Consider the following 112,467-nt stretch of genomic DNA (forward strand, 5'->3'; position numbering starts at 1 on the left):
GTCGTAGGCGATCTCGCTGGGGTGCACCTCGTGGGCGAAGCGCACCCCTTCGGCGTCGAAGACGTCGAGGATCGGGTTCCACCGCTCCGCGAAGTCCTCGAAGCCGCGCTCGACCATGCGCTCGGGGACCGGCGGGAACATCGCCACCAGGTGCCAGATGGAGGAGCCGGTGAAGCCGACGACGGTGTCGACGCCGAGGGCCGCCGCGGCCCGCGCGGTGTCCGCGAGCTCGCGGGCGGCCCGCCGCCGTACGCCCTCGGCGTCTCCGTCGCCCCAGATCCGGGCGGGCACGATCGCCTGGTGGCGCTCGTCGATCGGATGGTCGCAGACGGCCTGTCCCACCAGATGGTTGGAGATCGCCCAGCACTTCAGTCCGTACGCGTCGAGCAGCTCGCGCCTGCCCTTGACGTACGCGGGGTCGGCGAGGGCCCTGTCGACCTCGAAGTGGTCGCCCCAGCAGGCGAGTTCGAGGCCGTCGTAGCCGAAGTCTCGGGCGAGCCGGCAGACCTCCTCCAGGGGCAGGTCGGCCCACTGGCCGGTGAAGAGCGTGAAGGGTCGGGGCACGGGCGGCAGCCTCCTAGGTGGGTACGGCGGTGTAGACGGCGTTGTTCCGGGCGCTGTCCTCCACGGCGGCCAGGACCCGCTGCACCTGGAGGCCGTCGGCGAAGGACGGCGTCGGGGCGGTGCCGGTCGCGACGGCGTGGACCAGGTCGCGGGCCTGGTGGACGAAGGTGTGCTCGTAACCGAGTCCGTGGCCGGGCGGCCACCAGCCCTCCAGGTACGGGTGGTCGGGTTCGGTCACCAGGATGCGGCGGAAGCCCGCCGAGACGGCCGGTTCGGTGTGGTCGTGGAAGGACAGCTCGTTGAGCCGCTCCAGGTCGAAGGCGAGCGAGCCGCACTCCCCGTTGAGCTCAAGGCGCAGCGCGTTCTTGCGGCCGGCGGCCATCCGGGTGGCCTCGAAGGAGGCGAGCGCCCCGGAGGTGAGCCGACCGGTGAACAGGGCCGCGTCGTCGACGGTGACCTGCCCGTACGCCTCGGAGCCCGCTCCCCCGCCGAGACCGCCCGCGCCGGTGCCCGCGAGCAGCGGCCGCTTCCGTACGAAGGTCTCGGTGAGCGCCGACACACCGACGAGGAGCTCCCCCGTCAGGTACTGGGCGAGGTCGACGGCGTGCGCCCCCAGGTCGCCGAGGGCGCCGGAGCCGGCGTGTTCGCGTTCCAGGCGCCAGGTCAGCGGGAAGGCGGGGTCGACCAGCCAGTCCTGGAGGTAGCTGACCCGGACGTGCCGCAGGGCGCCGAGCCGCCCGTCCGCCACGAGTCCGCGCGCGTACGTGAGAGCGGGCACCCGGCGGTAGTTGAAGCCGACCATGGCGATCTGGCCCCGGGCGGCGGCGGCCTCGGCGGCCGCCGCCATCGTCTCGGCCTCGGCGACCGAGTTGGCGAGGGGCTTCTCGCACAGGACGTGCTTGCCGGCCTCCAGGGCGGCGACGGCGATCTCCGCATGGCTGTCGCCGGGGGTGCAGACGTCGACGAGCTGGACGTCGTCGCGGGCGATCAGGGCGCGCCAGTCGGTCTCGGCGGCGGCCCAGCCGTGCCGGCGGGCGGCGGCCCGGACGGCGGTGGCGTCACGGCCTGCGACGGCGGCGAGGACGGGCCGCAGCGGCAGGTCGAAGACGCGGCCCGCGGTGCGCCAGCCCTGCGAGTGGGCGGCTCCCATGAACGCGTAGCCGACCATGCCGACGCCGAGCGTCGGCGGTGCGGCCCCGCTCTCCGTCTGTTCCATACGGTTCCTCCGTTTCGTGGTGCGGCGAGGTGCTGCTCCCGGGGGCGGTCGGACCGCCCGGGAGCCGGTCCGGTCGGACCGCCCGGTTTCGGGGCCGGTCAGTTGAAGCCGGTGGGCAGGTACTCGTCGACGTTGTCCTTGGTGACGACGGCCGAGTAGAGGGTGATCGAGGCGGGGATCTCCAGCTCGGCCATGCCGCCGATCCCCTTCTTCTGGCCGAGGGCGCGGGCGAGGTCGATCGCGGAGGCGGCCATGGTCGGCGGGTAGAGGACGGTGGCCTTGAGGACGCTGCCGTCGGCCTTGATGGCGTCCATGGCGGACCTGGCTCCGGCGCCGCCGACCATGAGGAAGTCCTTGCGGCCGGCCTGGGCGATGGCCCGCAGCGCACCGACGCCCTGGTCGTCGTCGTGGTTCCAGAGCGCGTCGAACTTCGGTTGGGCCTGGAGGAGTTGGGCCATCTTGGCCTGGCCGGACTCGACGGTGAAGTCGGCGGCCTGGCGGGCGACCTTGCGGATGTTGGGGTAGTTCTTGAGGGCGTCGTCGAAGCCCTGGGTGCGCTGCTTGGTGAGTTCGAGGCTGTCCATGCCGGCGAGTTCGATGACGGTGGCGTTCGGCTTGTCCTTGAGCTGTTCGCCGATGAAGTTGCCGGCGTTGAGGCCCATGCCGTAGTTGTCGCCGCCGATCCAGCAGCGGTAGGCCTGCGGGGAGGCGAAGATCCGGTCGAGGTTGATGACGGGGATGCCGGCCTTCATGGCCTGGAGGCCGACCTGGGTGAGGGCCTTGCCGTCGGCGGGGAGGATGACGAGGACGTCGACCTTCTTGTTGATGAGGGTCTGGACCTGGCCGATCTGGGCGGCGGTGTCGTTGGAGCCCTCGGTGATCTCCAGGGTGACGTCGGAGTACTTCTTCGCCCGGTCCTTGGCGTTCTGGTTGATGGCGTTGAGCCAGCCGTGGTCGGCCTGCGGGCCGGCGAAGCCGATGGTGACGGGGGTGCCGGGCCTGTCGTCGGCGGCGGGGCCGGCGCTCGCGGCGGGGGCCTGGTTCCCGGTGGCCTTCGGTTCGTTGCTGGTGCAGGCGGTGAGCAGGGCGCCGGCGGAGACGGCCGCGCCGCCGAGGAGGAGGTGTCTGCGGCTGGTTTCGGGCATGGCGGTGGATCCCTTCCGAGGGGTGGTGGTGAAAGGGGCGGGTGCGGAGGGGCGTCCGGTCAGGTGTCGCCGTCGCGGGCGGTGCGGCGCTGGACCAGGACGGCGGCCACGATGATCGCGCCCTTGGCGATCTGCTGGACGTCGCTCTGCAGGTTGTTGAGGGCGAAGATGTTGGTGATGGTGGTGAAGACGAGGACGCCGAGGACGGAGCCGACGATGGTGCCTCGGCCGCCGCTGAGGAGGGTGCCGCCGATGATGGCGGCGGCGATGGCGTCGAGCTCGTACAGGTTGCCGTTGGTGTTCTGGCCGGAGCCGGAGAGCACGACGAGCAGGAAGGCGGCGATGCCGCAGCACAGTCCGGAGAGCAGATAGAGGAGGAGCCGCTGGCGTCGTACGTCGATGCCGGCGAGGCGGGCGGCCTCCGGGTTTCCCCCGACGGCGATCGTGCGGCGGCCGAAGGTGGTGCGGTTGAGCAGCAGCCATCCGGCGACGGTGACGGCGGCGAAGACCAGGACGAGCGGCGGGATGCCGAAGACGTAGGAGTCGGGGACGCCGAGGTCGAGCACCGAGGGGACGGTGACGATCTGGGTCCTGCCGTCGGTGATCTGGAGGGCGAGACCGCGGGCCGAGGCCAGCATCGCGAGGGTGGCGATGAAGGGGACCATGCGGCCGTACGCGACGAGGACGCCGTTCACGAGGCCGCAGCCGAGTCCGACGACGACCGCCGTGAAGAGGATGCCGGCGAAGCCGAACTCCTGGGTGGCGAGGGTGGTGGCCCAGACGGAGGCGAGGGCGACGATCGCGCCGACGGAGAGGTCGATGCCGCCGCTGGTGATGACGAAGGTCATGCCGACGGTGACGACGCCGATCACGGACGCCTGCGTCAGGACGAGTTGCAGGTTGGAGGTGGCGAGGAACTCGGCGGGCCGGGTGAGACCGCCGACGGTGATCAGGGCGGCGAGGACGCCGAGCAGGGACAGGTTGCGGACGTCGGCCCGGAGGCCGAGCGCACGCCACCGTCTCTCCTCCGACGGCGCCTTGGCGGGGGTGGTGAGCGTCATGCGACCGGGCTCCCTTCCATCACGAGGTCGAGTACGCGGTGTTCGTCGAGGTCTCGGGCGGGCGCCCGGTGGACGACACGGCCTTCGCGGAGCACCAGGACGCGGTCGGCGAGGCCGAGGACCTCGGGGACCTCGCTGGAGACGAGGAGGACGGCGAGACCCTCGTCGGCGAGGCCGCGGATGACCGCGTACAGCTCGGCGCGGGCGCCGACGTCGACCCCTCGGGTGGGTTCGTCGAGGAGGAGGACGCGGCAGCCGCGCAGCAGCCAGCGGGCGAGGACGGCCTTCTGCTGGTTGCCGCCGGAGAGGGTGCGGACGGGGGCGTCGGGGAGGTCGGGGCGGAGCGAGAGCGCGCGGGTGGCGGTCCTCGCGGTCTCGCGTTCGGTGGGGCGGTCGATCCAGCCGGCCCGGGAGAAGCGGGCGAGGGAGGAGACGGAGACGTTGCGGGTGACGGATTCGAGGAGGAGCAGGCCCTGCGCCTTGCGTTCCTCGGGGGCGAGGCCGAGCCCGGCGGCGACGGCGGCGGGGACGCTGCCGGGGCGCAGGGGACGTCCGTCGACGAGGACCCGGCCGGCGGTGGGCCGCCGCGCTCCGTAGACGGTCTCCAGGATCTCGGAGCGGCCGGAGCCGACGAGTCCGGCGAGGCCGACGATCTCACCGGGGCGCAGTTCGAGGTCGAGCGCCTCGAACTCCCCCTTTCTGGCGAGACCCCGGACCTGGAGGACGGGTGCGCCGGCCGGGGGGCGGGCGGGCCGTTCGGGGAAGACGTACGGGACGTCCCGGCCGGTCATGAGGGCGACGACCTCACGGGTCGGGGTGGTCGCGGCGGGCAGTCCCCGGGCGACGGCCCGGCCGTCCTTGAGGACGGTGACGCGGTCGCCGATGCGACGGATCTCCTCCAGGCGGTGCGAGATGTAGACGACGGCGACGCCGTCGGCGGTGAGGTCGGCGACGATCCGGAAGAGGTTGGCGACCTCGTCGGGGTCGAGCGCGGCGGAGGGTTCGTCCATGACGATGAGGCGTACGTCGTGGGAGAGGGCGCGGGCCATGGAGACGATCTGCCGCTGGGCGGCGGAGAGGGCTCCGACGCGTCGGCCCGGGTCGATCTCGGGGTGGCCGAGGCGTTCCAGGAGTGCGGCGGTGGTCGCCCGCGCGGCGCGGGAGCGGACGAATCCCGCGGTGGTGGGTTCGTGGCCGAGATGGACGTTCTCGGCGACGGAGAGGCCTTCGACGAGGTCGAGTTCCTGGTAGATGGTGGCGATGCCGAGGCGGACGGCGGCGATCGGTGAACGGAGCCGTACGGGCTCGCCGTTCCAGGTGATGCTGCCCGCGTCGGGCTGGTGGGCGCCGGCGAGGACCTTGATGAGGGTGGACTTGCCGGCACCGTTCTGGCCGAGGAGGCAGTGGACTTCGCCGGGGGCGACCTCGAGGTCGACGCCGTCGAGGGCTCGGACGCCGGGGAAGGATTTGGTGATGCGATGCATGGTGAGCAGGGGTGGGTGGTCTTGGGGCGCGGGGTCTTGGGGCATGACGGAGGTCCCCTCGGCGGGTGCGGGTGCGGGTGTGTGCGCGGGGTGCGCGTGCGCGGGCGCCTGGGCGAGTGGGTGCGGAGGTGGGCGGGCGGGTGCGGGCCGTGGGTGGTGTGTGCCCACGCGTTCCTCCCCCGAGGAGTACGTCCAGGGGGACCCCCGGGCGGAACGTATGCCCACACACCGGCGGCGGAGCCGCGGAACTACACGGCGGGTTACGCCGGGGAGAAGAGGTGGTCGCTGATGAGGCGGGCCGCGCCGGTGACGCCGGCGGTCTGGCCCAGTTCTCCGAGGACGATGGGGAGGTTGCCGGTGGCCAGGGGCAGCGACTGCCGGTAGACCTGGGTGCGGACACTGGCGAGGAGGTTGTGACCGAGGCCGGTGACGCCGCCGCCGATCACCACCAGACCGGGGTTGAAGAAGCTGACGAGTCCGGCGATGACCTGCCCGACCCGGTTGCCGCCCTCACGGATGAGGGCGAGCGAGGTGGCGTCGCCCGCGGCCGCCGCCGCGGCGACGTCGGCGGCGGTGAGGTGCCCGGCCGCCGCGAGCCGGGCGGCGAGCTCCTCCGATCGGCCGCCGCGCGCCGCGTCCTCGGCGTCACGGGCGAGGGCGGCGCCGCTGAAGTGGGCTTCCAGACAGCCGTTGTTGCCGCAGGCACAGGGACGCCCGTCGGGTTCGACCTGGATGTGCCCGATGTCGCCCGCGCTGCCCGTCGTACCGCGGTAGACCTCTCCGCCGACGACGATGCCGCAGCCGATGCCGGTGCCGATCTTGACGCAGAGGAAGTCGCCGACGGAGCGGGCGACGCCGGCGTGCTGCTCCCCCATGGCCATGAGGTTCACGTCGTTGTCGACCATGACGGGGCAGCCGAGTTCCTGGCTGAGTGCCTCCCGCACGGGGAAGCCGTCCCAGCCGGGCATGATCGGAGGTGCGACGGGGACGCCCTCGGGGAAGCGGACGGGTCCGGGGACGCCGATGCCGGCGCCGTCGAAGCCTTCCGCGAGTCCCGTGGAGCGGAGCTTCGCCGCCATCGACAGGGCCTGTTCGAAGACGGCGACGGGGCCCTCGCGGACGTCCATGGGGTGGTTGAGGTGCCCGAGCACCTCCAACTCGGCGTTGGTGACGGCGACGTCGATGGAGGTGGCGCCGATGTCGATGCCGAGGAAGCGGAGTTCGGGCGCGAGTCGGATGTTGTGCGAGCGACGGCCGCCGCGGGAGGCGGCGAGGCCGTCGGCGACGACGAGACCGGTCTCCAGGAGCCGGTCGACCTCGACGGCGAGTTTGGAGCGGGAGAGATCGATCTGATCTCCCAGCTGGGCGCGGGAGTTGGGTCCTCCGTCGCGCAACAGCCTGAGGAGTCGCGCCTGATGCCGGTTGGCAGGTCGTGCCGTCATGCGTCTCACGCGCCCCTCCCTCTCGCACACGCTCGTCTGCGGGCTTTCGAGGGGAACGTAGCAGCGGCGTACGAGGGTGGGAAGAAGATGAGCATGAATCGACCCCGACTTTTTCCCGAGTGGGGACAAAGGCGGGGTCCTGAAGGGAGAAGGGGCGGGGCGCGGGTGGTCGTGGCGCTCAGCGGACGTCGACCAGGCGGGCCGAGACGACCACGTTGCCCGCGTAGCCGTTCTCCTCGGTGAAGGTGCCGCCGCAGGTGATCAGACGGAGTTCGGGGACGCCGGCGTCGCCGTAGACCCGCGCGGCGGGGAAGCCCTCCTTGGGGACGACCTCCACCCCGTACACGGCGAAGACCGCGGTCCGGCCGTCGCGGCGCGCGATCTCCACGCGGTGTCCCCTGGCAAGGGCGCCGAGGTCGTAGAAGACGGCTCTCCCGCCGGGGGTGTCGACATGGCCGACGACGACGGCGGTGCCGCGCTCGCCGGGGGTGACCGCACCGGTGAACCAGCCCGCGAGCCGGTTGTCCTCGGGGGGCGGGGCCTCGATCCAGCCGTCGGCGTCGAGTCCGACGTTCGTGACGGGGGCGTCGATCCTGACGGCCGGTACGCGGACCCGGACCGGTGTGGACGGGGGAAGCGGATCGGGTACGGGCAGCGCGAGGGCGGCGGCCGCGCGGGTGCCGTCGGGTGCGGCGGCGGCAAGGGGCTGCGGCGGTCCCTCGGCCCGGAGCTCCTCCGTACCGCCGCGCACGAGGTGGACGCCGATGAGGAGGACGACGGCGATGACGCCCCAGGCGCCGCGCCGCCCCGTACCGTCCGGCCGGCCGGCACGGTCCGACCGCGCCGTGCCCTCCGGCCCTTCCCTGCCGTCCGGCGTTCCCTTCCCCGTACCGTCCGACCGCCCCACGTCCACTCTCCTCCTCGCGCCGGCGCCCGCGATGCCGAAGCGGTCATGGCGCCCCTCCGTCCCGGACCTCGTCACACCGGGACGGAGGGGCCGTCTGTGGCCCCCCGGTTCCCGGTGTCAGACGCGGCCGTCGGCGTCGCGGCGGCGGGTCAGCACGACGGCGGCGCCGAGCGCACCGGCGATGAGCAGGACGCCGGTGACCACCTCGGTCACGCCGAGCCCCTCGGAGTCCGCGCCGGAGGCGGCGGTCCCGTAGCCGGCCTTCACGCCCTTCTGCGCTCCCGGGGGCATGCCCTTCTCGTGCTCCGGCGTCTTTCCGCCGGTGCCGCCCTGGGCGATGGTGAGGGTGGTGGTGCCGCGCTCGCCCTTGCAGTCGAAGGTGATCTCGTACTGGGCGCCGGCCTTGGCGTCGACGTCCACGGTCGCGGTGCCCGGACGGCCCTCGTCGAGGGTCACCGTGTCGAACACGCCGGAGGTCACGGTCACCGACGGTGTCTCGCAGCCGTCGGAGGTGAGGGTGACGGTGCCGCCGGGGGCGACCGTCGCGGGGGTGACGGAGAAGCCGAACGACGTGATGTTCTGGTCGTTCTCGCCCGCCAGGGCCGTCGGCGCGACCGCGACGACGACGGCGGCGCTCAGCAGGGCGGCGGAAGCGGCACGTATCGCGCGCATGGCGGTGTCCTCCAGATCCCGCGAGGGCCCGGCCGCGGAGCGATTCCGTGCCGGAAAGGCGACGACCCTCACCGCGATCGAAGCTAGGTCCGCCCCCTGCACGCCGCCACCGGGCTCCGCCGAACGGGTCATCACCGTGGGTGAGCCCCGTGACGGGTGCGGCCCCGCCCCCGCCGCACCAGGCCCGTCAGGGAACCCGGACGACCTGGCCCGCGTACGACGGACCCGTCACGGAACCCTGATCACCTGGCCCGCGTACGACGGACCCGTCACGGAACCCTGATCACCTGGCCCGCGTACGAGAGGTTGCCGCCGAAGCCGAAGAGGAGGACCGGGGCGCCGGAGGCCAGCTCGCCACGCTCGACCAGTTTGGCCAGGGCCAGCGGGATCGAGGCGGCCGAGGTGTTGCCCGAGTCGACGACGTCGCGGGCGACGATCGCGTTGACGGCACCGATCTTCGCGGCGAGCGGCTCGATGATCCGCAGGTTCGCCTGGTGCAGGACCACGCCCGCGAGGTCCTCGGGAGAGATGCCGGACCGCTCGCAGGCCTGCCGGGCGAGGGCGGGCAGCTGCTGGGTGGCCCAGCGGTAGACGCTCTGGCCCTCCTGCGCGAAGCGGGGAGGGGTGCCCTCGATGCGGACGGCGTGGCCCATCTCGGGGACCGAGCCCCACAGGACCGGCCCGATGCCGCCGGTGTCCGACTCCGTGGCCTCGACGATCGCCGCGCCCGCGCCGTCGCCGACGAGGACGCAGGTGGTGCGGTCCGTCCAGTCGACCACCTCGGTCATCTTGTCGGCGCCGATCACCAGGGCGCGGCGCGATCCTCCGGCCCGTACGGCGTGGTCGGCGGTGGCCAGGGCGTGCGTGAACCCGGCACAGACCACGTTGAGGTCCATGGTGGCGGGCGAGGTCATGCCGAGGCGGGCGGCGACGCGCGCGGCCGTGTTCGGCGAGCGGTCGATGGCCGTGGAGGTGGCGACGAGGACCAGGTCGATGTCGTCGGGGGTGAGACCGGCCGTGGCCAGGGCCTTGCCCGCGGCGTGCGCGGCGAGCTCGTCGACGGGCTCGTCGGGGCCGGCGACGTGCCGGGTGCGGATGCCGACCCGGCTGGTGATCCAGGCGTCGTCGGTGTCGACCAGCTCCGCGAGGTCCTGGTTGGTGAGCACCTTGGCGGGCTGGTAGTGCCCGAGCGCGGCAATGCGAGTGCCCGTCATACTCGGGACCCCCTAGGGATTCGATCGTCGGCAGGAACTCCCCAGTCTTGCCAGCGACTGATGGGTAACGGGTGACGTAAACCACCAAGATTCCCCCGTACCCCTTGGCCGACCGTGACAAGGCCCCGGGCGCGGCACGGCCTCCGCGGCGTCGGGCGGGCGGCGTGGGCGGGGTCAGTTCTTCGGCGGGTCGATCATCTGGAGGGCGAGGGTGGCCGGGGGCGGGGCGATGCCGGGGCCGCCGGCGGCCGTCCAGGCGAGGATGTCGTCGAGGGAGTCCTCGTCCAGGGCGAAGGCGATCCAGGCGGCCCGTCCGCCGCGCCGCCGGCCCTCGGTGGAGGGCTGGACGACGACGATGTTGGCCTGGGCGCAGGGTCCGAGGCAGTCGCTGGTGCGGACGGCGAGCCGGCCGCCGGAGGCCGCGGCGGCCTCCCGGAGGCGGGCGAGCTGGCCGGTGTGGTCGGTGCCGGGGTTCTTCCGGGCGTCGCCGCAGCAGCAGCCGCGGCAGACGACGAGGGAGCAGGGGCGGGCCCCGTACCGTATCGGGACGGGTGTCATGCCGGGCCGTCCAGGGTGATCGCGGAGACCGGGGCGACGGTGCCGAGGCGGGGGAAGTCGAGGGCGACGGAGGCGTGGTGCTCGTCGGCGGTGAGCGCGGTCATGGCGTCCTCGGCGAAGACGAGCTCGTAGCCGTGGTCGCAGGCGGCGCGGGCGGTGGACTCGACGCCGAGGTTGGTGGCGATGCCGCCGATGACGAGGGTGGTGGCGCCGAGTCCGGTGAGCAGCTCATGGAGTCCGGTGTCCTGGAAGGCGCCGATGGTGCGCTTGACGACGACGGGGTCGCCGTCCTCGACGAGGTCGGGGACGAGCTCGCTGCCGGAGGGCTGGTGGTCGACGTGGGGCCGCTCGACCCGGATGTGGACGACGGGGGCGCCGGCGGCGCGGAAGGTGTCGGCGAGCCGGGCGGCCGCGGCGAGGACGTCGGTGCCTGGCCTGGGGGCGAGGGGGAGCGCGACGATGCGTTCCATGAGGTCGACGAGGACGAGCGCGGTGCGGCCGGGATCGAGTGCGGGCATGGGAGCACCGTAGCGGCCCGGATGATCACCGAGGTCCGGTCAGGGGTGTGATCCGGCCTACGGGGGTGCTCGGACGCTCCTCCTCCGCCTCCGTGTCATGTGCGCGGCGCTTCGCGATGACCGCGCAGACCATCAGCTGCATCTGGTGGAAGAGCATCAGCGGGAGCACGGCGAGCGCGGCCTGGGGGCCGAAGAGGACGCTGGCCATCGGCAGTCCTGCCGCCAGGCTCTTCTTCGAGCCGGCGAACTGGATGGCGATCCGGTCGGCCCGGTCGAAGCCGAGGCGGCGGGCGCCGTACCAGGTCAGGGTCAGCATCGCCGCGAGGAGGACGGCTTCGACGGCGAGCAGCAGGCCGAGCCTGGCGGGGGTCACCAGGTGCCAGATTCCCGCGACCATTCCCTGGCTGAAGGCGGTGTAGACGACGAGGAGGATCGAGCCCCGGTCGACATGTCCGAGGACCTTCTTGTGCCGGACGAGGAAGCCGCCGACCCAGCGGCGCAGGAACTGTCCGAGAAGGAACGGTACGAGGAGCTGGAGCACGATCCTCAGGAGTCCCTCGGCGGAGAGGCCGCCGGCGCCGCCGCCGAGGAGCAGTGCCGCGAGCAGCGGGGTCAGGACGATGCCGGCGAGGGAGGAGAAGGAGCCGGCGCAGATCGCCGCGGGGACGTTGCCGCGGGCGAGAGAGGTGAAGGCGATGGAGGACTGGATGGTGGAGGGCACCAGGCAGAGGAAGAGGAGGCCGCTGTAGAGCTGGGGGGTGAGCACGGTGGGGACGAGGCCCCGGGCGGCGAGTCCGAGGAGCGGGAAGAGCAGGAAGGTGCTGCCGAGGACGGTGAGGTGGAGCCGCCAGTGCTTGAGGCCGTCGAGGGCCTCGCTGGTGGAGAGCCTGGCGCCGTAGAGGAAGAAGAGGAGGGCCACGGCGCCGGTGGAGGTGCCTTCCGCGACGTCCGCGGCGGCGCCGGACGCGGGGAGCAGTGCGGCGAGGGCGACGGTGCCGAGCAGGGCGAGGACGTAGCCGTCGACGGGCAGGCGGGACGGCAGGCGGAGGGTGCGGCGGCTCGGGGCGGGGCCGGTCGTGCGGGCGGTCATGGGCTCCACTGCTCTTGCGGGGGGAGGCGGGGGCGGGCGCGTCCTCGTCACCGCGAGTCGGCGTGGTGCGGCGCGTCGTGCACTCCATCCTGGTCCACGGCACGGTGATCGGGAATCCCGTACAGCGCTCTGACTGTCATCACGATGCGCGATGGGCGTACGGTCGTCCCGTGTACGAGCCGACGCATCTGCGCACCTTTCTCGCCGTGGCCCAGACGCTGAGCTTCACGCGGGCCGCGGGCCGCCTCGGGCTGCGGCAGTCGACCGTGAGCCAGCACGTACGACGTCTTGAGGAGGCGACCGGCCGGCCGCTCTTCACGAGGGACACGCACCGGGTGGCGCTGACGGAGGACGGGGAGGCGATGCTCGGCTTCGCGCGGACGATCCTCCAGGCGCACGAGCGGGCGGCGGCGTTCTTCGGCGGGACCCGGCTGCGCGGCCGGCTGCGCTTCGGCGCGTCGGAGGACTTCGTGACGACGCGGCTGCCGGAGATCCTGGAGTCGTTCCGGCGGGAGCATCCGGAGGTCGATCTGGAGCTGACGGTCGAGCTGTCGGGCACGCTCCAGGCACGCCTTGCGGCCGGCCGGCTCGATCTGATCCTGGCGAAGCGGCGGGACGGGGAGAGCGAGGGCCGGCTCGTGTGGGAGGACACGCTGATCTGGATCGGGGCGCCTGGCCTTCGGCTCGATCCCGACCGGCCGGTACCGCTGATCCTGTACCCGCCTCCGGGGATCACCCGGGCGCGGGCCCTGGAGGCGCTGGAGGCGCAGGGGCGGGCGTGGCGGATCGCGTGTACGAGTTCCAGCCTGAGCGCGAACGTGGCGGCGGCGCGGGCGGGGCTCGGGGTGATGGCGCACACGAGGGGCCTGGTGCCGGCGGGGCTCGTGCCGGTCCCGGCCCGCGCGGGGCTTCCGGAGCTGGGTGACGTGGGCTTCGTGCTGCGGGGCGGGCGCAGGGGCGGGGCGGTGCAGGAGGCGGCGGACGCGCTTGCGGAGGCGATCCTGGCGGGCGGCGACCGGCTGCGGCGGGACGGTGTTCCGAGCGTCGGTGACGGGCTGCCGAGGACGGGGTGAACCGGTCGGTGACGGGCTGCCGAGGACGGGGTGAACCGGTCGGTGACGGGCTGCCGAGGACGGGTTCAACCGGTCGGGGGCAGCTGCCGAGGACGGGGTGAGCCGGTCGGGGGCAGCGGTGTCGTGAGCGGCCGGTACAGATTCCGTGGAGATTCGTGCCCGGCGGGCGTACCGAGCGGTCGGTAACGGCCCCGGGCCGTCTGTGACTTGGTTCGGTCACCCGCGCTGACCTGTGCGAACGGGGAATGTCCCGGCTTGGTGAAGGCCCTGCCACCGGGCTGTCCCGTGGGGTACCGTCACCCGCGCCGTACGGAGCGCGACAACGGGCTTTTCCAGCCACCGAGCCGTCGAGGAGCAGGTCAGTGCGCGAGTTCACCGTGCCGCCCGTCGAGGCGGCGCCTCAGGTCGGCGGTCTGGCGGACGCCGTGTTCGAGCGCGCCCTCGCCGAGCCCGACCGGATCGCGTTCGGCCGGAAGGGGCCGGACGGTCAGTGGCGGGACGTGACGGCCGCGCGGTTCCGGGACGAGGTCCTGGGTCTGGCGAAGGGCCTGATCGCGGAGGGCGTGCGGTTCGGTGACCGGGTCGCCGTGATGTCCCGTACCCGCTACGAGTGGACCCTCTTCGACTTCGCGCTGTGGACGCTCGGCGCCCAGCCGGTCCCGGTCTATCCGACCTCGTCGGCCGAGCAGGTCTTCTGGATGCTGCACGACTCCGAGGTCACGGCGTGCGTGGTGGAGCACGAGGACCACGCGATGACGATCGGCTCGGTGATCGACCGGCTGCCCCGGCTCCAGCGTCTGTGGCAGCTGGACGCGGGTGCGGTGGCCGAGCTGACGGCGGCGGGGACGGAGATCGACGAGGACGTCGTGCACCGGCACCGTCGGGCGGTGACCCCGGAGACGGTGGCGACGGTCATCTACACGTCGGGGACGACGGGCCGCCCCAAGGGCTGCGTGATCACCCACTCGAACTTCATGTTCGAGACGGACATGCTGGTGGGCCGCTGGGAGCCGGTGTTCCGTTCCCGGCCGGGGGAACAGGCGTCGACGCTGCTGTTCCTGCCGCTCGCGCACGTCTTCGGGCGGATGGTGGAGGTCGCGGCGGTACGGAGCGGGGTGAAGCTGGGGCACCAGCCGGTGATGGCGGCCGCCGAGCTGCTCCCGGACCTGGCGGCTTTCCGGCCGAGTTTCGTCCTGGCCGTGCCGTACGTCTTCGAGAAGGTCTTCCACGCGGCACGGCGCCGGGCGGAGCGGGAGGGGAAGGCGGGTCCCTTCGACAAGGCCGTCGAGGTGGCGGTCGCCTACGCGGAGGCGCTGGAGCAGAAGGCGTTCGGAACCGGCCACGGCCCTTCGGCGGCGCTGCGCGTCCAGCACCAGTTCTTCGAGAAGACGGTGTACGGGAAGGTCCGCGCGGCCCTGGGCGGGCGGATGCGGCACGCGATGTCGGGCGGTTCGGCGATGGACCGGCGGCAGGGGCTGTTCTTCGCGGGTGCGGGGATCACGGTGTTCGAGGGGTACGGCCTGACGGAGTCCTCGGCCGCGGCGACGGCGAACCCTCCCGAGCGCGTGAAGTACGGAACGGTCGGGCAGCCGGTCCCGGGCACGACCGTGCACATCGCGGAGGACGGCGAGGTGTGGCTGCACGGCGGTCAGGTCTTCTCCGGCTACCTCAACGATCCGGAGGCGACCTCGGCCGTCCTGAACGACGGCTGGCTGGCCACCGGGGACCTGGGGGCCCTCGACGAGGACGGCTATCTGACGATCACCGGGCGCAAGAAGGAGATCCTGGTGACCTCCGGCGGCAAGAGCGTCGCACCGGCGCGCCTGGAGGAGCGGGTGCGGGCGCATCCGCTGATCGCCCAGTGCATCGTCGTCGGCAACGACCGGCCGTACATCGCGGCGCTCGTGACCGTCGACCAGGAGGCGGTGGAGCACTGGCTCGCGATGCAGGGCCGGGCGCCGCTGGCACCGGCGGAGCTGGTGCGCGATCCGGCTCTGGAGACCGAGATCCGGCGGGGGGTGGTGGCGGCGAACACGCTGGTGTCGCAGGCGGAGTCGATCCGCACCTTCCGGATCCTGGCGCATCCGTTCAGCGAGGAGCACGGGCTGCTCACCCCGTCCCTGAAGCTGAAGCGGAAGGCGATCGAGCGGGCGTACGCGGCGGAGGTCGCGGCGCTGTACGGCTGAGCCGTTCCCGTTCCCTTTCCCGTTCCCGGCGTGCGGAAGGCCGAACGCGGAATGCGTGGCGGCCCGTGATCGTTGACGCTGGGAGTACCCGTACGGCCTTCAGGGGACGTACGGGCGTCACGACCCGCGACAACGTAAGGATCCCTCCCACGTGAGCACGGACAGCAAGGTTCCCTCGGTCACCCTGAACAACGGCGTCCGGATGCCGCAGCTGGGCTTCGGCGTCTGGCAGGTGCCGGACGACGAGGCCGCGACAGCCGTGACGACCGCTCTGGAGGCCGGCTACCGCTCCATCGACACCGCCGCGATCTACGGGAACGAGGAGGGCACGGGCCGTGCCGTCGCCGCGTCCGGGATCGCCCGCCAGGACCTGTTCGTCACCACCAAGCTGTGGAACAGCGAGCAGGGCTACGACTCGACGCTGAAGGCCTTCGACGCCTCGCTCGACAAGCTGGGTCTCGACTACGTCGATCTGTACCTGATCCACTGGCCGGTGCCCGCGAAGGACGCGTACCTCGACACGTACCGGGCGTTCGAGAAGATCTACGCGGACGGCCGCGCCAAGGCGATCGGCGTCTCGAACTTCCTCCCGGAGCACCTGGAGCGGCTGATCGGCGAGACCTCGGTCGTGCCCGCCGTCAACCAGATCGAGCTCCACCCGCACCTCCCCCAGCAGGCCTCCCGCGAGGCGCACGCCCGGTACGGCATCGCGACCGAGGCCTGGTCGCCGCTGGGCTCGGGCAAGGGGCTCCTCGACGTGCCGGCGATCGTCGCGATCGGCCGCAAGCACGGCAGGACGCCGGCGCAGGTCGTCCTGCGCTGGCACCTCCAGCTGGGGAACGTGGTGATCCCGAAGTCGGTCACCCCGTCCCGCATCCAGGAGAACATCGACGTCTTCGGTTTCGAGCTGGACGCCGAAGACCTGGCGGCGATCGCCGCGCTCGACGAGAACCGCCGACTGGGCCCGGATCCGGCGCAGTTCAGCGCCGGCGCCTGAGCCGGAGACTCCCGCGGCGCCGTGCCACCTCCGTGGCGCGGCGCCGCTGTCGTACCCGGGACATAGGGTCGGTGACGGCCCTGGGGGTGTCTTGTCCTGATCGACAAGACACCCCCAGCGCCCGCGTGGCCTTCCGCCGCGACGTCCAACAGGGGTGCGAACAGAAGGAGTCGGTACGTGAGCGGTTCTCCGGGGCCCGTCGAGGAGGGCCTCTACCGGGTGCGGAACGTGGCCAGCGGGCTGCTCCTGGAGGTGTACGAGGGGTCGAGCCGCAGCGGCGCCAACGTGCAGCAGGGCACCGGGAACGGGAGTGCCGGGCAGCACTGGCACATCAGACCCGTGCCGAACGGCGGCGGGCTCTACCACCTGGTCAACGCGGCCAGCGGAAAGCGGCTCGACGTCGCCAACGCCTCCACCGAGAACGGCGCCAACATCCAGCAGTGGAAGGCGAACAACTTCGGCGCGCAGGAGTGGATCATCGAGCGGGACCTGGAGTCTCCGGGGACGGTCACGCTGGTGAGTTTCATCAGCGGACGGCTCCTGGAGGTCGCGGACGGTTCGACGGCCGACGGGGGCGATGTACGGCAGTGGGAGGACACCGACTCCCCGTTCCAGTGGTGGCGGCTCGAGCCGGTGTCCTGACCCGGGCGGGCGGGTCCGTCAGCCCTTGCGGGCGGTGTGGACGGTGCGGGCCGTGAGGTGGAACAGGTCCGTGCGGTGGTGCAGGGACAGCTCGTCGGACGGGTCGAGGAGCCGGTCGAGCGTCGCCCGGTCGTCCGCGTCGAGCCGGGTGCCGCAGCCCTCCCGGAGCCGCCCGAAGTGGGCGAGGGCCAACTCCCGTACGGCCGGGGACACCGGTGCGGGGACGTCGGTGAGGAAGGTGCGGGTGCCCGCGGGGGTGAGGCCCGCGGCGGCGAGGAGCGCCCGCCAGTCGTCCGGTTCCTCCTTGGATCCGGGGAGCTCGGCGCGCATCTCGCCGAACCACTCCGCGTCGGCGGCGTCGAGGCGCGCCTCGAGACCAGGCCGGCCGATCCCGATGTGCCGGGGCAGATGACGGGTGGGCAGACCGCCCTCGACGAGGACCATCAGGCCGCCGGGGTTCAGGAGACCGGCGAACTCCACGAGCGCGGCCCGCTGGTCGCCGATGTGGTGCAGGGAGTTGCCCATCCAGATCAGGTCGGCCTGCCCCAGGCCCGCGATGCCCTCGGGGAGTTCGGCGTGGAGCGTGGAGACCCGGTGGCCGAGTCCGTGGGCCTCGGCGCGGGAGCGGGCGCGGGCGAGGAGTTCGGGGGATCCGTCGACGGCGACCGTCTCGGCGGCGGGGAAGGCCTCGGCGAGCACACCGGTGACGACGCCGGGGCCGCTGCCGACGTCGAGGATCCGGCGGACACCCGGCGCCGGGGCGAGCGTGCCGAGCCAGGCGGTGGCGTCCGCGTAGGCGGGGCTCGCGATCTCGGCCTGCCGCTCCAGGAGCGGGGCGATCTCGTTCCAGTCGACGTGGGTGGTGTCGTGGTGGTGGTGATGGCGACCGGGCGCGTGGGCGTGCCCGTGTCCGTGTCCGTCGTGGGATTCGCTCTGCTGACTCATGGGTCAAGGGTGCGGCGGCCCGGATCGCGGAGCAAGAAAGCTTGCCGGTCCGGCAAAGACTTCCACCGGGGACCTGCCGGTCAGGCCGTGGCGCGGTGCTCCTGGGGGCTGACGCCCCGGACCCGTTTGAACGCGGCGCTGAGGGCGAACGCCCCGCTGTAGCCGACCTGTCGGGCGACTGCCTCCACGGTGGCGTCCGTCTCGCGCAGCAGGTCGGCGGCGAGCGCGAGCCGCCAGCCGGTGAGGTACGCCATCGGGGGCTCGCCGACGAGTGCGGTGAAGCGGCGGGCGAGTGCGGCCCGGGACACGCCCGCATTCACGGCGAGCGAGGCGACGGTCCAGGGATGGGCCGGGTCGTTCTGGAGCAGCCGGAGCGCCCGGCCGACCACCGGGTCGCCCATGGCCCGGTACCAGGCGGGGGCCTCGGCGCCGGGCCGGGAGAACCAGGCGCGGACGCCGGCGATCAGCATCAGGTCGAGGACCCGGTCGAGGACGACGGCCTGGCCGGGTTCGTCGCGGGCGATCTCCTCGCCGAGGAACGGCATGAGGGGACAGTTCCACGCGTCGGCGGGCAGGTGGAGCAGTCCGGGGAGGGCGTCGAGCAGTCGCCGGCCGACCTCGCCGTCCATCCGGTACGTGCCGACGAGCACGGTGGTGCCTCCGTCGGCGGCGTTGCCCCAGGTGCGGACGCCGAGCCGCATGGCCTCGGCGAGCGGCTCTCCGTCGAGGGTGGTGCAGACGCCGTCGGGGCCGACCAGGGCGCGCGGCGGGGCGTCGGGGGCGTCGCCGACGGTGTACGGCTCGGGGCCGCGGGCGATGGCGATGTCCCCGGGCCGCAGGAGGACGGGGTCGCCGGCGCCGGGGACGATCCAGGCCTCGCCCTCGGTGACGCACATCAGGCAGATCGGAGCGCCGTCCTCGATGCGCACGGACCACGGCGGCTCCATGATCATGCGGAGCAGGAAGGCGCCCTTGGCGCGGGGCCCGTCGAGAAGTCCGGCGAGTGCGTCCATGAGGGGCAAGGGTAGGCCGTCCGGGGTGAGACGGAGACACAGGTGGATGAGACTGCGGAGCATGGGCGGGCGGGCCCGTGGCCGGGAGTCTTGAGCCATGACGACGAACACGCAGCACACACAGGCGCCGACCACCCAGGACCTGCAGGCCCAGGACCCGCGGGCCCAGGACACCCGCAGCGCTCTCGCCGCACGCACGATCCTCGTGACGAGCGCCTCCGGCAAGACCGGGCGGCGCGTGGCCGAGCGGCTCGCCGCGCGCGGGGCGACGGTCCGCGCCGGGTCCCGTACCGGCGCGACCCCCTTCGACTGGGAGGACCCGGCGACCTGGGCCCCGGCGCTGCGGGGCGCGGACGCCGCGTACGTGGCGTACTACCCGGACCTCGCCGCGCCCGGCGCCGTCGAGGCCATGACCGCCTTCGGCCGGCTCGCCGCCGAGAGCGGGGTGCGGCGCCTGACGCTGCTGTCCGGCCGTGGGGAGCCCGCGGCTTCGGCGGCGGAGGAAGCGCTGCGGGCGGCGGCGCACGGGGTCGAACTGGCCCTCGTCCGGGCCTCGTTCTTCTCACAGAACTTCTCCGAGGGGATGCTCGCGGAGGGGGTCGCGGAGGGGGTGCTCGTCTTCCCTGCGGGTGACACGGCCGAGCCCTTCATCGACGTGGACGACCTGGCGGACGTGGTGGTCGAGACCCTGACGGCGGACGGGCACGCGGGGCGGGTCCACGAGGTGACGGGGCCGCGGCCGATCGGCTTCGCCGAGGTGGCGGCGGAGATCACGCGGGTCTCGGGCCGCCCGGTGGTCTACGAGTCGGTGTCGGAGGCCGACTACGCGGTGCTGCTCACCGGGTTCGGGCTTCCGGCGCCCGAGGCCGGCTGGCTCGCGGCCCTGTTCGCGACTCTCCTCGACGGCCACAACGCCTCGGTGACGGACGGAGTGAAGCGGGTCCTGGGCCGTGAGCCGCGCTCGTTCGCCGCGTTCGCGGCGGAGGCCTGGGGCGGTCAGGGCGCCTGAGCCGGTCCACAGCGGAGGAGGGAAAGGGAGAGGGAAAGATCGAAGTCGGTGGCACATCACTGACAGAAGGTGTCAGGGATGTGCTCCTACAGTCCGGTCATGACGTTCACCGAGAAGCTCTCTTCCTCATCCCACGCCCGTGGTTTCGACTTCCTCGACGGCCGTTGGACCGTCCGCAACCGGCGGCTCGCCGACGCCCTCGATCCGCGGAGCGGCTGGGAGGAGTTCGACGGGCACACGACGGGACGGCTGTTCTGGGACGGGCGGGCGCACGTCGACGAGATCGTCTTCCCGTCGAAGGGGTTCAGCGGTCTGACGCTGCGGCTGTACGAGCCGGAGACCGGCGAGTGGACGCTGAACTGGTCCGGCAGCCGTACGGGAAGGCTCGACCTGCCGGTCAGGGGCCGGTTCGCCGAGGACGGGACGGGCACCTTCCACGGGACGGACACCTGTGAGGGGCGCCCGGTCCGGGTGCGGTTCCGCTGGTCCGGTATCGGTCCCGACGCGGCGCGCTGGGAGCAGGCGTTCGCCCCGGCGGACGGCGGGGACGGGGCGGAGTGGGTGACGAACTGGGTGATGGAGTTCAGCCGCGCCTGACGAAGCGGGCCAGCCGGTATCGGGGGTCGTCACGGGGGCGGTCCTGGTCCGGGAGGGCCGTGAGGGCGGCGGCGAGCGCGTCGGAGGACGCGGTGTCGCCGTCGAACCAGGAGACGAAGTAGCCGCTGCGCAGCTTGCGTACGGTGTCGCGCGGGGTGGCGCCCTGGCCGTGTCCGGTGAAGTGGGTGCCGGGGGCGGGTTCGAGGCCGTGGGCGGCGGCGTACCGGGTGATCAGGTCGGCGCGGTCGGAGGCCGCGCCGGCCGACCGGTGCGGGCGGAGGACGGCGTCGATGTCGCTGCCGACGTCGTGGGCCGCGTCCTTGTCGACGGTGGCGATCAGGACGCCGCCGGGGCGCAGGACGCGGGCGGCTTCGGCGACGATCTCCGCCGCGAACGGCACGAGGTGCAGCAGCCAGACGGCGCTGACCGCGTCCAGGGAGGCGTCGGGCAGCGGGAGCCGCCGGGCGTCGGCGCGGACGACCCGGCCGGGTACGCGGGCGGCGGCGACCCGCAGCATGGCGTGGGCGGCGTCGGCCCCGTGGACGCGCAGTCCCGGCCGGGTGAGCCGTTCGGTGACGAGGCCGGTGCCGCAGGCCAGGTCGAGGAGGGTGCGGGCGCCGGGCGGCACGAGCCGCAGGACGGCCTCGGCCGCCGCCTCGGCCCGGGGCAGCCCGCCCCGGGTCCGGTCGTAGTGCGCTGCCTCGGCCTCGTAGTCGAGCACGGTCTCCGCCATGCGGATGATCTTACGAGGGGTACGGAGGCGGGGCGGGGGTCAGTTGGCGCCGTGGCCGGGGGCGACCCCCTCGACGCGTTCGGCGAGTTCGAAGTCCTTCTCGGTGACGGTGCCGCCCGCGGAGTGGGTGTTCACGGAGAGGGAGACGGTGTTGTAGCCGAGGGTCAGGTCCGAGTGGTGGTCGAGCTCCTGCTGGATCTGGGCGACGTGGACGACGAGCGCGGTGGCGGCGAAGTGGTCGCCGAGCCGGTAGACGCGGGTGAGGCGGTCGTCCTCGACGGACCAGCCGGGGAGCTCCCGCAGGCGGTCCTCGATCTCCTTCTGCGACAGCGGCTGTGTGGGCACGGCGGTGCTCCCTCGGGTCGGGTGGCGCGGGTGACGGACAGGGTCCCCGGGGAAACGTACCCGGGTCCCCCTCTGGGATACCGTCTGGCCATGACAACTGTCGTGAGCGACACGGGGGTGGGGCCGCTGCTGCGCGGCTGGCGTGAGCAGCGGCGGCTGAGCCAGCTGGAGCTTGCGCTGCGCGCGGACTCCTCGGCGCGGCACATCTCGTTCGTGGAGACGGGCCGTTCCCGGCCGAGCGAGGAGATGGTCCTGAGGCTGGCCGAGCACCTGGAGGTGCCGGTCCGTGAGCGGAACGCGCTGCTGCTCGCCGCCGGGTACGCGCCCCGGTACACGGAGTCGCCGCTCGACGCGCCGCGCCTCGACACCCTGCGCTGGGGAATCCAGCAGCTGCTCGACGGCTACGAGCCGTACCCCGCCCTGGTGGTGGACGGCACGTACACGGTGGTGGCGGCCAACCGGGGGATCGGGCTGCTCCTCGACGGGCTGCCGGAACACCTCCTGACGCCACCGATGAACGCGATGCGGATCACCCTGCATCCGGAGGGTCTGGCGCCCCGGATCCGGAACCTGCGGGAGTGGCGGGGCCACCTGCTGGCGCAGATGGACCGTCAGATCGCGCTCGCCCGCTCGGATGCGCTGCGCGCGCTGTACGAGGAGGTGGCGGCGTATCCGCTGCCGGCGGAGATCGATCCGGAGGACCGGCCGGACGCGGAGCCGTATCCGTACTTCGCGCTGCCGCTCCGGATCGAGCACGACGGGCGGGTGCTGTCGTTCGTGTCGTCGATCTCGACGTTCAACACGCCGATGGACGTGACCGTCGCCGAGCTGGCCATCGAGACGTTCCTCCCGGCCGACCCGGCGACGGTCGCGTACCTCCGGTCCCTGCCGGCGGTCAGCGAGTAGGGTCGACGGCCCGCAGCGCCGTCCACTGGAGTACGGCGAAACCGGCGACGGTGACCGCCTGCATCGGCGTCCACACCAGACCCGCGGTGGTCGGCTCCAGCCAGGCGACGAGGGCGACGACGCTCAGGACGGCCCACAGCACGTTGAGGTCGACGACGAGCTTCACGGCGAGCGCCGGGGGCTGCGGGCGGCTCGCGAGCCAGCCGACGCCGGCGGCGAACACCGTGAGGAAGAGGCCGAGTTCGAGCAACAGCCCCGCGTCGATCCCGAGGAACTCCCCGAGGGGCCCGGAGGCGGCGGCGTAGGCGAGGCCGTTGGCGCCGGTGACGACGGCGTCGAGGGCGAGGAAGCGGCGGACCGCCGTCTGGGGCCGGGTGGTGCGGGCGAGACCGGTGAGCAGGGCCTGGGACATGGCGGATCACCCTCCATGGGGGACGTTCGCGCGGCTGGTGGGCCGGAGCCCGAGCGGAGTGCGCCGCCCGGGTTCCGGTGTCCCCGAGCATGCCGCGCGGCCCGGGACGGGGTCGATTACGTGCGAGGTAATGGGAGCCCGCCCCTACCCTCGGCCGCGTACCTGTCCCCCCGCAGCGGGGGAGCCCCAGCGCTCGCCGAAGTTCGCCAACGTCCGCTGCGTGTCGCCCCGTGTGGCTCCCCATCTGGCTCCCCGAGCCAGATGGGGAGCCACACCCGTCAATCAGGTGCGCCCCCTCCGGCACGAGGCGCCAGAGCGACGTCCCATCTACGGGCCGTGCCCTGCTTCTTGTTGCGGAGGGAGTGACGAGACACCGAGGACACCTCAGCTACAGCAGAAACGAGCACTTGAGATCGTCTCCCATGTGGTTGTTGTTTGGGTATCCGCGGCTACTATCGGCGGGCCCTGGCACGGCCCACAGACCGCCCCAGCCCTCTCCGGTTCGGATGAGAGGCACGACCTGCGCGTGGGCAGACGTGATCAGGACGTCGGTTCTTGCTGGATCCGCCCCATCCTCAGGCACTCTGAGGGACACTTTGACTCACCACTCACCCGCTGCGGGAGCGATGGTCGGACAAAGGGGGGGCTGTGCTCATCTTCGACACCAACGCCGTTAAGGATCTCGACCCTCACGGCACCAAGGCCGACTTGCTTCGCCTGCTCAGCAAGGCTGGTCTGGAGATCGGCGCTCCATGGGCTGTCGTAGAGGAATTGACCGCACATAAACTCTACGATTACCAGCGTGCTTTCGACCTCATGCGGCGACAGCATCAAGCGCTGGGCGCCCTAGAGCCCAACCTTGCCGGGCCAACACCACAATTTCAGGGCCCCGCGTTCGCCGACCATTGGCGTAAGCAGTATTCAGATATTTTTACCATTATCCCGACCTCGCAGGCAGCTCTACAGGCAGCAGTTTTGAGGGAAGCGGCATGCATGAAGCCAGCCAAGGTGGAGGCGAATAACAAATCTGGCGGACGTGACGTGGCCATCTGGTTCTCAATCCTCGAATTCATGAAAGCCAACCCAAACGAGGAAATATATTTCATCTCATCCAACACCAAAGATTTCGGGGAACCGAACGAATGGCCTTTCCCTTTGGATATAGACCTAGGCGCACATGCATCGCGACTGACGCATGTTCTTACATTTGAGGAGATCCTTGAGACGTTCGCTCAACCCTCCGAATCCCCTGAAGGCATCAGTGAAACCTTGATGACTCGCCTCAAAGCGCCCGAGACTGCCAGAGTTATCAGCCAGGAAGTATGGGCAAGACACCTGCGCAAAGTGTTCGGATCGAAGTCAAAGCAGCCCCCGTCCCGGATACACCTTGGACTGGAGCCGCAACTATCCGACCTGGTCGAGTGCCGGAAAATCGAAGACTCCACCTGGTACTGGTCCAAAGTCTCGTGGCAAGTCTTCGCTCTGCAAGGGGGCAGAACAGACCCTTTTCTAGCCGTATGGGATACAACCATTCTTTTCCCCGAGGATAAACAGGGGGAAATCTCGCTGCTCCGTGGTGGTCGCCTGACGGAGGTTGCGCTGGAAGACATGAGCGAGACGATGAATGGCTACGTGACGGGCGTGATCCAGGAGGAGGTCGCCAGACTCGACGACGTTCTCTACCAGCCCCCCATTGAAATGAACCACGATCTGAGCGAAGAACTTGAACCATCCCCCGTTCTACCTCGCTCGGTAAAGGTTCTCAGGTCTCGCCTCAGGGCCGAGGACGCAGCCTTTCAATATGAGAAGCGGGTTTTTGATGCACTCATTCGAGCCGCTGGCAATGCGCGATACATTGGAGGGGGTGCAGATTTCGGAATTGATGCCCTCGTTGAGACCACAGAAGGTACGATCGGAGTTTGCATCAAGCATGGCGTTCACTCAACTAGCCTGAGGGAAATCACTAGATATCCACGTGTGCCAAACGAGATCGCCGATGCAGTTCTGACTGTGACGAACCATCCAAATACGGAACTCGCCATCCAACTTCAGCGTCTTGAGCATCGACCGCACGACACTGTGCACTGGAATGGGGACATGGACAACGAGGCTCTGGCTAAATCAATTCGTAATATCCGACACCAATTGAGAGCTCTGTAGCCGCAAAAAAAGGGACATGCTTGCGTTATAGCAACTAATGACCCCTGCCACATGTCAGGCGTGCAGGTGCTCGCCGCTACGCTAAGCGGCAGTAGTCGACGATTCGGGAGTGTGCACCGAGGATGGGACCCAAGACGCAGAGGGTCTACGAGACGATCCGTTCGTGGATCGAGTCCGGTCGCTACGGGCCTGGCGACAAGCTGCCGTCCGAGCGGACGCTGAGTACCGAGCTTGAGATCGGACGTACCGCGTTGCGTCAGGTGCTCGCGCGTCTGACGAACGAGCACTTCATCAAGGCTCACGACCGCAGTTCCTACCGCGTCCTCGGCGGCCAGAGCGTTCCTACGCCGGCGGAGATGGAGCCGTGGAGGATCCACGGCTCCCGCCACGTATATGAGAACCGGTGGGTGAACCTGGACCTGGTCGACGTCGAGCCTCCCGGCGTCGAGCGCTTCGAGCACCACGTCGTCAGGCTCTTCCGCGTGGCCATCACGGCCGTGATCGACGACCAAGACCGCGTCCTCATGCTGTGGCGGTACCGCTTCGTGCCGGAGCAGTGGGGTTGGGAGTTGCCCGGTGGAATCGTGGACGAGGGCGAGGACGCCGCCGCCACAGCGGTACGTGAGACCGAGGAAGAGACAGGCTGGCGTCCCGGTCCTGCAGAGCACGTCGTCAGCTACCAGCCGATGATCGGCATGGTCGACTCGCCGCACGAGATCTTCGTGGCCCGTGGGGCCGAGAAGGTCGGTGAGCCCACGGACGCGGAGGAGGCCGGCGAGGTCGCCTGGATCCCCCTTGACGACGTCCCCCGGCTCATGGCCGAGGGCAAGCTCATGGGGTCAGGCACCCTCGTGGCTCTGCTCCACATCCTGGCGTCCCGTACTAGAGGCGACCGGTAAGCAGCTCCACGCGACGGCGATACCGCACGGATCCCGTGCGGTTCGCCAGCAACCGGGCCTTCTGCAGGTGGGACCGTGCGTCGTCCAGCTCCCCCCGGGCCAGATGCGCCTGTGTGAGATCACAGTGCAGTCCAGATCTCGCGCGTACGAAGGACGCGTCCGCGCTGTCCAAGGAGGCGTACAGCTCAGTCATCGCCGAGGCGTCCCCGAGCTTGGCGAGGACGTTCCCACGCCACCTCGCCAGGTGGTCCGTGTTGAGGAAGATGCTCAGCATGTCGGCATCACGCACCTCCCCGTCATCGGGTAGCAGGGATGCCGCTCGTTCAAGTGCCGCCTGCGCCTCCGACTCCCTCCCCTCCCCGGCCGCTGCGCACAGCTCAGCCTCAGCGGCCGCGAGCCAGGCCCGAAGCCGCGGCGATTGCCGCTCGGGCTGGACGCGCTGCGCGTCTCGCACCAGCTCGATGGCGAGCTGAGGTCGGCCGGCGTCCGCGAGTACGTACGCCTGCTCCCCCATGGCGTGCGCAAGGTAGAGCGGGGACTCGGCATCCTGCGCGGCCTTCTTGGCAAGCTCGTACCTCCGCCATGCCCTGTCCACGGCGCCGGCGTCCAGCGCCTGCCATGCGGCGAGGGTGGACGCTCCTGCAAGTGCTGTCGCGATGGGCTTCCTCATCCCCGGCAGTACGGCGAAGGTGAGCGCCTCTTCCATGGCCGCCAGGTGGCCGTTCATCTGGTCGACCAAGCCAGTCGCACCCATCTGACGGTCCATGGTGCGGAGTAGCTCCGTCTGGGCCAGGAACGACGGGACCATGGACTCACTCAGGCTGCCCGCCGCATCGATCCGGCTCAGCAAGTCCGCGTAACCGTCTGCCTGCGACTCCTGCACGTCGGCCGTGCCGCGCAGTTCGTCGTCCGTGATACCCAGGAGCGGCCGGAGGATCGCGGCGTACCGGTCCGTGATGGTGCGCCGACCGTTTTCCCACTCCGAGATGTAGGTCTTGAGGCTCGCCGCCGAGGCGATGTCGAGCAGTCGTTGTTCCGCGAACCGTTGCATCTCGTAGATCAATCGATCCTGCGACCACCCTCGTGCGGTCCTCACTGCCTTTAACCCCGTAGCCACACTGCCTCCCGTAAAGCCCCAGGTGAGAGCTGGTTAACCCCCTTGAGGTTAACCCCAGTTGGCTACCGAGATACCCAACTCGGGCCGTTCTCTGGAGTCGCACACCGACACGCAACCCGAAGGAGGGGTTGCATCTGGTGCGCACCAGATGCCAATCTGTTGGTGCGCACCAGATGAGCCGCAAGGTCCGGCTCCGGTGCGTCTCAACTCAACAGCGTGATCCACCGCAGTACGACGGCCGTGACAGCTCCGGTCGGTGGCGAGTGGAGACCAGCCGACCGAGACCGGGCCCGTGTCACAACCGGGCCCCACACCCCGTAGGGGGACACGCAGTCGGCTCTAAAGAACCGCGTGGCCGACATTGACGCCGCAACGCGCTCCGGGAATCGGACCTCCCCGGAGTCAGCGGCCCCACGCGAGTCGGAGGTCCGATGCGGTACCCCACGACTTCCGCAGCCCTCGCTGCGGCCGGTTGCCTCCTCCGCCCGTCTCGTACGGGCGGGGTCGAGGGGAGCCGGAGATTCCTGGTTCTGACGGCGAGAGGCCCCGGAGGTGCAACTCCGGGGCCTCGGTTCGGGCCGTCCCACCTGAGAGGAAGTACGACCCATGAACGTGATCGTTGCTGGTCAGAAGATCGTTACGCAGGCCGAGCTGATCGAGGCCGCGCTCGGCTTCGACGCCGACCCCACCGAACCGCTGGAGTTCGACTCCGCCGCCGGCCAGGACGCGCTGCGCGACATCGTCGCCGTCCTGGAGACGGAGGCCGCGACCGACGTCGACGCCGAGGACGCCGCGCACTACCGGGGCCTGCTCGGCGCCCGGGTCCTGGCCTTCCCCCGCCGCTCCGCCCTCGGCTTCCAGCGGAGCGCGGCATGAGGACCCTCGCCCAGACCGTGCTGTTCGTGCTGACCGTCCTGGAGCTCGCGCTCGGCCTGCTGGCCGGGACGGTGGCGCTGCTGAGCCTGATCACCGAGACGATCGCCCGCGCGGTCGCCGGACTCGACGAGCGATTCGCCCGCCGGTTCCGGCTGGACCGGGTCTCCCCGAAGCTCCGCCAGGAGCTCGCCGACGTCCTGTGCGGGATCACGACCCCTGCCGGAGGTACCCGATGAGCAGCTACCGCGACGACCGCCGGGCCGACCGGGCCGCCGAGCGCGCCCAGGACCGCGAGGACCGGCGTCTGGAACTCGAAGCCGCCCAGCAGCGCGAGCAGGCGCGGGCGGAGGAGAAGCGCAAGGACGCCGAGGCCAGGCGCCGCCAGGAGCAGGCCGAGAAGAAGGCCAAGCTCGCGGAGCAGGCCGCGAAGAAGGCGGCCGCCGCCGCCCAGCGCGCCAAGGCGATCCGGTGGCTGAAGACCAACCCGGCGACGCTGTTCGTCGGCTTCGTGATGGTCGCCTCGATCGTGCCCGCGATCCTCTCCCAGATCGGCGCCCTGACCGGCGCGAGTGTGGCGGCGCCGATGGCCGGCCTGCTCGCCGCGATGCTGGAGGGCGGCGCCTGGGCCATCACGTTCATGGGCAAGCAGGCCGAGGACACCGGCCGCGAACCTCGCAAGTACCGGATCGGAACCTGGGCCGTCGCCACCGTCGCGGCGGCGGTGAACTTCTGGCACGGCTGGGAGCAGTACGACCAGCACCCGTGGGTCGCGTTCGTCCTCGGCGCCTCCTCACTGTTCGCGATCTACATCTGGGACCTGAAGACCCACGGCTCCCACGGCAAGACCCGGGAGCAGAAGCGGGCGGAGAAGGCCCGCCGCGCTCATCTCTCCGCGCGGCGCAAGCACCACCCGCAGATCGTCGAGCAGGCCGTCAAGCTCCAGGCCGCCCTGCCCTACGGGGTGCTGGACGACGAGGCCGCGTTCGCCGCCGCGTGGCGGATCCACACCGGCGCCGAGCCCGGCCTGTCCGCCCAGCTCTACGCCACCGCCACCGAGGCCGTGCTCCAGCTCGGGGCGGCGTTCGAGCTCGGCGACAACGTCCGCGAGGAGCTGCTGGAGACCGGCTTCAAGGCCGCCCGGCTCAACCCCTTCCCCGAACTGACCCAGACCCCCACATCCCAGGCGGGACTTGAGGACAACGCCCCTCAGGGCCCGGCCCCGGCCCCCCGCCCGGACGCCCCCGAGGGCAAGTCCCCGCAGGAGCTCGAAGCGCTCCTGCCGGACGCCGTGGCCGCCGCCGCCGAACTCGTCGCCGAGGGCCGTCAGATCTCCGCCCACGGCCTGGCGAAGAAGCTCCAGATCCGCCGCGTGGACGCCGCCCTGCTGCGCGACCGCGTCATCGAACAGCGCCGCCTGCACGTCGCCTGACCCACCCCATGTACGCGGGGCCCGGCCCTCGCCTGGCAGCACCGGCCGGGCCCCGCTACCTCACCAGGAGGCACCGCAAGCATGACCGAGAACCACGCCGAACCGCACACCCCCTCCACCCCGCCCCCGCCGACGATCGCGACCGTCACCTTCCTCCGCCCCACCCTCCCCGCCCCCGCTCCGGTCCCGTCGGACGACGACTGGTCGGACCTCCCCGACGGCACCGACCCGGCCGTCGTTCCCCCGATGCCGACCGTGGCGCCGACGGTCATCGGCCCGGACGACCGCACCGTCGTCCTCGACACCGCCCGCGTCATCCTGGAAAAGTCCACCACCCCGGCCACCGTCGCCCCGGTCGTCGAGAAGGTCGACCTGGACGACTTCGACGACCGCCCCCTGATCCCCGCGTGGATGCGCTCGGCCGAGGGCTGGGCCGCCTGGGCCGGAGTCTTCTCCCGTGCCCGACGGCGGGACTTCCGCCGCTGGATGCGCCGCCAGCCCACCCAGCACGGTCACGTCCGCCAGTTCGGCCGGGGTACCCGCCGCGCCCACGAGTGGGTCGTCGGCTTCGAGGGCGTCCGCGTCCAGTCCGCCTCCCACACCGCTCACATCCTCACGCGGGAGGCCCGGCTCGCCGCCCGGCATGCCCGCTTCACGCCGCGCATCCTCGGCTCCAAGAAGGAGCTCGCGATGAAGGCGGCGGAGAAGGCGACGAAGGCCGCCGAGGAAGCCGTCATGCTGCACAAGAAGGCGAAGAAGGACCGCAACCGGGCTCGCAACCTGCGCGCCGGGGTCGTCTACGGCCCGCCGCTGACCGCGATCGGAACCGGTTACGTCATGGGCGGCGGCCTCGGCCTGGCCGCCGGCCTTCTCTCCACCTTCGCCGGGGGCGCGTTCGTCGGCCGCAAGCCGTACGACGAGGAGGCTGACTGGACGAGTGACTGGCGCTCGCTCGGCGACGGCGACCGGATGACCGTCCCGATGCTCGACCAGACCTTCCGGGCCGCGAAGGTCATCGGCTCCGACGAGTCCCTCGGTGTCGTGCAGATGCCGATGCTCGACACCCGCGGCGCCTGGACGGCCGTCCTCGACCTGCCCCCGGGTGTCCCGGCGAAGAAGGCGATCCGCGCGACCGACGAACTGGCCGCCGCGTTCGGCGTGGAGGAGGCACAGGTCTCCGTCGCCAAGCGCGGCCGCGCCGGACGCATCGAGCTCTACGTCTCCCGCGACCTGCCGTTCACCGACAAGGCCGCCCCCGGCCCGCTCCTAGCACTGGAGTCGGCCGCCGACTTCTGGGGCCGGATCAGCATCGGCCCCGACGTGCGCGGGATCCACCAGTCCATCTCCGTCGTGGAGCGCTCCGGCCTGATCGGCGGCGAGCCGGGCGCGGGCAAGTCCGCCTCCGGCAACACGATCCTGCTCGCGGCCGCGCTCGACCCGCGCGTCATCCTCTGGCTCGCCGACGGCAAGGGCGGCGGCGACCTGGAGCCGTTCGAGCACCTCTGCGAGCGCTACGAGGGCGACGCCGACCCCGAAGCCTTCAGCGCCATGCTCGACGAACTCCTGGACGTGATGAAGGCCCGGTACGCGCTGCTGAAGAAGCTCGGCAAGCGCAAGGTCACCGAGGAACTCGCCAACAAGCACCCCGAGCTGCGTCAGCTGCTGTTGTGGGTCGACGAGCTGATGCTCTACACCACCGACGACGAGTACGGGAAGAAGATCACCCGCAAGCTCCGCAACCTCGTCTCCCGTGGGCGGGCGGCCGGGATCATCACCTTCTGCGCCACGCAGAAGCCCGGCTCCGACGTCGTCGACACCAGCCTCCGGGACCTGCTGTCCATCCGGTGGGCGCTGCGCTGCACCACCCCGGAGGCCTCCGACACGATCCTCGGCAAGGGCGCCGCCGCGAGCGGCTACAGCGCGAAGACGATCCAGTCCGAGATGCGGGGCGCCGGCCTGCTGTGGGCCGAGGGCACCAACCCGACCATGGTCCGCGCCGACTACTACACCGACGAGCAGGTCGACACCCTCCTGGAGCGGGCCACCGAGTGGCGCCGCGCGGCCGGGACACTGCCCAAGGCTCCGCTCCGTCTCATCGACCAGCTTCGGACGCACGCGGAGGAGGGAGACGAGGACGCCGCGATCCTCGCCGAGGTCCTCGCCTGCTTCTTCGTCGAGGACATTGCCGCCCGGCAGAGGGCCGTCAACGGCGGCATGGACCGGGAAAAGGCGGAGGAGGAGATCTCCGTCGACTGGCTCCCCGGCCAGGTGATCCTCGACTACCTCAAGTCGCAGGGCGTGACGGTCACGGCCGAGAAGCTCGCCGCCCTCGTCCAGCGCACGGACGACGAGAAGGCCAAGCGGCCGTGGGGCCCGAAGGGTTCGCGCCTCGCGGGCTACCCGCTCGCCCGCGTCGAGGCCGCCGCCACCGGCCGATTCGGGCTTTCCGCCTGATTCAGACCCGGACACAACCCGGACGAGTGCCCGTATTAACCCGGAATACCCCCTGGCGGACCGGGCTCCGACCCGGACGCCAGACCCCCCGACCCGGACAGTCGCGTCCAGGTCGGCCCCGGATCCGCCCGAGTCGCCCAACGCTCTGACCTGCACGAATGCGGAGCCGTCCGGGCTCTGTCCGGGTCTCCGTCCTAGCCCAAACCGGTACATAAGGAGTCAGGCATCGTGACCGTCCAGACCCTCACCGCCCCCGCCACCCCGGCCCCCGACGTGGCCGTTGAGGCCGCGCTGCTGGTCCGTGAGATCGAGCAGTACCTCGCCGCCCGGGTCCGCACCACCGCTCACCCGCTCGTCACCAAGACCACCGCCGAGCTCGTCGCCGAAGCCCTCGGCACCTCCCCGGCGACGGCGGCCGCGCCGGTCCTCGTCGCCCCGGCCCGCGCGCTGCGGATCCTGCCCGACTGGGTGCTCAACTTCCCGCTGCTCCGCCAGCTCCACGGCGGCGGACGACAGATCAGCGTCGCCGAACACCTGGAGCTCACCGCGCTGGTCATCGAGCGCTACGGCTGGCACCGCGGCTCCCTCCGCTCCACCTCCGGCCGCCGGTGCATCCTCGGCGCCCAGGCCGTGCTATTCCGTCTCGGCTACGGCGACGAGACGACCGCCCGCTCCGCCGGCCACCGCCTGCAAGCCGTTCTCGCCGCCCGGGGAATCAGCGAGCCGTACCACCGCTGGAACGACGCCACCGGCCGCACCCGCACCGAAGTCCTCGCTCTCGTCCGCACCGCCGCTGCGGAGGCCCGACAGGAGGACCGGTGACGACCTACCGCAAGAACCTCGCCCCGGCCGGGCTCATGACCCGCCGCCAGCTCCGCGCCGCCGGTCTCCGCCCCGGCGGCCACGACCCCGTCGCCCAGATCCGCTACTGGCGCCACGGCTGGCGCTTCGCCTACCTCTACGACACCGAACTCGCCCAGCCGGTACGGCAGATGACACCGGGACGCTGGCGCTCCCACGAGGCGATGATGCGCGCCCGCCGCACCTGCCCCGCCTGCCGCCTCGACCGCGGCTACTGCATCCCCACTTCGCTCGCCACCTGCCCCGACTGCGCCATCGTCTGACCCACCCCACCACCCATCACCAGGAAGGCCCTCGCATGGCCATAACCGTCTCGCTCGTCGCCCTCTTCGGACTCGTCCTGTACTTCCTCCTCCGCGCCGGAAGCCTCACCTACGGCTCCGCGTTCATCGCCGCTGGGTTCGGGTTCTTCCTCGCCTCCACCGGCGCCGCCAAGCCCATCAACCAGCTCACCAACAGCGTCATCGACGCCCTCTCCAACCTCTGAGGAGACCCCGTGTCCCGGACCGTCCAGCACCGCATCGACGCCTCCACCACGATCGTCCGAACCGGTCTCGAAGACCTCCTCCGCGAGATCCGGACCGGCCTGGAATCGGCCGACCAGCGCCACCTCCTGCGCCTCCTGCACGACCCCGCGACCGGCGGCACCGGCCTGCTCCCGCTCCTCGCCGACGTCATCACCGCCGCCGGCGCCACCGTGGCCGAGTGGCAGCCGGACCACGACGACGCGGTCAAGGCCCTGGACGCGGCCGCCGCCCACATCGCCCACTCCGTCGGGCGCCGCATCGACACCGCCCGCAACCTCCTGACCCGGCCCGCCGCCCAGGACTGGCCGACGCCCGAGCAGGCCTACGCCGACGCCCCGAGCGTCATCAGCGAGATCGGCTGGACCGCCCGCACCGCCGCCGAGCGCCCGTTCGGCAGCGAGACGAGCAGGGAGTACTGGCTGCGCAAGGCCGCCCTCCTCGACCGCATCGCCCTGTCCACCTCCGGCGACGCCGACGAGGCCGCCGACCGCGCGGCACGCCAGCTCATGGACGCCGACGACGCGGCCGTCATCTGCGACCCCCGCCACTACACCCGCCAGCAGTACGCCCGCTGGATCACCAACCAGTAGCTACGCCGAGGGCGGCCCCTCTCTCGCCAAAGACCGGGGCCGCCCTCGTCAACCAGCACCTTTCACAGAACTGGAGAACCCCAGGATGACCCATCCGACCCTCTTCCGGCGAGAGCACGCCGCCCGGCCGCTGCTGCTGGACCTGTTCTGCTGCGCCGGCGGCGCGGCGACCGGCTACCACCGGGCCGGATTCGACGTCGTCGGCGTCGACATCCGCCCCCGCCCCCACTACCCCTACCGGTTCGTCCAGGGCGACGCGCTGGAGCACCTCGCCGCCCTGATCGCGTCCGGCGAGATCCAGCGCTACGCGTTCGTCCACTCCTCCCCGCCCTGCCAGGCCGGATGCGCCCTGACCGTGGGCACCAACCGGTCCCAGGGGTGGGGCGGTGACCACGTCGACCTCGTCCCGCCCACCCGGAACCTGCTGGAGGCTTCCGGGCTTCCGTACGTCATCGAGCAGCCCAACGGCCGCGCCGAGATCCGCAAGGACCTCACCCTGTGCGGCGAACAGTTCGGACTCGGCGTGATCCGGCACCGGAACTTCGAACTCGGCCGCTGGAGCGTCGCCCGGCCCGCGCACGTCCCCCATCGGGGCCGCGTGCGGGGCTGGCGGCACGGTGAGTTCTTCGACGGTCCGTACGTCGCCGCGTACGGCAACGGCGGCGGGAAGCCGAGCGTGCCGGAGTTGCAGGTGGCGATGGGCATCGACTGGACGGACGTCCGCGAGGAACTCACCGAGGCCATCCCGCCCGCCTACAGCCGGTGGATCGGCGCCGCCTTCCTCGCCCAGGCCCGTGCGGGGGTGGCCGCATGAGCGAGCTGCCCGTGATCGACCTGCCCGGCCTGGACCTGCTCGCCCACGCGATCAGCGCCGCCGGACGCGGCTGGCCCGTCTTCCCCCTCCGCCCCGCGACAAGCGGCCCGCCGGCCACCGCGACCGCGACTGCTCCGGTACCGGCCGCTGTACGGACGGGCACAAGACCCCCGAGCAGCGCGCCACCACCGACCACGACCTCCTCACCGCCGCCTGGACGCACGCCCCGTACAACATCGGCATCGCCACCGGCCCCTCCGGCCTGCTCGTGGTCGACCTGGACACGCTCAAACCGACAGACGCAGAAGGAACGCCTGACGGCGTCGCTCTTTTCGAGGCGCTCTGCGAGCGCGCCGGACAGGCCGTCCCCCTCACCCACCGGGTACGGACCGCGCGCGGCGGGATGCACCTGTACTTCACCCAGCCCGACGGCGTCCGGCTCGGCAACACCGCCGGACGGCTCGGCAAGCACATCGACACCCGAGGGTGGGGCGGCTACGTCGTCGCCCCCGGCAGCCACACCCCCGACGGCACGTACGAGACCCTCGACAGCTGCCCCCCGGCACCACTGCCCGCATGGATCCTGGACGCCCTCACGACCCGCCCCCAGCCCGTACAGGCCGCCACGGCGCCCCCGGTACCGCTCACCGTCCGAGCGTCCCGGTACGCCGCCGCCGCGCTCCGCAACGAGGCCGACAACGTCGCGCGCGCCGCCGACGGCACCCGCAACGCCACCCTGCTCGCCGCCGCACGGGCTCTGGGTCGGCTGGTCGCGTCCGGCGACCTCACCCGGCAGGACGTCGAGCAGGCTCTTAGTAGGGCGGCGGCCGGGAACGCGACCCAGCCGCAGCGCTACTACGACGACGTCATCACCCGCGGCCTCGACTGGTCCATCGCCCACAACCCCGCCGGCGGCCGGAGGACGGCATGAACCCCTCCCTCCCCCCGCTTCCTAAGAGCCATCCCATCCACGACGCTCCCGAGTCCGCTGGACGGCCCGGTCAACTCCCGGCCACAGGCGCCTCGATGGCCGTCGCCGAAGGCGTCCTCTTTGGCTCTGAGCCGCACCCGACCCACCGCACCGACCCCCAGTCCGTGACCGATCGGGAGGACTCCGCATGAGCGCGCACGAGCCGGACTTGTGGGCCGGATTCGACGAGATGACCGCCGAGGACGTCGCCGGGCCCGTGTGGGACGAGCCCGTACCGCTCAACCCCCGCGGGCAGCTCCCCGTCTTCCCCGTCGACACGCTGCCCGACTGGCTCGGCGCCATGACGGCCGGAGTCGCCGAGGAGACCCAGACCCCCGTCGACCTCGCCGGGTGCCTCGCGCTCGCCGTCATCGGCACCGCCGCCGGCGGACGCCTCACCGTGACCGTGCGCGGGCAGTGGAGCGAGCCGGTCAACCTCTACACCGCCGTCGCGCTCCCGCCCGGCAACCGCAAGAGCGCCGTGTTCGGGCTCATGACCAAGCCCCTGCTCGCCGCCGAGAAGGCCCTGATCGAGCTCACCGCGCCGCAGCGGGCCGAGGCCGCCGCCGCCGCGCGGATCGCGAAGGCCGCAGCCGAGCGGGCGGAGAAGCAGGCCGCCAGCGCCGATGCCGAGAAGCTGGCCGAGCTGACCGCCGAGGCCGCTTCCCTGTCCCGGTCCGCCGAGCGGGCCGTCATCCCGGCCGAGCCGCAGCTCATCGCCGACGACATCACCGCCGAGTCCCTGACCACGCTCCTCGCCCAGCAGGACGGACGGATCTCCATCCTGTCCCCGGAGGGCGAGATCTTCGAGATCATCGCCGGGCGCTACTCCGGTGTCCCGAACATGGGGATCTTCCTCAAAGGTCACGCCGGAGACATGGCGCGCGTCAACCGCCAGGCCCGCGACGCCCAGTACATCGAGAACCCCGCCATCACCATGGGCCTGGCGGTGCAGCCCGACGTCCTGGACTCCATCGGGCAGATCAAGGGCGCCGACGGCCGCGGCCTGCTCGCCCGGTTCCTCTACTCCAAGCCCGAATCCCTCGTCGGCTATCGCAACCTCACCCCCGAACTCCTGAACCCCGACACCGCCGCCGCCTACGCCCACAAGCTCGGACGACTCGCGCTGACGCTCGCGGCCTGGACCGAGACCGTCGAACTCACCCTCACCCCCGAGGCCGACGCCGTCCTGCTCGCCTACCAGCGCGTCACCGAATCCCGCCTACGCAAAGACGGGAGCCTGGCGCCGATCGTGAACTGGGCCAGCAAGCGCGACGGTGCCGTCGCCCGCATCGCCGGGCTGCTCCACCTCGCCGCCCACCCCGAGGACGCCTGGACCAAGCCAATCGCCGCCGCCACGATGGCCGCCGCCACCCGGCTGGGGGACTACTTCACCGCCCACGCCCTGGACGTCTTCGACGCCATGAAGGCCGACCCCGCCCAGGAAGCCGCCCACAGCGTGCTGACCCACCTGCGCGAGACCCGCACCGCGACGTTCACCAAGCGGGACCTCTTCCGTGCGATGCCCCGCAGCGAGTTCCCCGCCATGGGCGACCTCGACCCCGCCCTGGTCCTGCTGGAGGAGCACGGCTGGGTGCGCCAGCAGCCCCCGCCGCCGCGCACCACCCGCGGCGGCCGACCGCCCTCCCCCCGCTACGAGACCCACCCCCGCATCACCCCCGCTGCCTGAAAACCCCCGGATCCGCTGACAGAACTGACAGAACCTCCCGACCAGCCACCTGACCTGTGCAAACGAGCACTTCCGGAGCTCTGACAAAACCTCCGGAAACTCTGACAGAACTCAAAAAACCTCCCCCCAGGGGCGAGCACCCGCCCTGACAGAACCGAGGTTTCCGAGGTTCTGTCAGAGTTTTTTGAGGTTTTGTCACGACCGTTGAAACGCCCAAAGCAGCAGGTCAGAGGCCACATGGCGAGGTTCTGTCAGTTCTGTCAGCACTTTCCGGGGTTCTGACACCCCGGACCGAGCTGAAGGAGCCCGATGGCAACCGCTACGACGCCCCAGCCCGTCACCTCCGTGCCGCTCCAGCGGCGGCTGCACCCCGTTCCCGACGCCGCCTACGTGCTCGGCTTCGAGCGCACCACCGCGTGGGAGGAGATCCGCCTCGGCCGCCTCCGGACCGTTCGCGTCGGCCGGCGCCGACTCGTCCCCACGGAGTACATCGAGGAGTACATCGAGCTGCTGAAGCGCGAAGCCGACGCCGCCTGACAAGCCGACACCCCGGAGGCCGCGCCGTCAGGCGCGGCCTCCGCCGTTTCCGAGAGGCCCTCACACCTTGACCAACAGCGAACCCACACCGCGCAAGAAGGCGGCGAACGGTGAGGACTCGATCTACTGGGACAAGTCCAAGAATCGATACATCGGAGCCATCTCGCTCGGATACGAACCGAACGGAAATCGGCGACGTCCGAAGGTCTCGGGGAAGACGAAGACAGAGGTTCGAAGCAAGCTTCGCAAGCTCAGGAACGAGCTGGAGAAGGGCGTCAAATCTTCCGCGAAGAACACCGTCGAGACAGTCGTGAACACCTGGCTCGACCGTGGGTTGCGCGGCCGGGACGAAGCCAGCATCAAGACGTACCGAAGCTTGGCCAAGAACCACGTCATCCCCGACCTGGGGAAAGCCAAGGTTCACGAGCTCTCCCCCGACGAGGTCGACGAGTGGCTGACGGCGAAGTCCGAAGAGGTCTCCCACGAGACTCTGAAGAGGATCCGTTCCGTTCTCCGCCGGTCGATCGCTCTGGCTCAGCGCGACGGGAAGGTGTCGCGAAACGTAGTCGAGTTCGTCGAACTGCCTCAAGGGAAGGAGGGTCGACCCAGTAAGTCCCTTTCCTTGGAAGAGGCACACGCCGTCCTTCACGCCAGGCAGGGAAGCTGGATCCACGCCTATGTAGTGCTGGCGTTGCTCGTAGGGGTCCGCACGGAGGAGGAACGGCCCCTTACCTGGTCGCATGTCCACATCGACACCGATGGAGATGACCGTCCTTACGTCGATGTCTGGCGGTCGGTCAGGAAGAAGGGCGAGACGAAGACACGCAAGAGCAAGCGATCGCTGACCATGCCTCATCATGCGGCTGTTGTCCTGACACGGCATCGCCAGACCCAGCAGGAAGAGTGCGCCGCCGACGGGATCGAGTGGTCCGAGGAGCGGCTCGTCTTTGGCCACCTCGACGGCACGCAGCGGAGTTCGACGAATGTCCTGCGCGAGCTGCGGTCCCTGCTCAAGAGCGCCGGCCTCTCGACACCGAAGGCCTGGACGACCCGGGAGCTCCGAACGAGTTTCGTCTCTCTCCTCTCGGACCACGGGACGCCGATCGAAGTCATCGCCAGGCTGGTCGGTCACAGCGGAACCGCGACGACGGAGACGGTCTACCGCAAGCAGATCCGCCCCGTGATCACGGAGGGGGCGGAAGCCATGGACGAGATCTTCCGCCCCAACGAGGCGTAACCGGCCCGCCGTGGCTCCCTACTTGGCTCCCCGCCGCCCTTCCTGCCCTAGTCGATGGCCGTGACCTGGGGATACGGCGCCCGGTAGTGAGCCACGGCGTTACGTGCGAGGTAATGTCCAGGACTCCCGGTCACGCCGGTTCAGTACGCGGCGGGCCGGTGTGCGATGAACGCGCGCAGGCGGGTGGTGTCGGCGGCGGTCCAGCCGGGGGGCGGGAGGACGGCGGCCCAGCCGTCGACGGCCCCGGCTCCGTAGCGGTGGCCGTGCGGGGCGTCGACCCCGTACGAGACGGCCATGTCCACGGAGGTCTGCCAGAAGGCGACGAAGGGGAACCAGGTGATCTCGGGGGTGATGTCGGGGCCGAGGGGTTCGTCCAGCCAGGCGGGCTTGTCCAGGAGGAGGTCGGGCGACCACCAGACGACGGGGTCGGAGGCGTTCTGCAGGTAGACCGCGCGCGGACGGGCCCAGTCGGTGGCCGGGCGGGCGAGGTCGGTCTCGGGGAACTGGGCGAAGCGGACGTGGGCGCCGCCCCGGTACTGGGGCCGCCAGACGGGGCTGTCCGGGTCGCGGTCGCGGCGGATCTCCCGGGAGATCGGGGAGAAGTTCGGGGCGCCCATGAGGAGGGCGCCGTCGACGGAGGCGAGGAGGTCGTCGACACCGTCGAAGGAGGCCTCGACGGCGTAGGCGCCGAGGCTCTCGCCGGTGACGACGAGAGCGGGCCGGCGGTCGGCGGGCAGGGCGTCGAGACGGGTGCGTACGGCGTCGAGGAGGGCGCGGGTGGCCTGGCCGGCCTTCTCCTTGTCGACGAGGAAGGAGACCCAGCTGGGAAGGTACGAGTACTGGACGGCGACGATCGCGGTGTCGCCCCCGTACATGTACTCCAGGGCCTCGGCGACATTCGGGTCGACCCAGCCGGTGCCGGTCGTGCCGGCCACGGCGAGCACCGCCCGGTCGAAGGCGCCGGTCCGTTCGAGTTCACGGACGGCGAGCCGGGCCTGGGCGGCGAAGGGGAGGTCGTCCGCGAAGGCGGCGGGCGGCGCGGAGGGCACGTAGACGCGGACGGGGGCGCGGGCGGGCCGGCCGGTCCAGGCGGCGAGGGTGTCCCGGGTGGGCGTGGAGCCGGTGAAGTTGCGGCCCTGGTAGCCGAGGTCCGCCCAGGGGATGAGGGAGCCGGGACCGCCGGAGACGAACCGGGAGCCGGGCCGCCGGATGCCGTCCTTGGTGCCGTCGTTGGTGGCCTCGGCGATGCGGTCGGCGATGTCGACGACTCCCCGGTCGTAGACGATGTCGCGGACGCCGACGAGGACGAAGAGCGCCGAGAGGACCGCGCCGACGGCGAAGGCGACGGGCCGGGGCAGGAGCCGGCCGAGCATCCGTATCAGGGTGACGGAGCCGAGACGTACGGCACGGGCGACGAGGAGCGCGGCGAGCAGCAGACCGAGCGCGATCAGCGCGATCACCGGCGTGTGCCAGGTGAGGGAGGGCGGGAGGCCCTGGAGGACCCGGAGCTGACGCTGCATCCGGGCGCTCTCGGAGATGAGCCACACGGCGAGGACCGGGCTGAGCAGCCAGTACGCCTGCCAGCAGCGGGTACGGAACCAGGGGGGCGGCTGCCGGGGCGAGAGGGCGCGGAAGAGCCAGGCGAGGGTGGAGCCGAGGGCGTATCCGATGACGGCGGTGATCCCGCCGACGAGCCCCTGGAGGTGCCACGGGCGGGGCACGAGGGAGGGCGTGAGGCTGGACCAGAAGAAGGCGGTGGCGCAGCAGAGCGCGAAGAGGTCGGGCCAGCGGCGTATGCGGTACGCGGGGTCCGGGCGGTCCCAGTAGGGGCGCCGGGCGAAGGCGAGGAGCCGGTCGCCGGCGCGGGAGGGGAGACCACGGCCGCCGGCGTCGGGTCCTGAGACGGCGGCGACGCCTCTGACGTCGGTCGTGCGGGCAGAGGAGGCCTGGACGTCGGAGGCCGGAGCGTCGGAAGTCAGGGCGTCGTTGTCGGGGCCCGGGCCGGACGCGGGTCCGGCGGACCGATCGGGCCTTGTGTTCCGGTCGGTCGAGGTCATCGGGTCAGCCTCGTACGACCGGACGCCGGTCCGCAATGAGTATTTCCCGGGCCCGCGTCGGGCCCTCCCGCCGCGTTCAGCGGCTCCGCGAGGTCAGCGGGCGGGCTCCTCACGGGGTGCGGGCCGCTCGGGCTCCGGGGCGGGCGCCGGTTCGGCGGGCTCGGCGGAGCGGCGTTCGGCGAGCCGGGAGCGGGACGCCTCGGCGCGCAGCAGGGCCTGGAGGGCGGCGAACGGGTCGACGGGCATGACGGAACTCCTCGTGGTGCGGGGTGAAGTGGGGGCTGCCGGGAGGTGTGTTCCTCTCAGCAGCGCATCACCACGCGCCGGAGCGCGTCGCCGCGCGGGGCGGGTACGGGAGCGGGGGCGGCGGTACGGGACGGTCGGCGGCGGCCGGTACGGGGGTGCCGACGGCCGGGGGCCGGGCGGACGCCCGTGCGGTGCCGCCGTGCCCTGCGGGGCAGTCCGGCCTCGGCGGCCGCCGGGTCGTGGGTCTCGCCGTGGGGGTCGGGCGCCGGGACGGCCGCCGCGATGCGGAACTCGGCGCCGCCGGGGAGAGCTCCCGCCGTGCCGGTGCCGACGAGGGCGAGCAGGACGAGGAACAGGACGATCCAGGGGCGCCCGCCCCGGGCCGCGCGCGCCGGAGCGCCCGCCGGGGTGGCGGGCGCTCCGGTCGTCCGGTTCGCGGGGCTCACGGTGATCCGTACTGCCCCGCGAGCACCCCGGGAAGGCCCGCCGGGGCGCAGATCCGCCCGAGCGGCGTAAGACCTGACGTACCGGAAGGCCCGAGGTACGGAAAGACCTGACCTGCCGGAAGGCCCGACGTACCGAAGGGCCCAGGTGTCAGGCGCGCTGCCTGCGGGCCGACATCCCGGCGTACACGAGCACGCCCGCGAAGAGGAACAGCACGCCCTGGTAGACGGCCGCGTAGCCGGAGCCCGCGACCAGCCAGAGGGAGAAGCCGAAGGCGGCGAGGGTGAGGAGGGTGTCGCGGACCAGTCGGGGGCGGTGGACCCGGTCGGACTGTCCGGAGAGCAGGAAGAAGAACTGGGCTGCGGAGGAGAGCAGATAGGGGACGGTGGCGGTGAAGGTGGTGACGAGGACGAGAGTCTCGAAGACTCCCTCGGTGCCGGCCGTGTAGTTGTAGACGGTGAGGAGCGAGGCGAGGACGACGGTCACGAGCACGCCGACCGTGGGGACGCCGCGCCGCTTGCGGGCGAAGGCCTTCGGGAAGAGGCCGTCGCGGGCCGCCGCGTACGGGGTCTGGGCGCTGAGCAGGGTCCAGCCGTTGAGGGCGCCGACCATGGAGACGAGGGCCATGCAGGCGACGGCGGTGCCGCCCCAGGAGCCGCCGAACATGAGGTTGACGGAGTCCGTGAAGGGGGCGCTGGAGGCGACGAGCCGCTCGTGCGGGACGGTGCCGAAGACGGACAGGGTGGTGAGGAGGTAGAGGAGGGCGGCGGCGAGGGTGCCGAGGACGGTGGCGCGGCCGACGTTCCGGCGCGGGTCGCGGACCTCGCCGGCGCTGACGGCGGCCGACTCGACGCCGAGGTAGCTGAAGAGCAGGATCGCGGCGGAGGCGGAGACGGCGCCGAGGGCGCTGCCGCCGCCGGCGTGGAAGGGCCCGAGGTTGTCGCTGTCGAAGAAGAAGAGTCCGCCGACGGCGACGAGCAGCAGCGGCAGGAACTTGAGGACGGTGGCCACGAGCTGTACGGCGCCGACGCAGCGGGTTCCGGCGAGGTTGGCGAGGGCCGGGAGCCACTGGATGAGGAGGGCGGCGGCGAGGGTGGCCGGTAGTGAGCCGTGGAGGGGGATGAGCACGTCGAGGTAGCCGACGGCGGCGACGGCGAGGGCCGCGTTGGAGACCCAGGTGGTGATCCAGTACGACCAGGCGGTCAGGAATCCGGCGAAGTCGCCGAAGGCCTCGCGGGCGTAGACGTACGGTCCGCCGGTCCGGGGGTGGCGGTGGGCGAGGCGGCCGAAGACGAGGGCGAGGGCGATCGCGCCGAGGGTGAGGACGCCGAAGGCGACGAGGCTGATGGTGCCGTAGGGGGCGACGGAGGCGGGAAGGAGGAAGATTCCGCCGCCGATGATGTTGCCCATGACCAGGGCGGTCGCGACGGGGAGCCCGAAGCGGCGGGAGCGTCGTTCGGCCGGCTCGGGGTCCGTCCGGGGTGCGCTCTGTGGAGTTGTGGTGGCCGTGCTCATGGGGTGGTGCGCCTTCCGTCGTACAAATCCGGACCATCGTCCGGTAACGACGAACAGGCGTCCAAATCAGAGGTTTTTGTCCTGTACGGCGGGGCGGTCAACCGGAAGAATTGATTCCGATTCGTCGATGGGCAGGGAAATCTCCAGCGACGACAGCGGCACCTGCGGCCCCGAGCACTCCCGCAGCCAGCGCCGCAGCACCCGGTGCACCTGCTCGGCGCCGACCAGCTGCTCCCCCTCGGCGACCGGCGGCGACAGCTCGGGCGGCCACAGGAGGAAGGGGTGCGACTGCTCACCGCCGAGACCACCGTGGGAGCCGAGCTGCTCCTCGAAGGCGTGGACGGTGCCGGTCGCCGGGTCGTACATGGAGTTGACCATGATGTCCGCGACATGCGGAAAGCCGTCCGTGCGCCGCACCGCCGCCGCCGTGCCCGGCCCGAAGACGGCCAGCGGGCCCCCGTCGTCGAGCTCGGCGACCGGCACCTCCGCCCCGTCCCTCGCGAGCACCACGGAGCCGTGCTCGGCGCTCGCCACCAGGACGAAGCCCACGCCAGGATGGTGCGCGAGCGTACGGAGCAGCGCCGGGTGGCGCCGGTCGATCTCCTCCCGGGTCATCCGGTGCGGCACGTCGGGGAACGAGATGAGCCCCAGATTGCCCGAGGCGAGGACGACCGGCTCGGAGGGCCGCGCCGGCAGTTCCCGCGCCGTCTCGCCCGTCTCGTCCACCGGCCGGTGCAGGGCGAGGCGCAGCGCGTCCCTGGCCGCGTCCCGCGCCTCCGAACCGCTCCTCGTGCGCCGTACGCGACGCGGGACCGGAAGCCCGCACCCGGCCCTGACGAGGTCCTTCAGCGTCAGCCCGTACGCCCCTTCGAAGGTCTCCCCCGGGCTCTGCCCGTGATCGGAGAGCAGCACGATCCGGTACGGGCGGGGGGCGTGCTCGGCGACCGTGGAGATGAGCGCGATCGCGCGGTCCAGACGCCGCAGGACCTGGTCGGTGTCCCGGCCGTGCGGGCCCGAGTGGTGCGCCACCTCGTCGTAGGCGACGAGGTCGGCGTAGACGGCGGTCCGGCCCGCCAGCATGTCCCCCATCACGGCGGAGACCACGACGTCCCGCTCCAGGACCGTCGCGAAGGCGCGGACGAAGGGGTACGTGCCGCCGCGCGAGACCCTCGGGGTCTCGCGGCGCAGCAGCGCCCGGGTCGACTGGCCGATCTCGCGCAGGCACTCGGCGACGAACGACCCGGCGGTGCGGACGGCGTTGGCCGGGTCGGAGAAGTAGGCGAAGTAGCCGGCCCGCGAGCGGTTGCGCCGGCCACGCCGGGCGGCCACCGACAGGACGAGGGCGACCTGGTCGGCGCCACCGCTGAAGAGGTTGCCCCGGGAGGCACCGTCGTAGGAGAGCAGCCCGCCGTCCCCGGTGCGGCGCACGGCCCGGCGCTGGAGCTCGACCGCGCTGGCCGGGCGGTTCGACACCATGATCCGGCCGGTGTCCTTCTCGTACCAGCGGAAGGCGGGCACGTCCTCGTTGGAGCCGTGCAGGATGCCGAGCTGGCTCGCGCCGGTCTGGCTGGACCAGTCGGTACGCCAGGGGGTGAGCCGGTGGCCGGCGTCGAGCATGGCGGCGACGGTCGGCATGAGCCCGTCGGTGACGGCGCCGCGCAGCACGTGGTGGCCGACGCCGTCGAGCTGGAGGAAGACCGTGCCCGGCACCTGCTCGGGACCGGCGAGCTGTGCGCGGGGGCGGGTGCGGCCGGTGAGCCGGTAGAGGCGGCGCCGGTAGGCGTCGTCGTCGCGGACGGCGAGGGCGGTGGAGGTGGCGGAGGCGACGGCGGACATGACGGCGGCGACCACGACGGCGGTCTCGGGGTCGGCGGCGCCGCGTCCGTCGGGGGTCAGCCAGAGCGCGAGGAGCAGCAGCGAGCCGTTGAGGAAGAACACGAGGAGACCGAGGACCAGGGCGGGGACGAGCAGCAGCGCCCGTACGATCAGCGGCCACACGAGCGCGCCGAGGAGACCGAACGCGCCGGCCGCGGCGGCGGCGGTGAGCGCCGTCCTCGTGAAGGTGTCGCCGTCGGCGGACTGCAGCTGGAAGTCGGGGAGCAGCCCCGCGAGGACCAGCAGGGTGAGCGTGGACACCGCCCAGACCACGACCACCCGCCCCAGCGCACCGCCCGCCGACCGCCAGCGGTTGGCGCCACCCCATCGCCCGTCACCCACGCCCGCTTCACCTTTCGCCTGTTTCCTGCCTCAAGCGTGGCACAACGCCCACGACCGGCGGGGGAAACGGGTGAGGGCGATCGGCGCGGGTGTGTCAGGTCGTGTGTCAGGTCGTACGTCAGGTCGGCAGCAGGTCGTGTGTCGGACCGGGCGCCGGGACCGCGCCGGTCGCCTTGTCAGGCCGCGTGTCGGACCGTGTTCAGGTCGTACGTCAGGTCGCGTGCGGGATCAGGAACCGTCGTACCCGGCCGTCGGCATGGAGAGCCGGCGGTGCACCCCCGCCTTGGCCGCCGCGTCGTACACCGGCTCCTCGGGACAGACCGTCTCGAGCCGCACCCCCCGCCGCGCGCACTCGGCGCGGAAGCCGGGCACGGAGGTCAACGCGCGGGCGAGGACCCGCTCGTTGGCGGCGACGAAGAGGTCGACCGCGCCCGCCTCCACGTCCGCCCACAGCGCCGCGTGGTCGGGCCGGATGCCGTAGAACAGCAACTGGCGGGCCACCACGTACCCCTTGTCGTCCGCCCAGCGGGCACACATCGCGTGCTGGCCGCGCGTGTCGACAAGGAAGGGCTCGCTGTCCAGCTCTTCGAGCGGGGTGAGGCTGGCGATCGCCGCCACCCGAACGTCGTCCATGGGCCGACCCTACTGCGGGACGGGACGGCCGAACATCCTCCGGCGCCCGCTCCGGACATTTACCCTCGTGAGGGAGGTATGGAACGGCCGCGCCCTCCTGGACGGCGGCCGGAGCCCCGAGAACGGAAGGCGGCATGCCGGTGGAGGTCACCTGGTGGGGTCACGCGACCTGCACGGTCGAGGACTCCGGGGTCCGCTTCCTCACCGATCCGCTGTTCACCCGGCGGCTCGCCCATCTGCGGCGGCGCCGCGGAGCCCTGCCGCCGCCCGGGGCCGCGGTCGCCGAGGCCGTCCTCGTCTCGCATCTGCACGCCGACCACCTGCATCTGCCCTCGCTCGCCCGGCTCGCGCCCGGGACGCTCCTCGTCGTGCCGCGCGGCGCCCCCGCCGCCGTACCGGGACTGCGCAGGCTCGACGGGAACGGACTGCGGCTGACCGAGGTGGAGCCGGGCGACACGGTGACGGTGGAGGGCGTGACGGTACGGGCCGTACCGGCGCTCCACGACGGCCGGCGGCTGCCCGTCGGACCGCATCGGGCCCCCGCGCTCGGGTACGTCGTCGAGGGCGAGGCGCGCACGTACTTCGCCGGGGACACCGGGCTCTTCGACGGGATGGCGGAGGCGGTGGGGCCGGTGGACGTGGCGCTGCTGCCGGTCGGCGGCTGGGGACCGTACCTCGGGCACGGCCACCTCGACGCGGGCCGGGCCGCCGAGGCGCTCGCCGCGCTGTCACCGGCGGCGGCGGTGCCGGTGCACTACGGCACGTACTGGCCGATCGGGCTCGACGGTGTCCGTCCGCACGAGTTCCACGCGCCGGGAGACGAGTTCGTACGCCATGCGGCACGGCTCGCGCCGAAGGTGGCGGTGCATCTCCTCGGCCACGGCGAACGGGTGCGGCCGGAGGTCGCGCGGTGACCGACGGGTTCGCCCGGATCGCGGCCGCGCTGCGGGAGCTCCCGCCCGAGTCGACCCAGCAGGCGGTCGGCTATCCCTCCCTGTTCCTGCTTGTGGCGCTCGGCGCGCTGGTGCCGGTCGTGCCGACGGGTGCGATCGTCAGCTCGGCGGCGGTGGTGGCCTTCCACCAGACCTCGCCGCTCGCCCTGCTCTTCGTCTTCCTGGTGGCGGCCTTCGCCGCGTGTCTCGGCGACGCCGCGCTCTACTGGCTCGGGCAGCGCGGGGTCCGTTCCCGCAACGGCTCGCGGTGGCTCGCCACGCTGCGGGCCCGGGCGACCCCCGAGCGGCTCGCCCACGCGCAGGAGCGGCTCGACAGCCATCAGGTGTCGGTCCTCGTGCTGTCCCGGCTCGTGCCGGCGGGGCGGATCCCGGTGATGCTCGCGTGCCTGCTCTCGGAGATGCCGCTGCGGCGCTTCGTGCGGGGGGACATCGCGGCCTGCCTGGCGTGGGCGGCGACGTACCAGCTGATCGGCATCCTGGGCGGTTCGCTCTTCCCCGAGCCGTGGCAGGGGGTCGTCGCCGCGGTGGTCCTCACCGTGCTGATCAGCACGGTCCCGGCGCTGTGGCGGCGGGTCCGGGGGACGCCCCGCGCGACACCTTCCGAGCCGGGGTCAGGGCATGAGCACCCGTGAGCCGCCGACCGGCAGGTCCCACAGGTCCTCACGGGGCAGCCCGGCCTTCTCCCAGGCGGTCCTGACCCGATGGAGGGGTTCGAGGACGGGCTCGGAGGACAGGACGAACGTGGCCCAGTGCATCGGCGCCATCCGTCGCGCCCCCAGGTCCTGGTGGGCGCGGACCGCCTCCTCCGGGTCCGTGTGGACGTCGCTGAGCCACCAGCGCGGGTCGTAGGCCCCGATGGGGAGCAGCGCCAGGTCGATGCCGGGGTACCGGCGGCCGATCTCGGCGAACCAGTGGCCGTAACCGGTGTCCCCCGCGAAGTGGACCCGGCGCCCGGCCCGGTCGGTCAGCACCCAGCCGCCCCACAGCGAACGGCAGGTGTCGAGGAGGGTGCGCTTGGACCAGTGGTGGGCGGGGACGAAGTCGAAGCGGACGCCGTCGAGTTCGGCCGCCTCCCACCAGTCGAGCTCGGTCACCCGGCTGAAGCGGCGGCGGGCGAACCAGCGGCCGAGGCCGGCCGGGACGAAGACCGGGGTGTGACGGGGCAGCCGTTTCAGGGTGGGGGCGTCGAGGTGGTCGAAGTGGTTGTGGCTGATGACGACGGCGTCGACGGGCGGCAGGTCCTCCCAGCGGACCCCGACCGGGGTGAGCCGGGCGGGCGTGCCGAAGATGCGGCGGGACCAGACGGGGTCGGTGAGGACGGTGAGCCCGCCGAGCCGCAGCACCCAACTGGCGTGTCCTGCCCAGGTGACGGCGAGGGTGTCGGGCCCCGCGTGCGGCAGCGGGCCCGGTTCGAAGGGCAGCAGGGGGGTGTCACGGAGGGCCTCGGGGCGGGGGCGCAGGGCCCCCTCGCGGGCGAGCCGGGCGAGGGCCCCGAGCCCGGGGAGGGGGGCGGTGAGCCGGTCGGCGAAGGTGCGCGGCCAGTCCGACCGCAGCCGCCCGACCGGCTGGAGCGCGGACAGGGGCGGGGATGGCGGCGCGGAAGCGGGCCCTGAGGGCGGCGCGGAAGCGGGTGCCGAAGGCGGCGGCGCGGAAGCCGGCTCGGGGGTGGTCGCGGAAGCCGTGGCCTGGGGCTGTGCGGCGCGCGCGGGCGGTGCCGTCCGTTCGGTCATCTGCGGACTCCGTTCTGCGCGGGTCGGACGGGGCGTGCGGGGCGTGCGGCTCTTACAGGGCGTGCGGGGTGTACGGGGTGTACCACCCGTGCGGCTCGTGCGGCTCGTGCGGTCATCGGAGTTCCTCCAGAGCTCCTCCGAACTCCGCGAGCGCACGGGCCACATGAGGACGTTCCACGGGGTCCGGGGACTCCAGCGTCTCGACTCTCTCCTCCTCCGTGCTTCCCAGGAACATGCCCGTGTCGAACCTGACGCGCAGCGCGCCGAGTTCGTCGCCGAAGCGGTGGCCGCCGGTCACCGGGGCGCCGAGCCGTTCGGTGAGATGGCTCTCCAGCTCCAGGGAGTCGGTGACGCCCCGGGCGGCGAGACCGGCCCGCAGCGGTCCGAGGTCGGCGTAGAGGTGCCGGCCGGCCTGTGGGGGCCGGGCGAGGGCTCCGGCGGCGAGGACGGCGTGGTGCGCGGCCGTGGCGAGGCGGCCGTGGACGGAGGCCGCGAGCCGGGCCCGTCCGGTGACGTCCTCGGGTTCGTCGAGGGCGTGCGCGGCGGCGGGGGCGACGGGGCCGGGGACGACGGCCCCGAGGGCGGTGAGCACGTCGAGGACGCGTGCCCTGCGGTCGGTCCAGCGGTCGGCCCGTGACGGGTCGGTGGGCGGGAAGCGGGCGACGGCGCAGGGCCAGGCGGCCGGGGTGAGGGCGCCGCCGAGGTCGCTGACGACGGTCACGTCGTCCGGGCACATCTCGGCGGGGCTGAGGAACACGGTGTCGCCCGGCTGGTGGAGGGTGTCGCGCCAGGTCTCGTCGCTGACGACGTGCAGGCCCTCGGCGACGGCGGCCTCGCAGGCCTCGCGGACGAGTTCGGGCGGGGCGACGGTGCCGGTGGGGTCGTCGGCGACGGAGAGCAGCAGGAGGCGGGGGGTGCCGCCCTCGGCGCGGACCCGGCGGACCGTCTCCAGGAGGGCGTACGGGTCGGGGACGCCGCCGCACTCGGCGGGGGTCGGCACGTGGTAGGCGGGGCGGCCGAGGAGGCGGGCCTGCGGGGTCCAGCGGGCGGGGCAGGGCCGGGGCAGCAGCAGGTCGCCGCCGTGGGCGGCGATCAGGGCGAGCAGGAGGGCGGGGGCGCCGGGTGCGGCCACCACGTCCTGGGGGTGGGTGCGCAGGCCGCGGCGCCACCAGTAGCCGGCGGCCGCCTCGCGCAGGATGGGGCCGCCGCCGGGCGGTTCGGGGGCGGTCCGTCCGGCGGCGGCGGCGAGGAGTCCGGCGAGCCCGGGCAGGACGGGGAGGCCGGTGTCGGGGTCGGGAGGGCCGTACCGCACCGGGCCACGGCCGTCCGGAGCCGTCTGCCGCATGTCCCGTACCTCCTGAGCGCACGGGGGCGCCGGGCACGGCACCCCCGTGCCCTTTATACGAAGGTTCGGGCGTTTCCGCCGCTCCAGGCGTCGGTTCAGGCGACGGGCGGGACGGCGACGGTGACCGGGTCTCGTGGGGGCCGCGGCCGTTCGCGGCGCGGGCGGTCAGGGCCGTACGGGTGACGCTCCCGGAGGCTTCGTCGGGGCGGACGGTCGTGGCCGCCGCACCACGCGGGCCCCGGGGGACGAGATCTCGGAGGCGTCGGGGGCGCTCGCCGGCCGACAATGCGGGATGTCGATACGTGAAGCGCTTCCCGGGGACGCGGCGGCCGTCGCCGCCGTGCACGTGCTGTCCTGGCGGGCCGCCTACCGCGGCCTCCTCCCCGACGCCCACCTGGACGCCCTGGACGTGGTGGAGCGCACCGCCGTGTGGCGGGCCCGGCTGACGGCTCCGGACCGGCCCTCGGTCCTGGTCTCGACGGGCTCCGACGGGCGGGTGCTCGCCTTCTCCTGTTTCCGGGCCTGGTCGGGTGAGGGGCTGGATCCCGCCACCACGGGCGAGCTCGCCGCCCTCTACGCGCTGCCGGAGGCCTGGGGCGCGGGCAGGGGGCGGGCGCTCCTCTCCGCGTCCACGGACGCGCTCGCGGCGGCCGGGTTCCGTACGGCGGCGCTGTGGGTGTTCGCGGGGAACGCGCGGGGGCGCCGGTTCTACGAGGCGGCGGGCTGGCGGCCGGACGGCGAGGTCGTACGGGAGGAGACGGGTGGCCTCGTCCTGGACGAAATCCGGTACCGGCGGGACCTGTTCGACTGACGGTCAGTCTGGCCAGATAACCCGCGCGGTTATCCACATAGCAAGACGCGGGTCTCATCATGCGACATGCATGCGTACGGTGGTGACACGCACCCACAGCGAGGGAGTCGCTTCCATGACGCACGCCTCAGCCCCGTCCGCGCACGACGCGGCCCAGGAGACCGCCGTCTACACCCACGGCCACCACGAGTCGGTCCTGCGCTCGCACAGCTGGCGGACCGCCGCCAACTCGGCGGCCTATCTGCTGCCCGCGCTGCGCGCCGGCCTCGACGTCCTGGACGTCGGCTGCGGGCCCGGCACCATCACCGCCGACCTGGCCGCCCGGGTCGCGCCCGGCCGGGTGACCGCGGTCGACGCGGCCGCCGGCGTGCTGGCGAACGCCCGTGCCGTGGCGGCCGAACGCGGCCTGGACAACGTCGAGTTCGGCGTCGCCGACGTCCACGCCCTGGACTTCCCCGACGACTCCTTCGACGTCGTCCACGCCCACCAGGTGCTCCAGCACGTCGGCGACCCCGTCCAGGCGCTGCGCGAGATGCGGCGGGTGTGCCGGCCGGGCGGTGTCGTCGCGGCCCGCGACAGCGACTACGGGGCCTTCACCTGGTTCCCCGAACGGCCCGCCCTCGACGGGTGGCTGGATCTGTACCACCGCGTCGCCCGCGCCAACGGCGGCGAGCCGGACGCGGGACGACGTCTGCTCTCCTGGGCCCGGCGGGCCGGCTTCACCGACATCACGACGACGGCCGCCTCCTGGTGCTTCGCCACCGCCGATGAGCGGTCCTGGTGGAGCGGCCTGTGGGCGGACCGTACGACCGACTCCGCCTACGCGGACCTGGCCGTCTCCGGCGGCCACGCGACCGCCGCCGAGCTGGCGTCGATCGCGGACGCCTGGCGGGAGTGGGGCACGCGGGAGGACGCCTGGTTCATGGTCCCGCACGGCGAGATCCTGTGCCGGGTGTCCTGACGGGTCTCCCGAAGGACCCCATGGGCGGCTCGACGTCCCGGCTATGACGCGTCGGCGGGCAGCGCGTCGTCGAGGTGGTCCGCGGCGAACCCGAACCGCGCGGCGAGCTCCCGGTAGCGGTCGCGCCGGTCGCCCGTGACGGGGACGTCGTACGTGAAGAGGATCTGGAGGAGGAAGCGGAAGCCGAGGTCCGGGTCGACCGCCGTGACCACGTCCTCCAGGACCCGCGCCACGCCCCGTAGCTCCGCCGCGCCGGCACGGACCGCCTCGCGCACCTCCCGCAGCACCGGCTCCGTCAGATCGGTCCTGGCGGGCGACAGGAAGGGCGCGTAGGCGGGGTCGACCTCGTCCAGGTGGGCGTGGCACACCTGGACGACCTGCTCCAGCCAGGCACACGGGTCGGCGTCGAACTCGTCCTCGTCGACCGCCTGCGGGCGCCTGGAGGCGGTCCGCCAGAGCAGACCGACCGCTTCCGCGGACAGGGCGGAGTCGAGGAGTCGCCACGCGTCGTCGAGGAGCACCGCGGCGGACGTGCCCGGAGCCCGTCCCGGGCCGTCGTCGGCGACCCGCTGGATGTGCTCCCGCACCGTGCCCAGGTGGTGCCATTCGGTTCCGCGCAGAACGGCGGCGAGCATCGGCAGCCCGAAGCGGCCGGACGCGAAGTCGCGGCGGCCCGGATCGAGGGGCGCCCAGCGCACGGTCAGTTCCTCGTGGACGGCGGCCCGTGGGTATGCCAGCAGGTCGCCGATGGCAAGCAGCCGGTCGTACGCGTCGGCCTCGACCGGCACGGAGTACGCCTTGAGCGCCCTCAGGAACAGCCGGAACCCGAGGTCGGCGTCCGCCTCGCGCACGACCCGGAGCAGTGCCGTGACGATGCCCGGGACGGCGACGGCACGTTCGAGCCGGGCCGCGGCCGACTCGATCTCCGCCGCCACGGCCGTCCGCAGCTCCGGCTCCGGCACCACCGGCCGCGCCTCGTCCAGGGACTTCGCCTCGTACGGATCGCGCTCCGGTGCGCGCGGCGGGCACAGCTCCGCGACCCGTTCCAGCCAGGCCCGGGTGTCCGTGCCCTCCTCGGCCGGGTCGAAGCAGCGCCGGACGGCCGCGAGCCACACGGTGTGGATCACGTCGTCCGGCAGTGAGGAGTCGAGGAGGAGGCGTACGTCCCCGCCGAGCTGATGGTCGTCGTCGTCCGCCTCCGCCCCGGCCAGGGCGAGCACCACCGGTTCGTCGAGGCGGAGCGTCGTACGGGCGCACAGCGTGCCCGCGAGGCCGCTGAGCCCGAAGTCGCCCGCGTAGTCGTAGTAGTACACCTCGCGCGTGCGCGCCATTCACGTACCTCCCGTGCGGAACGGGCACCCCCCGGCGCGAGGGGTGCCCGTTCCATGGTCGTCGCTGGACTAGCTGGGGAGCGGGTACGACGTGAAGACGACGTACTTCTTCAGGTGCTGCCCCTCCCCCCTCACCTTCGGCGTGAAGCGCAGCACGACCTTGACCTTGTTGCTCGCGGCGGCAGGGGCGTTCTCGTCGCCGCCCCTGCGCCACACGCTGCCGAGCGAGCTCTGACCGCCGATCTCCCAGTCGAAGTCGAAGCAGTCCCTCTTGCAGTCGAAGAGGCGGCTCGGATTCTGGCCGTGGAGCCGGGCCATCTTGGTCGTCCAGTCCGACAGCCTGTCGGCGTTGCCGGGGACCTGCATCCACTCGCGCATCGCACGGTCGACGGAAGCAGCGGCGGTCGCCTGGTTGGTCCACCTGCCCGCGATGCCGTCCCGTTCGGCCTTGGCCTGCATCTGGGCGTTGTTCTTCCTGACGTGCTCACCCAGCGTGTGCGCCTGCAGGAGGCCCTCGTCGGCGACGATGTCGGTGCAGTTGTGGACCAGTACGTCACGTGCCCGCTCGCCCTCGGGCCGGACGTAGAAGGTGTGCGGTCCGTCGACCGTGAGGTCGAAGACCGTGCGCGGCGCGAGCCCGGAGCGGTCCCGCAGGGCCGTCACGGTCTGCTCCGTGCCCTCCGGGGTGCGCAGCCGGTCACCGACGCGGAGGTCGGCGACGGTGGTCCAGCCGCGGCCGAGGACGAGGAAGCGGTGTCCGGCGGTGCTGGTGAGCTGTCCACCGGCCACCGAGACGTCCACCAGGCGTTCGGTGTCGTGGCGGTAGGTGTCGGTCACGTCCTCGGCCCGGAGGCCTCCGGTGCGGGTGTCGGTGGCGAGGACCCGGTCGCCGACGCGGACGTCGCGGATCGGGCGGTGCGAGCCGTCCGCCATGAGGACCCTGGTGCCGCCGGGGAAGCTGTTCCGCTCGCAGGCGACGAACACGTCCTCGTAGACGTTGACCTGGTTCTCGATCCGGGCGAGGGTCGCCGGGTCCACGTCCAGGGCCTTGAGCGCGTTGAACGCGTCGCGGACCCCGGTGCCGGTCTTCAGGGCGGCGTCGAGGGCGCGGATCGCCTCGGCGACCTTGCCGAACGCCTTGCCCGGGATGAAGTTGCTCGCGGCCCAGGCGCAGCCACTGACGCTGCCGTGCCAGCAGTCGACGAAGTCCTGGACCAGGACTTCCTTGAGGACCTGGTAGACGAGGGTCTGCTTGGCGAGGTCCCACTTGCTGAAGTACTGGGTGACCTCCTTCTTCAGACCGGTGAACGGCTGGGTGTCGAGGTGCTGGGTGTCCGTGGCCGGGCAGCCGGACTCGGTGGCCGGCACGTCCGGGTTGGTGCACAGGTAGAAGTCGACCTTGACGTCGAAGGTCACCGTGAACGTGACGGTGCAGCCCTCGAAGCCGATTTCGAGGACGCAGGGCTCGTTCGGCTTGGCGTCGGTGACGGTCATGCTGTCCTCGTCGACGACGAAGAACGTGCCCCCGATCCCGCCCGTGCCCGCGCCGTCCTTGATCTGCTGGTTGGCCTGCTTGCGGGCCGCGGACTCCGCGGCCTCCTGGGCCTCCTTGGCGTACTTCAGGGCGTCCTTGGCCGCCTCCTCCGCCTCGGTCGCGGCGGTGGCGGCGCGGTCGGCCGCCGCCCGCGCGTCCTTGGCGGACTGCTCGGCGCGGCTGGCCGCCGCGCGGGCGCCCTCGGCGTCGAGCGCGGCCTGGTCGGCGGAGTCCCGGGCGGCGCGGGCGTGGCCCTCGGCCCGTCCGGCGGCCCTGTCGGCGGCGGCGGCGTCCTCGGCGGCCTTCCGGCCGTAGTCGACGGTCCGCGCCAGGGAAGCCGCGGCCTTCGACGCGGCGGTCGCCGCGTCGGCGGCGTAGCCGAGGGCCTCCTTGGCGTAGCCGCGGGCCTCCGCCGCGTATCCGGCGGCGTTGGCGGCGTGGACGTACGCCTGCTTGGCGTCGCCCGTGGCCGCGTCCGCGAGGGCCTTGGCGACGGCGGCCTCGGCCTTCGCGTTGTCGGCGTGGGCCTGCGCGACGGCCTTCTGCTGTTCGGCGATCGTCTTCGACGCCTGGCCCGTGAGCACCACGAGACCCGCGGTGGCGTCGGTGGTGACGTAGGGGGAGCCGAGCTGGATCGCGTCGTTCGCGGGCTTGGCGACCTGCGCGGCGGCGGCGCCGGCGTCGGCGGCGGCCTGCGCGGTGACGTAGGCGAAGCCGGCGGCCTTCGCCGCGGTGGCCCGCGCGGTGGCGGCTTCCACTGCGGCCGCGTCCGCGTGGCCCTTGGCCTCCTTCGCCCTCGCGTCCGCCTCGTCGGCGAGCCGCACCGCGATCTTCGCCTCGGCGGCGGCGTGCTCGCTCGCGGCGATGGCGTCGGCCGCGGCGCTGGTCGCGGTCCGTACCGCCGCGTCGGCCCTCAGCTTCGCCGCCTGTGCGTCGTCGGCGTGCGCGCGGGACCGCTTGGCCGCGGCCTCGGCGCGGGTGGCGGCGGCGTCCGCCTCCGCCGCGGCCTGGGTGGCCAGGTCGGCCTCGCCGCGTGCCCTGCCCGCCGCGGCCTCCGCGTCGTCGGCGTGACCCCAGGCGGCGTCGGCCGCCTCGCGGGACTCCTTGGCGTTGGCGTCGGACTCGTGGGCCTGGGCGAAGGCCTCCTTCGCGGCGGCCCTGGCGGCGGCGACATCGGCCCGCTGCTCGGCCTCCCAGGCGTCGTCGCGCCTGGCCTTGGCGTTGTCGCGGGCCTTCACCGCGGCGTTCTTCTTCTCGACGGCGGTGGCCTCGGAGGACTCGGCCGCCTTCTTGGCGTTCTCGGCCTTGGTGGCCTCCGCCTCGGCGTTCTTCTTGTGCTGGGCGGCCTCGCCCTGCTTGGCGGCGGCGGTGTCCTTCTCCGCCTTCGCCGTGGACTCCTCGGCCTCGGCGGCGAGACGCTTGGCGTGCGCCTCGGCTGCCGCGGCCTTGGCGTCGCCCTCGGCCTTCAGGGCGACGGCGAGCTTCGCCTCCGCCGTCTCCTTGTCCTTCTTGGCGTTGTCGCGGTGCGCCTTGGCGCCTTCGGCCGCTGCCTTCGCCTGCAGCTCAGCCGTCCGAGCGGCCTCCTTGCGGAACTCCGCCTTCGACTGGGCGGCCTGGGTGAGGGCGCGCTGCGCGATCGTCGCGCTGTCCGCGGCCGCCGCCCGGGTGGCGGCCTCCGCGGTCTCGCCGGCCTTGACCATCGCGTCGAGCGCGGCGGCGACACCCTTGGTGACCTGGGCCTTCTGCAGGCCCACGAGGAGTCCTCGGCCGCGCGGCGCGCCGTTCCTGTCGGCGATGGCGTAGGCGGCCTGGATCGCCGCCTCGGATGCGGCGGCGGCCGCCTTCGCGGCGGCGGCCTTCTGCCTGAGGACGGCGAGCTGCGCCTTGGCGCCCGCCTTGGCGTCGGCGACGCCCTTGGTCGCCTGGTCGAAGTGGGCCTTGGGCTGTACGTCGCCGGTCTGGCCGGAGGGCTTGATGGTGAGCTGCTGCGGGCCGGTGCCGGTGCACGTGGCGAGGAGCGCGTCCTTGCCGAGGTCGTACGTCGGGAAGTTGAGGCACTTGCCCGAGGCGACGTGCTTCAGCGCCGTGGTGGCGCGGGGCGTGTAGGCCCAGGTCTGCGCCGGGGAGCTGTCGCACGTACGGATCTGGATCTTCGTGCCGTTCGCGGTGCCGTTCCCGGCGACCTCCAGGCACTTGAAGGACTTGACGTTACGGAGGTGCAGGCCGAGGTCGTCGCCCTCCATCCGCCAGCCCTGCGCGGTGGAGCCGTTGCAGGTGTAGACCTGGACGGGGGTGCCGTCGGCGGTGCCGCCGCTCTGGACGTCGAGGCACTTGCCCTTCGCCGCGGTCAGCTCGACGGTGGACACGGCGTCGCCGATCCGGCCGACGCCTCCCGGTGACCAGAAGTCCTGCCAGCGGGCGAGGTGGTCGGCGACCCACGAGTGGCCCAGCATCTGGCCCAGGGCCTCGGCGCCGGCGGCGAGCGCCCTGGTGGCGTCGTCACCCGCGTTCACGACCTGGTTGCGCTGGACGGCCTGGGAGGCGATCTCCTGCTGCCACTCGGCGGCGGCCGTCGCGGTGACGTCACCGAGGACCTTGTTCGGGTCGATCGGGTCGCGCCAGGCGCAGGTCGAGAACCGGGTCTTCAGGTCCTCGACGGCGATGCGGTACTCCGCGGTGCCGGGCGTGGGGGCGGTGCGGGCGAAGCCGCCGGACGCGAGGAAGAGCCGGGCGTTGTCGGCGCCCGTGGGCTCGAAGGTGGCGTCCCTCAGCCACTTGAAGCCCTCGTTCTCGGCGACGTCCCGGGCCCAGTTGGTGCTGGTCGTCGAGTCGGGGTCCTTGCCGTAGAGGGGGGTGCCGAGGTCGATGACGGCCTTGCGGGTCTTCTCGTCGGCCCGGGGCGTGGTGTCCTCGTAGAAGTCGCCCTCGCTCTTCCAGAACCGGTCGGCGATCCACCCGGTGAGACCGGTCTGGGACTGGAAGTCCTCGCCGTCTCTGGTCCCGGGGGGCCAGTGGAAGGTGGCGTCGTTGATGCCGGCCGGGGTCGTCAGGCCGGCCAGGGGCTTCTTCCAGGTCTCGCGGAGGGCGAGGAGGGCCGCCAGCTGCTTGTCGGCGGCGTCCTGGTCCTTGGTGTACGCCGTGGAGAGCGGGGTGGTCTCCCAGTACTTGCGGTTGGCCGCGGCGTGGAGGCCCTCGGCCGGCTGGTCGAGCCCGTTCCGCGCGACGGCCGCCATGGCGGGGCCGCCGAGCCGCAGCACCTCGGCCATCAGGCACTGGTCCTGCCGCAGCTCTTCGGCCGCCGTCTCCTCGTACCAGTCGTAGGAGTTGCCGACCGGTTCGATCCGGTCGAGGGGGCCGGGCTGGACGGCGGGGCCGCCGATGACGGCCAGGGCGACGATGGCGGTGAGGGCGGGGGTGAGGAAGGCGGATCTGTTCGATCCCGGTCTGAACAACCCTGGTCTGCGACGCAACGGGGTGTCCCTTTCTCCGTTGGGGGGTGGCACCGGCGGGCCGGAGGGCCGTGGAAGAGAAGGGGGAACGCTGGGGTTCGGGGCGGCCGTCAGGGCCGCGCGGGCATGGCGCGGACCGGCCAGGAGCGCGCGGGCGGCGCGTATGAAGGCATGACGGAACGACCCCTCCCCCGTGTCGGCGACGGTGTTCCCCCGGCCGCCGAAATGACGTGCGTACGCGGTGGATTGGTCAGGATCCTCCGCACGCGGCGCTCACCTTAGGCACAAGGCGCGCGAACGGGACAAGGGAAGACCTGGGGCAAGTGACGCAGCTCACGGTCAGGAGCGGGCTTTTCGGGCAGGGCTCAGAGGAAGGGGTGTACGCCGAGACAGTCCGGGTCCTGGAAAGGGCAGTTCGGGTGCGGTGTGCGGTCCGGTTCGGGGGGGGCGGGGGCGGCTCCCGGAGGGCCGGCGCCGGTGGCAGCACGAAGGTGTCGCAGCCGCAGGCGGCGCAGGAGCCCGAGAAGCGGGGCTCGCCGTGCCGGAAACGCGGATGCCCGCACCGGCACTCCTGTGTCGCCCAGGCCGCCATCTCCGGACCCCCCGTCCCGCCACGGTCTCCGCGCCTCCAGGGTAGGGCCTGTCTTCCGGATCAGACCGGGCTCGCGGGGCCTCATCCGGAAGACAGGCCCTGGCGCCGGCGCCTCCTCCCCCGCCGCCCGTCGTCAGCTCGGACGCATCCGGAACTCGTAGGCGTCCGGGAGGGGTTCGTCGGTGAGCCGGGACCAGATCTCGCCCAGGATCTCGGCGCCCTCGCGCAGGTCGGCGACCTCGAAGCCGGTGTCGAAGACCGCGCGGGCCTCGTCCTTCCTGCCCTCGGCGAGCAGCAGCCGCGCTTCGAGCAGCCGGAAGGCGCCGCTCCGCCGGGCCCGCTCCGGCAGCCGGCCCCAGAGGGCCCTGGCGTCGTCGGGCCGGCCGGCGCCCAGGAGGGCCTCGACCGCCTCGCGCCCGAGTGCGACGGTGAGCGTCCCGGGGGTCTCGCCCCGGCCCGTGTGGTCGGCGAAGGCCTCCGCGAAGCGTTCGGCGGCCCGGTCGGGGTGACCGTCCTCCCGGTCGGCGACGGCCAGGCAGTACAGCAGCGGCCAGCGCACGCCGGCCTCCTTCAGTCCCCGCTCCCAGCTCCGTACCGCCTGGGCGCGGTCACCGGCGTGCCATTGGGCGACGCCGAGGTGGTACTCGGTGGACGGATCGGCGGGCGCGGTCTCCAGCATGTCCCGCCAGGGCGGGGCGACGAGCGGCGCGCCCGGCACGGAGCCGTTCGGCGGGGGCGGCAGGACGCCGGTGCGGAGCAGCTCCCGCCACGGCTCCTGCTCGGGGCCGAGCGTCGACGCGGGGAAGGGCGTGCCCGGCAGGTCAAGGCCTCCGCGCAGGACTTCGAGGGCTCCCCAGCCGGAGCCGACGGCGAGGACCTCCTCCGGCGCGGAGTCGGCCGCGCCCTCCCGCCAGGCCCGGTAGGCCGTGTCGACGGCGCTGCGGGGCAGGGCTCCGGCGAGGCTCCGTTCGACGTCGGCGCGGGCGGCCGTCCAGTCGTCGCCGAGCGCCGCCGCGCGGTCGGTGGCGAGCGGGCCGTACGCCTCCAGCCAGCTGAACTCCGCGCCGCCCGCGAGTTCCAGGTGCTCCAGCTGGGTGCGGGCGAGTCCGGCCTGGATCTCGGCGTAGCCCGGGGTGCCGGGTTCCGTCAGCCATTCCTGCCAGCGGCGTCCGCCCCGCCCGGTGCCCCACAGGAAGAGCTTGCGGCCGCGCAGCCGGTCGGTGGACGTCTGGACGAGCCCGCTGCCGTCCGTGTCGAGGGCGGCGATCCAGCGGCGCTGCCCGTCGGGCAGGTCGTAGAAGAAGTCGGCGGCGTGGGTGCCGTTCAGGGGGTACGAGCGGTCGGTGCCGTCCTCCGCGACGGGGACGGGGACCCGGCGCAGACCGCGCTCGTAGCCGTGCTGCCAGGCCGCGTCGGCGGGCGCGAGCACGCGGCGGTGCTCGGGGACGGCGATGTTGGACCACCAGTAGACGGGGGCGGTCCGCTCGTGGGGGTTACGGATCCGGACCCCGACGTACAGGAAGTCGGAGCCGTCCGGGAGCCACAGGTCGACCTGGAACGGGAGGTCGCGCAGCCGCTCCCACTCCCAGAGGCGGAGCATCGGTCCGCCGTCGGGCGCGCGGACGGTCGCCGCGTGGAGGGGCGAGCAGGACAGGGTGGTGTGGCCGGTGGCGCCGATGTTCCACTCGACGCCGCCGGAGAACCAGGCGCCGTTGAGCGCGAACGCGGCGGGCTGGAACACCGGGTTGCGGTAGAGGAGTTCGCGTCCCGTGGGCTTGTGGTGCAGGGAGTGGATCCGGCCGCCGAGGCCGGGCAGGACGGTCACCCGCAGCCGGTCGTTCTCGATCACGATCGTGTCGAGGTCCGTGGGGGTGCGCTCGCGGCCGTAGCCGTCGCGCACCGGCGCGGGCAGCAGGCTGCGCAGGGGTGCCCGCCCGATGCCCCGGGCCATGTCGCGCGGGAGTTCCGCGAGGGTCCGGGCGTCGACGGCGTGGGCGCCGACAGGGGTCTTCAGCGCGGGAAGAGGGTTGTCCGGGCCCAACGGGGCCGCGGGCAGCGTCAGTACGGCACGTCGAACGGTCGTCATCGCCCCATGGAACACTCCGGGGGCCGTCCTGACCAGGGGCTCTCCACGAGGGGCGCGTGGGGGGCGCGGCGTCGGGGCCGTCCGGATATTCCCGGCGGCGCGGGCCGCCCCGCCCTAGTGTGGACGGTCGGCGCGCCGCCAGGGCGGCCGGGGGAACGACGGCATGGGGAGTACGAAGAACATGGGCACGCAGCACACCTACCGGGTCATCGTGCGCGGCACGTTCGACGGTCTGTCGGAGGAGAGCCGGTCCCGGCTGCTCGCCGAGGTGGACGCGCACGGGCTGACGGCGATGCAGTTCACGGAGGAGGGCTCGCTGGCCTACGACCGGACGCTGAAGCACTTCTCGTACCGTCTGGTCGTCGTCTCCGACGCCGAGGACGGCGAGGAGATGGCGGGCGCGCTCGCGGAGGACCGGGTGGAGACCGCGCTCCGGGAGCTCGGCCACGGGTACGGGGCGCTGCGGTCGACCGTGACCGACCTCGACACCATGAAGATCAACTACAAGCGCTGAGGACGAGGGCCGGGGCCCGGCTCCGGCTCCGGCTCCGGCTCCGGCTCCGGCTCCGGCTCCGGCTCCGGCTCCGGGGCGGTGATCGCCCAGCGTTCGTGGTCCCGCCAGGCCCCGTCGATGAACAGCATCGCCGGCGAGAACCCTTCCAGGCGGAAGCCGGCGCGGCGGACCAGCGCGCGGGACGCGAGGTTGCCCGGCTGGATGTTCGCCTCCAGACGGTGCAGCTCCAGCGGCCCGAAGGCGTACGCCGTCAGCAGTCCGAGGGCTTCGGTGAGCAGACCGCGCCCGGCTGCGTGCGCGAAGGCGCCGTATCCGAGGGCCCCGCTGCGGAAGGCGCCCCGGACGATGTTGTTGATGTTGACGAATCCGGCGATCCCGCCGCCCGCGCCGCGCTCGCACACCAGGAATCCGGCGCGCGCCGGGTCCTCGATGAGGGCGCCGGCGTAGGTCCGGTACGCCTCCGCCGTGCACGGCGGGAAGAGCCAGGGCCGGTGGAGCTCCCGGCTCTCGCGGGCGCGGGCGGTGAACTCCGCGGCGTCACCGGGGGTGAAGGCGCGCAGGCCCACGCGGGGCCCGGCGGTGAGGTACGGGCCGAGGTCGTCGGACATGCGGCCAGGCTATGCCGGACGGAGGGGCGGGTCATGGCCAGGCCGTCAGCGGCGGCCTGTCGACACCCCCGCGGGCCTCAGCGGCGGGCCGTCCGTACCCGGGGCGGGCAGGTCTCGCCCTTCCGTACGACGCCGATCATGACGGTGGTGCGGCGGTCCAGGTCCGTGCCCGCCGCCGGGTACTGCGTGCACACCTGCCACCGTGGCGGCCAGAGGATCCGCCGGTCCCGTCCGCTCACGTCGTGGACGTCGATCCGGGTCCGGCGGTCCAGACGGGTGAAGACCTGCCAGAGGCCCCGGCCGAGGAAGTCCGGCACCGGGTGCGTCCCGGCGACGCCGGGTGCGGCCGTCTCCTCGGTCGAGCTGACGGCGAAGGCGGCGAGCGCGAGGACGGCGCCCGCGCCCACGACGGCGCGCCGCCTCACTTCCGCCTCCGCGCGGCGACGTAGAAGCCGCAGGCCGCGCCGAGGATCGCGGTCGCGAGGAGGGCCAGATAGAGCGGCATGATGACTTCGGGGACCAGGAGCCGGATCTTGACCTCGCGGGTGTTCTGGAAGATGAAGACCAGGGTGATGATCGCGAGCGCCGCCATCCCGACGCGGCCCGGAGTGAGGGATTCGGTGAACCGGGCCCTGCCCCGGCCCGGTGTCCGTGACGTCTCCTTGGGACTCATGCCCGCCCTCTCCTCCGTCGTGCCGTCGGTCGTACCCGGCCACCGCCGTGGGACCAGAATGGGGGGAGCGGGGCGGCACCGTGACGGCGAGGAGAGCCGTACGGGTGACTTGTCAGACAACGTGGGCCGACTACCGTGGTGCCGGACACCGGCGGAGACGGTATTCCGGAGGCCGGCGGAGACGGCGCCGGAGACCGGCCCGGACGTGGTCCTGACACCGGTGGGAACGAGACGAGGAGCGGCCGTGACGGTCAGCGGACAGCGGCGGCGACCGGTCGTGGCCCTCTACGAGCGGATCGCGGACGCCGTTCACGACGGCACGTACCCGCCGGGCTCGACGCTCCCCTCCGAGCCCAAGCTCGCCGCGGAGCTGGGCGTGAGCCGGCCCGCCCTGCGCGAGGCGCTGCTGCTGCTCCAGGAGGACGGTCTGCTCTCCGTACGGCGCGGGGTCGGCAGGACCGTCAACGACCGCCCGCCGCGTCGCGGCTTCGAGCACGTCCAGCCGCTGGAGGAGCTGATCGGCGTGGGGGCACCGCTGCGCGTGCGGGCACTGCTCCGGACGGTCGAGGAGCCCACCGACTTCACCACCCAGCATCTGCTCGCGCCGGCCCGCGCCGAGCTGCGGTTCTGGGAGTCCGTGCTGACCGGGGAAGGTACGGCGGCCGCCCTCAGCCACGAGTGGGCGGCGGCCGACGAGCTGCTCGACCGGGTGCACCCCGAGTTCGCACGGGCCCTGCGGGCGACGGACGGGGACACCCCTGCGGAGGCGGACACCTCGGCGCGGGAGGACACTCCGGCGCGCGCCGGGGGCGCCGGGCGGCGCGGACCGGCGGCCTCCATGCTCTCCGTCCTCGTCGGGGCCTCGCGCGAGACGGCTCTGAGCGCGCACAGCGGGATCACGGCGACGCTGCTCGGTCGGCGGCGCGGGGAGCAGCTGGGACGCCCCGCGGACACCCCCGCGGTGCTGGTCACCCAGGTCGTGCGGGTCGGCGAGGTCCCCGTCCTCGCGGCCAAGCACATGCTCCCGACGGGCACCCCCGCCCTGCCGGTGCTCCAGTCCTTCTGACCACCGCCCGGGCCGCCGACCACCCCCTTCGGGACCCGTGCGAGGGCCATCACAGCGCGGCACTGCCGCGTCGCGTACACTTCCCCGCCATGCACTTGTCTGACAACTCCGCCACGCCTGCCGCCGCCACCGTCTCCGAGTGGATCCGCCGGGCCCCCAAGGCCGTCCTCCACGACCACCTCGACGGCGGGCTGCGCCCCGCGACCATCGTCGAGCTGGCGCGGGAGTGCGGCTACACCGCGCTGCCGACCGAGGACCCGGCCGCGCTCGCGGTCTGGTTCCGGGACGCCGCCGACTCCGGTTCGCTGGAGCGCTACCTGGAGACCTTCGCCCACACCTGCGCGGTCATGCAGACCCGCGAGGCGCTTCACCGCATCGCGGCCGAGTGCGCCGAGGACCTGGCGGCGGACGGCGTCGTCTACGCGGAGATCCGTTACGCCCCCGAGCAGCACCTCCAGGGCGGGCTGAGCCTCGACGAGGTCGTGGAGGCGGTCAACGACGGTTTCCGTGAGGGCGAGCGCCGCTCCGGCGGCCGCATCACGGTCCGTACCCTCCTCACCGGCATGCGCCACACCGACCGCTCCCTCGAGATAGCGCGGCTCACGGTCGCGCACCGGGACAACGGCGTGGCGGGCTTCGACATCGCGGGCGGCGAGATCGGCAACCCGCCGGCCCGTCACCTCCCCGCCTTCCAGCACCTGAAGCGGGAGAACTGCCACTTCACGATCCACGCGGGCGAGGCGGTCGGCGCCGAGTCGATCCACGAGGCCGTGCAGGTCTGCGGCACCGAACGGATCGGCCACGGCGTGCGGATCACGGACGACATCGCCGAGGACGGCACGCTCGGCCGGCTGGCCTCGTACGTCCGGGACAACCGCATCGCCCTGGAGGTCTGCCCGACCTCCAACCTCCAGACGGGCGCGGCGAAGGACTACGCCTCGCACCCGATCGACGAGCTGCGCCGGCTCGGCTTCCGGATCACGCTCAACACGGACAACCGGCTGGTCTCCGGCACCACCATGAGCGAGGAGTTCCAGCACATGGTGGACGCCTTCGGATACGGCCCCGAGGTCTTCGAGGAGTTCACGGTCGCCGCCCTCGAGGCCGCCTTCCTGCCGCTGCCGGAGCGGCGGCGGCTGATCGACGAGGTGATCCGCCCGGGGTACGCGGCGCTCTGACCGCGACCGGGGGCGGGTCGTGTCGGCTACCCCACCCGCCCCCGCACCAGGGGCAGTTCGAGCGTTCCCGTGTCCTCGGGGGCGCTGACGACGGTGACCGGCTTGATGCCCCGGTTGCCGGAGTACGCCGTGTCGCTCGCCGCGATCACCAGCTCAAGGCGGTGACCGGTCTTGTAGCGGTGGACGACGGCGGGCAGTTCGACGGTGAACGGGCGGGTGACGTCCGGCACCCGCACCGGCGCGACGAGCCGGTTGACCAGGCTCTTGGTGCCGTCGGGCGCGATGTCGTAGAGCTTGGCGAAGAGCACGAGCTTGTCGGCGTCGTCACCGGAGCCCTGGACCCGCTCGGTCGCGGGCGAGACCACCTTCAGGGTGGCCCTCGGCGCGCCGACCAGGTCGACGGGGGCGTCGAGCGGGGCGCTGGTCCAGCCGAGGTAGGTGCCCGGGGTGTCGTACGGCCGCGGGTCGGGCAGCCCGATCGTCCCGGCGAGCGAGGACTCCGAGTGGCTCGTCGGCACCAGCCAGTTGCTGTACCGGCGGGAGCCCTCGGCGACCTTCGTACGGTTGTCGACGAGCTTGCCGTCGCCGGAGAGGTACAGCCGCTGGCTGAGCGCCGGGACCCGGTCCGCCGTGCCGTATCCGCTCTGCCAGTCGCGGTACCAGGCGACAGCCGGGCCGGTGTCCGCGGTGGGGTTCTTCCGCAGGTGGCGGTCGAACCAGCCGAGGACGCGCTGTCCGACGTAACTGCCCTCCAGGTTGCCCTGGCCGAGGTCGAGTTCGCCGGGCTTCTGCCCGCCGCTGTGGCCCCAGGACTGCCAGATCATCCGGGTGTCGACACCGCGCTCGCGCAGCCGGTCGTAGGTGGCCCGCGCCTCGTTGAGGTTGAAGAGGGTGTCGGCCTGGCCCTGGACGATGAGCGTGGGGGCGGTGATCCGGTCCACGTACGACACGGGGGAGACGCTCCGGGCGTAGGCGAGCATCTTCTCGGTCTCGGCCTTCGGGTAGCGGCCGGAGTTGAGGAGCCGCACCGTGTCGCAGGCGTCGGTGACGAAGTGCAGACAGCCGAGCGAGTTGATCCGGCTGGGGTCGAGGGAGGGGACGAGCAGCGGCTGCCCCTCGCCCATCAGGTAGAAACCGTTGGCCCACTGCCATTTGAAGACGCCGGGAGTGGCGCGGTCCGCGGCGTTCGGGGCGAGGGAGTACGCGAGGTCGTTCCAGGTGATGAGGGGGACGAGGGCGTCGATCCGCTGGTCGACGGAGGCGGCGGCGAGCTGCACGGCGCCGCCGTAGGAGCCGCCGATCATGCCGACGCGCGGGTCTCCGGCGCCGTCTCGGGTGACGAAGTCGGCGCGGGTGCCGTCGTCCGCGGCGAGGCCGCCGGCGAGGAAGTCGACGAGCCGGGAGGCGGCGCGGCCGTCGGTCTCCGGGTCGTCGAGGGAGATCAGGCAGCCGGACTTCCCGAAGCCGAGGCCCGAGTAGACGAGGCCGACGTAGCCGCGCGCGGCGAAGGCCCTGCCGATGGCGTCGGTGGAGCCGTCGCTCTTGCTGCCGCCGAAGCCGTTGGTGGCGAGCACGGCGGGAGCGGGGTGCGCGGCGTCCACGCCCGTCGGCCGGTAGAGGTCGGCGTCGACGGCACAACTCCGGCCGCCCGCCTGGACGGTGAACCGGAGCGGGGTGACGGTGTACGTGCCGGTGCCGCTCTCCGTCTCCGCTCCGCTCGCGGGCGCGGCGAGAGCGAGGGGGGCGGCGAGCGCGGCCGCACCGGCCACGAGCGCGAGCGTCTTGCGGGATCGGGGCACGGCACGGGACACAGAGACCTCCACGCTGAGGACGACGCCGAAGGACCGGGTACCTACCGACTGGTAGGTACCCGGGCAGCGCCCATGCTGTGACACGTGTCAAAGCCCGTCAACGCTCCTGACGAAGGTTGTTGACGGAGATTCGGTGAAGGCCGCGCGCGGAGGGCCGCCCCGCGCACGGCTCAGCGCAGGGCCGGCATGTCGAGGGTGAGCGTGCCCTCGTCCGCGTCAAGCGTCCCGGGCACACCGAGCGGCATCGTCAGGGCCGTGGCGCCGTGCCCGAAGCCCATCTCCTCCACGACGGGCACGCCGAGCCCGCCGAGCCGGTCGGCGAGCACCGCCCGCACCTCCTCGTACGGGCCGCACTCCTCCCAGGAGCCGAGGCCGATGCCGGCGACCCCGTCGAACCAACCGGCGCGCAGGAGTTGGGTGAGGACCCGGTCGAGCCGGTACGGCTCCTCCCCCACGTCCTCCAGGAGCAGCAGCCCGCCGTGCGCGGAGGGCCGGCCGTGCGGGGTGCCCAGGTCGGCGGCGAGGAGGCTGACGCAGCCGCCGAGGGTCACCCCCCGGGCCCGCCCCGGCACCAGGGCCCGCGCCGTCTCCAGACCGAGGGTCCTCACCGACTCGGGCTCGAACAGGGTCGCCCGCAGGGACTCCTGGGTGCGCGGGTCCGTGAGGAAGGTGCCGGCGGCCACCATCGGACCGTGCAGGGTGGCGAATCCGGCCCGGACGGCGAAGGCCTCGTGCAGCGCGGTCACGTCGCTGTAGCCGACGAACGCCTTGGGCCCGGCGTCCCTGATCGCCCTCCAGTCGACGAGGTCGGTCATGCGCTGCGCCCCGAACCCCCCGCGCGCGCAGATGACGGCGGAGACCGAGGGATCGCACCAGGCCTCCGTGAGGTCCCGGGCCCGCGCCCGGTCGGCGCCCGCGAGATGTCCGAGGGTGGGATGGGTTTCGAGGACGTGCGGGGCGACCACGGGGTCCAGGTCCCAGCCGCGCAGGACGTCGAGCCCCGCCCGCAGACGCTCCTCCGGGACGGGCCCGCAGGGAGCGACGACGGCGACCCGCGCCCCGGGCCCGAGCCGCTCGGGCCGGGTGAGCTGCCCGACGTACGGCCCGGCCCCGCCCGACCGACTGCCGGATGGCGCCGTCATGTCCGGTACTCCAGGCTGGGCACGTCCGTACGCTCCACGCCGAACACCCGGGCGTACAGAGCGAGTTCCGCCTCCAGTGCGCGCACCAGGGTGTCGGCCCGGCGGAAACCGTGGCCCTCGCCCTCGAAGGCGAGGTAGGCGTGCGGGACGCCCCGGCCCGCCGTGGCCGCGAGGAACCGCTCGGCCTGCGCGGGCGGGCAGATGACGTCGTCGAGCCCCTGGAGCAGCAGGAAGGGGGTCGTGACGCGGTCGACGTGCTCGATCGGCGAGCGCTCCTTGTACCGGGCGGGCACCTCGTCGAGGGGGCCGATGAGGCCGTACAGGTACTGGGACTCGAAGTCGTGGGTCTCGTCGGTCGCCCAGCCCCGCAGGTCGAGGATGGGGTAGATGATCGTGCCGCAGGCGTACACGTCGGTGGCGACGAGGGAGGCGGCGGTCGTCCAGCCCCCGGCGCTGCCGCCGCGCACGGCGAGGCGGGCCGGGTCGGCGGCCCCTTCGGCGGCGAGCGCCTCGGCGACGGCGGCGCAGTCCTCGACGTCGACGACGCCCCACTGCTCGCGCAGCCGCTCCCGGTACGCGCGGCCGTAGCCCGTCGAACCGCCGTAGTTGACCTCGGCGACACCGATGCCCCGCGAGGTGAAGTAGGTGATCTCAAGATCGAGGACGAGCGGCGCGTGTCCGGTGGGGCCGCCGTGCGCCCAGATGACGTACGGCGGCCGTTCGCCCTCGGGCCCGGTGAAGGCGGGGTGGTGGGGCGGGTAGATCTGCGCGTGGATGTCCCGGCCGCCGGGTCCTGTGAAGGTGCGGACCTGCGGCTCGGGGTGGTAGGCGGGATCGACGGCGTCGGTGTGGGCGGCGCCGACCACCCGGGTGCGGCCGGTGCGGGTGTCGAGCTCGACGAGTTCGTACGAGGTGTGCGGTCCCGCGGCCACGCCGACCACACGGGTGCCGTGGGCGGCGAGCGTCGAGGCCCACTCGGTCCAGGGCCCCGCGGCGTCGACGAGTGCGCCGCGCTCGGGGTCGAGGATGCCGAGGGCGGTGCTCCCCTTCCCGTGGACGACGGCGATGAGCCCGTCCTCCAGGGGGGTGAACCAGTTCAGTCCGATCTTCCAGAGAGGTCCGCCGAACTCCTCGGCCCGGGGGCAGAGCGCGAGCGGTTCTCCCACCCCGCCGTCCGCGTCGACCTCCGCCCGGAAGAGGTTCCACCAGCCGGTGCGGTCGCTCACGAGGAGCAGCCGTCCCGCCGCGTCCCAGTCGACCTGCGGGATCGAATCGGCGGGTCCGCCCGCGACGGTCCTCGCGTCCTGGAAGGTGCCGTCGGGGGCGAGCTCGGCGAGCATGACCTCGGTGCCGTCCCAGGGCATCCGGGGGTGGTCCCAGGCGATCCAGGCCACCCGCCGCCCGTCCGGGGAGAGCCGGGGTCCGGTCACGAACCGGTGGCGCCCGTCGGAGAGTTCGCGTACGGCCGTGCGGTCCTCGGCCGCCGATCCGTCCAGGGGCACGGCGGCGAGCACCCGGCGCACATCGGTCGGCGCGGGTCCGGTGAACTCCTCGAGGACACACCACACCTCGCCCCGGTCGAGGTGGACCACGGGGTCCGCCCAGCGCAGGCCGCCGCCGACGTCCGAGACGGGGGTGAGGGGCCGGGGCCCGGCGCCGGGGCCGGAGTCGGGCTCGTACGCGTAGAGGCGCTGGTCCGGGAAGTGGCCGAACACGACGAGCGGTCCGCCCTCCGGACGCCCGGCCGCCGCCCAGGGCCGGCCGCCGTACTCGATGACCCGGCTGCGGACGTTCCACGGGGCGGGCAGCACGCTCTCCTCGCTGCCGTCGGCGCGCCGCCTGACGAGGGCGCGCCTGCCGCCCTCGGCGGGGCGGGGCGCGGTCCACCACAGTTCGTCGCCGACGGCGCCGAGGTATTCGGGCCGCCCGTCGTGCGCTGCGGCGAGCGCCGCGTCGACGGGTGACGGCCAGCTGCCGTAGGCGGCCGTGCTCTTCATACGACTTCCCCCAGTCACGGTGCCGCGCGCAGACGCCGCTTCACGGCTACGCGGTCTTCAGATAGTGGTCGAGCACCCGGACACCGAAGTGCAGGGCGTCCACGGGGACGCGCTCGTCGACGCCGTGGAAGAGGGCCCCGTAGTCCAGGCCCGGGGGCAGCCGGAGCGGCGAGAAGCCGTAGCCGGTGATGCCGAGCCGGGAGAACTGCTTGGCGTCGGTGCCGCCGGACATGGTGAACGGCACGACGTGCCCGGCCGGGTCGAAGCGCTCGACGGCGGCCCGCAGCTTGGCGAAGGTCGGCGAGTCGACGGGGGCTTCCAGGGCCACCTCGCGGTGGTGGAACTCCCACTCCACGTCCGGCCCGGTGAGCCGGTCCATGGTCGCGGCGAACTCCTCCTCGGTACCCGGCAGCGTCCGTCCGTCGATATAGGCGACGGCCTGCCCGGGGATGACGTTGACCTTGTAACCGGCGTCCAGGATCGTCGGGTTGGTGCTGTTGCGGACGGTCGGCTCGACGAGGGCCGCGGCCGGTCCGAGCTTGTCGAGGAGCAGGTCGACGTCGAGGTCGGGTGCGCGGGTGTCGATGTCGATGGCGTACAGCGCGGCCAGTTCGGTGAGGGAGGCGCGGACGGTCGCGGTGAGGCGGACCGGCCAGGTGTGGGAGCCGATCCGGGCGACGGCGTCGGCGAGGCGCGTGACGGCGTTCGCCGTGTTCACCTTGGAGCCGTGGCCGGCCCGGCCGTGCGCGGTCAGCTTGAGCCAGGCGGTGCCCCGCTCCCCCGCGGCGATCGGGTAGAGCGTGGTGCCGGGGTGGGGATGGAAGCTGAACGCCCCGGACTCGCTGATGCCCTCCGTACAGCCTTCGAAGAGTGCGGCGTGCCGGTCGGCGAGGAAACCGGAGCCGTCATCGGCGCTGGCCTCCTCGTCGGCCGTGTAGGCCAGGACGATGTCGCGGCGGGGCCGGACGCCCTGTCGTGCCCAGGAGCGGACGACGGCGAGGACCATCGCGTCCATGTTCTTCATGTCGACGGCGCCGCGTCCCCACACGATCCCGTCGCGGACCTCCCCGGAGAAGGGGTGCGTGGTCCACTCGGCGGGGTCGGCGGGCACGACGTCCAGATGGCCGTGGACGAGGAGCGCCTCGGCCGAGGGGTCGGTGCCGGGAATGCGCGCCACCACGTTGGTGCGGCCGGGAGTCCGCTCCAGGAGGGCGGGTTCGACGCCGACGGCGGCGAGCCGCTCGGCGACGTACTCGGCGGCGGGCCGCTCGCGGCAGTCGCCGCCGCCCCGGTTGGTGGTGTCGATGCGGATGAGCTCGGAGGTGAAGGTGACCACCTCGTCGAGCGCCGTCGTGTCCGGGCCCCGGACCTCCTCAGCCATACTGCTCCTCCACCGCGGCCGAGACGATGGTCGTGACCGCCTTGAACGTACGGATTGCCTCGTACATCGTCTCGCTGGTGTACGCGACGCGCCGCTCGCCGCTCCGCGCCACGCCGGGAACCACCGTGGCGGCGGCGCCCAGGTGCTCGGCGTCGAACTCCAGCTCCACGGTGAAGGGGCCGCCCCGGACCGGTTCGTGGCGGACGGCGAGCGCGGCGCCGGTCTTCGCCGCCGCCCTGATGTCGGCGGCGGTTCTGGTGGGGGTCCGGCACACCGCCGCGTACCGCGAGACGTGGTCCTTGACGGCGACCTTGGGTGCCTCCGGCGCGTACCCCAGGGCGTCCTCGCAGGTGAGGTCGTCGCCCGTGACGAGGACGACGGGGACTCCGTACTCCGCGACCACATGGGCGTTGAGCAGGCCCTCGCTCGCCCGCTCGCCGTTCAGCCAGACGCCCGTGAGGGAGTTGGCGAGATAGGTGTGCGCGAGGACGCCCTCGGCGCCGGCGCCCGTGTGGTAGCCGACGAAGGCGATGCCGTCGACGTCCCCGTGCTGCACGCCCTCGACCATGGAGAGGGACTTGTGCTTCCCGGTGAGCATCTCGGCCCGCTCGTCGAGCCGCTCCAGGAGCAGGTTCCGCATGGACCAGTGCGCCTCGTTGATGAGGACCTCGTCGGCGCCGCCGTCGAAGAAGCCGAGCACGGCGGCGTTCACGTCGGAGGTGAACATCGCGCGGCACCGCTCCCACTGGGGCGTGCCGGGCAGCACGTCGGCGGGCCAGGTCACACCGGTCGCGCCCTCCATGTCGGCGCTGATGAGGATCTTCATGTCTGGCACCGTACGCGCCGCCCGGCGGCCTCACCACCCCTGTGGATAACCGCCGTTGGAGTGGACCACTGGCAGTCACCGGGACGGCCGTACGGGCTGCTACGAGCGTCCCGCCAAGGACCTCGGGTCCTCTTCGGCCAGTCGGCGCAACGCCTCGGCCGCGCGCCGCTCCGGCGGGTTCCCGTCGTCGGGCAGCCGCCACAGGAATTGGCGGGTCTCGCCCTTGGCCGTGTCCGGGCCCGGGTCACCGAGCGGCGGCCCGGTGAACGTGACCACGGTCGTGTCCGGGTCGCGGAAGTCCGAGCTGATCCAGCCCTGCCGGAGACCCCAGCGGGTGAGGAGGTCGGGTCGGTCGCGCAGCCCGGCGGTGATCAGCCGGGCGGTGCGCCGGGCCGGCCAGGTCCAGCCGTGGTCGTGCTCGGCGCGGGCGATCTCGGCGTCGTACGCGGCGGCGTCGAAGCGGTACGCGGGGAGGTCCGGCCGCACGGCCGGACTGCCCGGCCGCCGCCAGTCGCTCCACACGACGTGCTCGCCCTCGCGGCGCACCGTCACGTACAGCGCGCCGCAGCAGCCCTCGGTGCAGTACGCCTCGGCGAGCCGCACCTCCCGGGGCTCGGGCCCGGCCCGCAGGGCGCCGCTGTCGAGAAGCTGCTCGGGCGACTCCCCCGGCCCGGGCCCGAAGGCCTCCGGCATGAGGGGTCTCCCGTCGATCAGGAAGCGGGTCTCGACGACGTCCGGGTCGCCGGGGTCGGCGACGGCCACCTCGATCCGGAACCGGGGCGGGTCCTGCGGAGCGGCACGCAGCTGACGTGCCGTGCGGTGGATCCACTCGGCGCGCCGCCGCCCGTCCGGGTCGGCGGGAGCCTCCCCGGGCCACGCCGCCGTGTCCAGGAGGGTGCGGTGGAGAGCCTCGCGCCGGCCGGGCGGCCAGGGAAGGAGGTACGAAGGGCCGCTGTGCAGGTCGAGGGCGAGGGTGAGCAGCCGGGCCCGGTGCTCCACGTCGCGGGGCAGCCGGTGGGCGTGGGCGGCCACCGTCTCGTACAGGTCGACGGCGTCTCCGTACCGCAGGACCTCGGCGTGGTAGTCCCGGCTGCTGGTCATCCGGCCGAGGAGCAGCACGGCCCGACCGAGGAGCCCGGGGTGATCCGGGTCCGCGCGGAGGAGCCCGGCGAGGCCGACGGCCTCGGCGACCCGCCGGGATTCCTCGGGCCCCACGTCCCGCGCCTCCGTGGGGAGCCTCAGGAGCCGGTCGAGCACGGCCGCCCGGTCTCCGGCGGCCAGGGCTTCGACGAGACCGCGCAGTTCCTCGCCCTGGGTCCGGTGGATCAGCCAGATCAGGGCGGCGGCCCCCCGGTCCAGGGGCGCGAGGGCCCCGTCCACGGGGTGGCCGAGTCCGTCGAGCAGGCCGAGGACGCGCAGGTACGGGACGTCCTCGGGTTCCCCGAGCCGGCTCAGGAGCCCGAGTCCGGCGGAGACGCCCAGGACGGTCGTTCCGGTCCGGACGAGGTGGCGGGCGAAGGATCGGGCGAGGGTACGGGCGGCGGGTTCCTCGGGCGGTTCGATGGCCGCCGCCGTGTGGAAGACGGCCTGCCCGCGGACGGCGCCCGTCGCGGCGAGCGCGCGTTCCGCCTCGGCGACGGCCCGTGCGGGGTCGGGGGCGTCGAGGAACGGGAGCAGGGTGTCGGTGATCGCGGCGCGGGCCTCCCGGAAACTGAGGCCGGGGCGCCTGCGGCCCGGGAGTGCCGTGTCGGGGACGGGGTGGCCGCCCTGGGGCGGCGGCCCGTCGGGGTCGCTGTCGTGCAGGCCCTTGGCGTACGCGTACAGCGCGGGTGCGAGCGTCGGGCGCTCGTGCGGGGCGCTCAACGCGCGGGGTGGAGCTCGATTCGGTAGGTCATGGAGGCATGGTGCCCTGCACGTCGCCCGTACCGCCACCGGTTTGCCGGAGCTTCGAATCGGACGAATTGCCGTCAACGGGTGCGTATAGGCTGTCGGCCGCACTCGTCCTCGCCGACCTTCCGGAGCGCTCTCGGTGACCATCGCCTTCACCCCGTCCGAAACCTCCCCCGAACCCGAGACCGTCGCGGCGATCTCCGAGCCGGAGTTCTGGGAGCCGTCGTCTCCCGAGCCCCGGGAGGCGCCGCGGGACGTACCGGAAGTCCAGGACGCGGCCGACGAGCACGACCGGGACCACGACCCCGTCGTGGTCCGTGACGCCCGGGACTTCGGGGTGTACGCGCGCACGGGCGGCTGGACCTTCGCCCTCAAGGTGGCGCGGAGCGTCCGGCCCGGCGGCCAGGCCGCCGAGGGGACGGCCCGGACGAAGGTCTCCGCGAAGGCCTTCGCGGAGCTCGCGGGGTGCTCCCCCGAGCGGGTGATGCGCTACTACAAGGCCTGGGACATGGCGGCCGACGACGGTCTGATCCCGCAGTTCGAGGTGCTCGTCCCCGGTGAGGACATCGAGCTGCCCGACGCGGACGTCTGGCTCTCGTACTACACCTCCCGCAACAGCGCCTCGTCGGTGCGCGGGCAGGCGATCAGCGCGGCGGCCGAGGCCGAGGGCATCCGGCCGACGAAGGCCCTGGAGGTCGCGGAGAACCCGACGGCGCTGCGGGCCGCGATCCTCGCCGACCCCGGGACGGCGGAGGCCGCGCGCGGCGCGCTGCTCGACCGGATGAAGGAGGACCCGGCCCTCCAGACCGAGATGGCCCGCGCCATCGCGCGGACCGACGACCTGAAGAAGGCGGTGGCGAGCGAGGCGAAGGCGGCCGACCGCATCGGGTACGTGCGCCAGATCGTCGAGAACGGGCAGATCAGGACCCCCGCCGGGCAGACCGTGGACGCCCCGGCCGAGCTGCGCGCCGAGGCGGAGCGGCACCTGTCCCTCCTCGACGAGCTCGACGACTCCGAGGAGGCGGGCGAGTGGGCCGGTGAGGCGTACGACACGGTGAAGGGCCTGGTGGCGAAGGCGGTCGAGGAGGATCCCGCGCTCCGCGTCCAGGAGCGGCGGACGAAGTTCTACAACAGCCTGCAGAAGGCGACGAAGGTCTTCGAGGAACTGACCCTGGACGAGGTGATGGAGGAGGACATCTACGAGGCCGACATGCTCCAGCGCCTCGAAGCCCTCCAGGAGGCGATCGGCACCTGCATCAGCGCGCTGCGCAAGGCGACGACCGCCTCCTCCTGACAGACACTCCCCCGGGGGTCTCAGTCCTGGTGACCGAGCTGGAGGTCGCGCTCGGTGCGGCCCCCGCCGGCCATCTGGAGGACGGTCGCGACCGGCGGGTACCCGGCGGCGATGACCGTGTACTCGCCGGAGGAGAGGTCCACGAAGCGGAAGATCCCGTCGGGGCCGGTGGTGAGGGTGTCGACGACGTTCCCCGCGGCGTCCAGCAGGGTGACGCGGGCGTCCTCGACGGGGCGCCCGCCGCCGGCCCGTACGGTGCCGCGCAGCACGGCGCCGCCGGCCAGTTCGATGTCCTGGCGGGTCTCTCGGGAGGCCTGGACGCTCACCGGGAGCGCGGCGGGACGGAAGGCGGGGGCGCTGGCGGCGAGCGTGTACTCCCCCGCGACCAGTTCGGTGATGACGTATCCGCCCTCGCGTCCGCTGCGGGTGGAGGCGACGACCTCGCCGCGCACGTCGGTGAGGGTGACGGCCGCGTCCCGTACGGGCGTCCCGTCCGCGGTGACGACGCTGCCCGCGAGCCGCCCGGCTCCGCCGAGGACGACGTCGAGGTCGATCGGCCGGTCGCCGACGGTCACCGAGACGGCCTGGGGCTGGTGTCCGCCGGCCGCCGCGATCAGGACGTACGCTCCGCCGCCGGGGACGCTCAGCGCGTACCGCCCGTCCTCGCCGCTGGCCCCGCGGCCCACCTGCCGGCCCTGGACGTCGATGAGGGTGAGGGCGGCGCGCGGGACCCGGCTGCCGTCGTGGTGCTGGACCGTGCCGCAGACCGCGACGCCGGAGTGCGGTGGCGCGGCGACGGGGGCGGGAGCGGTAGCGGCGTGCCGGGCGTGCGGGACGGCCTGGACGCCGCCGAAGTCGTCGGCCCCGGTGGCCTCGGTGGTGGGGCTGTGGTGGGACACCAGCGGTTTCTCCTTGAGGAAGAAGGCGAGGACGAGGCCGAGCACGAGGACCGGCACGAGGTAGAGGAAGATGCGCGGCATCGCGTCCGCGTACGCCTGGATGTAGGCGTCGCGCACGGCGGGCGGCAGGGTGTGCACCGTCTGCGGGGTGATCGACTCGGCCGGCGGCAGGGACGTCGGGCCGCCGGAGAGGACGCCGGAGAGCCGGTCGGCGAGGGCGTCGTCGAGCCGGGAGGCGAAGAGGGTGCCGAAGACGGCGGCGCCGACGCTGCCGCCGATCTGTCGGAAGTAGTTGTGGGCGCTGGTGGCGGTGCCGAGGTCCGCGGGGCGCACGGAGTTCTGGACGGCGAGGATGAGGACCGGCATGACGAGGCCGATCCCGGTGCCGAGGACGGCCTGCCAGAGGCTGTGCTGGAGGCGCGGGGTGTCGGTGTCCATCCGGGAGAGCAGCCACATGCCGAGGACGGAGACGGCCCCGCCGAGGACCGGATAGATCTTGTAGTGGCCGGTCCGGCTGATGAGCTGGCCGGAGACGACGGAGGCGATGACGATGCCGCCCATGAGGGGCAGCATCAGGAGGCCGGACTCAGTGGCGGTGGCGCCCTCGACCATCTGCAGGAAGCTGGGGAGGTAGCTGGCGGCGCCGAAGAGCGCGATGCCGACGACGGCGCCGACGAGGGCGGTGACGGTGAAGACGGAGTCGCGGAAGAGCCGGAGCGGGATGAGCGGTTCGGGCGCGAGGTGTTCGACGACCAGGAAGAGCAGGGTCGTTCCGGCGGCGCCGCAGGCGAGGGCGAGGATGACCCGGGAGTCCCAGGCGTACTCGGTGCCGCCCCAGCTGGTCAGCAGGACGATGCAGGTGGAGGCGGCGGCGAGGAGCACCGCGCCGAGGACGTCGAAGCGGGCGCGGGCCGTGGGCTTGGGGAGTTTGAGGACGACGGCGACGACGGCGAGGGTGACGAGCCCGAAGGGGACGTTGAAGTAGAAGCACCAGCGCCAGGACACGTGGTCGGTGAAGAAGCCGCCGAGCAGGGGTCCCGCGACGGAGGCGAGACCGAAGGCAGCGCCGATCAGGCCCATGTACCGGCCGCGTTCCCTGGCCGGGACGATGTCGGCGATGATCGCCTGGACGCCGATCATCAGGCCGCCGGCGCCGACGCCCTGGATCGCGCGGAAGGCGATGAGTTCGTCCATGCTGCGGGACCAGCCCGCGAGGCCGGAGCCGATGACGAAGACGACGATGGCGAAGAGGAAGACGCTCTTGCGGCCGAGGAGGTCGCCGAGCTTTCCGTAGATGGGCAGGCCGATGGTGGAGGTCAGCAGGTAGGCGGTGATCGCCCAGGACATCCGGTCGAGGCCCTGGAGCTCGCCGACGATCTTCGGCAGGGCGGTGGCCACGATCATCTGCTCGAGCGCGGCGAGGAGCAGCGCGAGCATGAGGCCGCAGAAGACGAGCCGGACGCGGCGGGGGTCGAGTGCGGCGGCTCCCTGGCCGGCGGACGGCGCGAGGCCGGCGGGCGGACCGCCCGCGGCGAGGGGTTCCGCGTCCACCGCACCGGCAGCGCCCTCAGCACCGTCGGCGGCTTTCGCCATCGTGATCGCACCCACGTACTGCTCCCCTCGTCACGGCGTCTGCGCCGCGCCATTCTTCGCATTGGGCACGAAGGGGGAGCAAGTCGGGCGGGACGGGAGGTCAGTGGCCCCCGGGGCGCCGAACATCCCGACGGTACGGCGCACTTGGGTCGCTCATCAGCGTGTTTACGAGAGTGCCCGCGCCCCCGTCGCGCGCGGGCGCGAGTAACCGGGGGCGCGGGCGATCCACTCGAATCGGTGAACGCTCAGGGCGTTACTTCTCGACCTCGTCCGCCAGCTTGGCGAGCAGGGCGTCGTAGATCCGGCCGAGGCCCTTGGGCGCGAAGGTCCGCTCGAAGAAGCCTCCGACGCCGCCGGCGCCGTCCCAGACGCTCGTGACGACGGCGCGGGACTTGCCCTCGCCGGCGGGGGTCACGGTCCAGGTGGTGACCATGGAGGAGTTGCGGTCCTTCTCGACGAGCTGCCCGTCGGTGGGCTCGGTGACCTCCAGGAGGCAGTCGCGGACGCGCTTGCTGGTGGCCTGGAGCTTCCAGTGGACGAGGGTGCCCTCGCCATCGCCGCCCTCGCGCACCTCGTACTCGCTGAAGTGCTCGGGGAGCACCTTCGCGCGCGTGCCGCTGTAGTCGGCCAGCGCGTCGAACACCGTCTCCGCGTCCGCGGCGATGATTCGTTCCGTCGTGGCCTCGACCTGCGCCATTGACTTCCTCCAGCTCGTGGTTCCTCGGGGATGTGGCCCTAGGGAACCACGTGGGCTCCGGGGTGCGAAATCCGGGTTGCGACGATCAAGGGAACAGTTGTTCTATTCTGGTCGAACGGCCGACGCGGAGTCGATGCGGAGCCGAGGCAGAGCCATCGAGGAGGCGTCCATGCGCTGGGACAATCTGGGCGACACCCCTGCCGCTCCCGCCGACATCGCGCTGTTCGGCACGGACGCGGTCACCACCCGCACCTTCGACACCCCCGAGTTCCGGGGCATCACCTTCCACGAGGTCCGTGCCCGCTCGATCCTCAACCGGGTGCCGGGCGCCTCCCGCATGCCGTTCGAATGGACGGTCAATCCGTTCCGGGGCTGCACGCACGCGTGTGTGTACTGTTTCGCGCGCAAGACCCACAGCTATCTCGACCTCGACACCGGCCTCGGATTCGACTCCCAGATCGTCGTCAAGATCAACGCCCCCGAGGTGCTGGCCCGCCAGCTCGCCTCCCCCCGCTGGCAGGGCGCGCACGTCGCCATGGGCACCAACGTGGACTGCTACCAGCGGGCGGAGGGCCGCTACCGCCTGATGCCGGGCATCCTCACCGCCCTGCGGGACCACGCGAACCCGTTCTCGATCCTCACCAAGGGCACGCTGATCCTGCGCGATCTGGAGCTCCTCACCGAGGCGGCCCGCGTCACCGAGGTCGGCATCTCCGTCTCCGTCGGCTTCACCGACCAGGAGCTCTGGCGCACGATCGAACCCGGCACCCCCTCCCCGCAGCGACGCCTCGACGTGGTCCGCACGCTCGGCGAGCACGGCATCGACTGCGGGGTCCTGATGGCCCCCGTCGTCCCCTTCCTCGGCGACCGGCCCGAGCAGCTGCGCGACACGGTCCGCGCGATAGCCGAGGCCGGGGCGAGCTCGGTCACCCCGCTCGTCCTGCACCTGCGGCCGGGCGCCCGCGAATGGTTCATGCAGTGGCTGCGGCGCCACCACCCCGGTCTGGTGCGGCGGTACGAGCGGATGTACGCGGACGGGGCCTACGCACCGACCTGGTACCAGCGCCGGATCACCCGTCAGGTGCACGAACTCGCCGCCGAGTTCGGCATCGGACCCGCGCACCGGGGAGCCTCGCGCCGGATACCCGTACCGGAGGAACCGGAGGCGGCGGCCGCCCCGGAGCAGCTCACGCTCCTCTGACCACCAGCCGCTCCCCCGCGCCTCCTCCGATCATCGGACCAGTCACCTGACACGCCGTCGGATTCCCCTCCGTTCGGGTCAACTCTCGGCGAAAAGGGTCCCGCCGAGGCCCGTTCGGGACACAAACGCCCTATGACCCCACGCGCAGGAATGCTGATCGCCGCAGGAGCGCTGGTCGCGGGGACGGTCACCGTCCTGCCCGCCGCCCCCGCGGGCGCCGGTGAACCGGCCCCCCGACCGCTCCCCCCGCTCGCCTGGACCGGCTGTGCCACGAAGGCGTATCCGAAGCTCCAGTGCGCCACCCTGAAGGCGCCCCTCAACCACGACGACCCGGCCGGCCGGACCGTCACGCTCGCGCTCACCCGGATCCAGCACACCGCGGAGAAGTTCCAGGGGCCGCTGCTCGTGAACCCGGGCGGGCCCGGTGGCAGCGGGCGCGGCATGGCCGGGTACGTGGCGGCCTCGCTGCCCCCGAAGGTGGCCGCCGAGTACGACATCATCGGCTTCGACCCGCGCGGGGTCGGCAAGAGCGAGCCGGCGCTCGACTGCCGGCCCGGCCACTTCGCTCCGGTCCGGCCGGACTCGGTGCCGAGCGGCGCCGAGAGCGAGCGGGCCGCGGTCGAACGGGCCCAGGCCTTCGCCGCGGCCTGCGGCGAGAAGTACGCGGACGTGCTGCCGTACATCGACACCGTGAGCACCGCGCGGGACCTGGACGTCATCCGCCGCGCCCTCGACGCGCCGAAGATCAACTACCTCGGCTACTCGTACGGGACCTACCTGGGCGCCGTGTACGCGCGGCTGTACCCGGACCGGGTGCGGCGCATGGCGCTCGACTCGGTCGTCAACCCGCACGGCGTCTGGTACGAGGACAACATCGCGCAGGACTACGCCTTCGACACCCGCCACAAGGACTTCATGGCCTGGGTGGCCCGGCAGGACGCCGTGTACAAGCTGGGCACCGACCCGGCCGCGGTCGAGGCGGCCTGGTACCGGATGCGCGACGCGCTGCGGGCCACCCCGGCCGGCGGGAAGGTCGGCCCCGGCGAGCTGGAGGACACCTTCCTGCCCGGCGGGTACTACAACGGCTACTGGCCCCGCCTCGCGAGCGCGTTCTCCGCGTACGTCAACGACGCGGACGCGGTGCCGCTGACGGAGGCGTACGAACGGTACGGGGAGGCCGACGCCGCCGGCGACAACGGCTACTCGGTCTACACGAGCGTGCAGTGCCGCGACGCGGCCTGGCCCCGCGACTGGAACGTCTGGCGCAAGGACAACTGGGACGTCCACGCCAAGGCGCCCTTCTCCACCTGGAACAACGCCTGGTACAACGCGCCGTGCGCGTTCTGGCCGGTGGACTCCCTCACCCCGCCGGACGTCACCAACGACCAGGTGCCGCCCGTACTGATCCTCCAGGCCACGGACGACGCGGCGACGCCGTACGAGGGCGGGGTCGCCCTGCACCGGCTCATGCACGGCTCCAGCCTGGTGGTCGAGGAGGGCGGCGGGAACCACGGGGTGACGCTCGGCGGCAACGACTGCATGGACGGGCACCTGGTGGAGTACCTCGCCACGGGCAAGGTCCCGCGCGGCAAGGACGACGCGGAGGTCGACGCGGTCTGCGCCGCGCTCCCGGAGCCGGAGCCGGACCCCGTCGCTCCGGCCGGGGCCGAGGCAGGGCAGAAGACAGGCCAGAAGGCGGAGCAGAAGGCGGAACAGAAGGCAGAGCGGCAGCCAGAGCAGCACGCGGAGCAGAGCCCCCGTCCGGACCCGGCGCAGAAGGCCGTCGACCGCGCCGGCGTCCTGCGTGCCGAGGCGATCGGCGCCACCCTGCACGGGCTCCTCGGTCACGTGCGCTGACGTCGCCGTACGCCCGTCGACCGTGCCCGCGCCCCCTGGGGACGCGGGCACTGTCAGTGGCGTGCGCGAGGATGTCCGTCATGACGAGCCACCTCACCCATGTGCCCGCCCCCGACGGCGTCGCCGCCAGCCCCCAGTACAGCCACGTCGTATGGGGGACGGGCCGCTTCGTCGCGATATCCGGCCAGTGCGCGCTCGACGCGTCCGGCGGGGTGGTCGGTGAGGGCGACGCGGCGGCGCAGGCCCGGCAGGTCTTCGAGAACCTGGCCCGGTGCCTCGACGCGGCGGGCGCCGGGTTCGAGGACGTGGTGAAGCTGACGTACTTCGTCACGGACGTCGCCCATCTCCCGGCGGTCCGGGACGCGCGGGACGCGTACTTCGCGGGAGCGCCGCTGCCGGCGAGTTCGGCGGTGCAGGTGTCGGCGCTCGTCCGCCCCGAACTGCTCCTGGAGATCGAGGCGTTCGCCCTCGTCCCCGAGCGAAGGCCCGAGCGGAGTCCTGAGCGGAGTCCGGAGCCCGGCCCGGCGGACGGCTCCGGGGCGGGTCTGCGTCTGCTCCGTTAGCCGCACCTGTCCGCCTGCTCGGCGGCCGGGGCGAGCCGGGTCAGGGACCACTCGGCCGCCGCGCCGAGCCGGGGGTGCGGAAGCGCCGCCTCCAGGGCGGGGCGTGCCCGCGGGTCGCCCAGGGCCCCGAGGCCTTCGACGCAGGCGAGGCCGACCCGCCAGTGGGGGTCGTCGGCCGGAAGGCGCCGTTCGAGGACGGTGATGAGGGCCGGGACGGACTCGGGGGCGCGGAGCGCGGCGAGCAGCCGGACCGGCAGCAGGGCGTAGGCGACGCGGAGTTCGTTGGTGGCGAGGGCGGCGGCGGCGCGGGCGGTGCGCGGGTCGGCGAGCCGGGTCAGGGCGTGCGCGGCGGTGACGCAGCGCTCGGGGTCACGGTGGTTGAGGAGCAGGACGAGCGCCTCGAAGGCGCGCGGGTCGCCCGCGACGCCGAGCGTGTAGGCGGCGATCTCACGGGCCCAGAGAGGTTGCCCGGGGGCGGTGAGGACGCTGTGCAGTTCTTCGGGATCAACGGTTCGCGCGAGCCGTTCGAATGCGGCGGGGATCTCTCCGGAGTCATTCTCGATCTCGTCCCGCAATCGATCGATCATCGAGCAGAATTCCGGATCCTCGGCGTATTCCATGAATCCGAGCCTATCCGCGATACAGATCACATCTTCCCCAACTTCCCGGGACTGGCGCGCTCGTTACCGGCCGGTTAATCTCAGGTGAGCGGGGCACCCCCCGCACTTCCCACGACGGCCTGGTGACGCAGCCGTGGTGGGCGTACGTCGGTTCGGCAGTTCGACGCGGCTCCGGGACAGAGTCCGTCGCCCTTTCACCGGGCACCGCCCTTCTTTTCCAGGGCCTTCCCCGCGTGTTCTCCCGCTTCTCTCTTTCGCGCTTCTCTCCGCGCACACGCAGCGGCACCACCCTCACGTACTGCCCTCAGTCGTCACTCTTCCTCTCTGGAGTCCCCTGATGGACACCCCTCTCTCCACCATCGCCGTCGTCGGTCTCGGCACCATGGGCACCGGTATCGCCGATGTCCTGGCCCGCGCCGGCCGCGAGGTCATCGGCATCGACATCAGCGACACCGCCGCCGCCCAGGCCGTCGCCGCCCTGGAGGCCTCCACCGCCCGCGCGGTGGCCCGTGAGCGGATCACCGAGGAGGAGCGGCAGGACGTCCTGGCCCGCTTCCGTACCTTCTCCGACCTCCAGGCGGCCGCCGAGGCCGATCTCGTGATCGAGGTCGTGCCCGAGTCGTACGAGGCGAAGCAGGAGGTCTTCCGGGCCCTCGACGGCATCGTCAGGCCCGACGCCATCCTGGCGACCGGCACCAACGCGCTCTCCGTCACCCGGCTCGCCGCCGACTCGGCGCACCCGGAGCGGGTCCTCGGCCTGCACTTCTTCACCCCGGTCCAGGCCATGAAGCTGGTCGAGGTGGTCTCCTCGGTGCTGACCGACCCCCGGGCCGTCGACGCCGTCACCCGGTTGGCCCATGACCTCGGCAAGGAGCCGGTGGCGGTCGGCGACCGGGCCGGTTTCATCGCGGACGGGCTGCTCTTCGGCTACCTGAACCAGGCCGCCGCCATGTACGAGGCCAAGTACGCCTCCCGTGAGGACATCGACGCGGCGATGAGGCTGGGCTGCGGGCTTCCGATGGGTCCGCTCGCGCTGCTGGACCTGATCGGCGTGGACACGGCCCGTACGGTCCTGGAGGCCATGTACGCGGACTCCCGCGACCGGCTGCACGCCCCGGCCCCGATCCTCAAGCAGCTCAGCGAGGCCGGTCTGACCGGCCGCAAGTCGGGCCGCGGCTTCTACACGTACGCGGAGCCGGGCTCCGGCGAGGTGGTGCGGGACGCGCTGACCCCGCTCGGCTCCGCGGAGGCCGCCGCCGGCCGTGAGGTCCGTTCCGTGGGCGTCGCGGGGTCGGGCACCATGGCCTCGGGCATCGCCGAGGTCTTCGCCAAGGCCGGTTACGGGGTCGTGCTCGCCGCCCGCTCCCAGGAGAAGGCCGACACCGCCAAGGCCCGCATCGCCAAGTCGCTGGCCCGTTCGGTCGACAAGGGCAGGATGACGGCCGAGGCACGCGACACGACGCTTGCCCTGATCACCGCGGCGGGCACCCTCGACGCCTTCGCCGAGGTGGACCTGGCCGTCGAGGCGGTCGCCGAGGACCTGGAGATCAAGCAGGAGCTGTTCGCGCGGCTCGACAAGATCTGCAAGCCGGGCGCGGTGCTCGCCACCACGACCTCCTCGCTGCCGGTCGTGGCCTGCGCCCGCGCGACCTCGCGTCCGCAGGACGTCATCGGGATGCACTTCTTCAACCCGGCGCCCGCGATGAAGCTGGTCGAGATCGTCCGTACGGTCCTGACCGGCGACGACGTCCACGCCACCGTCCGCGAGGTCACCACGAAGATCCGCAAGCACCCGGTGGACTGCGGCGACCGGGCCGGCTTCATCGTGAACGCGCTGCTCTTCCCGTACCTGAACAACGCGATCAAGATGGTCCAGGAGCACTACGCGACCCTGGACGACATCGACGCGGCGATGAAGCTCGGCGGCGGGTACCCGATGGGCCCGTTCGAGCTGCTCGACGTGGTCGGTCTGGACGTCTCGCTCGCGATCGAGCAGGTGCTGCACCGCGAGTTCCGCGACCCGGGCCTGGCTCCGGCGCCGCTCCTGGAGCACCTGGTGGCCGCCGGCTGCCTGGGCCGCAAGACGGGGCGCGGCTTCCGCGAATATGCCCGACGCTGAGCCCGGAGCGCCCGGCTGGGGCGGTCTGCTGAGTCCCCCGGGCACCGTCGGTGCCCCGGGGGGTTCCCCGCCCCCACCTGGGCACACTGTCCCTCCGATGCAGTACGTTCGGACCATGCCCAAGGCCGCGAAGACACCCCGTGCCACCTTGCCGACCGACGCTCCGGAGAGCGCGGCCGGTACTCGTGCCGCCGCCCAGCGGCTCAAGATGCGCCGGGAACTCGCCGCGGCCGCGATGGAGCTCTTCGCGACCAAGGGGTACGAGGCCACGACGGTCGACGAGATCGCGGCCACGGCCGGGGTCGCGCGGCGGACCTTCTTCCGCCACTTCCGCTCCAAGGAAGAGGCGATCTTCCCCGACCACGACGACACGCTGGTGCGGGCCGAGGCGGTGCTGAACGCGGCGCCGCCGCACGAGCACCCGCTCGACACGGTGTGCCGGGGCATCAAGGAAGTCATGAAGATGTACGCGGGGTCGCCCGCGGTCTCCGTGGAGCGGTACCGGCTCACCCGTGAGGTGCCGACGCTGCGGGAGCGGGAGATCGCCTCGGTGGCCCGCTACGAGCGGCTGTTCACCCGCTATCTCCTCGGGCACTTCGACGAGCGGGACCACCACGACGGCAACGACGACCCGCTGCTCGCGGAGGTGGCGGCGTCGGCGGTCGTCACGGCCCACAACCACGTCCTGCGCCGCTGGCTGCGGGCGGGCGGCCAGGGCGACGTGGAGGCCCAGCTGGACCACGCCTTCGCGATCGTCCGGGAGACCTTCGGCTCGGGCATAGGCGCCCGGCCCACCACGTCCTCGCAGCCGGCTCCCCCGGCCCCCGTCGCCATGGCGTCCACGGAGGGCGACGTGGTGGTCGCCGTGGCCCGTACGGACGCCCCCCTGGACGAGGTCATGCGGACGATCCAGCAGGCCCTGCGGAAGCGCTGAACCAGAGCAGACCGAAAAACGAAGGCCGCCCCCTGGAAAGGGGGCGGCCTTCGTCCGTTTTGACCCCTGCTTCGATCGATCATCGCTCACCTGTGACCGGCGGATTGCATATGAGTGAAATTGTTGGCACGCAGTGCCTTGTCACGTGACACGGCGTGCCATACGTTGAGGGTGTCCGGGCGGCCGGCGCGCAGAGGTCTCCTCGTGCGCCGGCTGTCCCCACAAGCGATCGTGAATGTGCGCCCGGACGCCTGCGTCACAGGCACCTGCCCCTCGGGGCACCACCGCGCTCACCAGGCGCAGCCGCTCCACCCGCCGAACCGACGGCACACCTCCACAGCAGCACCCAAGACGAGACCCTCAGCGCGTCCCCCCTCGGACGCCGCACCGCCGGAGGCACACCGTGAAGGACATCCTGGACGCGATCCAGTCGCCGGACTCCACGTCCGCCGACTTCGCGAACATCTCGCTCCCCGAGTCGTACCGGGCCGTCACCGTCCACAAGGACGAGACGGAGATGTTCGCCGGGCTCGCCAGCCGTGACAAGGACCCGCGCAAGTCGCTCCACCTCGACGACGTGCCGCTGCCCGAGCTCGGCCCGGGCGAGGCCCTGGTCGCCGTCATGGCGAGCTCCGTCAACTACAACTCGGTCTGGACCTCGATCTTCGAGCCGGTGTCGACCTTCGGCTTCCTGGAGCGCTACGGGCGGCTCAGCGACCTCAGCAAGCGCCACGACCTCCCGTACCACATCATCGGCTCCGACCTCGCGGGCGTCGTGCTGCGCACCGGCCCCGGCGTGAACTCGTGGAAGCCGGGCGACGAGGTCGTCGCGCACTGTCTCTCGGTCGAGCTGGAGTCCTCGGACGGCCACAACGACACGATGCTCGACCCCGAGCAGCGCATCTGGGGCTTCGAGACCAACTTCGGCGGCCTCGCCGAGATCGCCCTCGTCAAGTCGAACCAGCTGATGCCGAAGCCCGACCACCTGAGCTGGGAGGAGGCGGCCTCCCCCGGTCTCGTCAACTCCACCGCGTACCGCCAGCTGGTCTCCCGCAACGGCGCCGGCATGAAGCAGGGCGACAACGTCCTGATCTGGGGCGCGAGCGGCGGACTCGGTTCGTACGCCACCCAGTTCGCCCTTGCCGGCGGCGCCAACCCGATCTGCGTCGTCTCCTCCCCCGAGAAGGCCGACATCTGCCGGGCGATGGGCGCGGACGCGGTCATCGACCGCAACGCCGAGGGCTACAAGTTCTGGAAGGACGAGCACACCCAGGACCCCAAGGAGTGGAAGCGCTTCGGCTCGAAGATCCGTGAGCTGACCGGCGGCGAGGACATCGACATCGTCTTCGAGCACCCGGGCCGCGAGACCTTCGGCGCCTCGGTGTACGTCACCCGCAAGGGCGGCACGATCACCACCTGCGCCTCGACCTCGGGCTACATGCACGAGTACGACAACCGCTACCTGTGGATGTCGCTGAAGCGCATCATCGGCTCGCACTTCGCGAACTACCGCGAGGCGTGGGAGGCGAACCGTCTCATCGCCAAGGGCAAGATCCACCCGACCCTGTCGAAGGTCTACTCCCTGGAGGAGACCGGCCAGGCCGCCTACGACGTGCACCGCAACCTCCACCAGGGCAAGGTCGGCGTCCTCGCCCTCGCGCCCCAGGAGGGCCTGGGCGTGCGCGACCCGGAGATGCGCGAGAAGCACATCGACGCCATCAACCGCTTCCGCAACATCTGAGCCCGGGACCATAGATGACTGAGCGCCAGAAGGACCGGCCGTGGCTCATGCGGACGTACGCCGGTCACTCGACCGCCGAGGCGTCCAACGAGCTGTACCGGCGCAACCTCGCCAAGGGGCAGACCGGCCTCTCGGTCGCGTTCGACCTGCCGACGCAGACCGGCTACGACCCCGACCACATCCTCGCCCGCGGCGAGGTCGGCCGGGTCGGGGTCCCGGTCTCGCACCTCGGTGACATGCGGCGGCTGTTCCAGGACATCCCCCTGGACCAGATGAACACCTCGATGACCATCAACGCCACGGCGATGTGGCTCCTGGCGCTCTACCAGGTGGTCGCGGAGGAGCAGGGGGCGGACGTCACCCGGCTCCAGGGCACCACCCAGAACGACATCGTGAAGGAGTACCTGTCGCGCGGGACGCACGTCTTCCCGCCCGGCCCCTCCCTCCGCCTCACGACGGACATGATCACCTACACGGTGAACAGCATCCCGAAGTGGAACCCGATCAACATCTGCAGCTACCACCTGCAGGAGGCGGGGGCGACCCCGGTCCAGGAGATCTCGTACGCGATGTCCACCGCGATCGCGGTGCTCGACGCGGTACGGGACTCCGGACAGGTCCCGGCGGACCGCTTCGGCGAGGTCGTCGCCCGTATCTCCTTCTTCGTGAACGCGGGCGTCCGCTTCATCGAGGAGATGTGCAAGATGCGCGCCTTCGGCCGCATCTGGGACAAGATCACCCGCGAGCGGTACGGCATCGAGAACGAGAAGCAGCGCCGGTTCCGCTACGGCGTGCAGGTCAACTCGCTCGGCCTGACCGAGGCCCAGCCGGAGAACAACGTCCAGCGGATCGTCCTGGAGATGCTGGCCGTCACCCTCTCCAAGGACGCCCGCGCGCGTGCCGTGCAGCTCCCCGCCTGGAACGAGGCGCTCGGTCTGCCCCGGCCCTGGGACCAGCAGTGGTCGCTCCGCATCCAGCAGGTCCTCGCCCACGAGTCGGACCTCCTGGAGTACGAGGACATCTTCGCCGGCTCGCATGTGATCGAGGCCAAGGTCGAGTCGCTCGTCGAGGAGTGCCTGGCCGAGATCGGGCGGATCCAGGAGATGGGCGGCGCGATGGCCGCCGTCGAGTCCGGCTACCTCAAGTCGCAGCTGGTCTCCTCGCACGCCGAGCGGCGCGCCCGGATCGAGGCGGGCGACGAGAAGATCATCGGCGTCAACATCTTCCAGGCGACCGAGGAGAACCCCCTCACCGCCGATCTGGACACCGCCATCATGACGGTGGACCCGGCGAACGAGGCGCGGGTCGTCGCAGCCCTCCACGAGTGGCGCGACAACCGCGACGAGACCCGCGCCCAGGAATCCCTGGCGAAGCTGAAGGCGACGGCCGCCGGCGACGGCAACCTCTTCGCCGCCACCCTGGAGTGCGCGCGTGCGGGCGTCACGACCGGGGAGTGGTCCTGGGCGCTGCGGGACGTCTTCGGCGAGTTCCGCGCCCCCACGGGCGTGTCCTCCGCTCCGGTCGCCGTGACGGCCGAGGCGGGCACGCCGCTGGCTCTCGTACGGGAGAAGGTGGCGCGGACCGCCGAGGAGCTCGGCTGCGGGCGGCTGCGGCTGCTCGTCGGCAAGCCGGGGCTCGACGGACACTCCAACGGGGCCGAGCAGATCGCCGTACGCGCGCGTGACGCCGGTTTCGAGGTGGTCTACCAGGGCATCCGGCTGACCCCCGAGCAGATCGTGAACGCGGCCCTCGCCGAGGACGTGCACTGCGTCGGTCTCTCGATCCTCTCCGGCTCGCACGCCGAGCTGGTCCCGGACGTCCTCGACCGCCTCCGCGAGGCGGGCGCGACCGACGTTCCGGTCATCGTCGGCGGGATCATCCCCAACGCCGACGCCGCAGAACTGAAGCGGGCGGGTGTGGCCGCCGTCTTCACACCGAAGGACTTCGGTATCACGGAGATCATCGGCCGTATCGTCGACGAGATCCGGACAGCGAACAAGCTCGACCCCCTGGAGGTTCCCGCATGACCAGCCCCGCGTCCCCCGTGAACCGGCTGCGCCCCCGCCGCTCCTGCCTGGCGGTCCCCGGCTCCAACCCGCGCTTCCTGGAGAAGGCCCAGGGCCTCGCCGCCGACCAGGTCTTCCTCGACCTGGAGGACGCGTGCGCGCCGCTGGCCAAGCCCGAGGCCCGGCACACCATCGTGAAGTTCCTCAACGAGGGCGACTGGACCGGCAAGACCCGTGTGGTCCGCGTCAACGACTGGACGACCCACTGGACCTACCGTGACGTCGTCACGGTCGTCGAGGGCGCCGGCCAGAACCTCGACTGCATCATGCTGCCCAAGGTCCAGGACGCCCAGCAGATCGTGGCGCTCGACCTGCTGCTCACGCAGATCGAGAAGACGATGGGCTTCGAGGTCGGCAAGATCGGCATCGAGGCGCAGATCGAGAACGCCCAGGGCCTCAACAACGTCAACGCGATCGCGCAGGCCTCCCCGCGCGTCGAGACGATCATCTTCGGCCCGGCCGACTTCATGGCCTCCATCAACATGAAGTCCCTTGTCGTGGGCGAGCAGCCGCCCGGCTACGGCGCCGACGCGTACCACTACATCCTGATGGCCATCCTGATGGCCGCCCGCGCCAACAACCTGCAGGCGATCGACGGCCCCTACCTGCAGATCCGCAACCCCGAGGGCTACAAGGCCGTCGCTCAGCGCGCCGCCGCCCTCGGATTCGACGGCAAGTGGGTGCTGCACCCGGACCAGGTCGCCGCCGCGAACGAGATCTTCTCGCCCTCGCAGGAGGACTTCGACCACGCCGAGCTCATCCTGGACGCGTACGACTACTACACGTCCGAGGCCGGCGGGAAGAAGGGCTCCGCGATGCTCGGCGACGAGATGATCGACGAGGCCTCCCGCAAGATGGCCCTGGTCATCTCGGGCAAGGGCCGCGCCGCCGGCATGCAGCGCACCAGCAAGTTCGAGATCCCGGAGGCGTAGGACCATGCAGTTCGGCCGTACCTACGAAGAGTTCGAAGTCGGTGCCGTCTACAAGCACTGGCCCGGGAAGACGGTCACCGAGTACGACGACCACCTCTTCTGCCTGCTGACGATGAACCACCATCCGCTGCACATGGATGTGAACTACGCCGAGAACACGACGGACTTCGGGAAGAACGTCGTCGTCGGCAACTACATCTACTCGTTGCTGCTCGGCATGTCCGTGCCGGACGTCTCCGGCAAGGCCATCGCCAACCTGGAGATCGAGTCGCTGCGGCACGTGGCGCCGACCTTCCACGGCGACACGATCTACGGCGAGACCACGGTCCTCGACAAGACCCCGTCGAAGTCGAAGAACGACCGCGGCATCGTCTACGTCGAGACCAAGGGCTACAAGCAGGACGGCACCCTCGTGTGTGTCTTCCGCCGCAAGGTGATGGTCCCCACCGAGACGTACATCAAGGAGCGCGGCGGCGAGCAGCCCGGCCGCCCCACGCTGATCGAGCCCGCCAAGAAGACGGAGAAGTAGCCATGGCCCGACTCGCCCAGACCGCCGGGCTCACGGACGTCCAGCAGGAGATCCTCAAGACCGTCCGGGAGTTCGTCGACAAGGAGATCATCCCGGTCGCGACCGAGCTGGAGCACCGTGACGAGTACCCCCAGCAGATCGTCGACGGGCTGAAGGAACTCGGTCTCTTCGGTCTGATGATCCCCGAGGAGTACGGCGGCCTGGGTGAGTCGCTCCTCACCTACGCGCTGTGCGTGGAGGAGATCGCCCGCGGCTGGATGTCGGTCTCCGGCATCATCAACACGCACTTCATCGTGGCGTACATGCTGAAGCAGCACGGCACGCAGGAGCAGAAGGAGTACTTCCTTCCGCGGATGGCGGCCGGCGAGACGCGTGGCGCGTTCTCGATGTCGGAGCCGGCGCTCGGCTCGGACGTGTCGGCCATCACGTCGAAGGCGGTCAAGGACGGCGACGAGTACGTCCTCAACGGTCAGAAGATGTGGCTGACGAACGGCGGGACGTCCACGCTGGTCGCCGTTCTCGTCCGAAGTGACGAAGGACACCCGGAGGGCACCGCCCCCCACAAGTCGATGACGACCTTCCTCGTCGAGAAGGAGCCCGGCTTCGGAGAGGTCCGCCCCGGCCTCACCATCCCCGGGAAGATCGACAAGATGGGTTACAAGGGCGTCGACACGACCGAACTCATCATGGACGGACTGCGCATTCCGGCCAATCGGGTCCTCGGCGGCACCACCGGCCGAGGGTTTTACCAAATGATGGACGGCGTCGAGGTGGGCCGCGTGAACGTGGCGGCGCGTGGCTGCGGCGTCGCTCAGCGTGCCTTCGAACTGGGTGTCTCGTACGCCCAGCAACGTCACACTTTCGGCAAGCCGATCGCCGAGCACCAGGCGATCCAGTTCAAGCTGGCCGAGATGGCTACCAAGGTCGAGGCCGCGCATGCCATGATGGTGAACGCAGCACGCAAAAAGGACTCCGGGGAACGAAACGACCTCGAAGCAGGGATGGCGAAGTACCTCGCCTCCGAATACTGCAAGGAGGTCGTGGAGGATGCCTTCCGTATCCACGGCGGGTACGGGTTCTCCAAGGAGTACGAGATCGAGCGCCTCTACCGCGAGGCTCCGATGCTGCTCATCGGTGAAGGTACCGCCGAGATCCAGAAAATGATCATTGGTCGCCGACTCCTCGAGGAGTACCGTTTCCAGGGTTGATTGTCGGCTTTGAGTCGTTACGGCCGCGAAGAAGATCACACCCTGTGTTCGTCTTCCGGCCGTCGACTCGGTTCCTGGCTTACCCAGTTGCGCCCCGCAACCGATAACATCGCGGGAAAGCCGCCGTCCCCGTTGCCAGTGCGGCATCATCCGCTACGAAGGTCATCCATGCCCCACAGCCAAACCTCTGCACACCGCGACAGCCTCTCCGGCGTACGCCTCGCGCGCGGAGCATCGCCGTGGCTTCTGCCGACCGTCGCCACCGCGGCGCTCAGTCTCGTGCGCGCGCGCAAGTCGAGGCGGGCCGCGGCCATCGCCGTGCCGACCACCGCTCTCGCGGCCGGCATGCTGTGGTTCTTCCGCGACCCCGAGCGTGAGATCGCTCAGGGCCGGGTCATCTCCCCCGCCGACGGTGTGGTGCAGAGCATCATGCCGTGGAAGGACGGACGCACCCGGGTCGCCATCTTCATGAGCCCGCTGAACGTCCACGTCAACCGGGCGCCGCTGGCCGGCACCGTGACGTCCGTGGAGCACATCCCCGGCGGGTTCGTCCCGGCGTTCAACAAGGAGAGCGAGAACAACGAGCGCGTTGTCTGGCACTTCGACACCGAGCTCGGCGACATCGAGATGGTGCAGATCGCGGGTGCCGTCGCCCGGCGCATCGTGCCGTACATCCCGCAGGGGACGAAGGTCGAGCAGGGTGACCGCATCGGTCTGATCCGCTTCGGCTCTCGCGTCGACATCTACCTCCCCGAGGGTGTCGAGGTCGACGTCGAGGTCGGTCAGGTCACCACAGCGGGGGTGACTCGCATTGACCGTGATTGATCCCGACACACGGGCCGCCGACTGGGTCGCCGGCACCGATGCGGACGAGGTCGACGAGACCGAGGAGATGCCGTTGTCGCTGAGGCTGTCCATAGCGGACGCCCTCACGCTCGGTAACGCCACGTGTGGATTCATGGCGGTGTACTTCACCACCACCGGAATCCTCATCCCGCACCTCACGGGCAGCGCGGAGACCGGCATGGCGCGCAACAGCGCCGCCACCGCCGTGATCCTGATGCTCGCCGCGGCGATCTTCGACCTCTTCGACGGCATCGTGGCGCGCAAGCTGCGCTCGTCGCCGATGGGCGCGGAGCTCGACAACCTGTCGGACCTGATCAGCTTCGGTCTGGCCCCGGCCTACTTCGTACTCGTGTACGGAATGGTCGCGGTCCCGGACGGCGCGCAGCAGAAGGTCTCGGCGGTGGCCGCGGTCGCGGTGCTGCTCGCGGTGGTGCTGCGGCTCGCGAGATTCTCCTGCGTGACCATGAAGGACGGCATGTTCCAGGGCATGCCGAGCCCCTTCGGCGCGCTGACGGTCGTCTCGATCGTGCTCCTGGAGCTGCCGTTCGTCCCCACGCTGCTCGCGATCATCGGTGTCGCCTGGCTGATGGTGAGCCGGGTCGAGTACCCGAAGCCGCGGGGCATCCTCGCGGTGGCGATGCTCAGCTGGATCGTCGGAGCGATGGGCATGCTGGCGGCCTGGGCGTTCGACGCCCCGGGCGGCGCGTTCCTGCTCCAGGCAGGCTGCGCGCTGCAGGTCGTGATGGGCGCCGTGATCCCCCTCTTCGCGACGGCCCGTCGGGTGAACACCTTCCGCGGCAACCGGCGTGAGAGCCGGGAGGCGCGGGCGGCGCAGCTGCCGTAGCGGACGCTGTACGAGAAGGGCCCCGGAGACGAGACGCCTCCGGGGCCCTTTCGCGTGCCCTGCGCCCAGGGGGTGTCTTGCCTGATCCGGCCTGATCGGCAAGACACCCCCCCTAGACGAGGCGCTTGTAGTACAGGGTGGTGGGGCGCAGGACGCCTGCTGGGTCGGCGGCGAAGTCGGGGATCGTTCCGGCGGCCGTCCAGCCCGCTCCCCGGTAGAGGCGCTCGGCCGGGCTGTCGGTCTGGGTGTCCAGGACGAGCAGGCGGAGCCCGGTGGCGGCGGCGTGGGACTCTGCCACGGCGAGCAGGCGGTACCCGAGGCCCCTGCCCCGGGCGTCGCGGTGCACCAGGAGCCGGGCGATCTCGCCGCGGTGCCGGCCGTTGGCCGTGGAGCCGCGTACGAGGGTGACGACGCCCGTCAGGCGCCCGTCGGGGGCGAGGGCCGCCCAGACGTCCCGTACGCCCTCCGCGGTCTCCTCGGCGACCCGGGACCACCAGGCGGCCGCCTCCGTCGTCTCCAGGGGCGCCAGGAAGCCGACGGAGGCGCCGCCGTCGACCGCGTCGACGAGGAGCGCGGCGAGACCGGCGGGGGCGTTCGCCCGTACCTCGTCGGCGGTGAGGCGCTCGATGCGGTCGGAGGCCGTCCCCAGGGGCTTCTCCAGGCAGAGCAGGTCCGGCCGCTCGTCCCAGGAGGCGACGGTCCGGAAGCCGAGGCTCCGGTAGAGGGCCAGCGGCTCCTCCCGACCGTTCCAGACCGTGAGGCGTACGGCGGAGGCTCCGGTGGCCGCCGCCCGGCGCAGCGCCTCGGTCATGAGGGCCTTCGCGATCCCCTTGCGGCGGGCCTCGGGGGCGACCCAGAGCCGCTTGATCTCGGGCGCCCGGCCCTCCTTCGGCGCCTTGAGGACGACACAGCCGGCCGGGAGCTCCGTGCCGGGCGGGGTGGCGAGCAGGACCGTGTCGGCGGCGAAGGCGGCGGCCGGGTCCTCGGTCTCGGCGCGGTATACGGCCGGGAGCCCTGCGGCCGTCGCCACGGGCGTCCCCTTCCCCGCCTGGTTGATCAGGTGGTAGGCGGCGAGGAGCTCAGGGAGGCGCGGGTGGGAGCGGTTCTCCTCGATCATCACGTTCATGGGCCGAGCTTCACAGCGTGATGTTTCACGCGTGTGAAACCCGGCCCGGGTCGAACGGCGTCGGACGGGTCGGTCAGGGCGTGTAGGCCTTCGCGGCGTCCGAGACGAAGGGCCGGCGGACCGTGCGCATGCCGCCGGGGACCGTCTTGTCCGGCTGGATGATGACGGACTCGCGGGACGAGGGGGCCTTCGGGTCGCCGAGGTTGTGGCTCATCCCGAAACCGGCGTCGTGGGACGTCAGTGTGAGGAGGGCCTTGCCGACGCCGTCACGGGTGAGGTCCTTGTCCGCACAGGCCTTCTTCAGGGCCTCGCCGAAGACGCTCGCCGCCGTCCAGCCGGCGACGATGCCGTTGTCGAGGGCGTGGCTCGGGTAGGCGGCCTTGTAGTCCGCGACCAGCTTCTTCGCGGTCGGGGTGTCGGCGCCGATGGGGAGGCTCGGGGAGGCGAACCAGTACATCTTCTCCAGGGCCGGTCCCGCCTGGGTGCCGAGGAGCTGCGGGGCGAAGGCCGAGTTGTTGCCGACGACCGGGACCTTGAGGCCGGTGGCGGCGGCGACACCGACGAGAGAGGCGGCCTGGCGCGGGCCCGCGCTGATCACGATGGCCTTGACCCCGGCCTGCTTGAGCGCCGCGACCTGCGCCGACATGTCGTTGTCGGTCGGCTTGATCTTCTGCTCGACGACGGTGAGGCCCGCCTTCTCCGCCGCGTACTTCGAGCCCTTGAGCGCGTTCTCTCCGTAGTCGCCCTCGAAGTAGACGTGGCCCAGCTTGTCGCCCGGCTTCAGGCCCTTCTCCTTCACCAGGAAGTCGACGGCGTTGATGGTCTCGACGTCGTACGTGGCCCCCAGGACGCGGATGTACGGGGAGCCGAGCAGCGAGGCCGACCAGGCCTGCGGGAGGACGAGGCCCTTGTCCTGGCCGTCCACCCGGGGCTTGACGGCGGCGACGAACGGCGAGCCGATGAACTGGGCGTAGCCGACGACCTTCGGCTCCAGCTCGGTGTAGGCGGCGAGCGCCTTCTGCGGGTCGTAGCCGTGGTCGCGGACCGTCAGTTCCAGCTGCCGGCCGCAGATCCCGCCGGCGGCGTTGACCTGCTTCACGTACAGCTGCTGGGCCTGGGTGACGCTCTTGCCGAGGGTGGCGTACACGCCGGTCATGTCGGTGAGCGCGCCGAGCGAGATCGTCTTGTCGGTGACGCCCTCGCCGGTCTTCACCCCGCCCGCGTCGGTCTGCTTGCCGTCACCGGTCTTGGCCTTGGAGCTGCATCCGGCGGCGGTGAGGGCGACCAGTGCGGCGAGCGCGGCGGCCAGGCCCCGCACGGCCTGTCGTCGGTGGGTCATCGTGCCTCCCCTGAGGGTTCGGTGGAAGAGGTGTCGGGTGGAGTGGGGGTGGTGGATGTGGGGTTCTTGGGTCTGCCGGGCCTTCGGGCCGCGAGCCTGGCCAGTCCTCCGGGCAGGAACAGCACCACCGCGACGACGGCGGCGCCGTACAGGTAGCGGGAGGCCTCCCCCGGTGCGATCCCGCCCGTCCCCGGGGCGGAGACCAGCGGGAGGGCATCGCTGTACCGGTTGAGGAGCTGCGGCAGGAGGGAGACGAAGACGCCTCCGGCCACCGCGCCCGCGACCGAGCCGAGACCGCCGATGACGATCATGGCCAGGTACTCGAGGGAGAGCGCCATGCCGAAGTACTCGGGCACCGTGCGCTGGAAGACCAGGGCGAGCAGGACGCCCGCCAGGCCCGCGTACATCGAGGAGAGGACGAAGACGGCGGCGCGGTAGCGGGCCACCGGGATGCCCATCACGCCCGCGGCGATCCGGTGGTCGCGGATGGCGTTCATCGCGCGGCCCGGACGGCCCCTGAGCACCCCGCGGGCGAAGACCACCCCGGCGAGGAGCAGCACGAGACCGAGGTACCAGAGCTTCTCGACCGCCCCGAACGGCACCTGGGCGACGAGGAGTTCGCTGTCGTCGAAGGTGAGGCCGAAGAGGCTGAGCGGGGGGACGGCACGGCCGTTGTAGCCGCCGGTGAGGTCATGGGCGTTGAAGAGCACATGCTGCCCGATGAAGATCAGCGCGAGGGTGGCGATGCCGAGGTACGCGCCGCGCAGCCGTCCCGCGATGGGGCTGAACACACCGCCGGCCACGCCCGAGAGGGCCACCGCGAGGACGGCGGCGAGCCAGCCGGGCAGTCCGAGCCCGGCAAGCCCGTCAGCGCCGTCACCGGCGAAGGCGCAGTAGCCGTAGGCGCCGACGGCGAGGAAGAAGGCGTGCCCCATGGAGAGCTGCCCGGTGGCGCCGGTCAGCAGGTTGATGCCGATCGCGCCGAGGGCGGCCGCCATCGCGAACAGGCCCGCCTGGAGCCAGAAGCGGTCCAGGTAGAAGGGGAGGACGACGAGGACGAGGCCGGCGGCGGCCCACCCGTACACCGCGGGGGTACGGACCCGGAGGCCGTTCCTGGCGAGGGTCTCAGACACGGGCCAGCTCCTTCGTGCCGAAGAGTCCGGCCGGGCGGATCAGGAGCACCGCGACCATGACGAGATAGGGGGCGAGGTCGCCGATCCCCCGGCCGAGGAACGCGAGGTCGCCCTGGTAGCCGGTGGCGAGGGACTCGGTGACGCCGACGAGGAGACCGCCGACGAGGGCGCCCGTCGTGGAGTCGAGGCCGCCGAGGATGGCGGCGGGGAAGGCCTTGAGCGCGGCGAGCGAGGTGGCCCGCTCCAGGCCGGGTGTCGGGAAGACGGTCAGGAAGAGCGCGGCGACGGCGGCGAGACCGCCGGCGACCGCCCAGGCGCCGAGCGAGACCCGGCCGAGCCTGATGCCCATGAGGGCGGCGGTCTCCTGGTTCTCGGCGGCGGCCCGCATGGCGACGCCCCAGGAGGTGTACCGGAAGGCGAGCAGGAAGGCGGTGATGAGGAGGGCCGCGGCGAGCAGGGCGGCGATCCGGGTCTCCGCGATCGTGACCGGCCCGACGGTGACGACGGCGTCGCCCCAGGGGTCGCCGAGGGAGAGGATGTCGGTGCCGATCCTGCGGGTCAGTTCGGTGGCGAGCAGGATGTCCACGCCGATGGTGACGATCGCGAGGACGCTGTGGTCACCGCCCCGGTGACGGCGCATGACGAGGAACTCGACGGCCGCGCCGACGACCGCCGCGCCCGCGATGCCGGCGAGCAGGGCGGGCCAGAAGCCGATCTCCTCGTGCAGCACGGCGGTGACGTAACCGCCGGCCAGGAGGAGGGAGGCGTGGGCGAAGTTCACGACCTCGGTGGCGCGGAAGATGATCACGAAGCCGAGGGCGATGAGGGCGTAGATCGAGCCCAGTGAGATGCCGTTGATCAGGAACTCGGCGAAGGTGCTCACGCGGCGGACTCCTCTCCGAGGTAGGCGCGGACGACCGCCGGGTCGTTCTGGACGGCGGCGGGTGCCCCGTCGGCGATGCGGCGGCCGAAGTCGAGGACGGTGACGGAGTCGGCGAGCCGCATCACCAGGCCCATGTCGTGCTCGACGAGGAGGACCGAGATGCCGAGGCTGTCGCGGACGCCCGCGATGACCGAGGCGGTACGGACCCGCTCGTCGGCGGTCATGCCGGCGACGGGCTCGTCGAGCAGCAGCAGCTTCGGCTCCATGCAGAGGGCGCGGGCGAGTTCGGCGAGCTTCTGCTGTCCGTACGGCAGCGAGCCCGCGGGCTTGGCGAGCTGTTGCTCCAGGCCGACGAAGGCGGCGATCTCCCGGACCCTGGCGCGGTGACGCGCCTCCTCGCGGGCGGCGGACGGCAGCCGGAGGCCGGCGGCGACGAAGCCGGTGCGGGTCAGCCGGTGGCGGCCGAGCATCAGACTGTCCTCGACGGTGGCGCGCGGCGGCAGGGCCAGGTTCTGGAAGATCCGGCCGACGCCGAGGTCCGCGATCCGGTGCGGGGGCAGTTCGGTCAGCTCGTGCGGGCCGAGACGGACGGAGCCCTCGGTGGCCCGGTAGACGCCGGAGAGCACGTTGAAACAGGTGGACTTGCCGGCGCCGTTGGGCCCGATGAGGGCGTGCACGGTGCCGGGCCGGACGGTGAAGCCGACGGCGTCGAGGGCGGTGAGCCCGGCGAAGCGGACGGTCAGTCCCTCGACGACGAGCGCGGGGACGTCCGGCGCGGCCGTGGGAATCGCGGGTGCGTCGGTCATCGGGGCTCCTCCCAACGGGACAGGACCGGGTGTGTCGTGCGGGCACGGGCCGCGTCGGTCATCGGGTGTCCTCCCAGCGCGACAGGACCGGGTGTGTCGTGCGGGCGCGGGCCGCGTCGGCGGCGGCGTCCTCGTCGACCACGCCCAGATAGCGGCGGCGCACCTCGTCGGATGCGGCGAGTTCGGCGGCCGGGCCGGAGAGAGTGACCTCGCCGACCTCCAGGACGTACGCGCGGGAGGCGAGCCGCAGGGCGAGCGCCGCGTTCTGCTCGACGAGGAGCACCGCGGTGCCCTGGGCGTTGATCTCACGGATGGCGTCCGCGATCCGGGCGGCCATCAGCGGGGCGAGGCCGAGCGAGGGCTCGTCCAGGAGGAGCAGGTCGGGCCCGGCCATCAGGGCGCGGCCGACGGCCAGCATCTGCTGCTCGCCGCCGGAGAGCAGTCCGGCCTGCTGCCGGGAGCGCTCGGCGAGGACCGGGAACAGCTCGTGGACCCGGCGGAGGGCGTCCGCCTTCGCCGCCCGGTTGCCGCGCCCGCCGAGGGCGCCGGCCCGCAGATTGTCCTCGACCGTCATCCGGGCGAAGACCTGACGGCCCTCGGGCACCTGGGAGACGCCGGCCGCGACGACCCGGTCCGGCGGCAGTCCGTCGAGCGGCCTGCCGTCCCGGCTCACCGTGCCGGAGACCACGGCGCCGCCGTGGAACCGCAGGGTGCGCGAGACCGCCCGCAGCAGTGTGGACTTTCCTGCTCCGTTGCCGCCGAGGACGGTGACGACCTCGCCCGCCGGCACGGTCAGCGACACCCGCCGCAGCGCGCGCACCGGTCCGTATCCCGCCGTCAGGTCCGTCACCTCGAGGGCGGGTGCGGTACCTCCCATGGTTCCCCTTTCCCCGGCCGTTCTTGTTACTCGGCCGTTCAGTGGCGCTCACCCCAACACCGCGCGGGACCGCGCGTCCACGTCCCGTGGCCGAAACGCTGCCGGTGACCAGCGGGGACGGCGGCGGGCTGTGCATGCGCACAACAGTGCGCGTCAGGGCTGTGCGGAGGGGGCCGGGGCGGTGGATCCTCCCGGCATGGGACGGCGCAGACGGCGGACGGGCGACGACTGGAAGATGCTCGCGCAGGCGTGCACGGCGCTTCTGGAGCGGGTGCCGGAGCTGGTGGACGAGCATCTGAGGGAACTTCACGCCTACGAGCCCGCCTACGGGCGGATCCTTCCGTACGACCAGCACTGGCAGGAGGCCCACGAGGCGATGCGGATCGGGATCGAGATGATCTCGGCGCCCCGGAACTCGCCCCGCAGGGACCTGGAGCACGCGGACGAGATGGGCCGGCGGCGGGCCGCGCAGGGCATGCCGCTGGAACTCGTCGTGCACGCGTACCGGCACGCCGGGCATCTGGTCTGGGACGCGCTGATCGAGGGCGCCGGTGCGGACACGGCGCAGCTGGCGGCGCTGATGCAGTCGGCGACGACGGTGTGGTCGGCGGTGGACGCGCAGGCGGACACGGCGTCGGAGGCGTACCGGTCGACCGAGCTGGAGCTGCGGCGGCGGACCGACGAGCAGCTCCAGGCACTCGTGGACGCGCTGCTCCAGGGCCAGCGGTCGCCCGAGCTGGTGTCGCGGGCGGCGGCGGGCCTCGATCTGCCGGAGCAGGGGCGGTACGCGGTGGTGGTGCTGCGCTACGACCGGCGGGAGGAGCGCGAGCCGTTCCACCGGCAGGTGCAGGGCGAGGGGGTGCGGTTCCTGTGGCGGATGGGCGCGGACTGCGAGCTGGGGGTGGTGGCGCTGGCCGGTGACACCGGGCTCGACGCGCTGTCGGAGCTCCTCGACGGGCGGTGCCCGGGGCCCGGCGGGATCAGCCCGGTGGTGGTGGGCCTCACCGAGCTGGGCCGGGCGCGGCGGCTCGCCGAACTGGCCCTGCGGACCTGCCCGCCGGGCAGCCGTCAGATCGTACGGCTCGACCGGCGGATGGCGGGCGCGCTGGTGGTGGGCCAGCCGGAGATGGCGAGCCTGCTTGTCTCGGACGTCCTGGGCGGCCTGCTCGAACTGGACCCGGCGGACCGGGCGGTGCTCCTGGAGACGCTGGACGCGTGGCTGGACTGCGAGGGGTCGGCGGGGCGGGCGGCGGGGCGGTTGTACTGCCACCGGAACACGGTCTTCAACCGGCTGCGGCGTCTTGAGCAGCTGACGTCACGGTCGCTGTCGCGACCGCGGGACCTTACGGAGATGACGCTGGCGCTGGACGCGTTCCGGCTTACGGCGTCGGGGGGTTGAGGGGGGCGGCAACCGCCCGCGTCCCCACCCACCCCCGTGTGGGCAATCGTCCCGCAGGGCGGGACGGGTGGGCACACGGGACGGCGCCCTTCGGCGGGCGCCTCCGCCCCTTGTGCCTGGACCCGCACCGGACTGTGCGCCGTACATCGGGTGCGGGTTCAGGCGCGGAAGCCTAGGCCCGGCAAGGGGCGCCGTCCGTTGTGCCCACCCGTTCCGCCCCAGCGGAACGAATGCCCACAACGGGGGGGCGGAGGCGGCACGGTGAGGGTGGGCGGCGCCCCGGCGGGACAGGTGTCGGCAGCGAGGGTGGGTGGCCCACCGGGGCGGGCACAGGTGCCCGCAGCCAGGGTGGGCGGCGCCCCCGTGGGACAGGTGTCCGCAGCGGGGGTTCGGGAGGGGGCCGGGGCCCGTGCCGCTACGTCAAGAAGTCTCGCGCGATGTTCGACGCGACTTCCTCCAGGAGCGGGCCCGCGTTCGCCATCGACCTGGCCGCGTCCGGCTCGAGCGCCGTGAGGGGGTACGCGCGGCGGATGCCGGCCTTGCCCAGGGCCTCGGGCGGCAGGGCCAGCCGGCCGCAGACCGCGACGACCTCCTTGCCCGCCGCGCGGGCCGCCGCGGCGACGCCCGCCGGGGCCTTGCCGTGGAGGGTCTGCTCGTCGAGGGAGCCCTCGCCGGTGATGACCAGGGTGGCGCGCTCCAGGGCGGGGGCGAAGCCGAGGACCTCCAGCATCAGCTCGATGCCGGGGCGGAAGCTCGCGCCGAGGATGAGCGCGCCGTAGCCGATGCCGCCGGCGCCGCCCGCGCCCGGGGCGAGGGCCGCCTCGGCGGCCTTGGGGCCGATGGCCTTCTCGAGGACGGTGGCGAAGTGGGCGAGGGCCGCGTCCAGGGTGCGGACGTCGTCCGGGGTGGCGCCCTTCTGCGGGCCGTAGACGGCGGGCGCGCCCTTGGGGCCGGTGAGCGGGTTGTCGACGTCGCTCGCGAGGATCAGGTCGACGGAGGCGAAGCGGGGGTCGAGCCCGGTGAGGTCGGCGGTGGCCAGGTCGGCGAGGGCCGCGCCGCCGGGGCCCACGGGCGCGCCGGACGCGTCGAGGAAGCGGGCGCCGAGCGCGGCGAGCATGCCGGCGCCGCCGTCGGTGGTGGCGCTGCCGCCGACGCCGAAGACGACGGTGGTCGCGCCCGCGTCGAGGGCCGCGCGGAGCAGTTCGCCGGAGCCGTACGTCGTCGCGGTCAGCGGGGCGAACACGCCGGGCGGGAGGAGCTGGAGGCCGGAGGCCTCGGCCATCTCGACGACGGCGGTGGTGTCGCGCAGCGCGAAGGCCGCGGTGACCGGTTCGCCGAGCGGTCCCGTCACCCGGACCTCGCGGCGTTCGAATCCGGCCGCGACGGCTGCCGCGACGGTGCCGTCGCCGCCGTCCGCGACGGGCAGCGTCTCCACCGTGAGCTCGGGAATGACCCGTCGCAGTCCTGCTGTGACCCGCTCCGCGACCTGTACGGCCGTGAGCGAACCCTTGAACTTGTCGGCCGCCACGAGTACGTGAGCGACCTGAGTTGCTGCTCCGTCCGTCACCTTGCATCCCTTGCTTTCGAACGTGCAGTCGCGCCGAGGCCGACCCTATCCGTACCCCCGGACGGCGTGCCACCCCCGGATAAGACGATATTCCGCACCATAGTGGGTCCCATGAGTACGGAAAAGATCGTTCCCGACGACAGGCCCGAGGTGTGGGTCATCGGGATCGGGGTCGCGGCCGTCGTCGCGGCCGTCGGCTGGGCCGCCCTGGGCGAGGACTCCTTCGACAGCGCCTCGGACACGGCGCTCCAGTGGGTGCTCGCGAACTTCGCCTGGCTCTTCGTGATCGCCGCGGACATCTTCCTCGTCCTGTGCGTGGTGATCGCCCTGAGCCGGTTCGGCCGGATCAGGCTGGGCGCGGACGACTCGGAGCCGGAGTTCAACAACCTGGCGTGGATCGCGATGATGTTCAGCGCCGGCATGGGCATCGGGCTGATGTTCTACGGGGTCGGGGAGCCGCTCCAGCATTTCCTGAGCCCGCCCCCGGCGAGCGGGGCGGCGGCCGGAACGGGCACGGCGGCCCTGAACGCGATGGAGTACTCGTTCTTCCACTGGACGCTCACCCCGTGGGCGATCTACGGCATCGCGGGCCTCGCCCTCGCGTACGCGGGCTTCCGCAAGGGCCGGGGGAACCGGCTGAGCTCCGCCTTCGTGCCGCTCCTGGGCGCGCGCCGGGTGGAGTCCTGGCCCGGAAGGGCGATCGACCTGCTCGCGGTGTTCGCGACCGTGTTCGGCACGGCGACGAGCCTCGGGCTCGGTGCGCTCCAGGTCGCCGAGGGGCTGAACCTGACGATGGACGTGGAGAACTCGACGTCCACCCAGCTGATCGTCATCGCGGCGCTGTCCGCGGCCTTCGTCCTGTCGGCCTTCTCGGGGCTGCACAAGGGCGTGAAGTGGCTGTCGACCCTGAACATCGTCCTCGCGGCCTGTCTGATGCTCTTCGTGTTCCTGCTCGGTCCGACGGTCTACATCCTGGACACCATTCCGGCCTCCGTCGGCGGCTATCTGCACCAGCTGCTGCCGTTGGCGACCCGGACCGGCGCGTTCACCGATCCCGAGTGGCTGGGGGCGTGGACGATCTTCTACTGGGCGTGGTGGCTGTCGTGGGCGCCGTTCGTGGGCACGTTCATCGCCCGGATCTCGCGGGGCAGGACCATCAGGGAGTTCCTGGTGGGTGTGCTGCTCGTGCCGTCCGGGGCGACGGTGGTGTGGTTCTGCGTGATGGGCGGTACGGCGATCCGGCTGGAGACCACGGGCGCGGCGGACCTGGCGGCGGCCGTGAAGGACGGGGCGGAGGCCTCGTTGTTCGCGATGCTGGAGGCGCTGCCGATCGGCACGGTCACGTCGGTTCTGGCGATGCTGCTCGTGATGACGTACTTCATCACGAGCGCGGACTCGGCCTCGCTCGTGATGGGCTCGCTGACGAGCCGCGGCTCGCTCCACCCGCCGACCTGGCTCGTGGTCACCTGGGGCGTCCTGATGGCGGCCGTGGCGGCGGTCCTGCTCGTGGTGGGCGGTCTCGAGTCGCTCCAGACGGCGACGATCCTGGTGGCGCTGCCGTTCGTGCTTGTGATGCTGGCGCTGTGCTGGGCGCTTCTGAAGGAGCTGCGGGAGGACCCGGGGGCGGGTCCGGTCCGGCACCACGCGCTGCACGGGCTCGGGGACGCCGTACGCGCCCTGGTCGGCGAGGCGATCACCGAGCAGGGCGGTTCCCGTCATCACCGGCTGCGCCGCGCGGCCCGGGCGCGCACCGACACGGAGCCCCCGGAGGACGGGAGCTGACCGGCGGGAGCTGACGGGCGCCCGCGCCGGGAGGGGCGGGGAGGCTCAGCCCTGCGGGGGCTCGGGCGGGACCATCTCACCGGTGCGCTCCGCCTCGTCCCGGCTGACGGCGCGCGCCTCGGTGCGGTGGCCGCGGGCGATGTAGTCGCGGACCACCGCCTCGACGGCGTCCTGGGGGTTCCCGATACCGGCGAGGACCATGACTTCCACGACGAGTTCGGCGTCGAGCGCGATGTTCACCTTGGCCATGGCGGGAACCTAACACCTCGGTCAGAAGAGGGCGTCCGGTTCCGCCGCACCCGATTCGAAGGCGAGGAGACGCTGCTTGCGGTCGAGGCCGCCGCCGTAGCCGGTGAGGCCGCCGCCCGCGCCGATCACACGGTGGCAGGGGACGATGATGCCGACCGGGTTCTTCCCGTTGGCGAGCCCCACGGCCCGGGAGGACCCGGGACTGCCCAGCGCCTCGGCGAGTTGGCCGTACGTCCGGGTCTCCCCGTACGGGATGAGGAGCAGCTGCTCCCAGACCCGCTTCTGGAAGGGGGTGCCGATGAGGTGCAAGGGCAGGTCGAAGGTGGTGAGTTCGCCCGCGAAGTAGGCGTCGAGCTGGCGGATCGCCTCGCCGAAGGGGCGCGGGTCGGGCTCCCCGAAGGTCTCCTCGGGCGGACGGTGGCGCTGCCCGGTCATATGGACGCGGCTGAGGACGCCGTCGACGGCGACGAGGGTCAGCGGCTCGTACGGACTGTCCACGACGGTGTGCCGGACGGTGGGGGCCATGACGGTTCAGTGTCCTTCGCTGGGCAGGTGGTTGATCGGGTGGTCGTCGGTCGCCCAGAGGTACTGGACGGCGTACGCGCGCCAGGGGCGCCAGTGGGCCGCCCTGGCGGTGAGCGCGCCGGGGGTGGCGGGCAGGCCGAGGCCTTCGGCGGCGCGGCGGACGCCGAGGTCCCCGGGGAGGAAGGCGTCGGGGTCGCCGAGGGCCCGCATGGCGATGACCTCGGTGGTCCAGGGCCCGAATCCGGGCAGGGCGAGCAGGCGGGCGCGGGCCTCCTCGCGGTCGTCGGCGGGGCCGATGGTGAGGGAACCGTCGGCGAGGTCCCGGACGAGGGTGAGAAGGGTGGTGCGGCGGCTGCGGGGCAGGGCGAGGGTCTCGGGGTCGAGGGCGGTGAGCGCCTCGGGGTCCGGGAAGAGGTGGGTGAGGCCGCCCTCGGGGTCGTCGACGGGGGTGCCGTACGCGGTGACGAGCCGGGCGGCGTGGGTGCGGGCGGCGGCGGTGGAGACCTGCTGGCCGAGGACGGCCCGTACGGCGAACTCGGCGGGGTCGACGGTGCCGGGCACCCGGCGGCCGGGCGCCTTGTCGACGAGCGGCGCGAGCAGCGGGTCGGCGCGCAGCCGGTCGTCGACGGCGACGGGGTCGGCGTCGAGGTCGAGGAGGCGGCGGCAGCGGCTGATGGCGTGGGTGAGGTCGCGCGGGTCGGTGAGGGAGAGGCGGCAGGCGATGTGGTCGGGGCGCGGGGCCAGGGCGACGATCCCGTGTCCGTACGGCAGGGCGAGGGTCCGCCGGTAGGCGCCGTCGCGCCACTCCTCGACGCCGGGGACGGCGGTGGCGGCGAGGTGGCCGAAGAGGTTGGAGGGTTCGAGCGGGGCGCGGAACGGCAGGCGGAGGCTGATCACGCCGGGGGTGGGGGTCCGGTCGGGGATCGGGCGGGCCGCGCGGGCGCGGAGTTCGCCGGGGGTCAGGGCGAAGACCTCGCGGACGGTGTCGTTGAAGGTGCGGATGGAGGAGAAGCCGGCCGCGAAGGCGATCTCTCCGAGGGGCATCGGGGTCGTCTCGATGAGGACCCGGGCGGTCTGGGCGCGCTGGGCGCGGGCCAGGGCGAGGGGTCCCGCGCCCAGTTCGGCGAGGAGTTGCCGTTCGATCTGGCGGGTGGACCAGCCGAGGCGACGGGCGAGTCCGGGGACGCCCTCCCGGTCGACGATCCCGTCCTGGATGAGCCGGACGGCGCGGGCGACGGCGTCGGCGCGGACGTTCCACTGGGGCGAGCCGGGGCTGGTGTCGGGGCGGCACCGCTTGCAGGCCCGGAAGCCGGCGCGCTGGCAGGAGGCGGCGCTGGCGTGGAACTCCATGTTCTCGGGCTTGGGCGGGACGACGGGGCAGCTGGGCCGGCAGTAGATCCGGGTGGTGCGGACGGCGGTGAAGAACACGCCGTCGAAGCGGGCGTCCTTCGACTGGACGGCTCGTACGCAGCGCTCGGTGTCGGTGTGCATGAGTCCAGGATCGGGGACGGACGGCCCGCGGGCTGGCGAGAAAACGACATGGTCGTCCGTCCCCGGTCCCGGTCGCGCTCAGCCGGTGACCGTCCGGTAGTGGGTGGTCAGCCTGCCGTCGTCGCCGAGGACGTGGAAGGCGAGGGCGGGCGGCAGGTCGAGGTGGACGTGCGGGTCGTCGGGGCCCGCGTTCTCCCAGGGCAGCCGGAGGGCGGAGACGACCCCGGGCGCGACGAGCAGGGGGCGCCCGGCGAAGGTCGTGGCGGCGGCCGTGTGGGCGTGGCCCGCGAGGAAGGCCGTGAGGTGGGGGTGGCGGTCGGCGAGCGCGGCGAGCCGCTCCTCGCCGAACTGCCGGATCTCGTCCACGTACGGGGTGTGCAGCGGTACGGGCGGGTGGTGGAAGGCGACGAGGACGGGCACGTCGCGCGGGGTGTCGGCGAGGACGCCGTCGAGCCACTCAAGCGTCTCGTCCTCCAGGAGGCCCTGGTGCTCGCCGGGCACGGACGAGTCGCAGAGGGCGATGACGAAGCCCTCGCCGCGGAGCACCTGGTTGACGGGGGCGTACGGGCGGGTTCCCGTCTCCTCGGGGAGGAGGGCCTTCCGGAAGGCGGCGCGGTCGTCGTGGTTCCCGGGGCAGAGGAGCAGCGGGTGGCGGGAGTGCAGCAGTTCCCGCGCCTGTGTGTACTCGTCGGGGGTGCCGTGGTCGGCGATGTCCCCGGTGACGAGCACGGCCGCCAGGTCGTACGGCAGCTCCTCCAGATACCGCAGGACGGCGCGGGTGCGGTCCGCGCCGCGCTGCCCGCCGTCGATGTGGACGTCGCTGAGATGAGCGATGACGATCATGCGGCCGGAACCTCCATGGGGTGCGCGGTGAACGGGCGTTCACCGCGACCGTACGGTGATCACGGCCGCGCCGGGAAGGGCCGCATCGGAACCGGTGGCCCGCTTCGCGTGCCCTACTCGAACCGTGTGGTGTCCCCCGCTCCGCGGCGGACGATCTCGGGCTCGCCACTGGAGAAGTCGACGACCGTGGTGGGTTCGGTTCCGCACTCGCCGGAGTCGAGCACCGCGTCCACCTGGTGGTCGAGCCGCTCCTTGATCTCCCAGCCCTGGGTGAGGGGTTCGGCCTCGTCGGGCAGCAGCAGGGTGCTGGAGAGCAGCGGCTCGCCGAGCTCGGCGAGGAGGGCCTGGGTGACGACGTGGTCGGGGATGCGGACGCCGACCGTCTTCTTCTTGGGGTGGAGGAGCTGCCGCGGCACTTCCTTGGTACCGGGCAGGATGAAGGTGTACGGGCCGGGGGTGGCCGCCTTCACCGCGCGGAAGACGTCGTTGTCGATGTGCACGAGCTGGCCCAGCTGGGCGAAGTTCTGGCACATCAGCGTGAAGTGGTGCCGGTCGTCGAGGTCGCGGATGGCCCGGATGCGGCTGATGCCGTCACGGCTGCCGAGTCGGCTGCCGAGCGCGTAGCAGGAGTCGGTCGGGTACGCGACGAGCGCCCCGTTCCGGATGGAGTCGGCCACCGCGCCGATGGTGCGGGGCTGGGGGTTGTCGGGGTGGACGTCGAAGTACTTGGCCATGGGGGCAGTCTATTTTCGCGGGCGGGCCCGATCCGACCGACAGGCCCTACCGGGCCGCCTGGCCGCGCAGGCTGCGCCAGACCGCCTTCGCCGCGTTGTGACCGGACATGCCGTGCACGCCGGGGCCGGGCGGGGTGGCGGAGGAGCAGAGGAAGACCGCCGGGTGCGGGGTGGCGTAGGGGCGGAGCGAGAGGGTGGGGCGCAGCAGCAGCTGGAGGCCGCGGGCGGCGCCGCAGGCGATGTCGCCGCCGACGTAGTTGGCGTTGTGCGCGGCGAGTTCGGGCGGGCCGGCGGTGGCGCGGGCGAGGACGCGGTCGCTGAAGCCGGGGGCGAAGCGCTCGATCTGACGCTCGATCGCCTCGGTGAGGTCGCCGCGCCAGCCGTTCGGCACATGGCCGTACGCCCAGAAGACGTGCTTGCCCTCGGGGGCGCGGGAGGGGTCGACGAGGCTGGGCTGCGCGGCGATGAGGAAGGGGGCGTCGGGGGCCGTGCCGGAGGAGGCCTCCCGCAGGGCGGTGCCGATCTCTCCGGCGGTGGGGCCGATCTGGACGGTGCCGGCACGCCGGGGCTCCTCGGCGGTCCACGGCACGGGGCCGTCCAGGGCGTAGTCGACCTTGAACGCGGCGGCGCCGTACCGGTAGTGGTCGTAGTGGCCGCCAAAGCCGGCGATCCGGGCGAGGGCCGTGGGCGAGGTGTCGAAGACGTAGGCGCGGGCGGGCGGCAGGTCGTCGAGGCGCTTGACCTCGAAGTCGGTGTGGACGGCGCCGCCGAGGTCCCGCAGGTACGCGGTGAGGGCGTCGGAGATGGACTGGGAGCCGCCACGGGGCAGGGGCCAGCCGCCGGCGTGGGCGGCGAGCGCGAAGACCAGGCCGACGGCGCCGGTGGCGAAACCGCCGAGCGGGGCCATGACATGGCCGACGAGACCGGCGAAGAGCGCTCGCGCCTTCTCGTCCTGGAAGCGGCGCATCAGCCAGGTGGAGGGAGGCAGTCCGGCGAGGCCGAAGCGGGCGAGGGTCACCGGGTCGCGGGGCAGCGCCGTGAGCGGCAGCTGCATGAAGTCCCGTGCGAGGACGTCCCACTTGCCGAGGAAGGGGCGGACGAGCCTGCGGTACGCCCCCGCGTCGCGCGGTCCGAAGGAGGCGGCGGTCTCCGCGACGGAGCGCGCGAGGACGGCGGCGGTGCCGTCGTCCCAGGGGTGGGCCATGGGCAGTTCGGGGTGGAGCCACTCCAGGCCGTACCGGTCGAGCGGCATCGTCTTGAAGACCGGCGAGCCGGCGCCGAGCGGGTGCACGGCGGAGCACGGGTCGTGCCGGAAGCCGGGGAGGGTGAGCTCCTCGGTCCTGGCGCCGCCGCCGACGGTGGGCTTCGCCTCGAAGACGGCCACGGACAGGCCGCGGCGGGCCAGTTCGACGGCGGCGGTCAGTCCGTTGGGCCCCGCGCCCACGACGACGGCATCGAGCATCGACGTCCTCTTCGACACCTTCGGACTCCTTCGTCAGCCGATGGCCAGGGCTCTCAGGATATTCCTGCGCTCCGGCGGTTCTTAACGGCCCCTCAGGAGGGTCCGGATCCGGTCGGCGGTGGCGGCGTCCCTGGCCGCCGTGAACGGCAGCGCGTTGCCGCCGGTGATGCGGAAGGGCTCCCCCGCGACGGTCGTCTGCGCACCGCCGGCCTCGGTGACGAGGAGCAGTCCTGCCGCGTGGTCCCAGGCGTACTCCCAGCTGAAGGCGGTGGCGTCGAGCGCGCCGCGCGCCACGGCCAGGTACTCGAGTCCCGCGGAGCCGCAGGGGCGGGGGGCGACGCCCTCGGTGGACAGGCCGAGCAGGGCCCGCTTCTGGTCGGGGGTGGAGTAGTCGGGGTGCGAGGTGGCGACCGTGAGGACGGCACCGGGCTCGGGTGAACCGGAGCGCAGGGGCTGCCCGTCGAGGGTGGCGCCCCTGCCGCGGACGGCGATGGCGAACTCCTCGAGGGCGGGCGCGTACGTCCAGGAGGCGAGCAGCTCGCCGTGCCGGGCGAGGGCGACGAGGGTGCAGAAGGCGGGGTCGCCGTGGACGAACTGCCGGGTGCCGTCGACGGGGTCGACGATCCAGACGGGGGCGTCGCCGCGCAGCGCCTCGTAGACCGTGGGATCGGCGTGGACCGCTTCCTCGCCGACGACCACCGAGCCGGGCAGCAGGGCGGTCAGGGAGGTGGTGAGGTGTGCCTCGGCGGCCCGGTCGGCGACGGTGACCAGGTCGTGCGGGCCGTTCTTCTCGACGATGTCGTCGGCGGCGAGCTGCCGGAAACGCGGCATGATCTCGGCGGCGGCGGCCTTGCGGACGGCCTCCTCCACCTCGGTCGTACGGCCGCCGAGGACGTGCTCGATGAAGTCTTCGGTCATGTGTCCAGCTAAGCACGCGGCGCTGACAACCGGACCACCGCACTCGTCACCCGCCGTTCTCCCGGGGACCGCGAGACGTACTACCAAGCCCACCCGCAACGGCTACGAAGCCCAGATCACCGAGCGCCTGCGCCACTGGGCGGCTCTGCGCGCCCGCGGACGACGCGACTGACCGGCCGACGCCCCGCGAAGGTGACTTCACATGACGGTCGGAGTGATCAATGCATGGACGCCCCTGCCGCCGTGATCACCGTCGGGGCACCATGCCTGGCATGACGACTACTGAGATCCGGAACTCGTACCTGCTCGCTGCCGAGCAGGCCGTGAAACTCCTCGAGGCAGGTGAGGTGGCGCGCTGCTGGCAGAAGGAGTCCGTACTGCCGGGGATGACGGTGGGCGGCCTGGCCGGTCACCTCGCGCGGAGCGTCCTGCAGGTCGAGTGGTTCCTCGACGGTCGGGTGGTCGGTGCGGAACCGGTGACGCCCGTGCACTACTACGCCAGGCTCGTGGGCACGTCCACGCCCGACTCCGAGCTCAATGTCGGCGTGCGCGCCCGCAGCGAGGAAACGGCCGCGGCCGGTCCCGCCGTCGTGGCCGAGCAGGCGCGGGCCGCGTGGCGGCGGTTGTCGGAGCGGTTGGAAAGGGAGCCGGCCGATCAGCGCGTGGCCGTCCTCCACCGGCCCGGAGAGGAGATGCTGCTCGACGGCTATCTCCAGACGCGCTGTGTCGAACTGGCGGTTCACCTCGACGATCTGGCGCTGAGCGTGGCCGCCCCTCACCCGACCCCCGAAGCCGCCCTCGCCCTGGCGATCGACGTGCTTGTCGCGGCTGCCCGCGAACGACACGGCGATCAGGCCGTGCTGCACGCCCTGGCGAGGCGCGAACGTGACGTCAACGACGCCTTGCGCGTGTTGTAGACGGTCTCCGTCCCCATCCGCCAAGGCCGGGGCCGCGTCCCGCGCCCTTCTGTGGCCATGGGGGCATGACCTAGAGTGCGATGCGCGGTATGCGCAGGTCTGTCCGAGTCCTGGGGCCGAGACGACGTGGGTCCCGGCCGCACGCTGGAGGGAACGAAACGGTGCACGGTGAGTACAAGGCGCCCGGCGGCAAGCTCGTCGTCGTCGATCTGGACGTCGAGGACGGTGCACTCCGCGACGTGCGGGTCGCCGGAGACTTCTTCCTGGAGCCCGACGAGGCGATCCTCGCGATCGACGGCGCCCTGGAGGGCGCCCCTTCCTCGACGGACGCCACAGGTCTGGCGGCCCGGATCACCGCGGCTCTGCCCGAGTCGACCGTGATGTTCGGGCTGACGGCGGAAGGGATCGGCATCGCCGTCCGGCGGGCCCTGGCCCACGCGACCGAGTGGAGCGACTACGACTGGCAGCTGGTGCACGCGGGGCCTCAGGCCCCGGCCCTGCACATGGCCCTTGACGAGGTGCTCACCGCCGAGGTGGCCGCCGGGCGGCGGGCGCCCACCTTGCGGGTCTGGGAGTGGGCCTCGCCCGCCGTG

The 112,467-nt window shown here is 72.4% G+C and carries 101 protein-coding genes and 1 pseudogene (2 of these 102 cut by a window edge); 46 read left to right on the forward strand and 56 right to left on the reverse strand.

All coding sequences use genetic code 11. The features are described from left to right. The 12 genes from ACZ4VK_RS11655 to ACZ4VK_RS11710 form a co-directional block, all read right to left on the reverse strand. On the reverse strand, positions 1–564 hold the 5' portion of the coding sequence (locus ACZ4VK_RS11655; protein ID WP_468351019.1) for a sugar phosphate isomerase/epimerase family protein. The gene continues 441 nt to the left of window position 1, outside the view; the window shows 564 of its 1,005 coding nt (coding positions 1–564); the start codon lies at positions 562–564; its stop codon lies off the left edge, out of view. A 13-nt stretch (positions 565–577) separates the two neighbouring features. Further along, positions 578–1,780 (reverse strand): Gfo/Idh/MocA family protein, encoded by a 1,203-nt coding sequence (locus ACZ4VK_RS11660; protein WP_468351021.1) that lies wholly within the window; start codon positions 1,778–1,780, stop codon positions 578–580. A gap of 98 nt (positions 1,781–1,878) precedes the next feature. Then, the gene (locus ACZ4VK_RS11665; RefSeq protein WP_468351023.1) at positions 1,879–2,925 is read right to left on the reverse strand and encodes a substrate-binding domain-containing protein; all 1,047 of its coding nucleotides are present in this window, start codon (positions 2,923–2,925) and stop codon (positions 1,879–1,881) included. 59 nt (positions 2,926–2,984) lie between these two features. Then, positions 2,985–3,986: an ABC transporter permease gene (locus ACZ4VK_RS11670; RefSeq protein ID WP_468351025.1), complete on the reverse strand. Its 1,002-nt coding sequence runs from the start codon at positions 3,984–3,986 to the stop codon at positions 2,985–2,987. Further along, entirely contained in the window at positions 3,983–5,470 is a 1,488-nt protein-coding gene (locus ACZ4VK_RS11675) for a sugar ABC transporter ATP-binding protein (RefSeq protein ID WP_468351026.1), read from the reverse strand. Before ACZ4VK_RS11675 ends, ACZ4VK_RS11670 begins: the two co-directional genes overlap by 4 nt. A gap of 260 nt (positions 5,471–5,730) precedes the next feature. After that, a complete protein-coding gene (locus ACZ4VK_RS11680; RefSeq protein ID WP_468351028.1) occupies positions 5,731–6,912 on the reverse strand; it encodes an ROK family transcriptional regulator in 1,182 nt (393 codons plus the stop codon). A gap of 178 nt (positions 6,913–7,090) precedes the next feature. Beyond that, a complete protein-coding gene (locus ACZ4VK_RS11685) occupies positions 7,091–7,819 on the reverse strand; it encodes a class F sortase (RefSeq protein ID WP_468351030.1) in 729 nt (242 codons plus the stop codon). A gap of 117 nt (positions 7,820–7,936) precedes the next feature. After that, positions 7,937–8,491 (reverse strand): cupredoxin domain-containing protein, encoded by a 555-nt coding sequence (locus tag ACZ4VK_RS11690; RefSeq protein WP_468351032.1) that lies wholly within the window; start codon positions 8,489–8,491, stop codon positions 7,937–7,939. A 269-nt stretch (positions 8,492–8,760) separates the two neighbouring features. Beyond that, positions 8,761–9,705: a beta-ketoacyl-ACP synthase III gene (locus tag ACZ4VK_RS11695; RefSeq protein ID WP_468351034.1), complete on the reverse strand. Its 945-nt coding sequence runs from the start codon at positions 9,703–9,705 to the stop codon at positions 8,761–8,763. A 174-nt stretch (positions 9,706–9,879) separates the two neighbouring features. Beyond that, positions 9,880–10,263, reverse strand: coding sequence for a (2Fe-2S) ferredoxin domain-containing protein (locus tag ACZ4VK_RS11700; RefSeq protein ID WP_468351036.1), 384 nt, complete (start codon positions 10,261–10,263; stop codon positions 9,880–9,882). Beyond that, entirely contained in the window at positions 10,260–10,781 is a 522-nt protein-coding gene (locus tag ACZ4VK_RS11705; protein WP_468351038.1) for an isochorismatase family protein, read from the reverse strand. The genes ACZ4VK_RS11700 and ACZ4VK_RS11705 overlap by 4 nt, the downstream gene beginning before the upstream one ends. A gap of 25 nt (positions 10,782–10,806) precedes the next feature. Next, positions 10,807–11,871 carry a bile acid:sodium symporter family protein gene (locus ACZ4VK_RS11710; RefSeq protein WP_468351040.1) on the reverse strand — a complete coding sequence of 355 codons (1,065 nt, stop codon included), beginning with the start codon at positions 11,869–11,871 and terminating at the stop codon, positions 10,807–10,809. A gap of 170 nt (positions 11,872–12,041) precedes the next feature. On the opposite strand from ACZ4VK_RS11710, the gene ACZ4VK_RS11715 reads away from it, so the two are divergent. The 4 genes from ACZ4VK_RS11715 (at position 12,042) to ACZ4VK_RS11730 (ending at position 16,769) form a co-directional block, all read left to right on the forward strand. Then, complete coding sequence (locus ACZ4VK_RS11715; RefSeq protein ID WP_468351041.1) at positions 12,042–12,944, forward strand: LysR substrate-binding domain-containing protein; 903 nt, start codon at positions 12,042–12,044, stop codon at positions 12,942–12,944. Positions 12,945–13,306: 362 nt separating this feature from the next. Beyond that, positions 13,307–15,130, forward strand: a complete 1,824-nt coding sequence (locus ACZ4VK_RS11720) for an AMP-dependent synthetase/ligase (protein ID WP_468351043.1) — start codon at positions 13,307–13,309, stop codon at positions 15,128–15,130. A gap of 202 nt (positions 15,131–15,332) precedes the next feature. Continuing rightward, positions 15,333–16,127: an aldo/keto reductase gene (locus ACZ4VK_RS11725; protein WP_468352009.1), complete on the forward strand. Its 795-nt coding sequence runs from the start codon at positions 15,333–15,335 to the stop codon at positions 16,125–16,127. Positions 16,128–16,304: 177 nt separating this feature from the next. Beyond that, positions 16,305–16,769 carry an RICIN domain-containing protein gene (locus ACZ4VK_RS11730; RefSeq protein ID WP_468351044.1) on the forward strand — a complete coding sequence of 155 codons (465 nt, stop codon included), beginning with the start codon at positions 16,305–16,307 and terminating at the stop codon, positions 16,767–16,769. A gap of 18 nt (positions 16,770–16,787) precedes the next feature. On the opposite strand, the gene ACZ4VK_RS11735 is transcribed toward ACZ4VK_RS11730, so the two are convergent. Both ACZ4VK_RS11735 and ACZ4VK_RS11740 read right to left on the reverse strand, forming a co-directional pair. Further along, positions 16,788–17,714 (reverse strand): class I SAM-dependent methyltransferase, encoded by a 927-nt coding sequence (locus tag ACZ4VK_RS11735; protein WP_468351046.1) that lies wholly within the window; start codon positions 17,712–17,714, stop codon positions 16,788–16,790. An 80-nt stretch (positions 17,715–17,794) separates the two neighbouring features. Next, entirely contained in the window at positions 17,795–18,727 is a 933-nt protein-coding gene (locus ACZ4VK_RS11740; RefSeq protein ID WP_468351048.1) for an AraC family transcriptional regulator, read from the reverse strand. Between the two features lie 97 nt (positions 18,728–18,824). Between ACZ4VK_RS11740 and ACZ4VK_RS11745 the strand changes: the two genes are divergently transcribed. Continuing rightward, positions 18,825–19,736, forward strand: coding sequence for a Rossmann-fold NAD(P)-binding domain-containing protein (locus tag ACZ4VK_RS11745; protein ID WP_468351050.1), 912 nt, complete (start codon positions 18,825–18,827; stop codon positions 19,734–19,736). A 99-nt stretch (positions 19,737–19,835) separates the two neighbouring features. Beyond that, positions 19,836–20,333 carry a hypothetical protein gene (locus ACZ4VK_RS11750; protein WP_468351052.1) on the forward strand — a complete coding sequence of 166 codons (498 nt, stop codon included), beginning with the start codon at positions 19,836–19,838 and terminating at the stop codon, positions 20,331–20,333. On the opposite strand, the gene ACZ4VK_RS11755 is transcribed toward ACZ4VK_RS11750, so the two are convergent. Beyond that, positions 20,320–21,066, reverse strand: a complete 747-nt coding sequence (locus tag ACZ4VK_RS11755; protein ID WP_468351054.1) for a class I SAM-dependent methyltransferase — start codon at positions 21,064–21,066, stop codon at positions 20,320–20,322. The genes ACZ4VK_RS11750 and ACZ4VK_RS11755 overlap by 14 nt on opposite strands. Before the next feature lie 39 nt (positions 21,067–21,105). Continuing rightward, complete coding sequence (locus ACZ4VK_RS11760; protein WP_389679754.1) at positions 21,106–21,411, reverse strand: 4a-hydroxytetrahydrobiopterin dehydratase; 306 nt, start codon at positions 21,409–21,411, stop codon at positions 21,106–21,108. Positions 21,412–21,501: 90 nt separating this feature from the next. Between ACZ4VK_RS11760 and ACZ4VK_RS11765 the strand changes: the two genes are divergently transcribed. Further along, positions 21,502–22,317 (forward strand): helix-turn-helix domain-containing protein, encoded by an 816-nt coding sequence (locus ACZ4VK_RS11765; protein WP_468351056.1) that lies wholly within the window; start codon positions 21,502–21,504, stop codon positions 22,315–22,317. On the opposite strand, the gene ACZ4VK_RS11770 is transcribed toward ACZ4VK_RS11765, so the two are convergent. Continuing rightward, a complete protein-coding gene (locus ACZ4VK_RS11770) occupies positions 22,307–22,729 on the reverse strand; it encodes a hypothetical protein (RefSeq protein WP_468351058.1) in 423 nt (140 codons plus the stop codon). The genes ACZ4VK_RS11765 and ACZ4VK_RS11770 overlap by 11 nt on opposite strands. Before the next feature lie 648 nt (positions 22,730–23,377). Here ACZ4VK_RS11770 and ACZ4VK_RS11775 point away from each other — a divergent pair. Both ACZ4VK_RS11775 and ACZ4VK_RS11780 read left to right on the forward strand, forming a co-directional pair. After that, positions 23,378–24,889, forward strand: a complete 1,512-nt coding sequence (locus tag ACZ4VK_RS11775; RefSeq protein ID WP_468351060.1) for a PIN domain-containing protein — start codon at positions 23,378–23,380, stop codon at positions 24,887–24,889. Between the two features lie 122 nt (positions 24,890–25,011). Continuing rightward, the gene (locus ACZ4VK_RS11780) at positions 25,012–25,788 is read left to right on the forward strand and encodes an NUDIX domain-containing protein (protein ID WP_468351061.1); all 777 of its coding nucleotides are present in this window, start codon (positions 25,012–25,014) and stop codon (positions 25,786–25,788) included. Here ACZ4VK_RS11780 and ACZ4VK_RS11785 read toward each other — a convergent pair. Next, positions 25,772–26,905: an XRE family transcriptional regulator gene (locus ACZ4VK_RS11785; RefSeq protein ID WP_468351063.1), complete on the reverse strand. Its 1,134-nt coding sequence runs from the start codon at positions 26,903–26,905 to the stop codon at positions 25,772–25,774. The genes ACZ4VK_RS11780 and ACZ4VK_RS11785 overlap by 17 nt on opposite strands. A gap of 606 nt (positions 26,906–27,511) precedes the next feature. Between ACZ4VK_RS11785 and ACZ4VK_RS11790 the strand changes: the two genes are divergently transcribed. The 13 genes from ACZ4VK_RS11790 to ACZ4VK_RS11850 all read left to right on the forward strand — a co-directional run bounded on the left by ACZ4VK_RS11790 (position 27,512) and on the right by ACZ4VK_RS11850 (position 38,890). Beyond that, a complete protein-coding gene (locus tag ACZ4VK_RS11790; protein WP_468351066.1) occupies positions 27,512–27,781 on the forward strand; it encodes a hypothetical protein in 270 nt (89 codons plus the stop codon). After that, complete coding sequence (locus ACZ4VK_RS11795; RefSeq protein WP_468351068.1) at positions 27,778–28,017, forward strand: hypothetical protein; 240 nt, start codon at positions 27,778–27,780, stop codon at positions 28,015–28,017. The genes ACZ4VK_RS11790 and ACZ4VK_RS11795 overlap by 4 nt, the downstream gene beginning before the upstream one ends. Then, complete coding sequence (locus tag ACZ4VK_RS11800; protein WP_468351070.1) at positions 28,014–29,210, forward strand: DUF2637 domain-containing protein; 1,197 nt, start codon at positions 28,014–28,016, stop codon at positions 29,208–29,210. The genes ACZ4VK_RS11795 and ACZ4VK_RS11800 overlap by 4 nt, the downstream gene beginning before the upstream one ends. An 81-nt stretch (positions 29,211–29,291) precedes the next feature. Then, positions 29,292–31,664 carry an FtsK/SpoIIIE domain-containing protein gene (locus ACZ4VK_RS11805; protein ID WP_468351071.1) on the forward strand — a complete coding sequence of 791 codons (2,373 nt, stop codon included), beginning with the start codon at positions 29,292–29,294 and terminating at the stop codon, positions 31,662–31,664. Between the two features lie 228 nt (positions 31,665–31,892). Continuing rightward, a complete protein-coding gene (locus tag ACZ4VK_RS11810; protein ID WP_468351073.1) occupies positions 31,893–32,486 on the forward strand; it encodes a DUF6197 family protein in 594 nt (197 codons plus the stop codon). Continuing rightward, complete coding sequence (locus ACZ4VK_RS11815; protein WP_468351075.1) at positions 32,483–32,788, forward strand: RRQRL motif-containing zinc-binding protein; 306 nt, start codon at positions 32,483–32,485, stop codon at positions 32,786–32,788. The genes ACZ4VK_RS11810 and ACZ4VK_RS11815 overlap by 4 nt, the downstream gene beginning before the upstream one ends. Positions 32,789–32,823: 35 nt before the next feature. Continuing rightward, positions 32,824–33,012, forward strand: a complete 189-nt coding sequence (locus ACZ4VK_RS11820; protein ID WP_468351077.1) for a hypothetical protein — start codon at positions 32,824–32,826, stop codon at positions 33,010–33,012. A 9-nt stretch (positions 33,013–33,021) separates the two neighbouring features. Next, complete coding sequence (locus tag ACZ4VK_RS11825; RefSeq protein ID WP_468351079.1) at positions 33,022–33,642, forward strand: hypothetical protein; 621 nt, start codon at positions 33,022–33,024, stop codon at positions 33,640–33,642. Between the two features lie 85 nt (positions 33,643–33,727). Next, positions 33,728–34,456, forward strand: coding sequence for a DNA methylase (locus ACZ4VK_RS11830; protein ID WP_468351080.1), 729 nt, complete (start codon positions 33,728–33,730; stop codon positions 34,454–34,456). Beyond that, complete coding sequence (locus ACZ4VK_RS11835) at positions 34,437–35,387, forward strand: bifunctional DNA primase/polymerase (RefSeq protein WP_468351082.1); 951 nt, start codon at positions 34,437–34,439, stop codon at positions 35,385–35,387. The genes ACZ4VK_RS11830 and ACZ4VK_RS11835 overlap by 20 nt, the downstream gene beginning before the upstream one ends. 187 nt (positions 35,388–35,574) lie before the next feature. Continuing rightward, positions 35,575–37,116: a YfjI family protein gene (locus tag ACZ4VK_RS11840; protein WP_468351085.1), complete on the forward strand. Its 1,542-nt coding sequence runs from the start codon at positions 35,575–35,577 to the stop codon at positions 37,114–37,116. A 309-nt stretch (positions 37,117–37,425) separates the two neighbouring features. After that, a complete protein-coding gene (locus tag ACZ4VK_RS11845; protein WP_468351087.1) occupies positions 37,426–37,653 on the forward strand; it encodes a helix-turn-helix domain-containing protein in 228 nt (75 codons plus the stop codon). Between the two features lie 67 nt (positions 37,654–37,720). Next, positions 37,721–38,890 carry a site-specific integrase gene (locus ACZ4VK_RS11850; RefSeq protein ID WP_468351088.1) on the forward strand — a complete coding sequence of 390 codons (1,170 nt, stop codon included), beginning with the start codon at positions 37,721–37,723 and terminating at the stop codon, positions 38,888–38,890. A 140-nt stretch (positions 38,891–39,030) separates the two neighbouring features. Here ACZ4VK_RS11850 and ACZ4VK_RS11855 read toward each other — a convergent pair whose 3' ends face one another. From ACZ4VK_RS11855 to ACZ4VK_RS11880, 6 genes are all read right to left on the reverse strand, one after another. Next, entirely contained in the window at positions 39,031–40,947 is a 1,917-nt protein-coding gene (locus ACZ4VK_RS11855) for an alpha/beta hydrolase (protein WP_468351090.1), read from the reverse strand. Positions 40,948–41,040: 93 nt separating this feature from the next. Further along, on the reverse strand, positions 41,041–41,193 hold the full coding sequence (locus ACZ4VK_RS11860) for a hypothetical protein (RefSeq protein ID WP_468351092.1): 153 nt from the start codon (positions 41,191–41,193) through the stop codon (positions 41,041–41,043). A 56-nt stretch (positions 41,194–41,249) separates the two neighbouring features. Further along, complete coding sequence (locus ACZ4VK_RS11865) at positions 41,250–41,639, reverse strand: hypothetical protein (RefSeq protein ID WP_468351094.1); 390 nt, start codon at positions 41,637–41,639, stop codon at positions 41,250–41,252. Between the two features lie 148 nt (positions 41,640–41,787). After that, positions 41,788–43,152 carry an amino acid permease gene (locus ACZ4VK_RS11870; protein ID WP_468351096.1) on the reverse strand — a complete coding sequence of 455 codons (1,365 nt, stop codon included), beginning with the start codon at positions 43,150–43,152 and terminating at the stop codon, positions 41,788–41,790. Positions 43,153–43,218: 66 nt separating this feature from the next. Beyond that, positions 43,219–45,369, reverse strand: coding sequence for a phage holin family protein (locus ACZ4VK_RS11875; protein ID WP_468351098.1), 2,151 nt, complete (start codon positions 45,367–45,369; stop codon positions 43,219–43,221). Between the two features lie 228 nt (positions 45,370–45,597). Further along, on the reverse strand, positions 45,598–46,002 hold the full coding sequence (locus ACZ4VK_RS11880) for a recombinase family protein (RefSeq protein WP_468351100.1): 405 nt from the start codon (positions 46,000–46,002) through the stop codon (positions 45,598–45,600). Positions 46,003–46,136: 134 nt separating this feature from the next. On the opposite strand from ACZ4VK_RS11880, the gene ACZ4VK_RS11885 reads away from it, so the two are divergent. Further along, on the forward strand, positions 46,137–46,916 hold the full coding sequence (locus tag ACZ4VK_RS11885) for an MBL fold metallo-hydrolase (RefSeq protein ID WP_468351102.1): 780 nt from the start codon (positions 46,137–46,139) through the stop codon (positions 46,914–46,916). Continuing rightward, on the forward strand, positions 46,913–47,587 hold the full coding sequence (locus tag ACZ4VK_RS11890; protein ID WP_468351103.1) for a DedA family protein: 675 nt from the start codon (positions 46,913–46,915) through the stop codon (positions 47,585–47,587). The genes ACZ4VK_RS11885 and ACZ4VK_RS11890 overlap by 4 nt, the downstream gene beginning before the upstream one ends. On the opposite strand, the gene ACZ4VK_RS11895 is transcribed toward ACZ4VK_RS11890, so the two are convergent. After that, positions 47,567–48,685: an MBL fold metallo-hydrolase gene (locus ACZ4VK_RS11895; protein WP_468351105.1), complete on the reverse strand. Its 1,119-nt coding sequence runs from the start codon at positions 48,683–48,685 to the stop codon at positions 47,567–47,569. The two genes, ACZ4VK_RS11890 and ACZ4VK_RS11895, sit on opposite strands and share 21 nt — an antisense overlap. 112 nt (positions 48,686–48,797) lie before the next feature. Continuing rightward, on the reverse strand, positions 48,798–50,030 hold the full coding sequence (locus ACZ4VK_RS11900) for an aminotransferase class I/II-fold pyridoxal phosphate-dependent enzyme (RefSeq protein ID WP_468351107.1): 1,233 nt from the start codon (positions 50,028–50,030) through the stop codon (positions 48,798–48,800). Between the two features lie 292 nt (positions 50,031–50,322). On the opposite strand from ACZ4VK_RS11900, the gene ACZ4VK_RS11905 reads away from it, so the two are divergent. Beyond that, the gene (locus ACZ4VK_RS11905; protein ID WP_468351109.1) at positions 50,323–50,841 is read left to right on the forward strand and encodes a GNAT family N-acetyltransferase; all 519 of its coding nucleotides are present in this window, start codon (positions 50,323–50,325) and stop codon (positions 50,839–50,841) included. Between the two features lie 115 nt (positions 50,842–50,956). Beyond that, positions 50,957–51,802, forward strand: coding sequence for a methyltransferase domain-containing protein (locus tag ACZ4VK_RS11910; RefSeq protein WP_468351111.1), 846 nt, complete (start codon positions 50,957–50,959; stop codon positions 51,800–51,802). Positions 51,803–51,843: 41 nt separating this feature from the next. Here the strand turns inward: ACZ4VK_RS11910 and ACZ4VK_RS11915 are convergent, their stop codons facing one another. The 3 genes from ACZ4VK_RS11915 to ACZ4VK_RS11925 all read right to left on the reverse strand — a co-directional run bounded on the left by ACZ4VK_RS11915 (position 51,844) and on the right by ACZ4VK_RS11925 (position 60,794). Next, positions 51,844–53,133, reverse strand: coding sequence for a hypothetical protein (locus ACZ4VK_RS11915; protein WP_468351113.1), 1,290 nt, complete (start codon positions 53,131–53,133; stop codon positions 51,844–51,846). 69 nt (positions 53,134–53,202) lie between these two features. Continuing rightward, positions 53,203–57,933, reverse strand: a complete 4,731-nt coding sequence (locus tag ACZ4VK_RS11920) for an RICIN domain-containing protein (protein ID WP_468352011.1) — start codon at positions 57,931–57,933, stop codon at positions 53,203–53,205. Between the two features lie 908 nt (positions 57,934–58,841). Continuing rightward, positions 58,842–60,794, reverse strand: coding sequence for a DUF5107 domain-containing protein (locus ACZ4VK_RS11925; RefSeq protein ID WP_468351115.1), 1,953 nt, complete (start codon positions 60,792–60,794; stop codon positions 58,842–58,844). A gap of 181 nt (positions 60,795–60,975) precedes the next feature. Here ACZ4VK_RS11925 and ACZ4VK_RS11930 point away from each other — a divergent pair, with 181 nt between their 5' ends. After that, complete coding sequence (locus ACZ4VK_RS11930; RefSeq protein ID WP_468352012.1) at positions 60,976–61,308, forward strand: DUF6204 family protein; 333 nt, start codon at positions 60,976–60,978, stop codon at positions 61,306–61,308. Here the strand turns inward: ACZ4VK_RS11930 and ACZ4VK_RS11935 are convergent. From ACZ4VK_RS11935 to ACZ4VK_RS11945, 3 genes are all read right to left on the reverse strand, one after another. Beyond that, a complete protein-coding gene (locus ACZ4VK_RS11935; protein WP_468351116.1) occupies positions 61,296–61,916 on the reverse strand; it encodes a GNAT family N-acetyltransferase in 621 nt (206 codons plus the stop codon). The two genes, ACZ4VK_RS11930 and ACZ4VK_RS11935, sit on opposite strands and share 13 nt — an antisense overlap. A gap of 77 nt (positions 61,917–61,993) precedes the next feature. Continuing rightward, entirely contained in the window at positions 61,994–62,341 is a 348-nt protein-coding gene (locus ACZ4VK_RS11940) for a hypothetical protein (RefSeq protein WP_468351118.1), read from the reverse strand. After that, positions 62,338–62,589, reverse strand: a complete 252-nt coding sequence (locus ACZ4VK_RS11945; protein ID WP_468351120.1) for a LapA family protein — start codon at positions 62,587–62,589, stop codon at positions 62,338–62,340. Before ACZ4VK_RS11945 ends, ACZ4VK_RS11940 begins: the two co-directional genes overlap by 4 nt. Before the next feature lie 244 nt (positions 62,590–62,833). Between ACZ4VK_RS11945 and ACZ4VK_RS11950 the strand changes: the two genes are divergently transcribed. Beyond that, entirely contained in the window at positions 62,834–63,655 is an 822-nt protein-coding gene (locus tag ACZ4VK_RS11950; protein WP_468351122.1) for a GntR family transcriptional regulator, read from the forward strand. Positions 63,656–63,744: 89 nt separating this feature from the next. After that, positions 63,745–64,833, forward strand: coding sequence for an adenosine deaminase (locus tag ACZ4VK_RS11955; protein WP_468351125.1), 1,089 nt, complete (start codon positions 63,745–63,747; stop codon positions 64,831–64,833). A 26-nt stretch (positions 64,834–64,859) separates the two neighbouring features. Here ACZ4VK_RS11955 and ACZ4VK_RS11960 read toward each other — a convergent pair whose 3' ends face one another. The 6 genes from ACZ4VK_RS11960 to ACZ4VK_RS11985 all read right to left on the reverse strand — a co-directional run bounded on the left by ACZ4VK_RS11960 (position 64,860) and on the right by ACZ4VK_RS11985 (position 73,853). Next, positions 64,860–66,644 carry a CocE/NonD family hydrolase gene (locus ACZ4VK_RS11960; RefSeq protein ID WP_468351127.1) on the reverse strand — a complete coding sequence of 595 codons (1,785 nt, stop codon included), beginning with the start codon at positions 66,642–66,644 and terminating at the stop codon, positions 64,860–64,862. 170 nt (positions 66,645–66,814) lie between these two features. Then, positions 66,815–67,786 carry a S66 peptidase family protein gene (locus ACZ4VK_RS11965; protein WP_468351129.1) on the reverse strand — a complete coding sequence of 324 codons (972 nt, stop codon included), beginning with the start codon at positions 67,784–67,786 and terminating at the stop codon, positions 66,815–66,817. Further along, positions 67,783–69,783 carry a S9 family peptidase gene (locus ACZ4VK_RS11970; protein ID WP_468351131.1) on the reverse strand — a complete coding sequence of 667 codons (2,001 nt, stop codon included), beginning with the start codon at positions 69,781–69,783 and terminating at the stop codon, positions 67,783–67,785. Before ACZ4VK_RS11970 ends, ACZ4VK_RS11965 begins: the two co-directional genes overlap by 4 nt. Positions 69,784–69,829: 46 nt before the next feature. Next, positions 69,830–71,164: a M20/M25/M40 family metallo-hydrolase gene (locus tag ACZ4VK_RS11975; protein WP_468351133.1), complete on the reverse strand. Its 1,335-nt coding sequence runs from the start codon at positions 71,162–71,164 to the stop codon at positions 69,830–69,832. After that, positions 71,157–71,990, reverse strand: coding sequence for a M55 family metallopeptidase (locus ACZ4VK_RS11980; protein ID WP_468351135.1), 834 nt, complete (start codon positions 71,988–71,990; stop codon positions 71,157–71,159). The genes ACZ4VK_RS11975 and ACZ4VK_RS11980 overlap by 8 nt, the downstream gene beginning before the upstream one ends. A 99-nt stretch (positions 71,991–72,089) precedes the next feature. Beyond that, a complete protein-coding gene (locus ACZ4VK_RS11985; RefSeq protein ID WP_468351137.1) occupies positions 72,090–73,853 on the reverse strand; it encodes a hypothetical protein in 1,764 nt (587 codons plus the stop codon). Between the two features lie 166 nt (positions 73,854–74,019). Between ACZ4VK_RS11985 and ACZ4VK_RS11990 the strand changes: the two genes are divergently transcribed. Further along, positions 74,020–75,174 carry a hypothetical protein gene (locus ACZ4VK_RS11990; RefSeq protein WP_468351139.1) on the forward strand — a complete coding sequence of 385 codons (1,155 nt, stop codon included), beginning with the start codon at positions 74,020–74,022 and terminating at the stop codon, positions 75,172–75,174. A 20-nt stretch (positions 75,175–75,194) separates the two neighbouring features. Here the strand turns inward: ACZ4VK_RS11990 and ACZ4VK_RS11995 are convergent, their stop codons facing one another. After that, positions 75,195–77,666, reverse strand: coding sequence for an MFS transporter (locus tag ACZ4VK_RS11995; protein WP_468352014.1), 2,472 nt, complete (start codon positions 77,664–77,666; stop codon positions 75,195–75,197). Positions 77,667–77,919: 253 nt separating this feature from the next. Next, a complete protein-coding gene (locus ACZ4VK_RS12000) occupies positions 77,920–78,363 on the reverse strand; it encodes an SRPBCC family protein (protein ID WP_030211123.1) in 444 nt (147 codons plus the stop codon). A 169-nt stretch (positions 78,364–78,532) separates the two neighbouring features. On the opposite strand from ACZ4VK_RS12000, the gene ACZ4VK_RS12005 reads away from it, so the two are divergent. From ACZ4VK_RS12005 to ACZ4VK_RS12015, 3 genes are all read left to right on the forward strand, one after another. Next, positions 78,533–79,564 carry an Rv2578c family radical SAM protein gene (locus tag ACZ4VK_RS12005; protein WP_468351140.1) on the forward strand — a complete coding sequence of 344 codons (1,032 nt, stop codon included), beginning with the start codon at positions 78,533–78,535 and terminating at the stop codon, positions 79,562–79,564. Positions 79,565–79,696: 132 nt separating this feature from the next. Then, the gene (locus ACZ4VK_RS12010; RefSeq protein ID WP_468351141.1) at positions 79,697–81,421 is read left to right on the forward strand and encodes an alpha/beta hydrolase; all 1,725 of its coding nucleotides are present in this window, start codon (positions 79,697–79,699) and stop codon (positions 81,419–81,421) included. 80 nt (positions 81,422–81,501) lie between these two features. Continuing rightward, a complete protein-coding gene (locus ACZ4VK_RS12015; RefSeq protein WP_468351142.1) occupies positions 81,502–81,984 on the forward strand; it encodes a RidA family protein in 483 nt (160 codons plus the stop codon). Here the strand turns inward: ACZ4VK_RS12015 and ACZ4VK_RS12020 are convergent. After that, positions 81,981–82,604: a HEAT repeat domain-containing protein gene (locus ACZ4VK_RS12020; RefSeq protein WP_468351143.1), complete on the reverse strand. Its 624-nt coding sequence runs from the start codon at positions 82,602–82,604 to the stop codon at positions 81,981–81,983. The genes ACZ4VK_RS12015 and ACZ4VK_RS12020 overlap by 4 nt on opposite strands. A 337-nt stretch (positions 82,605–82,941) precedes the next feature. Here ACZ4VK_RS12020 and ACZ4VK_RS12025 point away from each other — a divergent pair, with 337 nt between their 5' ends. The 9 genes from ACZ4VK_RS12025 (at position 82,942) to pssA (ending at position 93,823) form a co-directional block, all read left to right on the forward strand. Continuing rightward, a complete protein-coding gene (locus ACZ4VK_RS12025; protein WP_468351145.1) occupies positions 82,942–84,723 on the forward strand; it encodes a 3-hydroxyacyl-CoA dehydrogenase family protein in 1,782 nt (593 codons plus the stop codon). Positions 84,724–84,838: 115 nt separating this feature from the next. Continuing rightward, on the forward strand, positions 84,839–85,657 hold the full coding sequence (locus ACZ4VK_RS12030; RefSeq protein ID WP_468351147.1) for a TetR family transcriptional regulator: 819 nt from the start codon (positions 84,839–84,841) through the stop codon (positions 85,655–85,657). A gap of 403 nt (positions 85,658–86,060) precedes the next feature. Continuing rightward, positions 86,061–87,398, forward strand: coding sequence for a crotonyl-CoA carboxylase/reductase (ccrA, locus tag ACZ4VK_RS12035; protein ID WP_468351149.1), 1,338 nt, complete (start codon positions 86,061–86,063; stop codon positions 87,396–87,398). 14 nt (positions 87,399–87,412) lie between these two features. Then, positions 87,413–89,425, forward strand: coding sequence for a protein meaA (locus tag ACZ4VK_RS12040; RefSeq protein ID WP_389679718.1), 2,013 nt, complete (start codon positions 87,413–87,415; stop codon positions 89,423–89,425). After that, positions 89,422–90,396: an HpcH/HpaI aldolase/citrate lyase family protein gene (locus tag ACZ4VK_RS12045; protein WP_359205018.1), complete on the forward strand. Its 975-nt coding sequence runs from the start codon at positions 89,422–89,424 to the stop codon at positions 90,394–90,396. The genes ACZ4VK_RS12040 and ACZ4VK_RS12045 overlap by 4 nt, the downstream gene beginning before the upstream one ends. A 4-nt stretch (positions 90,397–90,400) precedes the next feature. Continuing rightward, on the forward strand, positions 90,401–90,925 hold the full coding sequence (locus ACZ4VK_RS12050; protein ID WP_015037485.1) for a MaoC family dehydratase: 525 nt from the start codon (positions 90,401–90,403) through the stop codon (positions 90,923–90,925). A 2-nt stretch (positions 90,926–90,927) separates the two neighbouring features. Next, complete coding sequence (locus ACZ4VK_RS12055) at positions 90,928–92,133, forward strand: acyl-CoA dehydrogenase family protein (RefSeq protein WP_468351152.1); 1,206 nt, start codon at positions 90,928–90,930, stop codon at positions 92,131–92,133. A gap of 168 nt (positions 92,134–92,301) precedes the next feature. Beyond that, a complete protein-coding gene (locus tag ACZ4VK_RS12060) occupies positions 92,302–92,958 on the forward strand; it encodes a phosphatidylserine decarboxylase (RefSeq protein WP_468351154.1) in 657 nt (218 codons plus the stop codon). Beyond that, positions 92,945–93,823 (forward strand): CDP-diacylglycerol--serine O-phosphatidyltransferase, encoded by an 879-nt coding sequence (gene pssA / locus ACZ4VK_RS12065; protein ID WP_468351155.1) that lies wholly within the window; start codon positions 92,945–92,947, stop codon positions 93,821–93,823. The genes ACZ4VK_RS12060 and pssA overlap by 14 nt, the downstream gene beginning before the upstream one ends. 112 nt (positions 93,824–93,935) lie before the next feature. Here pssA and ACZ4VK_RS12070 read toward each other — a convergent pair whose 3' ends face one another. From ACZ4VK_RS12070 to ACZ4VK_RS12100, 7 genes and pseudogenes are all read right to left on the reverse strand, one after another. After that, a complete protein-coding gene (locus ACZ4VK_RS12070; protein WP_468352015.1) occupies positions 93,936–94,451 on the reverse strand; it encodes a GNAT family N-acetyltransferase in 516 nt (171 codons plus the stop codon). A gap of 75 nt (positions 94,452–94,526) precedes the next feature. After that, positions 94,527–94,949, reverse strand: a pseudogene (locus tag ACZ4VK_RS12075) (GNAT family N-acetyltransferase); the annotation flags it as partial. A 73-nt stretch (positions 94,950–95,022) separates the two neighbouring features. Continuing rightward, on the reverse strand, positions 95,023–96,288 hold the full coding sequence (locus tag ACZ4VK_RS12080; protein WP_468351157.1) for an ABC transporter substrate-binding protein: 1,266 nt from the start codon (positions 96,286–96,288) through the stop codon (positions 95,023–95,025). Next, complete coding sequence (locus ACZ4VK_RS12085) at positions 96,285–97,421, reverse strand: branched-chain amino acid ABC transporter permease (protein ID WP_468351159.1); 1,137 nt, start codon at positions 97,419–97,421, stop codon at positions 96,285–96,287. Before ACZ4VK_RS12085 ends, ACZ4VK_RS12080 begins: the two co-directional genes overlap by 4 nt. Further along, positions 97,414–98,304, reverse strand: coding sequence for a branched-chain amino acid ABC transporter permease (locus ACZ4VK_RS12090; RefSeq protein WP_468351161.1), 891 nt, complete (start codon positions 98,302–98,304; stop codon positions 97,414–97,416). Before ACZ4VK_RS12090 ends, ACZ4VK_RS12085 begins: the two co-directional genes overlap by 8 nt. Continuing rightward, the gene (locus ACZ4VK_RS12095; protein ID WP_468351163.1) at positions 98,301–99,110 is read right to left on the reverse strand and encodes an ABC transporter ATP-binding protein; all 810 of its coding nucleotides are present in this window, start codon (positions 99,108–99,110) and stop codon (positions 98,301–98,303) included. The genes ACZ4VK_RS12090 and ACZ4VK_RS12095 overlap by 4 nt, the downstream gene beginning before the upstream one ends. A gap of 58 nt (positions 99,111–99,168) precedes the next feature. Next, positions 99,169–99,987: an ABC transporter ATP-binding protein gene (locus ACZ4VK_RS12100; protein ID WP_468351165.1), complete on the reverse strand. Its 819-nt coding sequence runs from the start codon at positions 99,985–99,987 to the stop codon at positions 99,169–99,171. A 196-nt stretch (positions 99,988–100,183) separates the two neighbouring features. On the opposite strand from ACZ4VK_RS12100, the gene ACZ4VK_RS12105 reads away from it, so the two are divergent. Further along, positions 100,184–101,386, forward strand: coding sequence for a PucR family transcriptional regulator (locus tag ACZ4VK_RS12105; protein WP_468351167.1), 1,203 nt, complete (start codon positions 100,184–100,186; stop codon positions 101,384–101,386). Positions 101,387–101,801: 415 nt separating this feature from the next. Here ACZ4VK_RS12105 and ACZ4VK_RS12110 read toward each other — a convergent pair whose 3' ends face one another. After that, positions 101,802–102,953: a glycerate kinase gene (locus ACZ4VK_RS12110; RefSeq protein ID WP_468351169.1), complete on the reverse strand. Its 1,152-nt coding sequence runs from the start codon at positions 102,951–102,953 to the stop codon at positions 101,802–101,804. 111 nt (positions 102,954–103,064) lie between these two features. On the opposite strand from ACZ4VK_RS12110, the gene ACZ4VK_RS12115 reads away from it, so the two are divergent. After that, a complete protein-coding gene (locus ACZ4VK_RS12115; RefSeq protein ID WP_468351171.1) occupies positions 103,065–104,735 on the forward strand; it encodes a BCCT family transporter in 1,671 nt (556 codons plus the stop codon). Positions 104,736–104,780: 45 nt separating this feature from the next. Here ACZ4VK_RS12115 and ACZ4VK_RS12120 read toward each other — a convergent pair whose 3' ends face one another. The 7 genes from ACZ4VK_RS12120 to ACZ4VK_RS12150 all read right to left on the reverse strand — a co-directional run bounded on the left by ACZ4VK_RS12120 (position 104,781) and on the right by ACZ4VK_RS12150 (position 110,957). Continuing rightward, on the reverse strand, positions 104,781–104,984 hold the full coding sequence (locus ACZ4VK_RS12120) for a type II toxin-antitoxin system VapB family antitoxin (RefSeq protein ID WP_468351174.1): 204 nt from the start codon (positions 104,982–104,984) through the stop codon (positions 104,781–104,783). A 21-nt stretch (positions 104,985–105,005) separates the two neighbouring features. Further along, a complete protein-coding gene (locus ACZ4VK_RS12125; RefSeq protein WP_468351176.1) occupies positions 105,006–105,509 on the reverse strand; it encodes a methylated-DNA--[protein]-cysteine S-methyltransferase in 504 nt (167 codons plus the stop codon). Positions 105,510–105,515: 6 nt separating this feature from the next. Then, entirely contained in the window at positions 105,516–107,000 is a 1,485-nt protein-coding gene (locus ACZ4VK_RS12130) for an AlkA N-terminal domain-containing protein (RefSeq protein WP_468351178.1), read from the reverse strand. A 78-nt stretch (positions 107,001–107,078) separates the two neighbouring features. Then, a complete protein-coding gene (locus ACZ4VK_RS12135; protein WP_468351180.1) occupies positions 107,079–107,843 on the reverse strand; it encodes a metallophosphoesterase in 765 nt (254 codons plus the stop codon). 113 nt (positions 107,844–107,956) lie between these two features. Further along, positions 107,957–108,577 carry an L-threonylcarbamoyladenylate synthase gene (locus tag ACZ4VK_RS12140; protein ID WP_468351182.1) on the reverse strand — a complete coding sequence of 207 codons (621 nt, stop codon included), beginning with the start codon at positions 108,575–108,577 and terminating at the stop codon, positions 107,957–107,959. 46 nt (positions 108,578–108,623) lie between these two features. Continuing rightward, positions 108,624–110,039, reverse strand: a complete 1,416-nt coding sequence (locus ACZ4VK_RS12145; protein ID WP_468352017.1) for a phytoene desaturase family protein — start codon at positions 110,037–110,039, stop codon at positions 108,624–108,626. Positions 110,040–110,120: 81 nt separating this feature from the next. After that, on the reverse strand, positions 110,121–110,957 hold the full coding sequence (locus ACZ4VK_RS12150) for an inositol monophosphatase family protein (protein WP_468351184.1): 837 nt from the start codon (positions 110,955–110,957) through the stop codon (positions 110,121–110,123). A 272-nt stretch (positions 110,958–111,229) separates the two neighbouring features. On the opposite strand from ACZ4VK_RS12150, the gene ACZ4VK_RS12155 reads away from it, so the two are divergent. Then, positions 111,230–111,874, forward strand: coding sequence for a maleylpyruvate isomerase N-terminal domain-containing protein (locus ACZ4VK_RS12155; RefSeq protein ID WP_468351186.1), 645 nt, complete (start codon positions 111,230–111,232; stop codon positions 111,872–111,874). 161 nt (positions 111,875–112,035) lie between these two features. Then, positions 112,036–112,467, forward strand: the 5' portion of a protein-coding gene (locus ACZ4VK_RS12160) for a lipoate--protein ligase family protein (protein WP_468351188.1). Its footprint extends 633 nt past the window's final position; 432 of the gene's 1,065 nt are visible here — the first part of the coding sequence; the start codon lies at positions 112,036–112,038; the stop codon falls past the right edge of the window.

The sequence above is a fragment of the Streptomyces sp. NPDC028711 genome (assembly GCF_055565415.1).

Excerpts from the sequence above, each read along its gene's own strand:
- ACZ4VK_RS11750 (WP_468351052.1), top strand. The coding sequence starts at position 19,836 with ATGACGTTCACCGAGAAGCTCTCTTCCTCATCCCACGCCCGTGGTTTC.
- ACZ4VK_RS11980 (WP_468351135.1), bottom strand. The coding sequence starts at position 71,990 with ATGAAGATCCTCATCAGCGCCGACATGGAGGGCGCGACCGGTGTGACC.
- ACZ4VK_RS12060 (WP_468351154.1), top strand. The coding sequence starts at position 92,302 with ATGCCCCACAGCCAAACCTCTGCACACCGCGACAGCCTCTCCGGCGTA.
- ACZ4VK_RS11690 (WP_468351032.1), bottom strand. The coding sequence starts at position 8,491 with ATGCGCGCGATACGTGCCGCTTCCGCCGCCCTGCTGAGCGCCGCCGTC.
- ACZ4VK_RS11790 (WP_468351066.1), top strand. The coding sequence starts at position 27,512 with ATGAACGTGATCGTTGCTGGTCAGAAGATCGTTACGCAGGCCGAGCTG.
- ACZ4VK_RS11735 (WP_468351046.1), bottom strand. The coding sequence starts at position 17,714 with ATGAGTCAGCAGAGCGAATCCCACGACGGACACGGACACGGGCACGCC.
- ACZ4VK_RS12045 (WP_359205018.1), top strand. The coding sequence starts at position 89,422 with ATGACCAGCCCCGCGTCCCCCGTGAACCGGCTGCGCCCCCGCCGCTCC.
- ACZ4VK_RS11840 (WP_468351085.1), top strand. The coding sequence starts at position 35,575 with ATGAGCGCGCACGAGCCGGACTTGTGGGCCGGATTCGACGAGATGACC.
- ACZ4VK_RS12020 (WP_468351143.1), bottom strand. The coding sequence starts at position 82,604 with ATGGAATACGCCGAGGATCCGGAATTCTGCTCGATGATCGATCGATTG.
- ACZ4VK_RS12080 (WP_468351157.1), bottom strand. The coding sequence starts at position 96,288 with ATGACCCACCGACGACAGGCCGTGCGGGGCCTGGCCGCCGCGCTCGCC.
- ACZ4VK_RS11765 (WP_468351056.1), top strand. The coding sequence starts at position 21,502 with ATGACAACTGTCGTGAGCGACACGGGGGTGGGGCCGCTGCTGCGCGGC.
- ACZ4VK_RS11660 (WP_468351021.1), bottom strand. The coding sequence starts at position 1,780 with ATGGAACAGACGGAGAGCGGGGCCGCACCGCCGACGCTCGGCGTCGGC.
- ACZ4VK_RS12115 (WP_468351171.1), top strand. The coding sequence starts at position 103,065 with ATGAGTACGGAAAAGATCGTTCCCGACGACAGGCCCGAGGTGTGGGTC.
- ACZ4VK_RS12050 (WP_015037485.1), top strand. The coding sequence starts at position 90,401 with ATGCAGTTCGGCCGTACCTACGAAGAGTTCGAAGTCGGTGCCGTCTAC.
- ACZ4VK_RS11910 (WP_468351111.1), top strand. The coding sequence starts at position 50,957 with ATGACGCACGCCTCAGCCCCGTCCGCGCACGACGCGGCCCAGGAGACC.
- ACZ4VK_RS12125 (WP_468351176.1), bottom strand. The coding sequence starts at position 105,509 with ATGGCCCCCACCGTCCGGCACACCGTCGTGGACAGTCCGTACGAGCCG.
- ACZ4VK_RS12010 (WP_468351141.1), top strand. The coding sequence starts at position 79,697 with ATGACCCCACGCGCAGGAATGCTGATCGCCGCAGGAGCGCTGGTCGCG.
- ACZ4VK_RS11965 (WP_468351129.1), bottom strand. The coding sequence starts at position 67,786 with ATGACGGCGCCATCCGGCAGTCGGTCGGGCGGGGCCGGGCCGTACGTC.
- ACZ4VK_RS11780 (WP_468351061.1), top strand. The coding sequence starts at position 25,012 with ATGGGACCCAAGACGCAGAGGGTCTACGAGACGATCCGTTCGTGGATC.
- ACZ4VK_RS11675 (WP_468351026.1), bottom strand. The coding sequence starts at position 5,470 with ATGCATCGCATCACCAAATCCTTCCCCGGCGTCCGAGCCCTCGACGGC.
- ACZ4VK_RS11800 (WP_468351070.1), top strand. The coding sequence starts at position 28,014 with ATGAGCAGCTACCGCGACGACCGCCGGGCCGACCGGGCCGCCGAGCGC.
- ACZ4VK_RS11845 (WP_468351087.1), top strand. The coding sequence starts at position 37,426 with ATGGCAACCGCTACGACGCCCCAGCCCGTCACCTCCGTGCCGCTCCAG.
- ACZ4VK_RS11665 (WP_468351023.1), bottom strand. The coding sequence starts at position 2,925 with ATGCCCGAAACCAGCCGCAGACACCTCCTCCTCGGCGGCGCGGCCGTC.
- ACZ4VK_RS12015 (WP_468351142.1), top strand. The coding sequence starts at position 81,502 with ATGACGAGCCACCTCACCCATGTGCCCGCCCCCGACGGCGTCGCCGCC.
- ACZ4VK_RS11975 (WP_468351133.1), bottom strand. The coding sequence starts at position 71,164 with ATGGCTGAGGAGGTCCGGGGCCCGGACACGACGGCGCTCGACGAGGTG.
- ACZ4VK_RS11695 (WP_468351034.1), bottom strand. The coding sequence starts at position 9,705 with ATGACGGGCACTCGCATTGCCGCGCTCGGGCACTACCAGCCCGCCAAG.
- ACZ4VK_RS11935 (WP_468351116.1), bottom strand. The coding sequence starts at position 61,916 with ATGTCCGACGACCTCGGCCCGTACCTCACCGCCGGGCCCCGCGTGGGC.
- ACZ4VK_RS12120 (WP_468351174.1), bottom strand. The coding sequence starts at position 104,984 with ATGGCCAAGGTGAACATCGCGCTCGACGCCGAACTCGTCGTGGAAGTC.
- ACZ4VK_RS11755 (WP_468351054.1), bottom strand. The coding sequence starts at position 21,066 with ATGGCGGAGACCGTGCTCGACTACGAGGCCGAGGCAGCGCACTACGAC.
- ACZ4VK_RS11795 (WP_468351068.1), top strand. The coding sequence starts at position 27,778 with ATGAGGACCCTCGCCCAGACCGTGCTGTTCGTGCTGACCGTCCTGGAG.
- ACZ4VK_RS11955 (WP_468351125.1), top strand. The coding sequence starts at position 63,745 with ATGCACTTGTCTGACAACTCCGCCACGCCTGCCGCCGCCACCGTCTCC.
- ACZ4VK_RS11995 (WP_468352014.1), bottom strand. The coding sequence starts at position 77,666 with ATGGCGAAAGCCGCCGACGGTGCTGAGGGCGCTGCCGGTGCGGTGGAC.
- ACZ4VK_RS11710 (WP_468351040.1), bottom strand. The coding sequence starts at position 11,871 with ATGACCGCCCGCACGACCGGCCCCGCCCCGAGCCGCCGCACCCTCCGC.
- ACZ4VK_RS12030 (WP_468351147.1), top strand. The coding sequence starts at position 84,839 with ATGCCCAAGGCCGCGAAGACACCCCGTGCCACCTTGCCGACCGACGCT.
- ACZ4VK_RS12150 (WP_468351184.1), bottom strand. The coding sequence starts at position 110,957 with ATGACCGAAGACTTCATCGAGCACGTCCTCGGCGGCCGTACGACCGAG.
- ACZ4VK_RS11900 (WP_468351107.1), bottom strand. The coding sequence starts at position 50,030 with ATGCGGCAGACGGCTCCGGACGGCCGTGGCCCGGTGCGGTACGGCCCT.
- ACZ4VK_RS11920 (WP_468352011.1), bottom strand. The coding sequence starts at position 57,933 with ATGGCCGAGGTGCTGCGGCTCGGCGGCCCCGCCATGGCGGCCGTCGCG.
- ACZ4VK_RS11740 (WP_468351048.1), bottom strand. The coding sequence starts at position 18,727 with ATGGACGCACTCGCCGGACTTCTCGACGGGCCCCGCGCCAAGGGCGCC.
- ACZ4VK_RS11915 (WP_468351113.1), bottom strand. The coding sequence starts at position 53,133 with ATGGCGCGCACGCGCGAGGTGTACTACTACGACTACGCGGGCGACTTC.
- ACZ4VK_RS11860 (WP_468351092.1), bottom strand. The coding sequence starts at position 41,193 with ATGCCCGTCGACCCGTTCGCCGCCCTCCAGGCCCTGCTGCGCGCCGAG.
- ACZ4VK_RS12025 (WP_468351145.1), top strand. The coding sequence starts at position 82,942 with ATGGACACCCCTCTCTCCACCATCGCCGTCGTCGGTCTCGGCACCATG.
- ACZ4VK_RS11945 (WP_468351120.1), bottom strand. The coding sequence starts at position 62,589 with ATGAGTCCCAAGGAGACGTCACGGACACCGGGCCGGGGCAGGGCCCGG.
- ACZ4VK_RS11745 (WP_468351050.1), top strand. The coding sequence starts at position 18,825 with ATGACGACGAACACGCAGCACACACAGGCGCCGACCACCCAGGACCTG.
- ACZ4VK_RS11725 (WP_468352009.1), top strand. The coding sequence starts at position 15,333 with ATGCCGCAGCTGGGCTTCGGCGTCTGGCAGGTGCCGGACGACGAGGCC.
- ACZ4VK_RS12145 (WP_468352017.1), bottom strand. The coding sequence starts at position 110,039 with ATGCTCGATGCCGTCGTCGTGGGCGCGGGGCCCAACGGACTGACCGCC.
- ACZ4VK_RS11670 (WP_468351025.1), bottom strand. The coding sequence starts at position 3,986 with ATGACGCTCACCACCCCCGCCAAGGCGCCGTCGGAGGAGAGACGGTGG.
- ACZ4VK_RS12105 (WP_468351167.1), top strand. The coding sequence starts at position 100,184 with ATGGGACGGCGCAGACGGCGGACGGGCGACGACTGGAAGATGCTCGCG.
- ACZ4VK_RS11925 (WP_468351115.1), bottom strand. The coding sequence starts at position 60,794 with ATGACGACCGTTCGACGTGCCGTACTGACGCTGCCCGCGGCCCCGTTG.
- ACZ4VK_RS11830 (WP_468351080.1), top strand. The coding sequence starts at position 33,728 with ATGACCCATCCGACCCTCTTCCGGCGAGAGCACGCCGCCCGGCCGCTG.
- ACZ4VK_RS12100 (WP_468351165.1), bottom strand. The coding sequence starts at position 99,987 with ATGGGAGGTACCGCACCCGCCCTCGAGGTGACGGACCTGACGGCGGGA.
- ACZ4VK_RS11880 (WP_468351100.1), bottom strand. The coding sequence starts at position 46,002 with ATGGACGACGTTCGGGTGGCGGCGATCGCCAGCCTCACCCCGCTCGAA.
- ACZ4VK_RS12155 (WP_468351186.1), top strand. The coding sequence starts at position 111,230 with ATGACGACTACTGAGATCCGGAACTCGTACCTGCTCGCTGCCGAGCAG.
- ACZ4VK_RS11855 (WP_468351090.1), bottom strand. The coding sequence starts at position 40,947 with ATGACCTCGACCGACCGGAACACAAGGCCCGATCGGTCCGCCGGACCC.
- ACZ4VK_RS11870 (WP_468351096.1), bottom strand. The coding sequence starts at position 43,152 with ATGAGCACGGCCACCACAACTCCACAGAGCGCACCCCGGACGGACCCC.
- ACZ4VK_RS12000 (WP_030211123.1), bottom strand. The coding sequence starts at position 78,363 with ATGGCGCAGGTCGAGGCCACGACGGAACGAATCATCGCCGCGGACGCG.
- ACZ4VK_RS12130 (WP_468351178.1), bottom strand. The coding sequence starts at position 107,000 with ATGCACACCGACACCGAGCGCTGCGTACGAGCCGTCCAGTCGAAGGAC.
- ACZ4VK_RS11905 (WP_468351109.1), top strand. The coding sequence starts at position 50,323 with ATGTCGATACGTGAAGCGCTTCCCGGGGACGCGGCGGCCGTCGCCGCC.
- ACZ4VK_RS12135 (WP_468351180.1), bottom strand. The coding sequence starts at position 107,843 with ATGATCGTCATCGCTCATCTCAGCGACGTCCACATCGACGGCGGGCAG.
- ACZ4VK_RS11805 (WP_468351071.1), top strand. The coding sequence starts at position 29,292 with ATGACCGAGAACCACGCCGAACCGCACACCCCCTCCACCCCGCCCCCG.
- ACZ4VK_RS11680 (WP_468351028.1), bottom strand. The coding sequence starts at position 6,912 with ATGACGGCACGACCTGCCAACCGGCATCAGGCGCGACTCCTCAGGCTG.
- ACZ4VK_RS11885 (WP_468351102.1), top strand. The coding sequence starts at position 46,137 with ATGCCGGTGGAGGTCACCTGGTGGGGTCACGCGACCTGCACGGTCGAG.
- ACZ4VK_RS12040 (WP_389679718.1), top strand. The coding sequence starts at position 87,413 with ATGACTGAGCGCCAGAAGGACCGGCCGTGGCTCATGCGGACGTACGCC.
- ACZ4VK_RS11705 (WP_468351038.1), bottom strand. The coding sequence starts at position 10,781 with ATGCCCGCACTCGATCCCGGCCGCACCGCGCTCGTCCTCGTCGACCTC.
- ACZ4VK_RS12005 (WP_468351140.1), top strand. The coding sequence starts at position 78,533 with ATGCGCTGGGACAATCTGGGCGACACCCCTGCCGCTCCCGCCGACATC.
- ACZ4VK_RS11700 (WP_468351036.1), bottom strand. The coding sequence starts at position 10,263 with ATGACACCCGTCCCGATACGGTACGGGGCCCGCCCCTGCTCCCTCGTC.
- ACZ4VK_RS11895 (WP_468351105.1), bottom strand. The coding sequence starts at position 48,685 with ATGACCGAACGGACGGCACCGCCCGCGCGCGCCGCACAGCCCCAGGCC.
- ACZ4VK_RS11930 (WP_468352012.1), top strand. The coding sequence starts at position 60,976 with ATGGGCACGCAGCACACCTACCGGGTCATCGTGCGCGGCACGTTCGAC.
- ACZ4VK_RS11820 (WP_468351077.1), top strand. The coding sequence starts at position 32,824 with ATGGCCATAACCGTCTCGCTCGTCGCCCTCTTCGGACTCGTCCTGTAC.
- ACZ4VK_RS12140 (WP_468351182.1), bottom strand. The coding sequence starts at position 108,577 with ATGGCCAAGTACTTCGACGTCCACCCCGACAACCCCCAGCCCCGCACC.
- ACZ4VK_RS12055 (WP_468351152.1), top strand. The coding sequence starts at position 90,928 with ATGGCCCGACTCGCCCAGACCGCCGGGCTCACGGACGTCCAGCAGGAG.
- ACZ4VK_RS11770 (WP_468351058.1), bottom strand. The coding sequence starts at position 22,729 with ATGTCCCAGGCCCTGCTCACCGGTCTCGCCCGCACCACCCGGCCCCAG.
- ACZ4VK_RS12095 (WP_468351163.1), bottom strand. The coding sequence starts at position 99,110 with ATGACCGACGCACCCGCGATTCCCACGGCCGCGCCGGACGTCCCCGCG.
- ACZ4VK_RS11970 (WP_468351131.1), bottom strand. The coding sequence starts at position 69,783 with ATGAAGAGCACGGCCGCCTACGGCAGCTGGCCGTCACCCGTCGACGCG.